Source organism: Streptomyces aureus (assembly GCF_000725495.1).
GTDB lineage: Bacteria > Actinomycetota > Actinomycetes > Streptomycetales > Streptomycetaceae > Streptomyces > Streptomyces aureus_B.
This window is the reverse complement of sequence record NZ_JNZD01000029.1, coordinates 1-106,474: the sequence shown is the minus strand read 5'-3', so window position 1 is coordinate 106,474 and position 106,474 is coordinate 1. Positions and strand designations below refer to the sequence as shown.

Sequence of the window (106,474 nt, the reverse complement as noted above, 5' to 3'; positions counted from 1 at the left end):
CCCCCACGCCGAACCCGGCGCCACCCCGCACCCCCCGCCCCAAAACCACCTCACCCCTCAAGCCGCAGCCGGCGTCACCCCCGCGGTCCGTGCCGGGGAGGCCGGACGCCTGCGCCGGATCACCAGGACCATCAGCGCGGCCGCCGCGCACAGCGCGCCCGAGGAGTACCAGACCACGTCGTAGCGCCCGAAGTGGTCGCGGGCGACGCCGGCGAGGAAGGCGACGAGCGCGGCGCCGACCTGGTGGGAGGCGAGGACCCAGCCGAAGACGATGGCGCTGTCCTCGCCGTACTGCTCACGGCACAGGGCGAGGGTCGGCGGGACGGTGGCGACCCAGTCGAGGCCGTAGAAGACGATGAAGAAGACCATCGGCGGGTGCACGGAGGGTGCCAGGAGCATCGGGAGGAACAGCAGTGAGATGCCGCGCAGGGCGTAGTACACGGCCAGCAGGCGGCGCGGCTCGAAGCGGTCGGTGAACCAGCCGGAGGCGACCGTGCCGACGACGTCGAAGACGCCGATGACCGCGAGGAGCGAGGCGGCGGCGGTGACGGGCATGCCGTGGTCGTGCGCCGCGGGCACGAAGTGCGTCTGGACCAGCCCGTTGGTCGAGGCCCCGCAGATAGCGAACGACCCGGCCAGCAGCCAGAACGGGCCCGTGCGGACGGCGGAGAGCAGCACGGTCACCGCGCGCCGGGCGGCACCCGGCACGGGCGCGGGCTTCGGCACGAACTCCTTTGCCCCGTAAGGCATCTGAGCCACGTCGGCCGGGTGGTCGCGCAGCAGCAGCCAGACGAAGGGGACGACCGCGAGGGCCGCGAGGGCGACGGTGACCGCGGCCGGCCGCCACCCGTGATCGGTGACCATCCAGGACAGCAGCGGGAGGAAGATGAGCTGGCCCGAGGCGGAGGCCGCGGTCAGGATGCCCGTCACGAGGCCCTTGCGTTCGGTGAACCAGCGGTTGGTGACCGTGGCCGCGAAGGCGAGGGCCATCGAACCGGAGCCCAGACCGACCAGCAGGCCCCAGCAGAGCATCAGCTGCCAGGCCTGGGTCATCCAGACGGTCAGTCCGGAGCCGATCGCGATCACGGTCAGGGCGACGGCCACGACCCGGCGGATGCCGAAGCGGTCCATGAGCGCCGCCGCGAACGGCGCGGTGAGTCCGTACAGCGCGAGGTTGATCGAGACGGCCGCGCCGATCGTGCCGCGCGACCAGTGGAACTCCTGGTGCAGCGGGTCGATCAGCAGTCCGGGGAGCGACCGGAAGGCGGCCGCGCCGATGATCGTCACGAAGGTGACGGCGGCGACGAACCAGGCCCGGTGGATGCGGTGGGAGGGGGCGGGGCGGACGGGACGGGAGTCCTCCGGGACCTGCGCGGCTTCGGTTGTCTGGGTCACGTCCTAGAGCTTCGGGGAACGGACACCGTTGAACCACTGGCCCGAGGGACAGCATTCGTTAGGATCGGGCCATGGCCACTCCCGGTACGCCGCCCCCGCACCGCGTCGTCGTCCTCGCGCTCGACGGGCTGCTCCCCTTCGAGCTGGGCATCCCGCAGCGCATCTTCGGCAAGGCCAGGGACACCGGCGGACGCCCGCTGTACGAGGTCGTCACCTGCTCGGTGCGGCCGCCGGGGCCCGTCGAGACGGACGCGGACTTCTCGGTCATGGTCCCCAACGGGCCCGAGGCGCTGGCCGGCGCCGACACGGTCGTCGTCCCGGCCTCGTACGAACTCGGTCCCGTCCACGAGAAGGGCGTCCTGACGCCGGAACTGGCGGCCGCCCTCACGCATGTCCGTCCGGGCACCCGGCTCGTCTCCATCTGCACCGGCAGCTATGTCCTGGCCGCCGCCGGATATCTCGACGGCCGCCCCGCCACCACGCACTGGATGCACGCCGAGCACTTCCAGCGGCTGTTCCCGCGGATCGAGGTCGACGCGGACGTGCTGTTCGTCGACGACGGCGACGTCCTCACCTCCGCCGGGGTCGCGGCCGGGATCGACCTGTGCCTGCACCTCGTACGGCGTGACCACGGCGCGGCTGTCGCCAACGAGGTGGCCCGCCGGACCGTCGTACCGCCGCACCGCGACGGAGGGCAGGCGCAGTACATCCGGCGCCCGGTCCCGGAGGCGCGGTCGTCCGGGACGACCGCCGCCCGGGCGTGGGCGCTCGGCCGCCTCCACGAGCCCATCCAGCTGCGTGACATGGCCGAGCAGGAGTCCATGTCGGTCCGCACCTTCACCCGGCGCTTCCGCGAGGAGGTCGGGGTCAGTCCGGGCCAGTGGCTGACGCAGCAGCGCGTCGAACACGCCCGCCATCTGCTGGAGTCCAGCGACCTGCCGGTCGACCACGTGGCCCGCGACGCCGGCTTCGGCACGGCCCAGTCGATGCGCCAGCACCTCCAGGCGACCCTCGGCGTGACCCCGACCGCCTACCGCCGCACGTTCAGATCCGGCACCGGCACCAGCGGATGACCTCCCGGCACCCGCTCCCCGGCGTCCGCGGCCGTTCCTGGGGCGTGTTCCGAAAGTCCCGCCTGCCTCGCAACACGCTCTAGAACGTCAGCACCGCCCGCGCCACCTTCCCCGCGTGCGCGTCCTCCGCCGCGCGCTCGAAGTCCTCGACGGGGTACGTCGCCGTCACCAGTTCGTCCAGCAGCAGACGGCCCCGGCGGTACAGCTCGGCGTACCGGGCGATGTCGCGCTGGGGGCGGGACGAGCCGTAGCGGCAGCCCAGGATGGACTTGTCGAGGTACATCGAGGAGACGCGGAAGGATGCCTCGGCCGTGGCCGGGGGGACGCCGAGCAGGACCGCCTGGCCGTGCCGGTCGAGCGCGTCGACGGCCGCGCGGACGAGCTCGACCCGGCCGACGCACTCGAAGGCGTGCTGGGCACCGGTGGGCAGGACGTCCTTCACCCCGTCGACCGAGGTCAGGAAGTGCGTCGCCCCGAACCGCCGGGCCACGGCCTCCTTCGCCGGGTTGGAGTCGACGGCGACGATCGTCGTCGCGCCCGCGAGCCGGGCGCCCTGGAGGACGTTGAGGCCGATGCCGCCGGTGCCGATGACCAGGACGGTGTCCCCGCTCTCGACCCGGGCCCGGTTCAGGACCGCCCCGACGCCCGTGAGGACCCCGCAGCCGATCAGCGCGGCCGAGGTGAGCGGGATGTCCTCGGGAATCCGGACCGCCTGCACCGCCTTGACCACCGTCCGTTCCGCGAAGGCGGAGTTGGCGGCGAACTGGTACAGCGGCTCGCCGGCCCTGGTGAACGGCCGCTGCGGCATGCCGATCGCCTTGCGGCACATCGTGGGCCGCCCCCGGTCGCACTCGGCGCAGGTCCCGCAGTTGGCCAGGGTGGACAGCGCCACATGGTCGCCGGGCCCGACATGGGTGACGCCCGCCCCCACGGCCTCCACCACGCCCGCCCCCTCATGGCCGAGCACCACGGGGACGGGGAACGGGATGGTCCCGTCCACCACGGACAGGTCGCTGTGGCAGAGCCCGGCCGCGGAGATCGCCACCCGGACCTCCCCGGGACCCGGATCCCGTATCTCCAGGTCGTCCACGACCCGGGTCCTCTTCCCGTCGAAGATCACGCCTCGCATCGCGCCGGCTCCCCTCTTCCCGGGCCTCCCCGGGCAGCTCCTGGGCTGTTGGTTCCGGGGCCGGTCATGGCCGGCCCCGGGGCTCCTTCGGCAGGCCGAGCGCGCGCTCGGCGATGATCGTGCGCTGGATCTCGTCCGAGCCGCCGTAGATCGTGTCGGCCCGGCTGAACAGGAACAGGTGCTGGGCGGGGTCCAGTTCGTAGGGCCGCTCGGCCGACCAGTCCGCCGGACCGACCGTCGCGGAGGCCCCCTTCACCAGGACCGCGACCTCCCCCAGCCGCCGGTGCCAGCCGCCCCACGACAACTTCGCCACACTCGGCGCGCTCGCACCACCAGAGCCGCCCGAACCACCCAACGTTCGCAGCGCGTTCCAGCGCATCACGCGCAACTCGGCCCAGAGCCGCACCAGTCGCTCGCGCACGACGGGGTCCCGGTCCGCTCCCGTCGCGGCGGCGGTGCGCAGCACGCGCGCCAACTCCCCGGCGAAGCCGATCTGCTGGGCGAGGGTGGAGACCCCGCGCTCGAAGCCGAGCAGGCTCATGGCGACGCGCCAGCCGTCGCCCTCGCCGCCGACGACGTCCGCGGCCGACGCCACCGCCCCGTCGAAGAACACCTCGTTGAAGTCGCTGGTGCCGGTCAGCTGGCGGATCGGGCGGACCTCGATCCGGCCGGGCTGGTCCATGGGGACGAGCAGGAAGGACAGTCCGCGGTGGCGGGCGGACCCCGGCTCCGTGCGGGCGAGCACGAAGCACCAGTCGGCCTCGTGCGCGAGCGAGGTCCAGATTTTCTGTCCCGTGATCCGGTAGGCCCCCGTGGCGCCGGCTCCCGTGTCCCGTACGGCGGTCGTGCGGACGCCGGCCAGGTCCGAGCCGGCGCCGGGTTCGCTGTAGCCCTGGCACCACAGTTCCTCGCCGCGGGCGACCGGCGGCAGGAAGCGGCGCTTCTGCTCCGGGCTCCCGTGCGCGATGAGCGTGGGCGCCAGCAGGTTCTCGCCGATGTGCCCGGAGCGGGCCGGCGCCTTCGAGCGGGCGTACTCCTCGGCCCACACGACCTGTCGGGTCAGGTCCACGCGCCGGTTGCCGTACCCGTCCTCCGCCCAGCCGAGCCCGATCCAGCCGGCGCCGCCGAGTTCCCGCTCCCAGGCGCGGCGCGCGGGGCTACCGGTCAGATGCTCCTCCAGCCAGGCCCGCGCCTCGCGCCGGAAGTCCTCGTCCTGCGGACCGAATGCGAAGTCCACGCGCTCTCCTCCCACGGACCGGAAGCGGCTAGGCGTTGGGGCGTGCCTGGTCCGCCGCGGCCCGCGCCATCGCCTCCAGCTGTTCCAGCAGCGGCATGGGATCGACGCCGACGGTCCCGGGCAGGAAGTCGGCGATCCGCTCCGGGGTCCAGGCGCCCTCGGCGTATCCGGCGCGCAGTTCGCGCGGCTGGGCCCAGACGGCGATCTTGGGGCCGGCGATCGTGTAGACCTGCCCGGTGATGCGCTCCTCGCGGGCCCGGTCCGAGAGCAGGTAGACCACGAGCGCGGCCACGTCCTCCGGTTCGCCGATCTCCTTCAGCTCCATGGGCACGTTCGCCGACATGCGGGTACGGGCGACGGGCGCGACGGCGTTCGCGGTGACCCCGTACTTGTGCAGTCCGAGGGCCGCGCTGCGCACCAGCGAGATGATCCCGCCCTTGGCCGCGCTGTAGTTGGCCTGCGCCACCGACCCCTGGTGGTTGCCGCTGGTGAAGCCGATCAGCGTGCCCGAGCCCTGTCTGCGCATCACCGCGGAGGCGGCCCGGAAGAGGGTGAACGTGCCCTTGAGATGGGTGGCGACGACCGGGTCCCATTCCTGCTCGGTCATGTTGAACAGCATCCGCTCGCGCAGGATGCCGGCCACGCACACCACCCCGTCGATCCGTCCGTACGAGGCGAGCGCGGTGTCGACCACACGCTGTCCGCCCTCCATCGTCGAGATGTCGTCGGCCACCGCGACCGCCTCCCCGCCGGCGGCCTCGATCTCCTTGACGACGGTGTCGGCGACCGAACTCGTGGGCTCGGAGCCCTCGATGGACACCCCGTGGTCGTTGACGACGACGCGGGCGCCCTCGGCGGCGGCGGCGAGGGCGACCGCCCGGCCTATCCCCCGGCCCGCCCCCGTGACGGCGACGACCTTGCCCGCAAGGAAGTTCCCCATGCCCGGCCCCTTCCCGCAGTTTCTGACGGTCCGTTAGATTCAACTCGGATTCTACGACCCGTCAGATGCCTGGAGACAAGACCCCGGGGAGGACTCATGTCGCAGCCCGCGCTCCGTCCGGAGTTCCACGAGATCGCCAAGCGCGTCAACAACTGGGGGCGCTGGGGGGCCGACGACGAGATCGGGACGCTGAACCTCATCACCGACGCGGTGGTGCGGGAGGCCGCGGCGACCGTGCGGAGCGGGCGCCGGATTCCGCTCGCGCTGCCGCTCCAGCAGGACGGTGTGCAGACCGGGATGATCCCGGGGCGGGTCAACCCGTTGCACGCGATGGTGCAGATCAACCAGGAGATCTTCGGCCCCGGCACGGTGGCGTGCAGCGACGACGCCGTGACCATGGGCCTCCAGGCGGCCACCCACTGGGACGCGCTGCCGCACGTCTCGCACTCCGGCCTGCTCTACAACGGCCGCCCGGCCTCCACCGTGACCCCGCACGGCGGCGCGGAGTTCGGCGGGATCGACAAGGCGCGGCACATCGTCTCGCGCGGTGTCCTGCTGGACGTGGCGCGGGCGCGCGGCGAACACCGGCTGGCCGGCGGACACGCCGTCACTCCCGAGGACCTGGAGGCGGCGGAGGAACTGGCCGGGACGCGGGTGCGGGCGGGCGACATCGTGCTGGTGCGGACCGGGCAGATCCAGGTGTACCTGGCGGGCGACAAGCACGGGTACGGCTATCCGTCGCCGGGCCTTTCGGTGCGCACCCCCGAGTGGTTCCACGCCCGCGACGTGGCGGCGGTCGCCAACGACACCCTGACCTTCGAGATCTTCCCGCCCGAGATCGAGGATCTGTGGCTGCCCGTGCACGCGCTCGACCTGGTCGAGATGGGGATGCTGCAAGGCCAGAACTGGAATCTCGAAGAGTTGTCCACAGCCTGTGGACAAGAGAACCGGTACGCCTTCCTGCTGTCGGCGATGCCCGAACCGTTCGTCGGCGGCACCGGCACACCGGTGGCCCCGGTGGCGATCCTCTGACCGCCCGATCCCCGACCGTCCGCTCCCCGACCGTCCGCTCCCGGCGTCCACTCCTCGGCCGCCCGCTCCCCACCGTGCGTCAGCACGGCGGCCGGCCGCGCGTATCCGCCCGGAGGGCCGGCTGGCGGCGCGCCTCCCCCACTATCGACTGCGCCCGGCCGGAAGGTCCCCACCTCGCCCCGGGCACGGCATCGCGCGCCGCCATCCGTCTCGGCGCACCCGCCCTGCCTCCCCCGGCCGCGGAGGAGCCGACGCCGAATCGCGACCCGCACTCGCCGAGGGCTCCCGTCACCGGAGCCCCCGCCGTCCCCTCGCGGCGAATCGCTGAACACAAGCGTGATCAAACGGACACGTCACGTCAACACCAGATCGGGGATTTACGCTGTTACACCCTATTTGAGACAGCGCGTACGGAAGCACGACCCGGCGCATTCGGCCACAACGGCGGCCGTGTACAGGGGTTTCATGCATACATGCACGCGGCCACCCGGCACGGGGCAGCCGCGTTGAGCGGACAGGGCGCGGGTCCGACCCTCAGACCGCCTCGTACGCGAAGCCTCCATAGGCCCCGTACGGGGAGTCCTGGGCCGGGTCCGAGGCGCAGCGGTCGAGTTCGCACCAGATGCGTTTGCCGGCACCCTCGGGGTTCCAGCCCCACCGGTCCGCGAGGCCGTCGACCAGCTCCAGGCCGCGGCCGTTGGTCTCGTCGCCGTCCGCGTGCCGGGGCATCGGCGGCCGGGCACTGCTGTCGGCCACCTCGAGACGGACGGTGGCGGCCCCGGCGCCGCCGGGCAGGCACAGGCGCAGCACGGCCGGACACCCGGTGTGCACCACGGCGTTGGTGACGAGTTCGGAGACGAGCAGGATCAGCGTCTCGGCGAGTGGTTCATCGGCGTCTATCCCGGACCCCGCGAGCCTTGAACGGGCCCAGCGCCGGGCTCGCCCCACCTCTGCGGGGTCGGGCCGGATCTCCAGCTGCACTTGAAGCACCTGCACCGCTCACACCATCCGAACCGGCGGACACATCGCCTCGCGCCTCACAAGGGCCACGATCGTAGCCATTTTCTGCATGGCCAGAACAAGGATCACGGAACGTGATTCCCTTGCGAGACAGCATGGTTGACGTACAGTCACCCCAACAAGCGCTTCGGGCATATTCCAGCGCGAAGGAGTACGCGTGCGGCATACTGTGCGACGCTCGCCACGGGGAGTCGAACAGGCAGGTACGGGGCTCCGTCCTGCCGTACGAGCGGCGCGCATCGCCGGGTCCGGCGCGGCCTCGGGGGCAACACCGGGATGGCTCAGCCTCAGAACCACTCGCATCCCACACAAGGTACCGGAGCAGGGCGCCGACTCCAGGCCGTGACAAGTCACGCCTAGGACACAACCCGGTCACAACGCTCCGTGATCCCGTTTCGCCACGATCCGCGACATCCGTCCGCGTTCCTCCCGCGGAACCCCAGGACAGCGCCCCGTCAGGCCGTCCCGGCGAGCAGATCCTCCGCCAGCTCCTCCTCACTCTGTGTGCCGCCGCCCGCGCGGTGCGTGCGCGTCCAGGCCCTCTTCAGGTGCAGATGGACGTCGGACTCCCAGGTGAAGCCCATGCCTCCGTGCACCTGGAGGCAGTCGCGGGCGCCGCGCACGGCGGCCTCGTCGGCGAGCAGGCGGGCCGCCGCGACGTCCGCCGGGTCGGCGGTGACCGAGGCGGCGTAGACGGCGGCGCGGGCCGTCTCGAGGCGCGCGAGCATGTCCGCGCACAGGTGCTGCACAGCCTGGAAGGCGCCGATCGGCCGCCCGAACTGCTCACGGGTCCGGGCGTGTTGCACGGCCGTCTCGCAGGTCCGGGCGGCACTGCCGAGCTGTTCGGCGGCCGTGAGGAGCGAGACGAGCAGCCGGTCCGGGGTCCGGGCGTCCCTGGGCCCGCCCGGCGCGGGCCATCGGTGCGGGGTCCCGCCGCGCGCGGGCAGCCGGTGCACGGGCCCTTCGCGCGCGGGCAGCCGGTGCAGGGGGGTCAGCGGGTCCACCGGGGCCAGCGGCTCGGCCCCGCCCGTGTCGCCGAGGACGACGTCGGCCTCGTCCAGCCACTCCACGAGCCCGCCGTCGGCGGCGGTCACGACCACCTCGCCGGTGGCCGCCCCCGGCACGGTGCCCGCGGCGAGATGAGTGGCGATCAGCGGCCCGGGCAGCAGGACCCGGCCGGCCTCCTCAAAGGCCAGCACGGTCTCCGGGAGGCCCAGTCCGACGCCGCCCGCGGCTTCGGGCAGGCGCAGCGCGAAGAAACCGGCCGCGCCCAGCGCGCGCCACAGCTCCCGGTCGAGCACCCTCCCGCCCCCCGCCGAGCGGCCCGCTCCCCCGCCGCCCGCCGGGGCCCCGGTCGCACCGCTCCCGTCGGCCACAGCCCCGGCCGCACCGCCACCGTCCACCGGCACCCCGGCCGCACGCCCGCCCTCGGCACCACCGCCTCCGCCCACCGGCGCCGCAGCCGCACCCCTGCCCTCGGCGCCGCCACCGCCGGTCGCACCGGTCTCTCCCCGGCCGCCGGTCGCACCCCCGCCGCCGGCCCTCCCTCCCGTCGCGCCCGTGCCGTCCGCCCGGTCCAGGGCCGCGCGCAGCGCCTCCCGCCCGAACCGTCCCTCCAGCAGATCGCGTACGCCCTGCCGCAGGGCGCGCTGGTCGTCCGTGAGCCGGAAGTCCACCGGTCCGCTCACCTCCCCCGGGGAAGGCCGAGGATCCGCTCGGCCACGATGTTCCGCTGGATCTGCGAGGTGCCCGCCGCGATGGTGTACGACAACGACGACAGCCGGTCCAGGGTCCACTCCCGCCCCAGGTCCAGGGACTCGGGGCCGAGAACCTCCGCGGCGGCGTCGAACAGCTCCTGGCGGGCGTGCGAGTAGCGCAGTTTGAAGACCGAGCCGCCGGTGCCGGGCACGCCTCCGGTCCCCTGCGCCTCGCTGACGTTCCACTGGGTGAGCCGCCACAGCGCGCGGAACTCGGCGTTGAGCCTGCCGAGACGGCGGCGCAGGACGGCGTCGTCCCAGCGGCCGTTCCGGCGCGCCTCGCGGGCGACCTCGGACAGCACGCGGCGACAGGCGACGACCTCGCCGACGAAGGCGGTGCCGCGCTCGTAGGAGAGCGTCACCATGGTCACGCGCCAGCCGTCGTTCTCGGCGCCGACCCGGTTGGCGGCCGGGACGCGCACCTCGTCGAGGAAGACCTCCGCGAACTCGGTGGAGCCCGCGAGGGTGCGCAGCGGGCGGACGGTGATCCCGGGCGCGTCCATCGGCATCGCGAGCCAGGTGATGCCCGCGTGCCGGCGTGCGTCCGGGTCCGTGCGCACCAGCAGCTCGCACCAGTCGGCCACCTCGGCGTGGGAGGTCCAGATCTTGGACCCGCTCACCACGTAGTCGTCGCCGTCGCGCCGCGCGCGGGTGCGCAGGGCGGCGAGGTCGGAGCCGGCGTCCGGTTCGCTGAAGCCCTGGCACCAGACCTCCTCGCCGCGCAGCACGGGCGGCAGCCAGCGCGCCCGCTGTTCGGCGCTCCCCTCGGAGGCGATGGTCGGGCCGGCGTGCAGCAGTCCGACGAAGTTGGCGCCCACGTAGGGGGCGCCCGCCTTCTCGGTCTCCTCCAGAAAGAGGAGGTGCTGGGTCGGGGTGGCGCCCCGGCCGCCGGCGTCGACGGGCCAGTGCAGGCCCGCGTACCCGGCGTCGTACAGCCTCCGCTGCCAGCCGAGGTCGTAGGCGCGCCGGGCGGGCCAGTCGTGCGGGGACGGTTTCGGCGGCAGCGTCGGCAGGACGCCGGCGAGCCAGGTCCGCAGCCGGGCGCGGAACTCCTCCTCCTCGACGGTGAGGCCGAGGTCCACTACAGGTCCAGGTCCAGCATGCGGATGGCGTTGCCCCGCATCAGCTTGTGGACGGTCTCGTCGTCGAGGCCCTTCACATGGTCGAGGGCGACCTCCTTGGTGTGCGGGAAGGTCGAGTCGACGTGCGGGTAGTCGGTCTCGAAGGTGGCGTTGTCGCGGCCCACCACGTCCAGGGAAGCGACGCCGTGCTTGTCGCGGAAGAAGCAGCAGAAGATCTGCCGGTAGTAGTACGTCGACGGGGGCTCGGGGATCAGGTCCCGCACCCCGCCCCAGGCCCGGTGCTCGGACCAGACGTCGTCGGCGCGCTCCAGGGCGTAGGGGATCCAGCCCATCTGGCCCTCGGAGTAGGCCAGCTTCAGGCGCGGGAACTTCACCAGGACGCCGCTGAAGAGGAAGTCCATCATCGAGGCCATCGCGTTGTTGAAGGACAGCGCCGCCTGGACGGCGGGGGGCGCGTCGGGGGACGCGGCGGGCATCTGGGAGGACGAGCCGATGTGCATGTTGACGACCGTCCCGGTCTCCTGGCAGACGGCGAAGAACGGGTCCCAGTGGCCGGAGTGGATGGAGGGCAGGCCGAGATGGGTGGGGATCTCGGAGAAGGTGACGGCCTTGACCCCCCGGGCGGCGTTGCGGCGGATCTCGGCGACCGCGAGGTCGATGTCCCACAGGGGGATCAGGCACAGCGGGATGAGCCGGCCGCCGCTGTCGCCGCACCACTCCTCGACCATCCAGTCGTTGTAGGCGCGGACGCAGGCCAGGGCGACCTCCTTGTCGTGGGCCTCGGCGAAGGTCTGGCCGCAGAAGCGCGGGAAGGTGGGGAAGCAGAGGCTGGCCTCGACGTGGTTGAGGTCCATGTCCTTGAGCCGCTCGGCGGGGTCCCAGCAGCCGGGCCGCATCTCGGCGCGGGTGATGCCCTCCAGCGTCATCTCGTCGCGGTCGAAGCCGACGGCGGCGATGTTGCGCTTGTACGGGAACTGCAGGTCCTCGTAGATCCACCAGTCGGTCGGCGGACCGTCGGGGTCCATCGTGATCCGGTACTTGCCGCCGACGTAGGCGAGTTCGCCGATCCCGGCGGTCAGCGGCTTCGGTCCCCGGTCGTGGTACCTGCGCGGCAGCCAGGTCTCGAAGAGGTGCGCGGGCTCGATCACGTGGTCGTCGACACTGATGATGCGGGGCAGTTCGGTCATGGTCCCCTCCGCCTGCGTAAGGGTCCGCCGGCGGGGGTCCGCGCGACGCGTCCGATGGGCCGTGTCCGACGAGCCGGCTCCGACGATCGGGCCCCGCCGGAGGTGTCCGGCCAGGTCCGTGGATCGTTTCTGATGGATCGTCAGATATCTCTCCGGAAGCAGGCTAGCCCCGCACCTATGGACCGACAAGGCGGCGGGCCCTACGCTCTGCGCACGATCTGACTGCCCGTCAGCTACGGATGCCGAAGCGACCGACCGCAGGGGGCCGAAGTGAACGACACCGCACACGCCCTGAGCTCCGCGCGCACGCTGTGGGAACTGGTCGACCGCCGGGCCCGGCTCACCCCGGGCCTGCCGGTCCTGCTCCAGGGCGACCGCTCCCTGACCTTCGGCGCCCTGCGCGACCGCGCCGAGCGGGTGGCGGCCGGCCTGTACGAGCGGGGCGTGCGCCCCGGCACGGTGGTCGCCTGGCAGCTGCCCACCCGGATCGAGACCGCCCTGCTGTCCTTCGCCCTGGCCCGCCTCGGTGCCGTGCAGTCGCCGGTCATCCCCTTCTACCGCGACCGGGAGGTCGGCTTCGCACTGCGGGAGTCGAAGGCCGAGTACTTCGCCGTACCGGGCGGGTGGCGCGGCTTCGACCACACCGCGATGGCCCACCGGCTCGGCGCGAAGAACGTCTTCGAGGCGTACGACGAGCTGCCCGACGGCGATCCCGCCGTGCTGCCCGCCCCGCCCTCCGAGGGCACCTCGGTCCGCTGGATCTACTGGACCTCGGGCACCACCTCCGACCCCAAGGGCGTGCTGCACACCGACCGTTCACTGATCGCGGGCGGCTCCTGCCTCGCCCACGCCCTGCACCTGTCCGCGGACGACGTGGGCTCGATGGCCTTCCCCTACGCGCACATCGCCGGGCCCGACTACACGGTGATGCTGCTGCTGTACGGCTTCCCGGCCGTGCTGTTCGAGCATTTCGCGCTGCCCGACGCCCTCGCGGAGTACCGCAGGCACGGCGTCACGGTGGCGGGCGGCTCGACCGCGTTCTACTCGATGTTCCTCGCCGAACAGCGCAAGCGGCCCGGGGAGCCGGTGATCCCGACGCTGCGGCTGCTCGCGGGCGGCGGCGCCCCGAAGCCCCCGGAGGTCTATCACGCGGTCGTCCGGGAGATGGGCGTCCAGCTCACCCACGGGTACGGGATGACCGAGGTCCCCATGATCACGATGGGCGCGCCGGACGACACGGCCGAGAACCTCGCGACCACCGAGGGCAGGCCACCCGCGGGCATGGAGATACGGATCGTGGACGCGGCGGGCGCTGCCCGGCCGGCCGGTGTCGACGGGGACGTACGGCTGCGGGGCGAGGCCGTGTGCCAGGGGTATCTGGACCCGGCGCAGAGCGCGGAGGCGTTCGACGCGGACGGGTTCCTGGTCACCGGGGACGTGGGGCATCTGACGGCGGACGGCCATCTCGTCCTCACCGGCCGGGTGAAGGACATCATCATCCGCAAGGGCGAGAACATCTCCGCGAAGGAGATCGAGGACCTGCTGCACCGGCACCCGGGGGTCGGCGACGCCGCCGTGATCGGACTGCCCGACGCCGAACGCGGGGAGCGCGTCTGCGCGGTGGTGGAACAGCCGCCGGGGGCGCCGGAGCTGACGCTGGCCGCGGTGACGTCGTACCTGCGCGCGGAAGGGCTGTCCGTGCACAAGCTGCCGGAGCAGCTGGAGGTCGTGGACGCCCTTCCGCGCAACGAGGCCCTGCGCAAGGTGCTCAAGTACCGGCTCAGGGAGCGTTTCTCGGGGTGAGGCCCGGTGCCGCTACTCCGGCACCGTGAAATAGCGGGCGAAGGCGCTCACGATCTCCGTCTCGCCGATCCGCCCGTCGGCGTCCGCGTCCAGGGCGCCGGCCACGGTGGCGGCGAGGCCCTCGCCCACGCCGAGCGCCCTCAGGACGCGCGCGGTGTCCCCGACCGTGGCCGCGCCGTCCCCGTCGGTGTCCGCCACGGCGAGGGCCGCGTGCAGGAAGGGGCGGGCGATCTCGGCGAACCGCTCGGGGTTGTCGCGCAGGCGCTTCACGGCTCCGCTCACGAACTCCTCGCGGGTGATCCGCTGGTCGCCGTCCCGGTCCGCTATCCCGGCCATCCCCTGCCAGAACGCCTCGGCGCCGACGTACAGGGCCTGGCCCTTGTCCGACCGGGCCGTGGTGCCGAACTCGGCCAGCACGGCCTTGGTGGCGGCGCTGAAGTCCTCCCGGTCGATGTAGCCGTTGCCGTCCTGGTCGAAGCCGGCGAACCGGGCGGCGATCCTGCGCTCGTACTCGGAACTGACCATGGGTGTTCGGACCGCCTCACTACTCAGCCGGCCTCGGGCCGGACTGCGTTTCCTCCGGGACGGAGCGTACGACGCCGGAACCGCCCGGGGTGCCGGAAAGCGACGGTTGTACCAAGAACGCAAGAATTCCGGGACAACGACGTGCTGGTGCGGCGCGGTGTCCGGCCCCCCGAGCAGGGCATGTCGCATCGGGTGAGGGCGGGGCCCGCGATCCGGCGTCAGGCCGACAGCGGGCGGGACTCCTCGTCCACGGCCGCGTCGACGTCGGGGTACACGTCGAAGAGCCGGCGCACCCCGAGGGCCCCGAGGACCCGGTTGACGTGGGAGCCGTCGGCCGCCCCCCGCGCGGGCAGGATCAGCCGCAGCCGTCCCTGGCAGGAGCGCATGAGCCGACGGGCGGCGATCAGGACGCCCACTCCGCTGGAGTCGCAGAACACGACCCCCGACAGGTCCAGGACGACGCTGTGCCCGCCCGCGGCCACCACGTCGTGGACGCTCTGGCGCAGGGCCGGCGACGTGACGAGATCGAGTTCGCCCGAGACCCGCAGCACGGCCCAGCCGTCCTCGTGGCGGCGCAGGGCGGCCGGACCGCCCGCACTCCCTCTCCCTGTGCCGTCCGCGCCGCTCTCGCCGTCGGTCACGTCGGTCACGTGGGTCACCTTGAGCGTCACCGCCACGCCTCTCGCTCGCTCGCCCAGCAGAAACGGAAGCACTTCGTACGCTTCCTTCCAGCGCGGCTGCCCCGCCGTCCTTCCATGAAACACGGATCCCGCCAGGAAGAAAGGCCTGTCTACGGTCGAAAAAGCTCCGGGAGGGTCCTCTTTCGGTCGCACTCGGCCAGACGCGGTCAGGTAGCAGGGTGGAAGGGGCCCGCTCCTACCATCTACGGCCCGTCCAGGGGCGCACATTGACGCAAAGGGGCGTGCGCCGTCCGGCGTGCCGACTACATTCAAGACAGCGGGCGCGGACAGGCTGGACGACGGCACCGCGGGGCAGGAAGCGACAGGGGACAGGGCCGCGAAACCGGCCGGACGCAGCGACGGGCGCCGGTCACGACCAGGCGTGAGGGGGCCGTATGGCGACGCAGGACGCACCGCCCCGCTGGGACCGCAGGATGCAGCAGCGGCTCTCGCGCGGCGAGGCCGCCGCGCTCGGCGAGCTCTACGACCGCTTCGCCTCGCTCGTGCACGGTCTCGCCCACCGCGTGCTCGGGGACGAGCGCGCCGCCGACGGGATCACCCGCGAGGTCTTCACCCACGTCTGGGAGAACCCGGACGCCTACGACCCCAAGCAGGGCCCCCTGCGTTCCTGGGTGGCGACCCTGACCCACCGTCTGGCCGTGCAGCGGCTGCGCGCCACCGAGACCGCCGCCCTCGCCCGCGGCGGCGACGGCACCGCCGAGGAACTGGAGCGCAAGGTGCGCAGCGCGTCCGTCGCCGCCCGCGCGGACTACATCGTCACGTCCATGCCCGCCCCGCTGCGGACCGCCCTGGAACTGGCGTATTTCCAGCGCCGCGACTACCGCCAGGCCGCCGCCGACCTCGGCGTCACCGAGGACGAGGCCCGCCGCCGGCTCCGTCTCGGCCTCCAGCTCCTGTCCACCGCCCACGACGCCGGGCCCGCGGGCGCGCCACCGGAACCGGGGGGAGCGCGGTGAGCGCGGAATCCGGCCGGTTCCCGTCGCCCGACGAGGGACACGAGGACGGGCCGGGGTACGGGAACGGGGACGGCCCCGGGCACGGGCACACGGACGAGAACGACGAGGACGGGCACAGCGGTATGCGGGAGGACGGGCACGAGGACGCGGGCGGCGGCGCGGGGCCGCCCCCGGACGGACCGCCGCGCATACCGCCGCCCCGCACCTCCGTGGAGGACACCGGGCTGCCGCTGCCCGCCGCGGCCCCCGTGCCGCCGGTCCTCGAACACCGGGTCCTGAAGTCGCTGCTGGGCGCGTGGGCCCTGGCCGCCTGCTCGGCGGACGAGACCCTGGCCGTAGAGGACCACCTCGGGCACTGCGGCCCCTGCGCGGAGGAGGCACTGCGGCTGCGCGAGGCGGTCGGGCTGCTGCACCCGCCGGAGAGCCTCGACCTGGACCCGACGCTGCGCACCCGCGTCCTGACGAGCTGCCTGGACCGGCGCCCGCCGCGCATCCCGGTGCCCGAGTGGGCCGCTCCGTACGACGCGGAGACCGCCCGGCTCGACGCCCTGCTCCAGGACATCGGCGGCTCGGAGTGGCACGCGCCCGTGCGGCTGCGCTGGTTCGAGGGCGAGGGGCCCGTCAGCCGTCGTACGACCGTCGCCGGGGTCATCGCCCATCTGCTGAGCGTCGACGGACTGGTCGCGGTGGCGCTGGGTCTGGACGATCCGCTCGACGGGCCCGACGCGAAGGGGGCGACGCCCCAGGGCCGCACCGAGGCGTACTGGCGTGCCGCGCGCGTCCCGCCCACCCGGTCCGTGCGCGAGCCCTGGCGGGAGCAGAGCCACGGCATCGTCCGGTCGGTGTCGTTCGTGGAGGAGGACGCTCCGGCGACCCGCGGGGTCGCCGGCGGCGAGGCCTCCGGGCGGCTCACCGTGGCCTACGGCGGGTTCGAGCTGCCGCTCAGCGACTCGATGCTGGACCGGGCCTTCGAGTGCTGGGTGCACGCGGGGGACATCGCCGACGCGGTCGACTACCCGTACGAACCGCCCGCTCCCCGGCATCTGCACCGGATGATCGACCTGGCCGCCCGGATGCTGCCGGTCGCGCTCGCGGAGCGGCGCCGGGCCGGGCTGGCGGACCGGTCGGTCCGGCACCTGGTCACGGCGGGCGCCCCGGGGCGCAGCCTGCGGCTGGAGATCGAGGGCTCGGGGGGCGGCGAGTGGCTGATCCCGCTCGACTCGCCCGGCGCGGTCGGCTCCGCCGAGCACGAGGTGGCCCACGTCGCGCTGGACGGGGTGGAGTTCTGCCGGCTGGCGGCGGGCCATGTGTCCCCGGAGGAGGCGGCCGCCGGACAGGACGGCGACCGCGAGGTCATCAGGGACGTGCTCTTCGCCGCCGCGTCGCTGAGCCGGATGTGACCGCCCGGCCGGACTCGTGGCCGGGCGGCCGGGCGGTCGCGTAGCCAGGCGGTCTCAGGCGAAGACGACCGTGCGGCGGCCGTTGAGCAGGATGCGGCGCTCGGCGTGCCACTTCACGGCGCGGGCCAGCGCCTGGCACTCGACGTCACGGCCGATGGCGACGAGCTGGTCGGGGGTGACGTCGTGGCCGACCCGCTCGACCTCCTGCTCGATGATCGGGCCCTCGTCGAGGTCGGCGGTGACGTAGTGGGCCGTGGCGCCGATGAGCTTGACCCCACGGGCGTGCGCCTGGTGGTAGGGCTTGGCGCCCTTGAAGCTCGGCAGGAACGAGTGGTGGATGTTGATGATCCGGCCGCTGAGCTGCTTGCACAGGTCGTCCGAGAGGACCTGCATGTAGCGGGCGAGGACGACCAGCTCGACGCCCTTCTCGCGCACCAGCTCCAGCAGCTGGCGCTCGGCATCGGCCTTCGTGTCCTTCGTCACCGCGATGTGGTGGAAGGGGATGTCGTAGGACCCCACCAGCTCGGCGAACTCGGTGTGGTTGGAGACCACGGCGGCGATGTCGACGGGCAGCGCCCCGATCCGCGCGCGGAACAGGAGGTCGTTCAGGCAGTGGCCGAACTTGCTCACCATGAGGACGACCCGCATCCGGTCCTCGGCCCGGTGGATCTGCCAGTCCATGTGGAAGGCGTCGCCGATCGCCGTGAAACTCGCGCGCAGTTTCTCCAGGCTCACCGGCGACTCCGCCGTGAAGTGGACGCGCATGAAGAAGAGGCCCGTGTCTTGGTCGCCGAACTGCTGGCTGTCCTCGATGTTGCAGCCGGTCATGAACAGATAGCTCGACACGGCGTGCACGATGCCCTGCTTGTCGGGGCAGGACAGCGTGAGGACGTACTGGTCGGTTGCGGGCGCGGTCCCGCGCACGGACGTCTCGTTCATGCGGGACAGGCTTTCACACCGGGCGCCCGCGCAGGAGTGCCGTCCCGCCACGCGGACGCCCCGCGGGCGATCTCCGGCACATGGCCGGGGGCCGTTCCGAGGCGCCGCCCCGGCCCGCCGCCGGGGCCGCGCGGGCGGCCGGGCGGTCAGGCGGTCGGGCGGTCAGGCCGTCAGGCGGTCCGGCTAGGCGGTCCGCGTCAGGATGCGCAGGACCTCGAGGGTGCGCGGAGGCGCGTCCGGGTCCTCGCCGTCGCTCGACGCCAGCCGTACGTGCGCGGCGCGCGCGGCCGCCAGGGCGTCCGGCCAGCCCTGGTGGTCGAGGTAGGCGGAGACCGGGGCGTCGGGTCCGACCTGGTGCATGATCCGCAGGACCCGCAGGACGGCGCTGTCCACGAGGGCGGCCTCCTGGGAGTCCCGGAAGATCGTGCCGACGTATTTCTCGGCCGACCAGTTGTCCAGCCAGGTGTCCTCGACCAGGCGGTACACGGCGTCGGTCACGTCGCCGTATCCGTCGACGCCGGCGAGCCAGACGTCTCTCTGGAAGACGGGGTCGGAAAGCATGTGCAGCGCGGAGCGCACATTGCTGCGCCAGCGCCACCACGGCATGTCGTTCAGTGGCATACCGCCCATGGTGGAGGAGCGACGGCCGCGGCGGGAAGAGTTCTCCGAGTCTTGCACGGTCATCGATCGTACGTTCCTTGTGAAAAACCGTTCATCGACCCCTGTAATTCACCTCTGCGTCACCCGGTGTCGACCAAGGGTCACACAGGGGTTTCTGGTGTGGGGGAATCGTGCATGCCCATGACCGGTAGGCGACGTACCCGCACCACCTCCCCCACTCCGCCCCGGCCCCGCAAGGCCAAGCTGCTGTACGCGAGCGCGTTAATCGCCTGCGCGTCGGTCGCCGTCGGATGCGGGGCCATCCCTGGTGCCACGGGGGGCTCCGGGGATGGCCCCGTCAAGGTGATGACCTGGGCCCCCGAGAAGACCAACGCGACGAACAAGCCCGGCATGCCGGCGCTGGCGAAGGCGTACGCGCGCTGGGTCAACGCCCACGGGGGCATCAACGGCCGCCGGCTGGAGGTCCTCACCTGCAACGACCACAACGACTCGGTCGCCGCCGCGCACTGCGCCGAGCGGGCCGCGGACGAGAAGGTCGTCGCGGTCGTGGGTTCCTACAGCCAGCACAGCCGGGCGTTCCTCGCCCCGCTGGAGAGCGCGGGCATCCCCTACATCGGGGGCTTCGGCGTCACCGACGACGAGTTCTCCAGCCCGGTCTCCTATCCCGTCAACGGCGGTCAGGGCGTCCTGCTGGCGGGTCTCGGCGAGCAGCTCGGCAAGAACTGCGGACCCGTCTCGCTCATACGCCCCGACACCATCGCGGGTGACGAGCTGCCGGTCCTGCTGAACTCCGGTCTGAAGGCGCAGGGCCACGCGCAGGCCGCGGACCAGCGGGCTGCCGAGGACGCCACCGAGTACTCCCGCCCGACCCGGCTCGCGCTCCAGCACGCGACCTCCGAGCCGGGCGTCCAGGGCTGTGTGGTCCCCGCGCTCGGCGACCGCACGAACACCTTCATGGACTCCTTCCGGCGCGACAGCGCGGACTACCGGAAGGTGCACACCGGCACCGTCATCGGCAGCATCGACCAGTCGCAGATCGACGCCACCGGCGGCAGGTCGGGTCCCTACGAGGGGTCGTACGTCACCGGCTGGTACCCGACCGCGAACGACTCGCGCTGGAACCCGATGCGCGCGGTGATCAAGGAGCAGGCCTTCGGCGACAACCGGATCGACCCCGCCGACGCGGGGGTGCAGACGACGTGGATCGCCTACACCGTGCTGCGGAAGGTCATCGAGTCCCTCGGTGCGGGCGAGGTCTCGCCACTCACCATCCGGCGCGAGCTCGACGACGGTCTGAAGGTGACCACGGGCGGGCTGACCCCCACCCTGAGCTGGCGCTTCGACGCGCAGACGGCGGCCGCCGACTTCCCGCGGCTGGTGAACGCCGACGTCACCTTCCAGGTCATCCGCGACGGCCGGCTCACCTCGCAGCGGGGCGGTTTCGTGAACATGGCGAAGACGCTCTCCGTCAAGGGCTAGGAGCGTCCGGCCGCTCCGGGCCCCGGGACCGGCCGGGACGGCGCCGCCGCCACCCACGACGAAGCCCGTCCTCCTCCCCGTTCGGGGAGGAGGACGGGCTTTTCGCTGGGGTCACAGCTGGACGCGGGTCCGCTGCGTCAGGCCGTACTTGGACGCGATGGAGTTCCACAGCCGCGCGGCCTTCTCCTTCTCGGCCGAGGCGGTGCCACTGGCCGAGTCGCCCGCCTGGGTCTGCCCGGTGGTGCGGGCGCGGCCCTTGTGGCAGCCCTTCTTCCCGCCGACCTGGTCGGCCCAGGCCGCGTAGTGGTTGTCGGCCGCCGCGGAGGCCTTCCAGGCGTTGGTGAGGGCGGTCGACAGCGCGTCGTGGTCGGGCAGCTTGTCGACGGACAGCCCGGAGAGCCGGGTGACCAGCTCGCCGCGCTGCTTGGCGGCGTCGCGCAGATCACTGGCCGCCTGGGGAAGGTTGTTGCACGCCTTCACGTTCGCCACGGCGTTGATCACCGAGCCGCGGCTGTTGCTGCTGTCCGCGAGGAGCTTGTCCAGCTCGACGGCCTGGGCCTTCACCGGGTCCGCCGCGGGGGCCGACGAGCCCTGGGTCGCGGGCGCGGTCGCCGCCACCGTCTTGCCGGTGTCGTCCTTGCCGTCGTCGCCTCCGCCGCCGCCGCTGAGCAGGGCGCCGGCCCCGACACCGAGCACGATGATGCCGATGCCGACCGCCGCGATCACCGGGACACGGGACCGGCCGCCGGAGCCGCCCCCTCCGTCGCCGTCACCGCGTCGTCCGGCGGACCGGCCGCCGGGCGCGGACTGGGCTCCGTACGGGTCGGCGCCGTACGCGTCGCCTCCGTACGGGTCGCCGCCGTACGACGGCTGCGGGGTGCCCCCGTCGATACGGGGCAGCATCTGCGTCGATCCGGCGTTTTCCGGCTCGCTGCGGAAGAGACTGTCGAACTCGGCCGGGGGCTGCCGCTCCTCGGGCCCGCCCGCCGGCATCCCGAAGGAGCCCTGAGGCTGCGCGGGGACGGGCGGGATGTACTGGGTGGCGTCGGCGTCCGGACCGCCGTGCGCGGCCTGCCCGGGGTACTGCGGGGCACCGCCCCCGACCTCCGGCGGCAGGGCGCCCGGCCCCACCGGCGGGATGAACTGGGTGGCGCCCTCGTCCGGCGCGGCGGCGACCGGCGGGATGAACTGCGTCGCGCCCTCGGCGGCCCCCGGGGCCGCCGGTATGTACGGGATGTACTGCGTGGCGCCGTCCTCGCCGCCGGGCGGCAGCGGGGCGCCCTGGCCGGCCTGCTGTTCCTGGGACCCGTAACCGCCGTAGCCGTCGTATCCGCCGGCGCCGTGCGCGCCGTGCGCCCCCGGCGCATAGCCGTTCTGGGCGCCGTACGCCGAGGCCGGCGCGCTCTCGGGCGGCAGCGGCGCGGAGCCGGAGCCCGGCCCGCCGAAGCCCTGCGCCTGCTGTGCGCCGTGCGGGTCGGCCGCCGGCCAGCCCTGGGGCCCGCCGGGCGCGGAGGCGTTCCACGACGACGTGCCGTTCACCGGCGCGCCCCAGCCGTCACCGGACTGCGGTGCCTGAGCCGCCGAGGCGTCGGGGCCCCACTGTCCGCCCCAGGCCGGACCGCCGGCCGGGGCCACGGGGTCGCCCGTCGTGCCCGGAGGCATCGGCTCGCTACCGTCGGAGGGCAGCACGATGCCTTCGCGCGCGGGCCGCGCCGAGGGCTCCTCGCCCTGTCCACTCTGCGTCACCGGGACTCCTACGAATGGGGGACCTTCGGAATCATCGGCTCACGCTACCGGGTCCCCACAACCCCTTGCCACGCAGCACCTGCGCTGACCTCCGCCCCCTGTGACAGGGGTAACGAATCCGCCCCCGAATGCGCTGTATCTCACTCCGTTCCGTCGCGACGCCCTCGTTTTCCCGGCGTTCACTCCCCTACGGCCCATATGTTCACGGGAGCGGTCCCACGGGGCACGGCGGAGAAATGATCACACCCGCCGCGCCCGCGGACACCGCGTCCGCTCAGGCCGCCGCCTGGAGCTCCATGCGCGCCCCGAACTCCCGCACCACGGCCTCGTCCCGGAACGGCTCCAGACGATGCTGCAGGTCCTCCAGGTACTCGGCGCCGCGGTTGGAGCGGAGCGTGCCGAGCAGTTCGACCGCGCGCAGACCGGTGTGGCAGGCCTGCTCCACCTCGCGCTGCTGGAGCTGGGCCGTGGCCAGCAGGACGTAGCCGATGGCCCGGCGGCGGGCCCGCGACTCGGGGTGGCCGGCCAGGGATTCCTCGGCGCACCGCGCGGCGGCCTCGGCCTGGCCGAGGTCACGGTGGCAGTGGGCCAGTTCGTCGGCCAGATAGGCCTCGTCGAAGTGCGCGATCCACGTCGGGTCGTCCCCGGAGGCCGCGTCCGCGTTCTCCCGGGCCGTGACGGCCCGGCCGGACGCCACCTGCGCGGCCCGCACGTCGCCCATCAGCGCGTGCCCGCGCGCCTCGGCCGCGTGGAACATCGACTCCGCCCGCGGGGTCACCCGCCCGCGCGCGCCCTCCTGGGCCGCCCGCGCCAGCTGCGCGATCTCGCGCGGGTTGCCGAGCTGGGCGGCGAGGTGGCTCATGGACGCGGCGAGGACGTACCCGCCGTATCCGCGGTCGCCGGCCGCCTGCGCGAGCCGCAGCGCCTGGATGTAGTAGCGCTGGGCGAGACCGGGCTGGCCGGTGTCGATGGCCATGTAGCCGGCGAGCTCCGTGAGCCGGGACACCGCCGCGAACAGCTCCCGGCCGACCGCCTCCCGGTAGGAGCCGGCGAGCAGCCCGGAGACCACGCTGTTCAGGTAGTGCACGACGACCGGGCGCACGTGTCCGCTGCCGTACTGGTGGTCCAGGTCCACCAGGGCCTGGGTCATCGCGCGGACCGCCGCCACGTCCGAGAGTCCGACGCGCGGGCCGGCCGAGCGGGCCACCTGCGAGTCCGGCGACGAGATCAGCCAGTCGCGGCTCGGCTCGACGAGCGCGGAGGCCGCGACGGAGGACCCGGACAGGAAGTCCCGCCGGCCCACGTCGCTGCGCCACAGCTCGCAGACCTGCTCGATGGCGCCCAGTATCGTCGGCGAGAACTGCAGGCCCACGCCGGAGGCCAGGTTCTTGCCGTTGGCCATGCCGATCTCGTCGATCGTGACCGTCCTGCCGAGCTTGCGGCCCAGCGCCTCCGCGATGATCGCCGGAGCCCGCCCCCGGGGCTGCTGGCCGCGCAGCCAGCGCGCGACCGACGTCTTGTCGTAGCGCAGGTCGAGTCCGTGCTCCGCTCCGCACATGTTGACCCGGCGGGCCAGCCCGGCGTTCGAACAGCCCGCTTCCTGGATGAGTGCCTGGAGCCGTTCGTTCGGCTGCCTGGCGATCAGCGGCCTTGCGGCCATGGCGTACCCCCTGTGGCTGCGGTGCCTGCCCGCGCACCGAGTTGATGTGTCCTCACCGGCCGGTCGCCGACGCGGACCGGCCGGGAAGATCAATGCCCCGCAGACATACCGAAGATGCGAGACATGTGAGGATTGCCGGGGTAAGGGCGGTCGCCCGACCCCACCCCTGGTTACCCGCTACCGGCTGCCGTTCCCCCCGCGCGCCCCCGCACGTGCATCCATGCGCCCCGGCCGGGGAACCGGTGCTCCTCCCCCGCGCGCGTGTCCCCCGTAACCCTGGGTGGACGCGGAAGTTGAGATCAACGTGGAAGAGATCATCACAGGAACCGAGTCCGCACACGTTCCCCAGCAGCGTGGCGAATCCCTGTCGGAAACCGCCGTGCGCTATGCCGAGGAACGTCACTGGGACGTGTTCCCCGGCACCTGGCTGGTGACGGCCAGCGGGGCGCAGCTCTGCTCCTGCGGTGAACCCGCCTGCGCCGCGCCCGGCGCGCATCCGGCTCGCGCGGACTGGGCGGCCCAGGCCACGGGCAGCGCGACCGTCGCGCGCCGCTTCTGGTCGCTCCAGCCCTCCGCGTCGATCCTGCTGCCCACGGGGCGCGCGTTCGACACGATCGAGGTGCCCGAGTCGGCGGGGTTCCTGGCGCTCGCCCGGATGCGGCGGATGGACCTCAGCCTCGGTCCGGTGACGTGCACCCCGGACCGCCGCATGCACTTCTTCGTGCTCCCCGGAGCGGCGGCGAAGATCCCGGACCTGGTGCGGGGGCTGGGCTGGCCGCCGGCCTCGCTGGATCTGACCGCGCTCGGCGAGGGGGCGTACGTGGCGGCGCCGCCGACCCGGGTCGGCTCCCGGGGCGCCGTCCAGTGGGCCTGGCGCCCCACACCCGCGAACCGCTGGCTGCCGGACGCGGAGGAGGTGGTCTCGCCGCTGGCCTACGCCTGCGGCCGGGACCGGTAGCGGCGGGCAGGGGCGAGCCGCGGTCCGCGGGGGCCGACGGGAACCGGCAGCGGCTGCGGGGGCGGGTGGCGGTCCGCGGGGACGGCGAAGGACGGTCGGCGCCGGTGGGGGCGGTGGATCGATCAGGAGTGCCCGGGGACGGCCGGCGGGCGGCCGGGGGCCCGTAGGGTGCCTGCTATGAGCGAGGGAGCGAAGGACGGCGGCGCGCCCGCCGTACGTGTGCGGGGGCTCTGGAAGCGGTTCGGTGACCAGGTCGCCGTGGCCGGGATCGATCTGGAGCTTCCCGCGGGGCGGTTCATCGGGCTCGTCGGGCCGAACGGCGCCGGCAAGACCACCACCCTGTCGATGGTGACCGGGCTGCTCAGGCCCGACCAGGGCAGCGTCGAGGTCGTCGGCCACGACGTGTGGCGCGATCCGGCGGAGGTGAAGGCCAGGATCGGTGTGCTCCCCGAGGGGCTCCGGCTCTTCGAGCGGCTCTCGGGACGCGAACTGCTCGCGTACACCGGCCGGTTGCGGGGCCTGCCCGGCGCCGAGGTCGACAAGCGCGCCACCCAGCTCCTCGACGTCCTCGATCTCGCCGGCGCGCAGCACAAGCTCGTCGTCGACTACTCGACCGGCATGCGCAAGAAGATCGGCCTGGCCTGCGCGCTCCTCCACAACCCCGAGATCCTCTTCCTGGACGAGCCGTTCGAGGGCGTGGACCCGGTCTCCGCGCAGACCATCCGGGGTGTCCTGGAGCGCTACACCGCCTCGGGCGCGACCGTCGTCTTCTCCTCCCATGTGATGGAGCTGGTCGAGTCGCTGTGCGACTGGGTCGCGGTGATGGCCGCCGGGCGGATCCGCGCGCACGGTCCCCTCGCCGAGGTGCGCGGCAGCGCTCCCTCGCTCCAGCAGGCCTTCCTGGAGCTGGTCGGGGCGCACGGCCGCGGCACCACGGCCGACCTGGACTGGCTGGGCGGCGGGACTCCCCGGTGAGCGCCCCCTCCGGCGTCTCCGCCGGCGCCCCCTCCGGCACCTCGGCCGGCGTCTCCGCGGCGTCGATCACCCCGGTCGTCGTCCGGCTGAAGCTCTCGCTGCTGCGCAACGGGCTGCGGCAGTCCACCGGCCGGCGGGCCGCGTTCATCGCGTCGGCGGTGCTCGTACTGCTCTTCGCCGCGCTCCAGCTGCTCGGCCTGATCGCGCTGCGCGGCAACGGCCACGCCGCCGCCGTCGGCGTCCTGCTGGTGGCGGTCCTGGCACTCGGCTGGGCCGTGATGCCGCTGTTCTTCCCCAGCGGCGACGAGACGCTCGATCCGACCCGGCTGGTGATGCTGCCGCTGCGGCCGCGGCCGCTCGTCCGGGCCCTGCTGGCCGCCTCCCTGGTCGGCATCGGGCCGCTCTTCACGTTCTGTCTGCTGCTGGGCGCGGTGATCTCGGTCGCGCACGGGACGGCGGCGTACGTGACAGCGGTGCTCGCGCTGGTGCTCGCGCTGCTGGTCTGTGTGGCCCTCGCCCGGGCCGTCGCGGCCGCGAACATCCGGCTGCTGTCCAGCCGCAAGGGCCGGGATCTGGCGGTGCTCAGCGGGCTCGTCGTCGCGGTCGGCGCCCAGCTGGTCAACTTCGGCGCGCAGCGGCTCGGTTCGACGGGCGGGCTGGCGAAGCTGGACCCGGCGGCGGACGTGCTGCGCTGGATCCCGCCCGCGTCGGCGGTCGGCGCCGTGGACTCGGTGAGCGCGGGGTCGTACGGGTCCGGGATCGTCCAACTCGCGTTGTGCGCCGCCGCGCTGGCGGGACTGCTGGCGCTGTGGTCCCGCCATCTGACGAAGCTGATGACCTCGCCCGACGGGTCCACCCTCCAGGCCGCGGAGCCCGCCGCCCGCGAGCGCGGCTCGTCGGGGCTCGCCCGGCTGCTGCCGGCCGGGCGCACCGGGACGGTCATGGAGCGCAGCCTGCGGTACGTGTGGCGCGATCCGAAGACCAAGGCGGCCTGGGTGACCTCGCTGGCCATCGGACTGATCGTGCCGGTCTTCAACGCACTCCAGGGCACCGGCTCGGTGTACTTCGCGTGCTTCGCGGCCGGGATGCTCGGGATCCAGATGTACAACCAGTTCGGACAGGACACGTCCGCGTTCTGGATGGTCGCCCTCACGATCTCCTCGCCGCGTGACGCCTACGTCGAACTGCGCGGGCGGGCGCTGGCGCTGCTGGTGATCACCCTGCCGTACGCGACGCTCGTGAGCACGGTGACGACCGGGCTGCTCGGCGCGTGGCAGAAGCTGCCCGAAGTGCTCGGCCTGTCCTTCGCGTTGCTCGGCGCGATGCTGGCGACCGGTGCCTGGTCCTCGGCCCGCTTCCCGTACTCCATCCCCCAGGAGGGCTACAAGAACGTGGCCCCCGGTCAGGCGGGTCTCGCCTGGATCGCCATCTTCGGCGGTCTGATCTCGGCCGCCCTGCTCGCCTCCCCGGTCATCGCCCTCACGATCTGGCTGAACGTGAGCGCCGACGGCGATGCCTGGACCTGGCTGCTCCTGCCGGTGGGAACGGCCTACGGCGCCCTGATCACCCTCCTGGGCCTCAGACTCGCCGCCCCCCGAACGGCGAACCGCCTCCCGGAGATCCTGGCGGCGGTGAGCAAGGGCTGAGCGGGCGGTGCGGCGTTCGGACGGCGTGACGGCGCGCGTCTCCTGGGATGTCGGCTGAGCGGCCGAGACGGCGCGCCGTACCGCCGGTGTCATTTGACTCGGCGCACAAACGGAAGATGAAGATCCTATGAAGGTTCGTGATCATCTTGTGACGACGGCCGGTGTCACATCTCGGTACGGAACCAGGAATTCCGGTCCCACGCCGCCGCAGGAACGCCGGCCGGTCCCCGGGCGAGCGGAGCGCGAACGGTCCTAGCTCGTGAGGACGCCGTCCAGGAAGGGCTCGATCGCGGCGCGCCAGGCCTCGGGGCGGTCGTAGTGCACGAGGTGGCCGGCGTCGGCGACCTCGGCGTACTGCCCGCGGGGCAGGACGCGGACCATCTCCTGGGACTCCGCCCGGCCGAGCTCGCCGTCCAGGCCGCGGACGACCAGGGCGGGGCACCTCACCTGGGCGAGCTCCTCCCAGTGGGCGTCGTACACCCAGGTCTGGCGGGACTTGAGCATCTGCTCCGGTTCGAAGACGGGCCGCCAGCCGTCGGGGGTTTCGTGCATGACCTCGGCGTAGAACTCTCCGCGGGAGGGGTTGCGGCGCTCCACCCAGGGGTCGTCCTCGCCGAACCACTCGCGGGCGTCGGCGAGGGTGGCGAAGGGGACGGGCCAGGCCTTGAACCAGTCCTCCCACTCACGCTGGGAGGCGGCGCCGAGCGCCGAGGCGCGCATGTCGCAGATGATCAGGGCGCGGACGAGATCGGGGCGCTTGGCGGCGAGCTGCCAGCCGGTCAGTGCGCCCATCGCGTGGCCGACGACGACGGCCGGTCCGAGACCCAGCTGGTCGAGGGCGGCCTCCGCGTCCTCGACGTAGGCCTCACGGGTGTACTCGGCCTCCGGGGCCTTGTCGCTTTGGCCGTGACCGCGCTGGTCGAGGGCGACGGCGCGGTGCCGCTCGGAGAGCCAGCGGGCGGTGGAGTCCCAGTGCGAGGCGCGGCCCATGAGGCCGTGCAATAACAGCACCCCGGGCGCCTCGGACGCCCTCGGCCGGCCGTTCTCGGGGGGATCGGCGTACTCCCAGGCAGCGAGGCGTACACCGCCCGCCCCCGTCACGTCGATGCGCCGCACCATCGGTAATGGCACCCCCCTAGCTCGCTCGGACCGGGCCGCTCCCACTCTTCCCGGCCGGTCCACCCGTACCGCTTCCTGCCGCTGTCACCGCCGCACCGGTCGGTGCCCGTCGCGTCCTCCCGCCACATCGTCACGTTATCGAATGGGGTTTCGAAGATGGCCTTTCCGGCCGCAACACCCCTCGTTCGAGTGACCGCCCACCAGGATTGACCGCCGTCGCCCGGGGGAGATCTTCAGCGGGAGGCGGACCGCTCGGGGAAAACGGTCCGAAGGGAATGACCCTGGGAGCTCGGGGCTCCGGGTCAGCACAGGGGAGGACAGGCCCCGGCGCCGGAAGGCGCCGGGGCCCTCTCCGCATCTGCGGCACATCCTCACGCCCCTCCCCGACCGTGCACCATCGCTCTCGGACACGGTCAAGAGCCCTCAGGTCATATGCCTCACGCGACAGCCTCGCACGCAAACGGTCCCGGCGCTGCGATTCGGCACACTGAATCTTGGATTGCGGAAGGTCGCGAAGACATCACAACTGCCCCTGCAGTCACAGCAGTTGACAGGCCGTCGGCGGTTCCGGACGGGTGGGTCCGACGGTGTCCGGCGTGCTCCCGGACGCCGACGAGGAGGTCAGCGGGTGCCGGCCCCTCGGCCGGCGCCCGGAAGCTGCCCCTCGCGGGTACCGGAAGCGCGGACGGACGACAGGCCGGGATCCGGAACCGGAAATACCGGAGGACCGGATACCGGAGGCTCGATCACCGGACGTGCGGAGGCCGGGGGTCCGGACACCGGGAGCCCGGTGGCCGGCCGTCCGGACATCGCCGCGCCGCCACCGGCGGTACGGCGGAAGACGGGCCCGTGGGCCCGGTCAGCGCTTGGCCACGAACACATGAGAGGCAACGTCCGCCTCCAGCTCCGCGGCCTCGCCGCCGCTGCCGACGAGGACCCCGCCGGCCGACTCGGTCACGCTGACCACGGAACCGGGCTGCACGCCCGCCCGCCGCAGCGTGTACATCAGCTGGGCGTCCGTCTGGATCGGCTCGCCGATCCGGCGGACGACCACGGTCTTGCCGTCCAGACCCGGGTCCAGCTCGGACAGGGACACCATGCCCTCGTCCAGGAACGGGTCCGCGCCGTCCTTCTCGCCCAGCTCCTCCAGGCCCGGGATCGGGTTCCCGTACGGCGACTCGGTCGGGTGGCGCAGCAGCTCCAGCACCCGCCGCTCCACCGCCTCGCTCATCACGTGCTCCCAGCGGCAGGCCTCGGCGTGCACCTGCTCCCACTCCAGGCCGATGACGTCGACGAGCAGACACTCGGCGAGCCGGTGCTTGCGCATCACGCGCGTGGCCAGCCGGCGCCCCTCGTCCGTGAGCTCCAGATGCCGGTCGCTCGCCACCGCCACCAGACCGTCGCGCTCCATCCGCGCCACCGTCTGGCTCACCGTCGGGCCGCTCTGGTCGAGCCGCTCCGCGATCCGGGCGCGCATGGGGACGACGCCTTCCTCCTCCAGCTCGAGGATGGTGCGGAGATACATCTCCGTGGTGTCGATCAGTCCGGACATTCGTGCCCCTCGATTAGCTCTGCCGGAGACTCGATGGCCCACCGGCGTGTGCGCTGGCCCTGGACTCAATTCTGACGCATAGCACTGACAACCGTGCCTCGCCGGTCGAACCCCTTGCCGTCGATCTCCCCGCGATCCCGGCGGACACGGCGCCCGTCCGCCCTCCGCGCGCCCCGGCCCGCGCCCCGCCCACACCCTGCCGGCGCCCCCGGAGCGTCCCGGGAAGCCGTATTGACAGGGCAGTGGTCCAGACCGCAACGTGATCCGCGACACCACGGGATGTGCACGCCGACGAGACTTCTAAGGGGCTTCGCCGATGAGCGACAGCAAGCTGGCCGGGCAGTTCTTCGACGCCGCGATCGGCCTGCTGCGGCGGGTGCGGGACGAGGACTCCGGGGAGATCGAGGCGGCCGGGAACCTGATCGCCGACACCGTGGTCGAGGGCGGCCGGCTCTTCGCCTTCGGCGCCGGGCACTCCTCGCTCGCGGCCCAGGACATCGTCTACCGCGCGGGCGGCCTCGCCCTGATGAACCTGCTCACCGTGCCCGGGGTCGTGGGCGTCGACGTCATGCCCGCGACGCTCGGCTCCGCCCTGGAGCGGGTCGACGGTCTGGCGAGCGCGGTCCTCGACTGCAGCCCGCTGCGCTCCGGCGACCTGCTGGTGATCATCTCGCTCTCCGGGCGCAACGCGCTCCCGGTGGAGATGGCCATGAGCGCCCGCGCCCTGGGGGTGAAGGTCATCGGCGTCACCTCCGTCGCCTACGCCGACGAGACGACCTCGCGGCACGTGTCGGGCACCTACCTCAAGGACCACTGCGACGTCGTCCTGGACTCGCGCATCCCGATCGGCGACGCGGAGCTCACCCTGGACTCCATCGAGGCCCCCTTCGCCCCCGCCTCGACGGTCGTCACCTCGGCCCTCCTCCAGGCCGTCATGGCCACCGCGGCGGGCGCCCTCGCGGACCGCGGCATCGAACCGCCGCTGCTCCGCTCGGGCAACGTGGACGGCGGCCACGAGTGGAACGGCCGGGTCATGACGGAGTACGGGGACCGGATCTTCTACCGGCGCTGAGACCGGCGTGCCCTACCGGCGCCGGGACCGGCGCGCCCTCCCGGGGCTCTCCGGTCGGCGTCCCGGCAGGGGAGCCGCCTCAGGGCTTCTTCGCGAGCTCCTCCAGCTCCTCCAGGTCCAGGGCCATCGCGATGCGTACGGCCACGTCCTCCGCGTACATCGCGTCCGTGCGCTCGAACCGGCTGCGGCCCGCGGCGCGCAGGAAGGTGACGACGCCCAGCGTCCGCCCGCGGCTGCGCAGCACGGCGCACAGGGCGTGCACGGAGTCCCGGGGCCACTGGCGGGCCAGGGCCCACTCGCGCGCCTGCTCGGGGTCGGCGGCGGCCGCGTCGGCCCGTACCGAACCGGCGCGTTCCACGCACTGGAGCGCCGGGTGGCCCTCCGCGTAGCGCAGCGGCAGTCCGGCCCTGCCGGTGAGGTGGCTCGGTCCGGGCGCCCCGGTGGGGGTGGCGACCGTCCGCACGAGCCGCAGCGGCGCCTGCTCGTCCGTCGATCCGGTCCGGGCCACCCGGTCGACCAGGGCGTGGTCGGCGAAGCCCGCGAGGGCGAAGTCGAGGTGGACGGCGGCGGCCTCGCCCGGGTTCTCGCACTCGGCGGCGGCGCGCGCGGCGCGGTGGAGCTGGTTGGCGCGGAAGCGCAGCATCGCCGCCTCCTGCTCGGTCGTCTTGGCCTCCGTCACGTCCTGGAAGAGCCAGCCGACGCCGAGCGGCACGGGTTCCTCGGAGAGCGGCGAGGCGAGCCGCACGAAGCCGCTGAGCCAGCACCGCCGCCGGTCGCCGTCCGGCGCGCGCACGCCCACCCACATGTCCGCGGGGGCCGGCGGCGCGCCTTCGGACAGGACGTGGGTGAGGGCGCTCTCCAGCTCCTCGACGCCCGTCCAGAGCAGGTCGCCCAGCGGCCGGCCGAGGACGGAGCCGGGCGTCGTCCCGAAGGCCTGGGCGGCGTGCGTGTTGACCACGGCGGGCCGCAGGTCGGCGTCGACGAGCACCACGCCCCAGCCGGCGTCCTGGAAGAGCGCCTCGCTCAGCGCGATGGACCGTTCGAGGTCGATCTGCGTGTGCACCTCGCTGAAGGCGCAGTACACCCCGGCGGGCTTGCCGTCCGGGCCGCGCACGGCGGCGGACTGGGTGCGCACGAGCACCCGGCCGCCCTCCTTGGTGAGCAGCGCGAACTCGTGCACCTGGCGGCCGGGGGCCTCCATGGCGGACATGAGCCGGCCCTCGACCTCCTCGGCGTCCGCGGTGCGCACGGCCCAGCCGGCGAATCCGCGCCGCCCCACGGCCTCGGCGGCGGTCCACCCGAGGATGCGCTCGGCCTCGCGGTTCCAGTGGGTGAGGACGCCGTCGGCGTCGAAGGCGCACAGGGCCGCGTCCATGCCGTCCAGGAGCGCGGCCAGCAGATCCGAGCCGTCCCGCCCGGGCTCGCCGGGCCCGAGCTCGTCGGTGGTCCCACTACGCCGGGAAGCACTCACCTGGACCCCCTGCAGGCTGCGTCCGTGTGCACGACGCGACAGTTCACTCAGTCGTCACCATTCAACTCGAACGTGACCCAGCCCACACCTCGTTCCCCGAAGAACGAGGGAAATCCCTGCACTCCGGATTTCCGCACCACGCGCCCCGGGAACCCCTGCTCCGGGCCCGTTCCGTGTCTGTTCCGGGCCCGCTCCAGGCCCCTTCAGGGCCCCTTCAGGGCCCCTTCAGGGCGCCTCGCGATAAATCGGTTGAGGCCCGCGGGAGGTGCTCCTAGAGTTCTCCCCACGTAGGAGAGGAGGTGGTTCGGCTCATGACGGAAACCCGGACATACGAGGTGGCTGCGGGCTGACGGCCCGTTGTCGAACTCGGTTCGGCGCCGGACCGGCATGCGCGAAGCGCATGCAGCCGGCCCAATCCAACGCAGTCACCCGACCCGTGAGCTCGCCGGTGCGTCCGGCCGGCCCCGTCGCCGCAAGGCAGAGGGACCCGAGCTCACGGGTCGTCTGCGTTCACCGGCCCCCGCGCCCGGCGGACCGCTCCGCCCCGGCCACTCCCCCTCCGCCCGGACGGAAGACCCCGGAGTGACCCGGGTCACAGGGCTATCGCGAAGGCCGCAGTACGCTGTGGCCATGCTTCCGATGCTCGTCCGACGCCGCCACGTGGATTTCCTGCGCGTCACGAGCATGGGCTGTCGGCGCTCCGCCTGACCCGGCCCTCTCGCACCGCCCCCTTCCTTCACCCGGCACCCGTGGACCCCGCCCCACCCCTGGCGGCCGTCCGGGTACCCGTACACCCCGCGGACGCATCCCATGACGACGAACACGTCTTCCACGCCTGCCCCGAACGGGCAGCTCCCCTCGTACCGTCAGCTCCCGATCATCGACCTCTCGGCGGCCGACCGCGGTCCCCGGGACCGGGCGCTGCTGCACGCGCAGCTCCACGGCGCCGCCCACGACGTGGGCTTCTTCCAGCTCGTCGGGCACGGAGTCACCGAGGCCGAGACCGCCGCCCTGCTGCGGGCCATGCACCGGTTCTTCGCACTTCCCGAGGCCGACCGGCTGGCCCTGGACAACACCGGCTCACCGCACTTCCGCGGATACACCCGAACGGGTGATGAACGCACCGGCGGCAGCCGGGACTGGCGCGACCAGCTCGACATAGGCGCCGAGCGCCCCGCACGTCCGCCGCGCCCGGGCGAGCCCGCGTACTGGTGGCTCCAGGGCCCGAACCAGTGGCCGGCCGCGCTGCCCGAGCTGCGGACCGCCGCGCTGACCTGGATGGAGCTGCTGAGCGAGGTCGCGGCCCGGCTGCTGCGCGAACTGCTCACGGCCATCGGGGCTCCCGCCGGCTTCTACGACCAGGTCTTCGGCGAGCACGCGCATCCGCATCTGAAGCTCGTGCGCTATCCGGGAAGCTCCGACGACGGCGCCGGACAGGGCGTGGGGGCGCACAAGGACTACGGCTTCCTGACGCTGCTGCTCCAGGACCGGATCGGTGGTCTCCAGGTGGAGCGCGAGGACGGCCGCTTCCACGACGTGCCGCCGCTGCCGGGCGCCTTCGTGGTCAACCTGGGCGAGCTCCTGGAGGTCGCCACGAACGGGTACCTCGTGGCGACCAACCACCGGGTGGTGAGCCCGGCGGGCGCCACCGAGCGGTTCTCGGTGCCGTTCTTCTACAACCCGCGCCTCGACGCCCGCATCGAGCCGCTGCCCTTCCCGCACGCGTCCGGCGCGCCCGGCGTCACCGCCGACCCGTCGAACCCGCTGTTCGCCGAGTACGGCTTCAACGAGCTCAAGGGCAAGCTGCGGGCGCACCCGCTGGGCGCCGCCCGCCACCACGCGGAGCTGCTCGCTCCCGCGTGACGGCGGCGGCCCTGGCGGGCGTCAGTGGGCGATGTCCTCGAACCCCGGGATCTCCCCGACGCCCCGGGTGCCGGGGCCCACGTAGCGCGCGGAGGGACGCACCAGCCGGCCGGTGCGCTTCTGCTCCAGGATGTGCGCCGACCAGCCCGCGGTACGGGCGCACGTGAACATGGACGTGAACATGTGCGCCGGGACCTCGGCGAAGTCCAGGACGATGGCCGCCCAGAACTCGACGTTCGTCGCGAGGACACGGTCCGGGCGGCGGGCGTGGAGCTCGGCGAGGGCGGCCTTCTCCAGGGCCTCGGCGACCTCGAAGCGGGGGGCGCCCAGCTCGCGCGCGGTGCGGCGCAGCACCCGCGCGCGCGGGTCCTCGGCTCGGTACACGCGGTGGCCGAAGCCCATCAGCCGCTCGCCGTTGTCGAGGGCCTGGCGCACGTACGCCTCGGCGTCCCCGGTCCGCTCGATCTCCTCGATCATGCCGAGGACGCGGGAGGGGGCGCCGCCGTGGAGCGGGCCCGACATCGCGCCGACGGCTCCGGAGAGCGCCGCCGCGACGTCCGCGCCGGTCGAGGCGATCACCCGGGCGGTGAAGGTGGAGGCGTTCATGCCGTGCTCGGCGGCCGAGGTCCAGTAGGCGTCCACGGCGGCGACGTGCTTGGGGTCGGGCTCGCCGCGCCAGCGGATCATGAACCGCTCGACGATGGAGTGGGCCTTGTCGATCTCGTTCTGCGGGACCATGGGCAGGCCCTGGCCGCGGGCCGACTGGGCGACGTACGACAGGGCCATGACGGCGGCGCGGGCGAGGTCCTCGCGGGCCTGCTCCGCGTCGATGTCCAGGAGGGGCTTGAGGCCCCAGACGGGCGCGAGCATGGCGAGCGCGGACTGCACGTCGACACGGATGTCACCGGAGTGGACGGGGATCGGGAACGGCTCGGCGGGCGGCAGGCCGGGGTTGAAGGCGCCGTCGACGAGGAGTCCCCAGACGTTGCCGAAGGAGACATGGCCGACGAGATCCTCGATGTCGACGCCCCGGTACCGAAGAGCGCCGCCCTCCTTATCGGGTTCGGCGATCTCCGTCTCGAACGCGACGACTCCTTCGAGTCCGGGTACGAAGTCGGACATCAGGCGGCTCCTCGTGATGTGAACGACGGATGGTGTTGTCGGGGTCGAGGTGACCGGTGCCTCTGTGGGGGCGGCGGTCGACGGTGAGGCGCTTCGCCTGCCGGATCCACGGTCATCCGCGAAGACTCCCGAAAGTTCTTCGGTCGGTCCCCGCCGACTCGCGGTCCGAAAGCGGTCACCCCGGTGATGCCCCGTACGGCTGGTCCTCCAACCGGAACGGCATCAGCACGATATCTTCGAGTGCCATCTTTAGGGAGAGTACGCGGCACTGAGTGCCATCGCGTGACGAAGCACACCTGCCCGCGCACCCGCCCCGGAAGCGAACCCGATACGGCAGGATGACCGCGTGAACGATCGTTTCCCGGACGAATCCACGAAAGAGCCCCTCATCCAGGCCGCGGCCGAGGCCGCCGAGGCCGCGCACGAGGAGATCGCCGACGACCCCGCCTCCATGCGGGCGCACTACCGCGCCGAGGGTCTCGACGAGGGCGACGCCGCGGACCACCCCATGGAGCAGTTCTCCCGCTGGTTCAAGCAGGCCGCTCAGGCCGCGGTGCACGGCTTCGTGCACGAGCCGAACGCGATGGTCGTCTCCACGGCGGACGCCGAGGGCCGGCCCAGCTCGCGCACGGTGCTGCTCAAGCAGTACGACGACCAGGGCTTCGTCTTCTACACCAACTACACGTCGCGCAAGGCCCTGGAGCTGGCCCGCAACCCGTACATCTCGCTGCTCTTCCCCTGGCACCCGCTGGCCCGGCAGGTCATCGTGACCGGGACGGCGCGGCGCACGGGCCGGGACGAGACCGCCGCCTACTTCCGCACCCGCCCGCACGGCTCGCAGCTGGGCGCCTGGGCGAGCAGGCAGTCCGAGGTCATCGACTCGCGCGAGGGCCTCGACGCCCTGTACGCGGAGCTGAGCGCCCGCTACCCGGAGGGCGAGCAGGTGCCGGTGCCGCCGCACTGGGGCGGATTCCGGGTCGCCCCGCAGACGGTCGAGTTCTGGCAGGGCCGCGAGAACCGTCTGCACGACCGGCTCCGGTACGTGGCCGAGCCCGACGGCGGCTGGCGCCTGGAGCGGCTCAGCCCCTGAGACCACGCGGCCCGGCCGCCGGAACCCGGCGGCTCAGCCCCCGGACGGGGGCCGCGCCCGTCGCTCAGCCGAGCGTCTCCTCCACGATCGTCCCCCACTGCGCCACGACCCGCTCACGGCGCGCGGTGTCGTCCGTGAGCAGGTTCGCGAGGCCGAGGCCGCGCGCCATGTCGAGCAGCCCCTGGACGGTCTCGCGCACCCCGGGCCGGGACTCGTCCGCGCCCAGCAGGTCCACGGCGATGCGGTGGCTCTCGCGGCCGACGCGGGCCTCGAGCTCGGTCACCCGGGCCCGGAGCTGGTCCTCGTTCGAGGCCGCGACCCACAGGTGCAGGGCGGCGCGGAACAGCGGCCCGGTGTAGAGGCCGACGAGGGCGGCGACGACGGCCTGCCGGTCGGCGGGGCCGTCGGGGAACAGGTCCCGCAGGGCGGTGGAGCGTTCCTCGGCGACGTACTCGACGGCCGCCGTGAAGAGGTCCTCGCGGGTGGGGAAGTGGTGCTGGGCGGCGCCCCGGGACACACCGGCGCGCTCCGCGACGACCAGCACCGTGGAGCCCGCCCAGCCGTGTTCGGCGAGGCAGGCCACGGCGGCGGCCAGGAGCCGCTGCCGGGTGGCCCGGCTGCGGTCCTGTTTGGGGACGTGCGGAGTCCGTGTGTGGTCCGTCGCGCTCACACCACCCATGCGGGATCCCGTCGTTCGAGGAAGGCCGTCATCCCCTCGCGGGCCTGCGGGGAGGAGAACAGCCGGGCCGAGAGCGCGGTCAGGTCCGCCGCGTCCCGGTCGAAGGTCTGAAGCACCTTAGCCGTGAGCAGCGCCTTCGTCTCGGCGAGGGCTTCGGGCGCCGATCTGCGCAGCCCGTCCAGGACGGGCGCGAGGACGGCGTCCACGTCGTCCCCGGCCGCCGTGAGGAGCCCGGTACGGACCGCCTCGGCGGCGTCGAAGCGCTCGCCGGTGAGGTAGTAGCGGGCGAGGGCGCGGGGGTCGGCGCGGGGCAGCAGCGGGAGCGAGATCACGGCGGGGGCGACCCCGATGCGCACCTCGGTGAAGGCGAAGCTCGCCGCCGCCCCCGCCGCCGCGATGTCACAGGCCCCGAGCAGTCCGAGGCCGCCCGCGCGGACGTGCCCGTCCACCCGGGCCACGACGGGCCTGCCCAGCTCGACGATCTTCCGGAGCAGACCGACGAAGGCCTCCGGCGGCGGCGGGTCGCGCAGGTCGGCGCCGGCGCAGAAGGTGTTCCCGGTGTGGGTCAGGACGACGGCGCGTACGTCGCCGTCCTTGCCGCAGCGGGTGAGCGCGTCGGTGAGCTCGCCGACGAGGACGGCCGACAGGGCGTTGCGGGTGTCCGGCGAGTCCAGGGTGAGGGTGGTGACGCCCCGCTCGTGGGCGGTGCGGACGACGGTCATGACAGGCCTCGCAGTTCGCGGCGCAGGATCTTCCCGGAGACGGCCCTCGGGACGGCGTCGATGAAGGTGACGATGCGGACGCGCTTGTACGGGGCGACGTGCTCGGCGACGTACAGCATGACCTCGTTCGCGGACAGGCCGGCGGCCGAGGGCTGGCGCACCACGAATGCGTGCGGGACCTCGTTGTTGTCCTCGTTGTAGGCCCCGATGACGGCGGCGTCGGCGATGCCGGGGTGGGTGAGCAGCAGGGCCTCCAGTTCGGCGGGGGCGACCTGGAAGCCCTTGTACTTGATGAGTTCCTTGACGCGGTCCACGACGAACAGCCAGCCGTCCGCGTCGACATGGCCGACGTCCCCGGTGTGCAGCCAGCCGTCCGGGTCGATCATCGCGGCGGTCGCGTCGGGCCGGCCCAGATATCCCTTCATGACCTGGGGTCCCCTGACGACGATCTCGCCGCGCTCCCCTACGGCGACGTCCTTGTCCGGGTCGTCGAGGGAGACGATGCGCATCTCGGTGCCGGCGACGAGTTTGCCGACGGTGCCCGGGGGCGGGTTCTCGGCGTCCAGCGGGACGACGTGCGTGCCGGGCGACAGTTCCGTCATGCCGTAGGCCTGGCCGACCGGCGGCAGCCCGAGCCGGGCCGAGCAGGCGGCGGCGAGGGCGGCGTCCAGCGGGGCCGCGGCGGAGACGATGTACTTCAGGGACGACAGGTCGTACTCCGCGACGGCCGGGTGCTTGGCGAGCGCGAGGACGATCGGCGGTGCCACGTACAGGCCGGTGATGCGGTGCTCCTGGATGGCGCGCAGGAAGGTGTCGAGGTCGAAGCGGGGCAGCACGACCACGGTGGCGCCCTGCCGCAGCAGCGCGTTCATCAGGGCGGTGAGCCCGTAGATGTGGAAGAAGGGCAGGACGGCGAGGATGCGGTCGTCCGGGCCCATCGGCATGGCGGGCGAGAGCTGGGCGAGGTTGGTCGCTATGGACCGGTGGGTGAGCATCACGCCCTTGGGGACGCCCGTGGTGCCCGAGGAGTACGGGAGCGCCGCCACGTCCTCCACCGGGTCGATGGCGACCTCCGGTTCGGGCGCGGTGCTGCCGAGCAGGTCGAGCAGGGAGCGGTGGCCCTCCGCCTGGTCGCAGACGAGGATCTCCCGTATCCCGCCCGCGAGTTCGGCGGCCTGCCGGGCCGTCTCCAGCAGCGGCGAGACCGTCACGATCCAGCGGGCCGAGGAGTCCCGCAGCTGCTTGGCGAACTCCTCCGCGGTGGCGAGCGGGTGCACGGTCGTGACCGACGCACCCGCCCGGGTGGCCCCGTAGAACACGACCGGGAACGCGATGGTGTTGGGGCTGTGCAGGGCGAGCACGTCACCCTTGCCCAGTCCCGCCTCGGCGAGCGCGGCGGCCACCCTCCGGTGGAACTGGTCGACCTGCGCGTAGGTGAGCGTGGTGCCGTCGACGCCGTCGACGAGCGCGGGGGCCTCGCCCCGCTCGGCGGCGTGACCGAGGACGGCGTCGTGGATGGGCTCCTCGACGGCCGGGACATCTGCGTACTCGCTGCGGAACACGGTTCCTCCTAGAGCGCTCAGTACGACTTGGGCAGACCCAGGGTCTGGTGGGAGACGTAGTTGAGAATCATCTCCCGGCTGACCGGTGCGATACGAGACACACGGGCCGCCGTGATCAGGGAGGCGAGGCCGAACTCCCGCGTGAGGCCGTTGCCCCCGAGGGTGTGCACGGCCTGGTCGACGGCCCGTACACAGGCCTCTCCGGCCGCGTACTTGGCCATGTTGGCGGCCTCGCCCGCCCCGATGTCGTCCCCCTCGTCGTAGAGGTACGCGGCCTTCTGCATCATCAGCCGGGCCAGTTCGAGTTCGATGTGGGCCTGCGCGAGCGGGTGGGCGATCGCCTGGTGGGCGCCGATCGGCGCCTTCCAGACGGTCCGCTCACGGGCGTACTCGACGGCACGGGAGAGCGCGTAGCGGCCCATGCCGATCGCGAACGCGGCGGTCATCACCCGCTCCGGGTTGAGGCCGGCGAACAGTTGCAGCAGCCCCGCGTCCTCGTCGCCGACCAACGCGTCGGCCGGCAGCCGCACCTCGTCCAGGGTGAGCTCGAACTGCTTCTCGGCACTGGACAGTTCCATGTCGATCTGGCGCCGGCCGAAGCCCTCGGCGTCGCGCGGGACGATGAACAGGCAGGGCTTGAGGCTGCCGGTGCGGGCGTCCTCGGTGCGGCCCACGATGAGCGTCGCGTCGGCGATGTCGACACCGGAGATGAAGACCTTGCGGCCGCTGAGGACCCAGTCGGTGCCGTCGCGGCGGGCCGTGGTGGTGATGCGGTGCGAGTTGGAGCCGGCGTCGGGCTCGGTGATGCCGAACGCCATGGTGCGGGTGCCGTCCGACAGCCCGGGCAGCCAGGCCCGCTTCTGCTCCTCGGTGCCGAAGCGGGCGATGACCGTGCCGCAGATGGCGGGCGAGACGACGAGCATCAGCAGCGGGCAGCCCGCCGCGCCCAGTTCCTCGAGCACGATGGACAGTTCGGCGATGCCGCCGCCTCCGCCGCCGTACTCCTCGGGGAGGTTGACGCCGAGATAGCCGAGCTTGCCGGCCTCGGCCCACAGTTCGTCGGGGTGGCCGCCCTCGGCGACCGCCTTGGTGAGGTAGGCGCGGCCGTAGCGCTTGCCGAGCGCGGCGACCGCCGCACGGAGCGCCTTGTGTTCGTCGGTCTCGGTGACAGGGCTCATGAGGGCTCCTCGGTACGGAGAGAACGGAAAATGCGGCCTGTGCGAAGTGGTCGGGCCCGTGCGGCGCGCACGGGCGCGGTGGTGCGGACCGGCGCCCCGGAGCGGGGCGCCGGGTCAGCCGGCGCCGTCCGCCGGCGCCTCCCGGGGCGCCGTCTCCTCCCGTACGACGGCCAGCAGGGCGCCCACCTCCACCTGCTGTCCGACGACGGCGTGCAGGGCGGTGAGCGTCCCCGCGGCGGGCGCGGAGATCCTGTGCTCCATCTTCATCGCCTCCAGCCACAGCAGCGGCTGCCCGGCCCGCACGGCGGCGCCCTCGGCCAGTCCCTCGGCGACCCGGACCACGGTGCCGGGCATCGGCGCGAGCAGCGAGCCCGGTGCCCGGTCCGCGCCCGGTTCGGGGAAGCGGGGGAGCTCGGTCAGCGCCGTCGCGTTCACGAAGAGGCGGCCGCCGTCGTACCGCGTCACCTCGAACGTCCTCCGCACGCCCGCCACTTCGAGGACGACCCGGCCCGCGTCGGCGTGCACCACGCGCACCCCGTCGGCCGCGAGCCCCTCGCGCGTGTGCCGGTAGGCCGCCTCGTGCTCGGTGCCGTGCATGCGGTAGCGCCTGGTCTGCGGTGCCGACGCCAGGTTCCGCCAGCCGCCGAACCGGGACCGCCCGTGCGCGTCGGCCAGGGCGGCGGCGAGCGGGGCGTACGGGTCGGGGGCGGGCTCGGTCAGCGCGGCCAGGTGCCGGTCGTAGAACCCGGTGTCCATGCGGGCCCCGGCGAACTCCTCGTGCCGCAGCGAGCGTACGAGCAGGTCCCGGTTGGTGACCGGGCCGTGGACGGTGGCCCGCTCCAGGGCGCCGGCCAGTTTCCGCACGGCCTCCGCGCGGGTGGCGCCGTGCGCGACGACCTTGGCGAGCATCGGGTCGTAGTGGATGCCGATCGGGTCGCCGTCGGCGAACCCGGTGTCCAGCCGGACGCCGTCGGGGACGGCGATCCGGTGCAGGGTGCCGGTCTGCGGCGCCCAGCCGCCCGCCGGGTCCTCCGCGTACAGCCGGGCCTCCACCGCGTGGCCGCGGGCGGACGGGGGTTCGCCCTCCAGCCGCTCGCCCTCGGCGACCCGCAGTTGCAGGGCCACCAGGTCGATCCCGAACACCGCCTCGGTGACGGGGTGTTCGACCTGGAGCCGGGTGTTCATCTCCAGGAAGTGCGGGGTCCCGTCGGCGACCAGGAACTCGACCGTGCCGGCGCCGACGTAGTCCACGGCGCGGGCGGCCCGTACCGACAACTCGTACAGCCTGTCGGTGAGTTCGTCCCCGAGGCCGGGGGCGGGCGCCTCCTCGATCACCTTCTGGTGGCGGCGCTGGAGGGAGCAGTCACGGGTGCCGAGCGGCCAGACCGTGCCGTGCGCGTCGGCGAGGATCTGCACCTCGACGTGCCGGCCGCCCTCCACGTACGGCTCGACGAACACCTCCCCGTCGCCGAAGGCGCTCAGCGCCTCCGCCCGGGCGGCCTCCAACGCGGTTTCCAGGTCGGCGAGTTCGCGCACGATCCGCATGCCGCGCCCGCCGCCGCCCGCCGCGGCCTTGACCAGCACCGGCAGGTCCTCGGCACGGACGTGCTCCAGCGGTTCGAGCCCCATCAGCTTCTTGGCCCGGGTCTTGGACGCCATCGCCTCGATCGCCTCGGGCGGCGGACCGACCCACACGAGCCCGGCGTCGGTCACGGCCCGCGCGAAGTCCGCGTTCTCCGACAGGAACCCGTACCCCGGGTGCACGGCGTCCGCGCCCGCCTCCAGCGCGGCCCGCACGACGAGATCGGCGCGCAGATACGTCTCGGCGGGGGTCGCGCCGGGCAGCCGCACCGCCGTGTCCGCCTCGCGGGTGTGCAGCGCGTTCTCGTCGGCGTCCGAGTACACCGCGACGGTGCGCACCCCGGCCTCGCGGCAGGTGCGGAAGACCCGGCAGGCGATCTCGCCCCGGTTGGCGACCAGCAGACTCGCAATCACGTGATTCCTCACATCCGGAAGACGCCGAAGCCACCGCGCGCGCCCTCGAAGGACGCCGTGTGGATCGCGGACAGGCACAGGCCGAGGACGGTGCGGGTGTCGCGGGGGTCGATGACTCCGTCGTCGTACAGCCGCCCGGACAGGAACATCGGCAGCGACTCTGACTCGATCTGCTGCTCCACCATGGCGCGCAGCGCCGCGTCGGCGTCGTCGTCGTAGGGGTGGCCCTTCGCGGCGGCCGACTGCCGGGCGACGATCGACAGGACGCCCGCGAGCTGCTGCGGTCCCATCACGGCCGACTTGGCGCTGGGCCAGGCGAACAGGAACCGCGGGTCGTAGGCACGGCCGCACATCCCGTAGTGGCCCGCTCCGTAGGAGGCGCCCATGAGCACCGACAGGTGCGGGACCCGCGAGTTGCTGACCGCGTTGATCATCATCGCGCCGTGCTTGATGATGCCGCCCTGCTCGTACTCCTTGCCGACCATGTAGCCGGTGGTGTTGTGCAGGAAGAGCAGCGGGATGTCGCGCTGGTTGGCCAGCTGGATGAACTGGGCGGCCTTCTGCGACTCGGCGCTGAACAGCACGCCCTGGGCGTTGGCGAGGACGCCGACCGGATAGCCGTGCAGGCTCGCCCAGCCGGTGGTCAGGCTCGTCCCGTAGAGCGGCTTGAACTCGTCGAAGTCCGAGCCGTCGACGATCCGGGCGATGACCTCGCGCGGGTCGAAGGGGTGCCGGAGGTCCCCGGGGACGATGCCGAGGAGTTCGTCCTCGTCGTACTTGGGGGGCGCGGCCGGGGCCGGATCGGCGTACGCCTTGCGGTGGTTGAGCCGGGCGACGACCCGGCGGGCCTGGCGCAGCGCGTCCCGCTCGTCGACGGCGAAGTAGTCCGCGAGGCCCGACACACGGGCGTGCATCTCCGCGCCGCCCAGCGACTCGTCGTCGCTCTCCTCGCCGGTGGCCATCTTCACCAGCGGCGGACCGCCGAGGAAGACCTTCGCCTTCTCCTTGACCATGATCACGTGGTCGGACATGCCGGGGACGTACGCGCCTCCGGCCGTGGAGTTGCCGAACACCACGGCCACCGTGGGGATGCCGGCCGCCGACAGCCGGGTGAGGTCGCGGAAGATCGCGCCCCCGGGGATGAAGATCTCCTTCTGGGAGGGCAGGTCGGCGCCGCCGGACTCGACCAGGCTGATGCAGGGCAGCCGGTTGGCGAGCGCGATGTCGTTGGCCCGCAGCGCCTTCTTCAGGCTCCACGGGTTGCTGGCGCCGCCGCGCACGGTCGGGTCGTTCGCGGTGATCAGGCACTCGACGCCCTCGACCACCCCGATGCCGGTGACCAGGGAGGCGCCCACCGTGTAGTCGCTGCCCCAGGCGGCCAGCGGGGACAGCTCCAGGAACGGGGTGTCCGGGTCGAGGAGCAGCTCGATGCGCTCGCGGGCGAGCAGCTTGCCGCGCTTCCGATGCCGCTCGACGTACTTCTCGCCGCCGCCCGCGAGGGCCTTGGCGTGCTCGGTGTCCAGGTCGGCGAGCTTCGCGAGCATGGCCTCGCGGTTCGCCCGGTAGTCCTGGCCGCCCACGTCCAGGGCGGACGAAAGGACCGTCATAGCAGGGCCTCCGGAATATCCAGGTGACGGGAGCGGAGCCATTCGCCGAGGGCCTTGGCCTGCGGGTCGAAGCGGGCCTGGGAGGCCACGCCCTCGCCGAGGATCCCCTCGACCACGAAGTTCAGGGCGCGCAGGCGGGGCAGGAGGTGCCGGACCACGGTCAGGCCCCCGCTCTCCGGGAGCAGTTCCCGGAAGCGGTCGGCCGTCAGCTCGTGGGCGAGCCAGCGCCAGGCCTCGTCGGTGCGGGCCCAGACGCCGACGTTGGCGTTGCCGCCCTTGTCACCGCTGCGGGCCCCGGCGACGAGGCCCAGGGGGGCGCGGCGGGTGGGACCCGCGGGCAACGGCTCGGGCAGGTCCGGTTCTTCGGCCGCTTCCAGTACGAGCGTGTCCTGGGCCGGGATCACCGAGAGGCGGGTTCCGTCGGGCAGGACGGCCGTGTGGTCGACGGCGGCCTGGGGGACGTACACATCCTCGAAAACTCCATAGGGCGCGCCCTTCCCCGGTGGCGCCACCACATGGAAGCCGGGGTAACTGGCGAGCGCCAGCTCGATGGCCGCCCCGCTCAGCGCGCGCCCCACGGCGGCCTGGTCGGGGTCGCGGACGACGAGCCGCAGCAGGGCGCTGGCGGTCTCCTCGGTGTCCGCGTCGGGCCGGTCGGTGCGCACCAGCTCCCACCGCACGTCCGCGGGCGGGGACTTGGCGAGCGCGTCGCCGAGCTGCTCGCGCACCAGCGCGGCCTTGGCCTCGACGTCGAGTCCGGTCAGGACGAAGGTCACCTCGTTGCGGAAGCCGCCGAGCCTGTTGAGGCCGACCTTGAGGGTGGGGGGCGGGGCCTCGCCGCAGGCGCCCTCGATCCGGACCCGGTCCGGGCCGTCCTGGCTCAGCCGGACGGTGTCCAGGCGGGCGGTGACGTCGGGTCCCGCGTACCGGGCGCCCCCGGTCTCGTAGAGCAGCTGGGCGGTGACCGTGCCGACGTCCACGAATCCGCCGGTGCCGGGGTGCTTGGTGACGACGCAGCTGCCGTCCTCGTGGATCTCCGCGAGCGGGAAACCGGGCCGGCGCACGTCGCCCTCGGCGAAGAAGGAGTAGTTCCCGCCGGTGGCCTGGGTGCCGCACTCCAGGACGTGTCCGGCGACGACGGCTCCCGCGAGCCGGTCGTACTGCGTGGGACTCCAGCCGAAGTGGGCGGCGGCGGGCCCGGTGACGAGCGCCGCGTCGGTGACCCGGCCGGTGACCACGATGTCCGCGCCCGCCGTGAGGCACTCCGCGATGCCGAAGCCGCCGAGGTAGGCATGGGCGGCGAGAGCCCCCGGGTATGCGGCGGTGAGGTCGTCGCCCTCGACGTGGGCGACCCGCACCGGGATGCCGAGCCGGCCGGCGAGGGTGCGCACGGCGTCCGCGAGCCCGGCCGGGTTGAGGCCGCCGGCGTTCGTCACGATCTTCACGGACCGCTCGTGCGCCAGGCCGAGACAGTCCTCGAGCTGGCGCAGGAAGGTGCGGGCGTAGCCGGCGGCGGGGTCCTTCAGCCGGTCCCGGCCGAGGATCAGCATGGTCAGCTCGGCGAGGTAGTCGCCGGTGAGGACGTCCAGTTCGCCGCCGGTGAGCATCTCGCGCATCGCGTCGAAGCGGTCGCCGTAGAAGCCGGAGGCGTTGCCTATGCGCAGCGTCACTCCGCTCCCCCCTTCGGCGGGCGTCCCTCGCCGGGCGGGCCGGCGAAGGCCTGGGCGATGTCGAGCCAGCGGTCGGCGTCGGGGCCCTCGGCGCTCACGTCGACGTCGGCGCGGTGCGCCCGCTGGGTGACCAGCAGACAGAAGTCGAGGGCGGGGGCGGTGACCCGCTGGGGCGCGTCCTCGGGACCGTACGTCCAGAGGTCGCCGGAGGGGGCGAGGATCTCCACCCGGAACTCCTCGGCGGGGGCGGCGAGGCCGCGGGCGCCGAAGGCGAAGTCCCGTGCCCGCACCCCGATGCGGACCACGTGCCGGAGCCGGTCGGTGGGGGTTCTGACCACACCCAGGGCGTCGGCGACGTCCTGGCCGTGTGCCCAGGTCTCCATGAGCCGGCCGGTGGCCATGGAGGCGCCGGACATGGGCGGGCCGTACCAGGGGAAGCGGGCGCCGGGCGCGGACGCGCGCAGGGCCGCGTCCAGCGCGGTACGTCCCGCCCGCCATCGCGCGAGCAGCTCGGCGGACGGCAGCCGGGCCCCTTCGTCGGCGCCCTCGTCCACGAACGTCGTGGGCGCCGCGAGGGCCTTCTCCACGAGGCCGTGGAAGGCGTCGGCGTCCGTGACGGCGAGGAGGGCGGAGTGATCGGTCCAGGCGAGGTGGGCGATCTGGTGGGCGACGGTCCAGCCGGCGGCGGGGGTGGAGAGCGCCCACCGGTCGGGACTCGACTCGGCCACGAGCCGGTCGAGTTCTTCGCTTTCGTCACGCAGATCGTCGAACACGGGCGTCGGATCGGACATGGGGGGAGCATGTCAGCGGCCCCAGAAACAATCAAGCATGCTTGCATCAATTTCTTTCCCCGCTGTCCGCCCACGGCCCGCCGCCGTCGTGCCGGGCGTCCCGACCGGCCGTCCCCGGTGGTCGACCCGGGAAGCCGTCCCCGGCGACCGGCCCCGGAAGCCGTCGGGGAATTCCTCCGCCGGGCGGTCACACTTCCCGTCCGCCCTCCGTCATACCGGTGACGACGCAGACAGAGGGACATAGAGGGAGACAGGACCATGAGCGAGACCATGAAGATCGCGGTGGCCGGGGCGACGGGACGGCTCGGACGCCAGGTCGTGGACGTGCTGACGGAGCGCGGGCACACGGTCGTACCGATGTCCCGGGCGACCGGGGTCGACATCGTCACCGGCGCCGGTCTCGCCGAGGCGCTGGAGGGGGTGGACGTCGTGATCGACGCGGCCAGCACGCCCTCCCCCGACCGCCGGGTGGCCACGGAGTTCTTCACGGCGGCGGCCCGGGCGCTGCACGAGGCGGGACAGAAGGCCGGGGTGACCCGGATGGTGGTCGTGTCGATCATCGGCATCGACGGCCCGGTCGCCGGCTACAACGCGGCCAAGCTGGAGCACGAGCGCGCGGTGCTGGCCGGCCCGGTGCCGGTGCGGGTGCTGCGGGCCGCGCAGTTCCACGAGTTCGTGGAGCAGCTGGCGCAGTGGGGCCGGCAGGGCGACACCGTCCACGTGCCGAGGATGCGTACGCAGCTGGTCGCGGCGCGGGCCGTCGCGGAGGCGCTGGTGGAGCTGGCGGAGGCCGAGGAGGCGCCGGGGGCGCGGGCCCCGTTCCCGGAGATCGCGGGTCCCCGCGAGGAGAGCCTGGAGGGCGCGGCCCGGCTGCTGATGGCCCGCCGGGACCCGGCCGTGAAGGTGGTCGCCGTGAGCGATCCGGCCAACCCGGAGCGGGACCTCTTCGAGAACGGCGGCCTGCTTCCCGGCCCGGACGCACGGCTGGCGGGCCCGGCGTTCGCCGAGTGGGTGGAGACCGCCTGAACCGTGCGGGTGGAGAAGGCCGGAACCGCGTGGGCGGGGACGGCCGGAACCGCGTGGGCGGGGACGGCCGGAACCGCGTGGGCCCTCGGGTCGCCGGGGCGTGTGGCCCGGCGGCCCGAGGGCCCGTGCGGGAATCCGGATGCTCAGGCGTCGAGCGGGACCGTCGCCTTGCCCCGGCCCACCTGGGTCCGCACCGCGCCCATGCTCGCGCCGATGACCAGGGCGATCGCCGCCGCCTGGGTGGCCGACAGGGCCTGGTGCAGGATCAGGAAGCCCGCCGTCGCCGCGATGGCGGGCTCCAGGCTCATGAGGATCGCGAAGGTGGAGGCGGGCAGGCGGCGCAGGGCGAGCAGTTCGAGGGTGTACGGGAGCACCGAGGACAGGACGGCCACCGCCGAGCCCAGCGCCACCGTGACCGGGTCCAGCAGCAGGGAGCCGGAGGACGCGATGCCGAGCGGCAGGAACAGCAGCGCCGCCACCGCCATGGCCAGCGCGAGTCCGTCGGCCTGCGGGAACCGGCGGCCCGTACGGGCGCTGAAGACGATGTACGCCGCCCACATCGCGCCCGCCCCGACCGCGAAGGCGACGCCCACCGGGTCCAGGTCGCCGAACCCTCCGCCGCCCAGCAGGAAGACCCCGCACAGGGCGAGGCCCGCCCACACGGCGTTGATCGCGCGGCGGGAGGCCAGCACCGACAGGGCGAGGGGGCCGAGCACCTCGAGGGTGACGGCGGGACCGAGGGGGATGCGGGCGACCGACTCGTAGAAGAGGCCGTTCATCGCGCCCATGGTGATGCCGAAGACGGCGACCGTCCCCCAGTCGGCGCGCGAGTGGCCGCGCAGCCGGGGACGGCAGACCACGAGGAGGATCACCGCGGCGGCGAGCAGGCGCAGGGTCACCACGCCGAGCGCTCCGGCCCGCGGCATGAGGGTCACCGCGAGGGCGCCGCCGAACTGGACCGAGATGCCGCCGGCCAGCACCAGCCCGACGGGCCCGAGGGAACCGAGACGGCCGGGCTCGCCGCCCGCGGACACGGGGACGTGGTCCGTCCCGGCGGCGGGCGCGGACGGCGGGGTGGTGGCGCTTGGGGTGCTCACGGGCGGTCCTGGGGCTGGCTCGGTGGGTGTTCATCACGATGCACTACCGAGTCCAGGGTAGTGGACTTCGTCAGGAGTGTGAACCGCTTATGTAGCTGTCCTGGATGCTGAGACTCAGATGCCCGGCCAGGGGGTCTCGTCGCGGAACAGCGGGCGGCCGTCCGGGAGGGCGGCGGGGACGGTCCCGTACGTCTCGGGGGCGCCCGAGGGCCCGGAGTTCCCGGCGGGATACGGGCCGGTGGGACCGGCCCCCGGCCCGGCGGCGCGGACGTGGGCGGGCGGCGCGTGGACGGGCCCGACCGGGGGCCCCACGGGCGCGTACGCGTACCCGGTCGCGGACCCCTCGGTCGCGTACCCGGTCGCGGACCCCGCGGGGGTGTACCCGGCACCGGACCCCTCGGTCGCGTACCCGGTCGCAGACCCCGCGGGGGTGTACCCGGCACCGGACCCCTCGGCCGCATATCCGTACCCCGCGGCCGACCCGTCGGCCGAGTGCCCGAACCCGGCGGCCGACCCCTCGGCCGCGTACCCGTACCCGGCGGCGGACCCGGCGGCCGGGTACCCGAACCCGGCGGCCGACCCCTCGGCCGCGTATCCGTACCCGGCCGGGGACCCGTGCTCCGGTGCGTACGCGTACACCTGCGCCGCCGGCTCCCGGCCCTCCACCTGCTCCTGCCCCTGCCCCTGCCCCTGCTCCTGCCGCGGACGCGGTTCCTCCTCGAACAGCGGCATCCGCAGCTCCGCGGTGTCCATCGCGGAGCCGTTCTGCGAGCGGTGCAGCCGGGAGTACGCCCCGCCGCGGGCCAGCAGTTCCTCGTGACGGCCCGTCTCCACGATCCGGCCGCGGTCGACGACGAGGATGCGGTCGGCGTCCGGGGCGAGGTTGAGATCGTGGGTGATCATGATCGTCGTACGGCCGGACATCAGCCGGCGCAGCGGCTTGACCACCCGGCGCGCTGCCATCGCGTCCAGGCCGGTCGTGGGCTCGTCCAGGACCAGGACCGGAGCGTCGCGCAGGATGGCCCGGGCGATGGCGAGGCGCTGGAGCTGGCCGCCGGACAGCCGGGCCGAGTTGGGGTCGATCCGGGTGTCGTAGCCGTCGGGCAGCCGCTCGATGAAGTCGTGCGCGTCGGCCGCCCGCGCGGCCTCGACGATCGCCCGTTCGCTGGCGCCGGGCCGGCCGCAGGCGATGTTCGCGCGGACCGTGTCGTGCAGGACGAGGGTCTCCTGCGGGAGCAGGGTGACGTACTCGCGCAGCCGGGCCAGCGGGAAGTCCCGCAGCGGTACCCCGTCCAGGAGCACCTCGCCCGCGTCGGGGTCGTAGAAGCGCAGGAGGAGTTTGGAGACCGTGGACTTGCCCGCGCCGCTCGGGCCGGTGACGATCACGAGTTCGCCCGGGGCGACCGCGAAGGAGAGCCCCCGCAGGGTCGTGCTCCCGGCGCCCGGGTAGCCGAACTCCACGTCCCGGACCTCCACGGTTCCGTCGGGACGCCCGGTCCCGGTGGGGTGCCGGGGGTCGTCCACCGACGGTCCGGCGTCGAGGATCTCGATGAGCCGCTCGGCGCCCGCGGTGGCCGCGGTGACCGTGAGGCCCAGCTGGGCGAGTCCGCGCACGGGCGGGTAGAGGTAGCCGAGGAAGGCGGAGAAGGCCAGCAACTGGCCGAGGGTCATCCGGCCGGTGGAGATCTCCCAGGCGCCGATGCCGATCACGGCGAGGACGCACACCGTCTCGATGACCTGGACGAGCTGTTCGTACGCCTCGTTGAGGCGCGTCGAGCGCACCGCGGCACGGAACCAGGCGTTCGCCTCCTCGGCCAGCCGGCGGCGTTCCGCGTCCCGCCGGTCGTAGGCCTGGGTGAGCACGATGTTGCCGAGGGACTCCTCCACGACGGAGGTGATCGCGCCGTCGGCGACGCGTCCCGCGCGCGCCACCTCCTTGACGGAGCCGGAGAAGCGGCGGGCCGCCAGCCAGAACAGCGGGGCGAGGACGAACGTGGCCGCGGCCAGGTCCCAGCGCAGCCAGAACGCGGCGGCCGCGTAGAACAGGGCGCTGAAGACGGCCGAGGCGGCGCCGACGAGCCCGGACACGACCATCGTCTCGATGGCCTCGACGTCGCTGGTCAGCCGGGAGAGCAGATCGCCCTGGCGGTGGCGCTGGAAGAAGTGCGGGGGCAGTTGCTGCACATGGTCGAAGACGTGCTCGCGCAGCCGCATCACGAAGCGCTCCGTCGCCCAGGCCGCCAGGGAGTTGCCCGCGTACGCGACGACCGCTCCGGCGACGGCGACGCCCAGCCACTGGGCGGCCGGACTCCAGAAGGCGTCGAGGGAGCCCTTCTGCAGGGCGTGGTCGGTGAGGTCCCCGAAGAGCAGGACGGCCTCGGTCTCGGCGAGCGCGGCCAGCACCGTGCACAGCCAGACGATCAGCAGCGGGCGGCGCAGTCCCCTGGTCAGCGGCCAGAATCGACGGAAGGCGGCACGCGCCGAAATGGCCGGGGATTCCTCGCCCTCGATTTCGGCGTTCCCGATTTCCTCGTCACGCATTTCACATTCCCCACGCTTTCCCGTCACCCGGACCCGGGCGGCTTTGCCCGGCCCCCGTCATCCGGTATTCGTCGAATTCGAAAAACGCGCGAGGAGGGCCGACGGTGCACCATCGACCCCCCTCGCGCGTTCACCCGACGATCAGCGGTCCTGGCCGGGAAGCGGCTTGGGCAGCGGCTTGTGGGCGCGCTTCTTCGGCTTCGGCGGCGGGGGCGGGGGAAGCTGCTTCGACTTGGGCTTGGGGGGCAGCGGGGCAAGCTTCCTGAAGCTCATTTCCGACTCCTGGTGTTCGACGGTCCATTGGTCCGGGAATTCCGCGTCCGGCTCCCGATGCCAATGAACCTACACGCACCCCCGCCGCCCACAACGGCAAAAATGGCAAAGGGGCGCTGTGAATACCCTGGGGAAAGCTGGGTGTTCCCGAAGTCGCCTGAGAATTTCGTCAGCGCCGGGACATGTAGACGTCGAGCGCCTTGTGCAGCAGCCGGTTGATGGGGAAGTCCCACTCTCCGAGGTACTCCGCGGCCTCGCCGCCGGCGCCCGCCTTGAAGCGCAGCAGGCCCACGAGGTGGTCGCTCTCGTCGAGGGTGTCGGTGATGCCGCGGAAGTCGTAGACGGCGGCGCCCAGCGCGTGGGCGTCGGTCATCATCCGCCACTGGACGGCGTTGTTGGGCTGGACCTCGCGCTTGCGGCTGGTGGAGGCGCCGTAGGAGTACCAGACGTGGCTGCCGACGGTGAGCATGGTGGCCGCGGCGAGGACCTCGCCGTCGTGGCGGGCGAGGTAGAGCCGCATGCGGTCCGGGTCCTCGGCCGTCAGCGCGGTCCACATCCGCTGGAAGTAGGAGAGCGGGCGCGGGATGAACCGGTCGCGCTCGGCCGTCTCCGCGTAGAGCTCGTAGAACGCGGGCAGATCGTCGTAGCCGCCCCGGACCACCTCGACGCCTGCCTTGTCGGCCTTCTTGATGTTGCGCCGCCACTGCTGGTTGAGGCCCTTGTGGATCTCCTCCAGGGACCGCCCGGCGAAGGGCACCTGGAAGACGTAGCGCGGCTGCCCCGCCGCGAAGCCGTCCTCGCCGCCCGGCTCCGTCCGCGTCCAGCCCATGGCCCGCAGCCGGCCGGCGATCTCCTCGGCGCCCGGCTCGTGGGAGGTCGCCGTCACCTCGCCGAGGCGCCGGGCCGCCGGATCCGCGATGGCCGTCTTGACCGTGTCCGCGCTCCAGCGGCGGGCGACGACCGGCGGGCCCATCTTCACGGTGAACGCGCCCCGCGACTTCAGATGCGTGATCATCGGCCGGAGCCAGCGTTCGGCGAGGTCCGGGTCGTGCCAGTCGATGACGGGGCCCTCGGGCAGATAGGCGAGGTACCGCTTGAGCCTGGGGAGCGGGCGCAGCAGTACGAGACCGGCGCCCCGGAGGCGGCCGTCCGCGTCGAACCAGCCGAGGCTCTCGGCGCGCCAGTCCGGTTTCACGTCGCCCCAGGACGGCACCTGCATATGGCTGGCCGAGGGCCGGGAGCGGACGAACGCCAGGTGCTCGTCACGGGTGATCGCCTGGAGGCGGAGGCTCATGCGCGTGGCTCCTCGAAGTCCTTCGGCCGGTGAACCGCCAGCGTACTTAGGCAGGTCCCGCGGAACGGGCGTCCGACGGGGCCGTCTCCAGCGCCTCGGCCAGTACCTCCGCCAGGTGGCGGCCCCGGCGGTGGGACAGCCGGGCCAGCTGGGTCCGGCAGGAGTAGCCGTCGGCGAGGACCACCGCCGTGCCGTCGGCGGCGCGGACCGCCGGGAGCAGCTGTTCCTCGGCGCAGGCCCGCGACACCTCCTCGTGGCCCTTCACGAGGCCGAAGTCGCCCGCGAGGCCGCAGCAGCCGCCGGCGAGGGTGCCGGTCAGTCCGGCCGCCTCCCGCAGCCGGCGTTCGGCCCCGTCGCCGAGGACGGCGTGCTGGTGGCAGTGCTGGCCCACCGTCGGGCGGTCGAGCCGGGGCGGGGTCCAGTCGGGTGCGTGCCGCTCCAGTGCCTCCGCGAAGGTCGTCACGGCCGCCGCGAGCCGTGCCGAGCGCGGGTCGCCGGGCAGCAGTTCGGGCAGGTCGGTGCGCAGGGAGGCGGCGCAGCTGGGCTCCAGCACGACGACCGGGAGGCCGTCCATGTCGAGGTAGGGCTCCATGAGGTCGAGGGTGCGGCGCAGGACGGCGCGGGCGCGGTCGAGCTGGCCGGTCGAGACGTACGTCAGTCCGCAGCAGACGCGCCCGCCGGGGCGCGGGAGCAGGGTGCCGGGGCGGAAGGTGCCCCGGGTGACCCCGTCGCCGACGGGTCCGTGCCGCCACGGTGTCCGCGGCGGCAGCAGCACGGTCAGCCCGGCGGCCTCCAGGACCCGTACGGCGGCCCGTCCGACGGAGGGTTCCAGGTGCTCGGTGAAGGTGTCCGGCCACAGGAGGACGGTCTTCCCGGCGAACCCGGGGAAGAGTCCGCCGGCACCGGACCGCCCGCCCTCCGCCCCGGTCTGCCCCGAAGCCCCGCCGTGACCACCCGGACCCCCACGACCGGCCGGCCCGCCCGGCCCCGAAGCCTCGCCCGGACCGCCCGGACCGCCCGGACCGCCGTGACCCCCCGGACCACCAAGGCCCGCCGCCCCGCCCGGGCGCCGGGCGCGCGCGGCCGCCCGTGCCCGGTCCCGGAACCGGGCCGACCACCACCGGCTGAACGGCTCCGGCGCCAGCCGCGGGATCTCCGCGCCCGGCGCGATCCCGGCCAGGCGCTTGGCCAGGGAGGCCAACACCCGGACGGAGGTGAGGGAGTTGACGAGCCGCGCCGAGCGGGTGCGGGCGACCGCCGCGAGCCAGAAGGGGAGCCGCCCCAGGCTGTAGTGGGCGGCGGGGCGTCGGCGTCCCGCGTAGTGGTGGTGCAGGAACTCCGCCTTGTACGTGGCCATGTCGACGCCGACCGGGCAGTCGGACCTGCACCCCTTGCAGGACAGGCACAGGTCCAGCGCGTCCCGGACCTCGGTCGAGCGCCACCCGTCGGTGACGATTTCGCCGGCGAGCATCTCGTGCAGCAGCCTGGCCCGCCCGCGCGTGGAGTGGGCCTCGTCGCCGGTCGCCCGGAACGAGGGGCACATGACCTCGGAGCCGCCGGGAGCCGTCGCCGTACGGCATTTGGCGACGCCCACGCAGCGGCGCACCGCCGCCGAGAAGTCGCCGCCGTCCGCCGGATAGCCGAACTCCACGTCCACGGGGCGCCGGGGCAGCACCGCGAACCGCAGGTTCTCGTCCAGCCGGTGCGGGCGCACCAGCATGCCGGGGTTGAGCAGGCCGTCCGGGTCCCAGAGGTCCTTGGCCCGTTCGAAGAGACGGACCATGTCCGCGCCGTACATGGCGGGCAGCAGTTCCGCGCGGGCCTGCCCGTCACCGTGCTCGCCGGACAGCGAGCCGCCGTGGGAGACGACGAGGCGGGCCGTCTCCTCCGAGAAGCGCCGGAAGCGGGCCACGCCCGCCGCGGAGATCAGGTCGAAGTCGATCCGGACGTGGATGCAGCCGTCGCCGAAGTGCCCGTACGGGGTGCCGCGCAGTCCGTGGGCGGCGAGCAGGGCCCTGAAGTCCCGCAGATACGCGCCGAGCCGGGCGGGCGGCACCGCGCAGTCCTCCCAGCCGGGCCAGGCCTCGGCGCCGTGCCCGCGGCCGGCGCCGGGCGGGGAGCCGGCCCGCCCGGCGTCCGGGATCCGGGTCGCCGTGCCGCTCGCGTCCTCCCGCAGCCGCCACAGCGCCCGCTGCCCCGCCGGGTCGGTGACCACCAGGGCGTCCCGCACGTCCGCCGCCCGCACGATCGCGTCCGCGTGGGCGCGGGCCTCGGCGGGCGATCCGCCGCCGGTCTCCACGAACAGCCAGGCCCCGCCGCGCGGCAGCCCCGCGCCGACGGGCACGAGATCGGCGGCCATGCCCTCCACGGTCAGCGGCCCGTGCCCGAGCAGTCCGGCCGCGGCGTCGGCGGCGGCGCTCTCGTCGGGGTAGGCGAGGACCGCCAGCGCCCGCGCCCGGGGTGCCTCGACCAGGCGGACGACCGCCTCGGTGAGCAGGCCCCAGGTGCCCTCGGAGCCGCAGAAGGCGCGGGCCACGTCGCCGCCCCGTTCGGGCAGCAGGGCGTCGAGGGCGTACCCGGAGATGCGCCGCGGCAGCTCGGGGAAGCCGGTGCGCAGCAGCGCCAACTCGCCCTCGACCAGGGCCCGAAGGCCGTCGGGTGCGCCCAGGAGGCCGCGGCCGAGGCGGCGGGTGTCCCCGCCCGCGCCGACGACCGTCAGCTCGCGCACGTTGTCCGCGGTGGTGCCCCAGGCCACCGAGTGGGAGCCGCAGGAATTGTTGCCGATCATCCCGCCGAGGGTGCAGCGGCTGTGCGTGGAGGGGTCGGGGCCGAAGCGCAGACCGTGCGGGGCGGCCGCTTCCTGGAGGCGGTCCAGGACGGCGCCGGGCTGGACGACGGCCGTGCGGGCCTTGGGGTCCAGCGCGAGGACCCGGTTCATGTGGCGGGTGAAGTCCAGGACGACGCCGGTGCCCGTGGCCTGTCCGGCGATCGAGGTGCCGCCGCCGCGCGCCACGACCGGCACCCCGTGGGAGCGGCACACCGCGAGGGCGGCGGCCACGTCGTCGGCGTCCCGCGGGGCCACCACACCGAGCGGTACGCGCCGGTAGTTGGACGCGTCCATGGTGGTCAGCGCCCTGGCGGTCGCGTCGAACGCGACCTCGCCCCGCACTTCCCGCGCCAGCGCGTCCCGCAGCGCGGCGACGGCCCCCGCGGACCGTCCGTCCGGCCGTCCTGCCGACCGCCCGTCCGACCGCCCTGCCGACCGTCCCTCGGGTCGTCCGCCCAGATCCGTCATGTCTCCAGGATGCCGCCGGGCATCCGGGACGGCCCGGCGGACGTGCGCCGAAAGGCCCCGGTATGCGGGGGCGATCATGAAACCGCTTCCCGAAGCCTCCCAATCGGATCGCGAACTCTCATATAGTGACGACGACTTGAGCATCATGTGTCGCTTCTCGCCCAGGACCGACCGAGGACACGACCGAGGACACGTTCTCCCCCCAGAACACGACCGAGGACCGATTGATGACCCCGCCCCTGCCCTCCGGCGAACGACCCACTCCGCGCACCACGGCGAAAGCCGCGCTGGCCGCTGCCGTCCCGGCCGCCGCCGCGGTGGTGGCCGTCGTCCTGCTGGCCCCCGGACCGGCCCGCGTCCCCCTCGCCTGGGGCACCGGCACCGCCGCGTTACTGCTGTGCGCCGCGGTCGCGGCGGCCGCCCATGCCGCGCAGGGAAGGCGAATCGCCCTGCGCCGCCTCGACGACGTGGCCAAGGACACCGGCCGTCTGCTGCAGGAACGCGCCCGGCTGGCCGAGGAGTTCGGCCAGGAACGGGCCCGCCTCACCGGCGAGGCCGCCCGTGAACGCGCCCGCGCCGCCGAGGCCGCGGCCCAGGAGCGGATCCGCCTGACCGACGAGGCCGCCCGCGAACACGCCCGGCTCACCGCGGAGTTCACCGAGGAGCGCGAGCGGCTCACCGCCGGCCTCGCCCGCCTCACGGAACAGAACGCCGAACTCGCCGAGCGCGCCCGGCAGGCCGACAGCAACCGGACCGCCGCGGTCTCGGCGACCGCCAACGCGGGCGCCCGCATGCAGGCGCTGTCCACCGGCATGCTCGCCGACCTGCGGGCCATGGAGGAGCGGCACTCCGACGAGGACGTCCTCGCCGACCTCCTCCACCTCGACCACCGCACCGCCCAGGTCGGGCGCCTCGCCGACTCCATAGCCGTCCTCGCGAGCGCGCGCTCCGGCCGCCGCTGGGCCCGCCCGATCGTCATGGAGTCGATCCTGCGCGGCGCCATGGGCCGCATCGGCGGCTACCAGCGCGTGCGCGTCCACTCGGCCAGCGAGGCCGCCGTCGCCGGACACGCGGCCGAGGGCGTCATGCACGCGCTCGCCGAACTCCTCGACAACGCCGCCACCTTCTCGCCGCCCACCGCCGAAGTGCACGTGTACGTCGAGGAGGTCCCGGCGGGAGTCATCGTCTCCGTCGAGGACAGCGGCCTGGTGATGGGCGACGTACAGCTGCGGCGCGCCGAACGGGCCGTCTCCGGGGATCTGGTGAACGCCTCCGACCTCGGCACCGGCACCCGCCTCGGCCTCGCGGTCGTCGGCCGGCTGGCCCGCAAGTACGGCCTCAAGGTGTCCTTCCGCCCCTCCGCGCGCGGCGGCACCGGTGTCCTGGTGCTCATCCCGCAGGACATCCTCACCCAGGCCGGCGTCCCGCACCCCGCGGCCCCGGCGCAGGTCCGTCCCGAGCCCCCCGTCCCGGCCGCCGTCGCCGGACACGCCACCGCGCCCGACGCCGGGGGAGTCACCGAGTCCGCACGGCCGCAGGACGGGCACGCGCCCCGGGCGCCGCGCGAGGACACCGGCTCCCCCGCCTCGTACGCCGCCGCCCGCGCGGCCGGCGACCTCGACCCGGACCCCGTCCCGACCCACGACTCGCCCCGGCAGGAGCAGGGTTCCGCCGCCACCGGCGGCCTCCCCAAGCGCCGCCGCGGCCGCACCCTCGCCCACGCCGAACGCAGCCGCTCGCACACCACTCCCGCGGCCGGCCCGGAATCCCGTGGCGACGACCCCAAGAACCGGCCGGCGGCCCGCTTCGGCACCTTCCGCCAGGCGGTGCGCGGCACGGCGCCGGGCGTCCCCGGAACGGCGGCGGCCGACGGACCGCCCCGGGCCGAGAACCCGGCAGGGTCCGAGGACCAGCCACCCGCATCCACCGGTACCCCCGCCCCCACGACCCCCACCACGCACGCGCTCCCGGAAGGCGACACCACCCCATGACCGGCACCCTCACCGCCGACGAGAAGCTCACCTGGCTCATCGAGGGCCTCCTTGAGCGCACCCCGGGCGCACGGCACGCGCTCGTGCTCTCCCGCGACGGACTGAAGCTGTGCCGCACCCCGGAGCTGTCGGTCGACCAGGCCGACCAGCTCGCCGCCATCGCCGCCGGCATCCAGTCGCTGTCCCACGGCGCCTCCATGGAGTTCGGCGACGGCAGCGGAGGCGTGCGCTCGGCGATGGCCGAGTTCTACGGAGGGGTGCTGTTCATCGTGGAGGCCGGCGACGGCGCGCACCTCGCCGTCGTCACCGCCGAGGACGCCGACGCCGGACTGGTGGGCCACAACATGAGCGAACTCGTGGAACAACTCGGCGAGTACCTGACCGCGCCGCCCCGGACGTCATGAGCCGTCCGGGCAGGGACGACGCGCCCGACCGGCTGTACACCCTCACCGGAGGGCGCACCCGGTCCGGCCCCGACACCCCCTTCGACCTGGTGACCCTGGTGGTCGCCGAGTGCGACCCGGCGGTGGGCATGCAGTCCGAGCACGCCGCGATCCTGCGGATGTGCGAACGGCCCACCGCGGTCGTGGAGATCGCGGCGGAGCTGGGACTGCCGGTGTCCATCACCCGCGTCCTGCTCTCCGACCTGCTCTCCACGGGCCGGGTCAGCGCCCGCCACCCGCACACCACTGTTCCTTCCGGTCTTCCCGATCCCGACATCCTGGAGCAGGTGCTCGTTGGACTCCGTAACCTCTGACGCTCGTGCGCCCCTGTCCGCGTCCGCCGACAACGGTCTCAAGATCGTGGTCGTGGGCGGCTTCGGTGTCGGCAAGACGACCCTCGTCCGTTCCGTCAGCGAGATACGTCCCCTCAACACCGAGGAGACGATGACGCAGGCCGGCGAGGCCGTCGACGACATCAGCGAGGTCCGCGGCAAGTCCGCGACCACCGTCGCCTTCGACTTCGGCCGCATCACGCTGGACACGCACAACATCCTCTACCTGTTCGGCGCGCCCGGGCAGGAGCGGTTCTGGTTCCTGTGGGACCGGCTGTTCTCCGGGACGCTCGGGGCGATCGTCCTCGTCGACACCCGCCGCATCGACGAGTCCTGGTACGCCATCGACCGTCTCGAGCACCACGGCACGCCGTTCATCGTGGCCTGCAACGACTTCGGCGGCCCCCCGCACACCCCCGCGCAGATCCGCGAGGCCCTCGACCTCGACCCGCACGTCCCGCTCCTCGACTGCGACGCCCGCTCCCGGGAGTCCAGCAAGCGGGTGCTGATCACGCTGGTCGAGCACCTCCAGTCCCTGTACACCCGCCACGGCGCCGCGGCCGCGGAAGGCGCCCTTCACTCACCGGAGCCCGTGCTGTGACCCCCGCCACCGCATCCGCGCCCGTCCCCCTCGGCGGACCGCGGTTCCAGACCGAACCCGCCGAGCTGTACCGGGAGATGCGGCGCGACCACGGCAGCGTCGTGCCGGTCGTCCTCGACGGCGACATCCCGGCCTGGCTCGTGCTCGGCTACCGCGAACTGCACCAGGTCACCGGCGACCCCCAGCTGTTCAGCCGGGACTCGGAACTGTGGAGCCAGTGGGACCACATCCCCGACGACTGGCCGCTGCTGCCGATGATCGGCCGCCGCCAGCCCTCCATCCTGTACACCGTCGGCGAGCGCCACCGCGAGCGCGCCGCGATGATCAGCGACGCCCTCGAAGCGGTCGATCCGTTCCGACTGCGCTCCCAGTCCGAGAAGTTCGCCGACGAACTGATCGACGCGGTCTGCCCCAAGGGCGAGACGGACCTCATCGGCGACTACGCGGCCCTGCTGCCCGTACGGGTCCTCGCGACCCTCTACGGCTTCGCCGACGAGCAGGGCCCGGGCCTGGTCACCGCCCTGAACGACATGATCAACGGGCGCGAGGGCGCGCTGGCCGGACAGCAGCATCTCGCCGTCTCCATGGCGCAGTTGATCGCCGACCGCAAGGAGCGGCCCGCCGACGACGTCGTCTCCCGGATGCTCGCCAACACCGCGGGCTTCGACGAGACGGAGATCGTCCAGGACCTGATGGTCATGATGGCCGCCGGCCACCAGCCCACGGCCGACTGGATCGGCAACTCGCTGCGTCTGATGCTCACCGACGACCGGTTCGCCGCCTCCCTGTTCGGCGGCCGGCACAGCGTCGCCGAGGCCATGAACGAGGTCCTGTGGGAGGACACCCCGACCCAGAACGTCGCCGGACGCTGGGCCTCCCGCAACACCCAGCTCGGCGGCCGCACGATCCGCGCCGGCGACCTGCTGCTGCTCGGCCTCCAGGGCGCCAACTCCGACCCCCAGGTGCGCACCGTCGGCTCCGCCCTCACCGGCGGCAACAACGCCCACTTCTCCTTCGGCCACGGCGAGCACCGCTGCCCGTTCCCGGCCCAGGAGGTCGCCGAGGTGATCGCGCGGACCGGGATCGAGGTCGTACTGGACCGGCTGCCGGACATCGACCTGGCCGTGCCCGCCGAGTCGCTGACCCGCCGCCCCTCCCCCTGGCTGCGGGGCCTGACCGACCTGCCCGTGCGCTTCACGCCCGTACCCGTCCTCTGAGACCCCCCTCGCCACCCGGCCGGAACACCCCGTCCCGGCCGGGTCCCGGGGCTGTCCCCATGCCCCGGGGAAAACGCTTCACCCCCACCCCAGCCCTTGGAGGCACCCCCGCATGACCACCGGTACCGAAGAGACCCGCATCGCCCTGGACCCCTTCGTCACCGACCTCGACGGCGAGAGCGCCGCGCTGCGTGCCGCCGGTCCGCTCGCCGCCGTCGAACTGCCCGGCGGTGTCCCGGTGTGGGCCGTCACCCACCACGCCGAGGCGCGCGCCCTGCTCACCGATCCCCGCCTGGTCAAGGACATCAACGTCTGGGGTGCCTGGCAGCGCGGCGAGATCGCCCCCGACTGGCCGCTGATCGGGCTCGCCAACCCCGGCCGCTCCATGCTCACCGTGGACGGCGCGGACCACCGGCGGATGCGCACCCTGGTCGCGCAGGCGCTCACGCCGCGCCGGGTCGAGCAGATGCGGGAGCGGATCTCCAAGCTGACCGAGAGCCTGCTCGACAACCTCACCGGGGACGTCGCCGACCTCAAGGCCGACTTCGCCTACCCGCTGCCCATGTACGTCATCGCGGACCTCATGGGCATCGAGGAGTCCCGGCTGCCGCGGCTCAAGGAGCTGTTCGAGAAGTTCTTCTCGACCCAGACCCCGCCCGCGGAGGTCATCGCGACCCTCACCGAGCTGGCCGGGATCATGGCGGAGACGGTGGCGGCCAAGCGCGCCGAACCCGGCGACGACCTGACCAGCGCGCTGATCCTCGCTTCCGAGGACGGCGACCACCTCACCGACGCCGAGATCGTCTCCACGCTCCAGCTGATGGTCGCGGCGGGCCACGAGACGACGATCTCCCTCATCGTCAACGCGGTCGTCAACCTGTCCGCCCACCCCGAGCAGCGCGCCCTCGTGCTGTCCGGCGAGGCGGAGTGGTCGGCGGTCGTCGAGGAGACCCTGCGCTACGCCACCCCCACCTCCCACGTCCTCATCCGCTTCGCCACGGAGGACGTCCCGGTCGGCGACAAGGTGATCCCGGCCGGCGACGCGCTCATCGTGTCCTACGGCGCGATCGGCCGCGACGAGAACGCCCACGGGCCCACCGCGGGCGAGTTCGACATCACCCGCAGCAGCAGGAACCGGCACATCTCCTTCGGCCACGGGCCCCACGTCTGCCCCGGCGCGGCCCTCTCCCGGCTGGAGGCGGGCGTCGCCCTGCCCGCCCTCTACGAGCGCTTCCCGGCCCTGGACCTCGCCGTCCCGCTGTCGGAACTGCGCAACAAGCCGGTCGTGACGCAGAACGACCTGTTCGAACTGCCCGTCAGGCTCACCGCCCAGTGAACCGGAACGGATGAGCCGGCCGGCCGCCGGAGAGCCCTTCGCGGGACCTCCGGCGGCCCCCGCCGTCAACACGCCCCGTCTCAGCCGACGGACGACGTTTCACCGAGGTTTCCCCGAACGGCTAGGCTCCTGGCGTGGCTGATATCCAGATCCCCGCTGACATCAAGCCCGCCGACGGACGATTCGGCGCTGGCCCCTCCAAGGTGCGGACGGAGGCCCTGGACGCGCTGGCCGCGACCGGCACCTCCCTGCTCGGCACATCCCACCGCCAGGCCCCGGTCAAGAACCTGGTCGGCAAGGTGCGCGAGGGCGTGCGCGAGCTGTTCTCCCTGCCCGACGGGTACGAGGTCGTCCTCGGCAACGGCGGCTCCACCGCGTTCTGGGACGTCGCGACGCACGGCCTGATCGAGAACAAGTCGCAGCACCTCACGTTCGGCGAGTTCTCCTCCAAGTTCGCGAAGGCGGCCAAGCTCGCCCCGTGGCTCGCCGAGCCCACCGTGGTCTCCTCCGAGCCCGGCACGCACCCCGAGCCGGTCGCCGAGGCGGGCGTCGACGTCTACGCCTTCACCCACAACGAGACCTCCACCGGTGTCGCCGCCCCGATCAAGCGGGTCGCGGGCGCCGACGAGGGCGCGCTGGTCCTCGTGGACGCGACGAGCGGCGCCGGCGGCCTCCCGGTCGACATCGCCGAGACCGACGTCTACTACTTCGCCCCGCAGAAGTCCTTCGCCTCCGACGGCGGCCTGTGGATCGGCGTGTTCTCCCCGGCCGCGATCGAGCGCGCCGAGCGGATCCACGCCTCGGGCCGGCACGTCCCGGAGTTCTTCTCGCTGCCCACCGCGATCGACAACTCCCGCAAGAACCAGACGTACAACACCCCGGCGCTGGCCACGATCTTCCTGCTCAACGAGCAGCTGGAGTGGATCAACGGCCAGGGCGGCCTCGCCTGGTCCTCGGCCCGCACGAAGGACTCCTCGACCCGTCTGTACCGCTGGGCCGAGGACAGCAAGTACGCCACCCCGTTCGTGACGGACGCGGCCAAGCGCTCGCAGGTCATCGGCACCATCGACTTCGCCGACGAGATCGACGCCGCCGCCGTGGCCAAGGCCCTGCGCGCCAACGGCATCGTGGACACCGAGCCGTACCGCAAGCTCGGCCGCAACCAGCTGCGCGTCGCCATGTTCCCGGCGATCGACCCGGCGGACGTCGAGGCGCTGACGCGGTGCATCGACTACGTGATCGAGAAGCTGTAACCGATCCAGGTACCGAGGGGCGTCCGGCACGGGAACGTGCGGGGCGCCCCTCGGCGTGTGCACGGGACTTCCCGTGGGGCCCGGGGGTCAGCGGCGGCGCAGCCGCCGGTAGCCGAGGACCACGGCGAACAGGGCCGCCACCGCGAAGGCGCCGACCTTCACCTGACCGCCCATGCCGTCCCCGCTTCCGCCCCCGGCGGCCGAACCGCCGCCCTTGGAGGACGAGTCGGAGCCGGACCCGGAGGCGCCCGGGGCGTCCTCCGGCTCCACGGGGCTGTCCGCGCCCTCGCTGCCGTACATGAGCTTCGATCCGTCCGGCGTGTAGGTGATCGACTCCCCCTGGCCCTGGAGCGGCACGTTCAGGCGCTCGAGGCGCTTGATCCGGCCGCCGTTCCACGTGTACGCGATGCCGCCGAAGTAGCCGCGCACGGCGAGCTGCCGGCCGTCGGGCGAGAAGGCGCCGTCCGTGACCCACAGGTCGATGGTGGCGACGGGCTTGAACACGTTCGTGCCCGTGGCCGAGAGCTCGGCGGGACCCTCGTAGAGGTGGCCGCCGTCCTCGTTCTTGTCGGCGATGTAGACCCGCCCCGTCTTCGGATGCACCATCAGGGCCTCCGCGTTGCGGGGACCGTCCGCGTACTTCACGACGTACTGCGTGGCGCGGACCGTCTGGTCCTTGAGCACCTTCGGCTCGGGCAGCTTGTAGATCCACACGTGGTCCCACTTGCCGCCGAGGTTGTCGCCGATGTCGCCGACGTAGAGGTCGCCGTCGGGGCCCAGGGAGATCGCCTCGACGTCCCGGGGCGCGCCGACCCCACTCATGGTGACCGTGGCGACCGTTTCACCGGTCCTGCTGTCGACCGCGTAGAGATAGGGCCCGTCGTCGCTGTCGTTGTGGGTCCAGTAGACGCCCGGGTGGATGCGCGAGGCGGCGAGACCGCTGGACTCCTTGATGCGGGGGTCCTTGATGGTGAACCCGCCGTCCCCGCCGTCGGCGAGGGCGGGCGCCGCCAGGGCGAGCACGAGGGCCGCTCCGGCGAGGGTTCCGGCGGCGGCTCCGGACACGGACGAGTGGGATCGGCGCATGCCCCCAAGCCTGCCATCCCGTCGGCCCGTTCACGTCGCCGCCGTCCTCCCCGACGCCGGCCGCCCGCACCCCGTACCGCACCTGCCCCGTGCCCCGCGCCGCACGGCGCGCCCGCGTGTCCAGCCTCACACCGCGCGGGCCCATGGCGCAGGGGCCGATCGTCCATGATGATCGGATGCTCAGGTTCATGCCCGTCGGCGACTCCATGACGATCGGAAGCGCGGGCGAACACACGTGGCGCTACCGGATGTGGCAGCACCTGCGCGCGACCCACGGGGGCCCGTTCAAGATCGTCGGACCGCGCGAGACGCTCTACGACAAGGCCACGGACTCCCCCGACTCCTACGAGTACGCCGACCCCGAGTTCCCCCGCGCCCATCTGGCCGGCTGGGGCGAGGGCTGGCTGCACATGGCCCCGCTGATCCGCGGCTGCGTGCGCGAGCAGCGCGCCGACGTCCTGCTCGTCTCCCTCGGGCTCATCGACCTCGGCTTCTACACGAACGCCGTCCAGACCGCCGCGAACGTCCGCCTCTTCGTCGAGGAGGCCCGCGCCGCGAACCCGCGCCTGCGCATGGTCCTGCTCCCGGTGATCCCGAACGTCCGGGCCCGCGACGACGCCCCCTTCGCCGCGGAGGTGTGCGCGTTCAACGAACTCCTCGCCAAGACGGCCGCCGACCTCGACGAACCCCGCTCCCCGATCCTGCTCGCCACCCCGCCCGCCTCGTACGACATCGACTTCGACACCTACGACGGCACCCACCCGAACGCGAGCGGCGAGCACAAGATCGCGGAGGGTTTCGCGGAGGCGATGCACCAGGCGTGGGACCTGGGCGAGCCGTACCGGGCCGCATCCGTCTGACGGCCGCGGCGAGCCGGCGGGGAGCGCCTTGGCATGGCGCCCGCCGTCACCCGTCCCGCTCTTGCCTAGAGCGCACTCCACGCCGTTGGCTGGTGGCCCATGAAGTACACACAGCTCGGACGCACGGGGCTCAAGGTCAGCCGACTCGTCCTCGGCACGATGAACTTCGGACCGCAGACGGACGAGGCCGACAGCCACGCGATCATGGACGCGGCGCTGGACGCCGGCATCAACTATTTCGACACGGCGAACGTCTACGGGTGGGGCGAGAACAAGGGCCGTACGGAATCGATCATCGGGAACTGGTTCGCCCAGGGCGGCGACCGCCGTGAGCGGACGGTCCTCGCGACCAAGGTGTACGGGAACATGGGCACCGAGGGCGAGCCCTGGCCCAACCAGGACAAGCTCTCCGCGCTGAACATCCGGCGCGCGGTCGACGCGAGCCTGAAGCGGCTCCAGACCGACTACATCGACGTCTACCAGTTCCACCACGTCGACCGGTCCACCCCCTTCGAGGAGATCTGGCAGGCGATCGACGTCCTGGTGCGGCAGGGCAAGATCCTCTACGTCGGGTCCAGCAACTTCCCCGGCTACAAGATCGCCCAGGCCAACGAGATCGCCGCCCGCCGGGGCGGGACCATCGGTCTCGTCAGCGAGCAGTGCCTCTACAACCTCGCCGAGCGCCGCGCCGAGATGGAGGTCATCCCGGCCGCCGAGGAGTACGGGCTCGGGGTCATCCCCTGGTCGCCGCTGCACGGCGGGCTGCTGGGCGGGGTGATCAAGAAGGAGGTCGAGGGCGGCCGCAGGGCGAGCGGCCGGTCCGCCGACGCCCTTGCCAACACCGCTGTACGCGCCCAGATCCAGTCCTACGAGGATCTGCTGGAGAAGCACGGTCTGGAGCCCGGAGAGGCCGCTCTGGCCTGGCTGCTGACCCGTCCCGGGGTCACCGGCCCGATCGTGGGCCCGCGCACGGCGGAGCAGCTCGAATCGGCGCTGCGCGCGGTGGAGCTGGAGCTGTCCCAGGACGTGCTGGAGGGCCTCGACGAGATCTTCCCCGGCCCGGGGCCGTCCCCCGAGGCCTTCGCCTGGTAGCGAGGCGGTCCGGCGGTGGCGGTCGCTATCTGACCGCCGCCGCCATGGCGACGACGAAGAACATCAGCACGAGCACACCGGCCATGATGCGGTTGCGGGTCTTGGGGTTCACGCCACCGAGGTTAGCCGCCCGCCGGGACCGTCCCGTCGCCCGCCCCCAGCGGCCAGCTCGCCACCGTTTCGTATCGCGGCTGCTCACGGGGCACTCCCGAGACCGGGAGGTTGCTGCGGACGAGACACAGCTCACGCACCGTCCAGCCCGTCCCGGCGAACGCGTCCAGGGCGGCGACGTACGGCTTGAAGTCGGCGGAGGCGCGGCTGCGGGCCACCGTCAGATGCGGCCGGTAGTGGCGGTGCTCCTCCATCTCGACGCCCGCCTTGCGGCCCGCCGCCTCCGCCCGGTCCGCGAGCAGCCGCATGGTCTCCCTGTCCCCCGCCGCGCCGGCCCACAGGGCACGGTCGCCGAAGTGCCCGCCGCCGTGCAGGACCAGCGGGAACGGCTCCGTGCGGTGGGCGGCCCGCCCCAGCCGCGCCTCCAGGTCCGGGACGACCTCCTCGGCCACCTCCCCGTAGAACGCGAGGGTGAAGTGCCAGCCGGGCCGCCCCGTCCAGCGCAGCGCGTCCGCACCCGGCATCCGCTGCAACAGGTCCACTTCCCGGGCCAGTTCCCGCACCGCATCGGCCGGAGGCAGCACCGCCGCGAAGAGTCTCATGCCCCCACCCTCCCAGGGAACGGCCACCGACACACGGGGGTATCGGGGCTGGGGATCATGCGCGGGGTCTTTTCGGGGGCGGTGACGGGAGCGGTGACGGGGGCGGTGACGGGGGCGGTGACGGGAGCGGTGACGGGAGCGGTGGTGGGGGCGGGTGAGGCGCGGCCGGAGGCCCCGATACGGCGGAGGCGGCCGGCCGCGTGAGCGCCCGCAGCCCAGCCGCGTGAGCGCCGGGCGCCAGGCGGCGCGGACGGACAGCGGCACGCCGGGCGGCGGGCGCGGGCGGCGGGGACCGGCGGCGGGCGGCGGGTGAGGCGGGGTCGGAGGCCCCCCGCCGCCCTCGTGAGTGCCGGGCGCCAGGCGGCGCAGACGGACAGCGGCACGCCGGGCGGCGAGTGCGGGCGGCGGGGACCGGCTGAGACGGGGTCGGAGGCCCCGGGTACGGCGGAGGCGGCCGACCTCGTGGGTGGCCGCCTCCGGGGTACCTGGTCAGGCCGCGCCGGCGAACTGCTCCTCTGCCACGGCGGCGCGCGGGACGAACCGGATCCGGGGGCGGCCGTGATGCCACCCGAGGGAGACCCGCAGCCCGCCGAGACGGGCCAGGACCAGACCGATCGCCGTCGCCGCGCCCATCGAGACCAGCCCGCCGAGGGCGAAGCCGATCCGGGGCCCGTAGACGTCGGTGACCCAGCCGATCAGCGGCGCGCCGAGCGGCGAGCCGCCCACGAAGACCATCATGAACAGCGCCATGACCCGGCCGCGCATGGCCGGGTCGGTGGCCATCTGGACCGAGGTGTTCGCGGTGACGTTCACCGTCAGCCCGAAGATGCCGATCGGCACCATCAGCAGCGAGAACAGCCAGAGCTCGGGGGCCGTGGCGGCCACCACCTCCAGCGCCCCGAAGGCCACCGCCGCCGCGATCAGCACGCGCAGCCTGGCCGTGCCGCGCCGGGCCGCGAGCAGCGCTCCGGTCAGCGACCCCAGCGCCATCAGCGTGTTGAAGAGGCTGTAGGCCCCGGCGCCCGCGTGGAAGATGTCGTCCGCGTACGCCGACAGCCAGACGGGGAAGTTGAAGCCGAAGGTGCCGATGAAACCGACGAGGACGATCGGCCAGATCAGCTCGGGCCGGCCGGCGACATAGCGCAGCCCCTCCCGGAGCTGGCCCTTGGCGCGCGGCGCCCGCTCGACGACGTGCAGCTCGCGGGAGCGCATCAGCAGCAGGCTCGCCAGCGGGGCCACGAACGACAGGCCGTTGAGCAGGAAGGCCCAGCCCGTGCCGACGCCCGTGATGAGCAGACCCGCGACGGCGGGCCCCACCAGACGGGCGGACTGGAAGTTGGCCGAGTTCAGGCTGACCGCGTTCTGCAGCTGGCCGGGTCCGACCATCTCGGAGACGAACGACTGCCGGGCCGGGTTGTCGACGACGGTGGCCATGCCGACGGCGAAGGCCGCGAGGTAGACGTGCCAGACCTGGACGTGCCCGGAGAGGGTGAGGAAGGCGAGGACGAGGCCGGTGAGGGCCATCGCCGTCTGGGTCACCAGCAGCGTGGGGCGCTTGGGGAGCCGGTCGACGAGGACACCGCCGTACAGGCCGAAGAGCAGCATCGGCAGGAACTGCAGGGCGGTGGTGATGCCGACGGCGGCCGAGGAGCCGGTCAGGCTGAGCACCAGCCAGTCCTGGGCGATGCGCTGCATCCAGGTGCCGGTGTTGGAGACGACCTGGCCGAGGAAGAACAGGCGGTAGTTCCGGATCTTCAGCGAGCTGAACATCGAGGAGGAGCGGGGGGAGTCGCGGGTGGCTGTGGAGTCGTGGGTGGCTGGTCCGGGGGCGGAGTGTGCTCCGGGTCCCGTACTCAAAAGGGCTCGCCTCCAGGGCAGTCGGGGACGTCGGCGTCGTGTGGGGCGTCGGCGCTTGCGGGGTGGGGACGGACCCTCCGTGCTCCGTGACCGGTGATCCGGACCGAGAGCAGTGCTCCAGACCGTGACCGGCGATCGGGGCCGAGAGCAGTGCTCCAGACCGTGACCGGCGATCGGGGCCGAGAGCAGCGCTCCGGGCCGAGACCGACGATCCGGGCCGAGAGCGGTGCTCACCGCCATGACCGGAGTTCCGGGTGGAGACCGGTGCTCCGGACCGTGACCGCCGATCCGGACCGTGACCGCCGATCCGAGCCGAGAGCAGTGCTCCGGACCGAGATCGACGATCCAGGCCGAGATCAGCGTTCCAGGCCGGGACCGGGGAGCGCGGAAGGGCCGCCGTCGGTCAGATGTGCGCGAGCTTCTCCAGGACGGGAGCGGCTTCGCGGAGCTTGGCCCATTCGTCCTCGTCGAGGGCGTCGACCAGTCCGGCGAGGAACGCGTTCCGCCGGCGGCGGCTCTCTTCGAGCATGGCCTCCGCCTTGTCGGTCTGCGTCACCACCTTCTGGCGGCGGTCCTCGGGGTGCGGCTCCAGCCTGACAAGCCCCTTGGCCTCCAGCAGCGCGACGATGCGGGTCATCGACGGCGGCTGCACGTGTTCCTTGCGGGCGAGCTCGCCCGGCGTGGCGCTGCCGCAACGGGCAAGGGTGCCGAGCACCGACATCTCGGTGGGGCTCAGCGACTCGTCGACCCGCTGGTGCTTGAGTCGACGCGACAACCGCATCACTGCGGAGCGCAAGGCGTTCACGGCGGCCTCGTCGTCGCCATGGGTCAGGTCAGGCATGTTCTTTAGCGTAACTCATTACTCTCGCTAAAGAACAATGGGGCCCCTGTGAAACGCGCCATCCGGCGTGGGGATCACTCTTATGAGTGAGATTGCTCCGGAAAATGACCCGATTCCGGTCGGGAAGCGGCGACCCTCGACTCCATGGGGACCAGCGTGCTCAGCCTGCGTATCGACGGGGAGCTGCTCGACCGGCTCCGCGACCATGCCGCGAAACGCGGAATGAGCGTCCAGGACTATGTGGTCCGGACGCTCATTCGCGACGACTTCGACGAGCGGTTCCAGACCGCCGTCGAGGAGACGGAGAAGTTCTACGGGGTCACCTGACCCCGCGCACGGCCGGGGCCGTGGACACCGCTCGGGCTGACGGGGCTCAGGTCAGGCCGAGCGCCGGCATGAGGTAGTAGAACGTGAACACCGCGGACACCACGTACATGGCGACCGGGATCTCACGGGCGCGGCCCGCCGCCAGGCGCAGCACGACGAAGGTGATGAAGCCCATCCCGATGCCGTTGGTGATCGAGTAGGTGAACGGCATCATCATCATGGTCACGAAGGCCGGGATGGCGATCGTGTAGTCCGCCCAGTCGATCTCCTTGACCGAGTGGGACATGATCAGGAAGCCGACCGCGATCAGCGCGGGGGTGGCCGCCTGGGACGGGACCATCGTGGCGACGGGGGTCAGGAAGAGGGCGACGGCGAAGAGCCCGCCGGTGACCACGTTCGCGAAGCCCGTGCGGGCGCCCTCGCCGACACCGGCCGTGGACTCCACGAAGCAGGTGGTGGCCGAGGACGAGGAGGCGCCGCCCGCGGCGACGGCGATGCCGTCGACGAAGAGGACCTTGTTGATGCCGGGCATGTTGCCCTGCGCGTCCGTCAGCTTGGCCTCGTCGCTGATGCCCATGATCGTGCCCATCGCGTCGAAGAAGCACGACAGCAGCACGGTGAAGACGAACAGGATGCCGGTCAGCACGCCGACCTTGCCGAAGCCGCCGAAGAGGCTGAACTGGCCGATGAGCCCGAAGTCGGGGCTGGCGACCGGGTTGCCGGGCCACTTCGGGGTGGTCAGACCCCAGGAGGGGATGGTGGTGACGGCGTTGATGACCACCGCGGCGACCGTCATGGTGACGATCGAGATGAGGATGGCGCCGGGGACCTTGCGCACGATGAGCGCCAGGGTCAGCAGGGTGCCGAGGATGAAGACCAGGACGGGCCAGCCGTGCAGGTGGCCGTCGGTGCCGAGCTGGAGCGGGACGGTCGTCTGGGCGACGTCCGGGATGCGGGTGACGAAGCCGGAGTCGACCAGGCCGATCAGCATGATGAACAGGCCGATGCCGATGGCGATGCCCTTGCGCAGGCCGAGCGGCACCGCGTTCATGACGCGCTCGCGCAGACCGGTGGCGACCAGGAGCATCACGACGAAGCCGGCGAGGACCACCATGCCCATGGCGTCCGGCCAGGTCATGCGGGGCGCGAGCTGGAGGGCGACGACCGTGTTCACGCCGAGGCCGGCGGCCAGCGCGATCGGCACGTTGCCGATGACGCCCATGAGGAGCGTGGTGAACGCCGCGGTCAGCGCGGTCGCGGTGACCAACTGCCCGTTGTCGAGGTGGTGCCCGTACATGTCCTTCGCGCTGCCCAGGATGATCGGGTTCAGCACGATGATGTAGGCCATCGCGAAGAAGGTGGCGAAACCGCCGCGGACCTCGCGGGAGAGGCTGGAGCCCCGCTCGGAGATCTTGAAGTAGCGGTCGAGGGCGCTCTGCGCGGGCCGGGACTCCGGCTCCTGCGGGGCGGGGGCCTTGGTGGCGGCCGAGGTGGACATGCGGGTCCTCAAACGTGCAGGGGATCAGGACGTGATCGAGCCTGGTCAGTGATCGCTCACCAGCAGGTTCCCCCAGGTCGCTGTTGGTGTTTTCTACGAATACAACTGGCCAGACTCGGACAGTTTCAGTATGAACATATGAGTTCGAAATCGCTATCTCCGCGCGTAGACCCTTCTCGCGCAAGGAGTGACCGGGTGCGAACACAAGCGGTCGCCGACCCTCGTAAGCTGTGCACATGGCGAAGTGGACCCCCAAGCACGAGGCGCCGGAGCCCCTGGAGGGCCCCGTGGTCGCCACCATCACGGGCGGCACGATCCTCTGGTTCGTCCTCTTCCTGGTGCAGCTGCCGTTCTACGGCTGGTTCGACGACCACGGACACCTGTGGTGGCTGTGGACCTGCCTGGCCGGCGCGGGCCTCGGGCTGATCGGCATCTGGTACGTCCGCAAGCGGGACGCCGCGATCAAGCGCGCCGAGGCGGCCGGCATCCCCGTGACGGAGTAACGGCCCCGTCTCCACCCTGGGCAGCATGCCCGGCCGTCACGGCTCCTCCCCAGGTCGGAACTTCCGGTCACTCGGCGGGTGAAGCCGCATATCCGCACGTACCGTCGAAGGCATGACCCACACCGACGCGGGCGCCGGACTCGATCCCGTTCACCCCGTGCCCATACCCGGCTCGCGGCGGGCCGAGGGGCTGTCGGCCGCCGAGGTGGCCGAGCGGGTCGCGCGCGGCGAGGTCAACGACGTACCCGTCCGCAGCAGCCGCTCCGTGGGCGAGATCGTCCGGGCGAACGTGTTCACCCGGTTCAACGCGATCATCGGAGTCCTCTGGCTGATCATGCTGTTCGTGGCGCCGTTCCAGGACAGCCTGTTCGGCTACGTGATCATCGCCAACACCGGGATCGGCATCATCCAGGAGTGGCGGGCCAAGAAGACACTGGACTCGCTCGCGGTGATCGGCGAGGTGCGGCCGACCGTGCGCAGGGACGGGGTCGCCGCCGAGGTGAGATCGTCGCAGATCGTGCTCGGGGACCTCATCGAGATCGGGCCGGGCGACAAGGTCGCCGTCGACGGCACCTGCGCGGAGGCCGACGGGCTGGAGATCGACGAGTCGCTGCTCACCGGCGAGGCCGACCCCGTGGTCAAACACGCGGGCGACGCGGTGATGTCGGGCAGCTTCGTGGTCGCCGGCAGCGGCGCGTTCACGGCCACGAAGGTGGGCCGCGAGGCGTACGCGGCCCAGCTCGCGGAGGAGGCCTCGCGGTTCACGCTGGTCCACTCCGAGCTGCGCACCGGTATCTCCACGATCCTCAAGTACGTGACGTGGATGATGATCCCGACCGCGATCGGCCTCGTCATCAGCCAGCTGGTCGTCAAGCAGCACGGCTTCAAGGACTCCGTCGCGCGGACCGTCGGCGGAATCGTGCCGATGGTCCCCGAGGGGCTGGTCCTGCTCACCTCCGTCGCCTTCGCGATCGGCGTCATCCGCCTCGGCCGGAAACAGTGCCTCGTCCAGGAGCTGCCCGCCATCGAGGGCCTCGCCCGCATCGACACCGTCTGCCTCGACAAGACCGGCACGCTGACCGAGGGCGGCATGGACGTCACCGAGCTGCGGCCGCTGAACGGCACCGACGAGACGTATCTGCGCCAGGTCCTCGGCGCGCTCGGCGAGTCCGACCCCCGGCCCAACGCCTCCCTCCAGGCGATCATCGCCGCCTACCCGGACAGCGAGGAGTGGCGGTGCACCCAGGCGCTGCCCTTCTCCTCCGCCCGCAAGTACAGCGGCGCCGGGTTCAGCGAGGGCAACGGCGAGTCCAGCACCTGGCTGCTCGGCGCCCCCGACGTGCTGCTGCCGGACGGGGACACGGCGCTCAAGGACACCGAGCGGCTCAACGAGGCGGGGCTGCGGGTGCTGCTGCTCGCACGCACCACCAAGGACCTCGACGACCCCGGGGTCGCCGAGGCCGCCCGGCCCGCCGCGCTGGTCGTGCTGGAGCAGCGGCTGCGCCCGGACGCGGCCGACACCCTGCGCTACTTCGCCGAGCAGGACGTCAAGGCCAAGGTCATCTCCGGCGACAACGCGGTGTCGGTCGGCGCGGTCGCCGGAAAACTGGGGCTCACCGGCGAGGTCGTGGACGCCCGCGAGCTGCCGTCCGGGCCGGAGGAGATGGCCGGGTCCCTGGAGAAGGGCACGGTCTTCGGGCGGGTCACCCCGCAGCAGAAGCGCGACATGGTCGGCGCGCTCCAGTCCCGCGGGCACACGGTGGCGATGACCGGCGACGGCGTGAACGACGTCCTGGCGCTGAAGGACGCCGACATCGGGGTGAGCATGGGCTCGGGCTCCGAGGCGACCCGGGCGGTGGCCCAGATCGTGCTGCTGAACAACAGCTTCGCGACCCTGCCCTCGGTGGTCGGGGAGGGCCGCCGGGTCATCGGGAACATCACCCGGGTCGCGACCCTGTTCCTGGTGAAGACCGTCTACTCGGTGCTGCTGGCCGTCCTGGTGGTGTGCTGGCAGGTCGAGTACCCGTTCCTGCCGCGCCATCTGACCCTGCTGTCCACGCTGACGATCGGCATCCCGGCGTTCTTCCTCGCCCTCGCCCCCAACAAGGAGCGCGCCCAGCCCCACTTCGTGCGGCGGGTCATGCGGTACTCGATCCCGGGCGGGGTCGTCGCGGGGGCCGCGACGTTCGTGATGTACCTGATCGCACGCCACTACTACACGGGCGAGGGCTCGCTGGAGGCCGAGACGAGCGCCGCGACGCTGACGCTGTTCCTGGTCTCGATGTGGGTGCTCGCGATCATCGCCCGGCCCTACACCTGGTGGCGGATCTGCCTCGTCGCCTCGATGGGCGGGGCGTTCCTGCTCGTGCTCGTGGTGCCGCGGCTCCAGCACTTCTTCGCACTGAAGCTCGTCGGCACGACGATGCCGTGGATCGCGGTGCTGATCTCGGTGATCGCGGCGGCCGTCCTGGAGTTCCTCTGGAGGTGGGTCGACCGCCGCGTTCCCGCGTAGGGGCGCATCGCGTCACCGGTTCGATGCGGCCTGCCGCACGTCACCGGACCGGCGCGTCCTACTGCACGTCGACGTAGTCGCCCGCGGCCTTGACGGCGGGGGTGGTCGAGGTGCCCGCGAAGCTGTAGCGGAAGTAGCCGTCGACGGTGGCCGTCGTGGTCGTCTTCAGGTTCCCGGTGCTGTCCGTCGTGACCGTCTTCAGCGTGGTGTACGTGTCGCTGTTCTTCTTACGGAACTGCAGCTGCACCGACTGGCCGGTGTAGCCGTGGTAGGCGTTGTCCTCCCAGTTGGCGCGGGAGAGCTTGCCGGTGACCGTGACGGTCCTGCCCTTCCTCACCGGCTCGGGCGAGGCGTTGACCGTCAGCCTGGAGGCGCGCTGGATCTTGGCGGTGGTGGTGGGCATGTCCTGGTAGACGCGGCCGACCTTGCTCCAGTCGCTGCTGTCGCTGTCGCTGTCCACGCCGTTCAGGGCGACGGCGATGCCGCTGGCCCACCAGGTGGTGGCCTTGACGTTGAGGCTCAGGTTGCCGCCCGGGGTGAAGCCGATGACGGACTTGCAGGTGGCGGTGGTCGACGAGGTCTCCGTACAGGTCCGCTTCTCGTCGAAAATCGCTTCGGTCGGTTCGCCGAGACCGCCGCCGCGGTAGAGACCGATCTCCATGATGAAGTCGTCGGCGTTGATGTCGACGGAGGCCGCGTGCCTGATGCTGTACGTGATCGGAGCGACGACCTTCTTGGAGATGCCGACGACGATCGGCTTGCCGTTGTTGACCTTCACGTCCGAGAAGGTCAGGTCGAGTTCGTAGGGCTCCCCGTCGGAACCCGTGGAACCGGTGAACGGGGTCTTGCCGGGGGCGGCGCGGACCGCTTCCAGCACCTTGGCGATGTCCGAGCGGTGATCGGCGGACCCGGTGGCGTGGGCGCCCGGCGCGACGAACGCGGAGAGGGCCAGGGCGCCGGAGACGGCGGCCACGGTGGCACGTATGCGCATGCGATCCCCCAGGGGAGACAGGGCCCGGACGTGCACGTTCCTACGGCTCGTGGTCACAAGGGCCCGAATGACGACGGAGTCTGATGACTCGCCAGAGACGATCGCCGAGACGCCCGAACGGTTGCACGACAAGCGGAATCTTCGTACGACTCCCCCGAAGACCGGGGCGGGCGCGAGGACAGCCGGAACGCACAGGGATCCCCGGCCCTCCCTGGGGCCGGGGATCCCTGGTCGCGTCAGGTGTTACTGCACGTCGACGTAGTCGCCCGCGGCCTTGACGGCCGGGGTGGTCGAGGTGCCCGCGAAGCTGTAGCGGAAGTAACCGTCGACGGTGGCCGTCGTGGTCGTCTTCAGGTTCCCGGTGCTGTCCGTCTTGACCGTCTTCAGCGTGGTGTACGTGTCGCTGTTCTTCTTACGGAACTGCAGCTGCACCGACTGGCCGGTGTAGCCGTGGTACTTGAGGTCGTCCCAGTTGGCGCGGGCCAGCTTGCCGGTGACCGTGACGGTCTTGCCCTTCTTCACCGGCTCCGGGGCGGCGTTGACCGTCAGGGTGGAAGCGCGCTGCACCCGGGCGGTCTTGTAGGCCTCGGTGATGACGTAGTCGCCGTCGTTGCCCTGGGCGCCCGCCCACACCTTCCAGGTGCCGGCCAGGATGTTCGAGTAGATGTTCTCGTTGGGGTCGGCGACGACCGTGACCTTGCAGGTGCCGGTGGTGGCGCTGGTGGCGGTGCAGGTGCCCGTGTCGGCGTCCGGCGTGATCGCGCCGTCGACGTGGTCCATGTCCGCACCGTGCCACAGGATGGCGTAGCCGTCGGCGATGCCGGACGGGTCGGTGGCCGTCACCGAGATGGTGAAGGTCTTCTTCTGCGTGGTGCCGACGACGATGTCCTTGCCGGCGTTGACGGTGACACCCGTGATCTGGGTGTCGCCCTCCCGCTCGTCCGCGGGCGCGGAGCCGGTGAACGGCGTGATCTTCGAGACGGTCGGCGCCAGCGAGGCCAGCGAGACATGACCGTCGGCCTGTGCGGCGGGCACGGCGAGAGCGGAGAGGGCCAGGGCGCCGGAGACGGCGGCCACAGTGGCACGGATACGCATGCGATCCCCCAGTGGAATCAGGGCCCGTTGTGGTCGTACCTCGCGGCTCGTGGTCACAGGGGCCCAAGTGATGGCGGAGTCTGATGACTCAGCAGAGAAGATCATCCAACTGGGCGAATAGTTGTACGGGATGTGAACTTTTTTTCTTCAACCAGTCCGCCCGTGAGGATCATTGACGTTGTGCCAGGTCAGACACGTTGCGGGCTTGGCCAAACAGAAATCCCCGGCCCTGAGGCCGGGGATCTCCGGTGACATCGGTGGTCACCCGGCCCCTTCGGGGGAGCCGGGTGTTCCGGTGCTACTGCACGTCGACGTAGTCGCCCGCGGCGCTGACCGCCGGGGTGGTCGTGGTGCCCGCGAAGCTGTAGCGGAAGTAACCGTCGGCGGTGGCCGTGGTGGTCGTCTTCAGCTTGCCGGTGCTGTCCGTGGTGACGGTCTTGAGCGTGGTGTACGTGGTGCTGCCGGCCTTGCGGAACTGCAGCTTCACCGGCTGGCCGGTGTACCCGTGGTACGCGTTGTCGTCCCAGTTCGCGCGGGTCAGGGCGCCGGTGACCGTGACGGTCGCGCCCTTCTTGACCGGCTCCGGGGCGGCGTCGACCGTCAGCTTCGACAGGCGCTGAAGGTTCTTGGCACCCAGGTCGCCCTGCCACTTGACGTTGTCCTCGTTGCTGACGTCGACGGCGAGCGCGCCGACCTTCCACGCGCCGGCCTCGTCGGAGGTCAGATCACCGAGTTCGACATCGGCGTCCGGACGGAACGGGAGCTTGGCCGTGCACGTGAGCACCGTCGAGGAGGACGCGGTGCAGACGCCGGCGTCGTCGCCGCCGAGGATGTCGGTCGGCGAGGTGATCGAGGTGCCGCGGTACAGCACCGGACCGGTCTCGAAGGAGCTCGCGCTGACGTTCGCGGGCTTCGTCACCGTGTAGGTCGCGCTGACCGTGACCGTCGCCGAGGCGCCGACCACGATGCTCTTGCCACTGTTGATCACGACGTTGGAGAAGGTGACGCCGGACACCGGGTTGCCTGCGGCCTGCGCGGCCGGCACGGCGAGAGCGGAAAGGGCCAGGGCGCCGGTCACGGCGGCCACGGTGGCTCGTATGCGCATGGATTCCCCAGGTGGAGAAAGGGGTCCCGGCGGTGGTCGTTCCTCACGGCTCGTCGTCTGCACGGGACCCAAGTGATCGCTGAGTCTGTTGACTCAGGGGTGAGATTAGTGACGGGTGCGGACGGTTGTAAGGGTGGGGTGGGGAAACCGGAGTTTTTAGATCCGCATTACGCGGGGATGGTGAAACACGGAGAAAGGCCCGGCCCCGGGGATCCCGGGGCCGGGCACAGCAGGCGACGATCGGTTCTGACGGCGGGTTCGGCCCGGAGGCCGGTCGGGCCCGGGGGCGGGGCGATTGTGCCCGGTGGCCGGGCGAGCCTCAGTCGAACCAGCGGTCCCGGGCCAGTTCCTCCGTGCGGGACGGGTCCTCCAGGAGCGCGGCGACCTCGAAGCGGCGTGGCCACTGGCCCGCCGACCAGGCGAGTCCGGCGGCGACGCCCTCCAGCGTGGCGGCGTGCAGCACCCCGTCCCGGGTACGGCGCCAGTCCAGCTCGGTGCCGTCCACGACGAGCTCCTCGTGCTCGACGTACGAGGCGGGGGTCGCGGGGCCCAGCAGGACCCGTACGGACTCCGGTACGTCGTGCTCGGCGCCCTCGGAGGTCACCTCGCCGGTGACGGACTCGCTCAGCCGCCGCACCTGGAACAGCTCGGCGAGCTCGGCGGCCCGCGACGGCGGCACCGGCAGCAGCGGCACCCCGGCCGTGAACGCCAGCAGGTCAGGTGAGTCCACGACGACCGCGTCGGCCGCGTCCACGACCCGCACCTCGCCGTCCACGACCGCCCGCAGCTCCTCCGGCAGCGTCACCTGCTCCGGGTCGAGATCGGCCAGCGCCCCGTACAGGGCGTGCAGCTGCGCTCCGGTGACCGGGCGCCCGGGGTCGGCGAGCCGGTCGAGCAGCTCGGCCGCGCCGCCCGGTTCGTCCAGCAGGGCGGCCACGGAGGTACGGACGCCGAGTGCGCGCAGCACCTGCTCGTCCTCGAACCCGGTCGCGTCCGCCTCGTCGTACAGGCCGCGCAGCAGCGGATCGCCGCCCGCCGCCCGCAGACCGGCCGGCCGGCGCCCGTCGAGCACCGGGTGCCCGCGCAGCCACCACGCCGTGTACGGGCGGACGATCTCGTGCGTGCCGTCCGGGAGCAGGATGCGCACCTGCTGGATGATCGCGTCCCGGAGCGGCGGACGGGAGAGCAGCGCGAGGGCCTCGGGCCACCGGTCGTCGTCCACCAGGTCCAGGTCCCGTACGGCCACGATCTCCGTGGCGACGGGCGGCACCGGCGAGTCGGGCAGCCGGTCCAGGACGTCCTCGCACCACACGTCCACCGCGTCCAGCAGACCCGCGTCGTCCGGCTCGGCGAAGTCCGTGTCCCGCGGCTCCAGTTCGTCCGGATCGAGGACGACGTCGGTGGCCCGCACCAGCGCGAAGCCGGCCAGGACACCGCAGGCGGCGAGCGGCTGTTCGCCCCAGCGCTCGGCCAACTCGGAGTCCACCGAGGCAAGTTCGTCCTCGCGCATGATCGCCGCGAACGGGCTGCCGGGCAGCACCAGTTCACCGGCGGGCACCAGTTCGCCCTCGTCGTCCGGCAGCGCCAGCGCACCCAGCCAGGGCTCGTCGCCGGGGTCGAGCGCGGCGTCACGGACCAGCGCGAGGACGGTGTCCGCGAGCTCCTCCGCGTCCAGGGTGTCCTCGTCCCAGGCCCCGCCCTCGTCGTCGAGCGAGGCGGCCACCGCGGCCCGCACCTGCGGAGTGGTGAGCACCGCGCGCGGCGAGGCCGGCAGGGCCCCCAGCTTCTCCAGGAGCGGGTGGGCCGCGTCCGGGTGCGCCACCTTCAGGCCGAGCCGGGCGAGCGTGGCCGGGGCCACCAGGGAGCCCTCCGCGGTGGGCAGCAGGATCTGGCGGGGCCCGATCGTCGTCCGGCCGTCGGCCAACGGCACCGGCAGCCCGGACAGCCGGTCCGGGTCCACCCCGGCGAGGCTGTCGTACAGCCGGTACCACCACTCGGGGTCCTTCTCCAGCCCCGCCAGCCGGTCCACGGCCTCGGTGAGCGCGACCCGGGCCACGCCCAGCGTGCGCAGCTCCACCCGCCGTTCGAGCCCGGCGGGCAGCAGGCCGGTCAGCACCTCGGCGAGCACCCGGACCGTCTCGGCGCCCGCGCCCTCCACCACCTCGGCGTCCCGCGGCCGCAGGGCCGCCGGGTTCTCCGCGGTGCTGCTCGCGGGCCAGTCCTCGGGGGCCTCGACCGTCGGCAACCGCTCCGGCGGGGCGGCGGGCGGCAGGAACGCGGTGCGCGGCAGCCGGTCCAGGATCGCCTGCCGCAGCGCTCCGTCCAGTCCGCCCTTGCCGAGCGGGCCGGGCACCAGGTCGATGATCCCGGCGTCCACCGGACGCCAGGAGGCGAGCAGCTCGGCGTACGCGTCCGCCGCGCGCTCCACCAGGAAATCCGTCAGCGGGCCGGGGGCCGCGTGGCGGCGGGCCGTGTCGAGCGGGAACGAGGCGATGAGCAGCGCGGGCACGCCGAGTGCCTCGTCGCTCGGCGTCGGCGCGTGCACGACCGGGCTCGTCCGGGGGCGGGCCGGCGCTCCCTCGGAGTCCACCGGGACGGCCCAGGTCACGGACCAGTGCGGACGCAGCCGTTCCTCGACCGGGCGGTCGGTGAGCAGGGCGGGGTCGAGGGGGCCGTGGGCGGCGACGGTGCGGTAGCGGGTCGTGCCGTCGCGGGTGTCGTCGATGCGGGTGCCGTGCTCGGCACCCGTCCGGGTGATCGTGCGCAGTTCGGTGTCGCCGATCTCCACGACCACCTCCTCCAGGCCCGGGAGGGCCAGCAGGAGGGCGTCGTCGACCGTGCGCAGGAGGCGTTCGGCGAGGTCCTCGGCGGCGGTGTCGCGCAGCGGGAGGATCACGGCGGTGTCGTACGGGGCGGGGGCGGTGCCCTCGGCCGCGAAGGGCAGCCGCAGCAGGGGGACGTGGCCGTCCCGGCGGCGGATCTCGTCGGCGAGGGCGGGGGTGTCCGCGGTGACGGGGCTCTCCGCGGTGGGAGCGGGGCTCTCTGCGGCGGTGTCTGCGGCGAGGTCGCGGGCCTCGGCCAGGGACCAGCGGACGCCGCCGCCGCGGCCTACGACGGCGGGCTCGTCGGTGACGGCGAGGACCGCGGCGAAGCCTACGCCGAAGCGGCCCACTGCGGTGTCGGGGGCGTCGCGCTTGGCGGAGGCCCTGAGGGTGGCGAGGGACTCGACGCCGGCCGCGTCCAGGGGGGCGCCGGTGTTGGCGGCGACCAGGATGCCGTCGCGGAGCGTGAGGCGGAGGCGGCCGGGGGTGCCGGCTCGGGCTGCGGCGTCGGCGGCGTTCTGGGCGAGTTCCACGACGAGGCGGTCGCGGTAGCCGCCGAGGACGAGGTCCTCCTCGGCGTTGGCGTCCTCGCGGAACCTGGCCGGGCTGGCCGCCCAGGCGTCCAGCACGCCGCGGCGCAGTCGCGCCGTGCCGAACGGGTCCGCGCCCTCGGCCGCCGGCCGCACGAACTTACTCACGGGTTCACTCTCCCTCTCGCCTGGCGCGACCGCGAACGCTGCACCGGGTCGCGGCACGAAGGTACCGCGCGCTCTCCGCGGGTCCGGTCCGGTGGGTGGGTCGGGGCCGAGCCGGTGCATCAGCCCGTCGCCGTCGGACAGAGACGTGAACGTTAGTGGCGACGGGCATCGATGTACCGCCACGGCCCCTCACGTGCGTTCCCGGGTACCGCTGAATCGTGGCTGAGGATCAGCCCCTCACGCCGAATCCCGGGTGGCGGGTGCGCGGTGGCCTGTGCGAGATCCAGCCCCGGCCCGGGAACGTTCCAACCCCCGCCGGCGAAAATCCAGCTCCTCCGGTGCTCCAGGGGTACCAACCTCCGGCCCCCTCTCGGGCGCGGGACCAATTCCAGCCCCCGCCCGGCGAAAGTTCAGCCCCTCCGGCGTTTGAGGAGCCGGGTCCGGGGCGGAGCCCCAGGGGTGACCATCCCCCTAGCCCGGGTTGGCATTGGCCCCGCATCCGGGAGGTGGGCTAGGGGGATGGTCACCCCTGGGGCTCCGCCCCGGACCCGGGCCCCCCCCACCCCCCACGGGGGCGCCCTTTACGGGGGGGGGGGGGGGGGGGGGGGGGGGGCGGGGGAGCGAGGAAAAGGGTTCGGGATGGGTAGGGGCGGAGGGGGCGAAAAAGGCTTGGGGTGGGGCGGGTGCGCCGGGGCCGGCTGGGAAGCTGGCGGGACCCTGGGGTGGGGGTGGCGGGACCGTGAGGTGGGGCTGGCGGGCCTAGAGGGCCGGCGGGACCCCGGGGGCACTCGAACCGCCCGGGGACCGGAGATTGCTAGGAGTGGCCCAGTTCTGACTGGGAGTCGTCCGGGGTCGATGGGACCGAGCCCGAGTCGGGGGACGGGCGGAGCGGGAACGGGTCCACCTGGGTCTCGTCGATCACCGGCAACGGCGGCCGCGGAGGCGTCGGCATCACCGCAGCCTCCGAATGCCCCCCGCACCCGTACGCGAGGGACACGACACGCCCGTCGGCGGGCGAGAACTCGTTCGCGCAGACACCGAACGCCTGCCCGAGCGACCCTCCGATCCGGTTCAGGAAGCCGCAGCTGACGCAGGTCGCGGGCGCGGCCTGCGCCATCGCGGTCCGGGCCCCGAAGGAGTCCTCCCAGCGGTCGGCCGCGACGTGCAGCCCGTACCGGGAGAGCACCCGGGCCCGGCGCAGCCCGAGCTCCTCGGCCACGCTGGCGATGGACCCCCGGCGCGGAACGATCGGCAGGTTCGCGGGCGTCCCCGCGGTGACCTCCGCGTCCTCCGCCTCGACCAGCTCGGCCATGTCGTCGGAGACCGCGGAGTTCGGCGCGGGCTCGTCCTCGCCGGACCAGCCCGGCTCCAGCCGGAGATCCTCGGCGTCCGTGGGCAGCAGGTCCCCGGGCCCCAGGTCGCCGGGACGCAGCCGCTCGCTCCACGGCACCCACTCCGGCGCCAGCAGGGCGTCCGTGCCCGGCAGTAGCACCGTCTCGTCCAGCGTGACGACCTTCGCGCGGGAGGCGCGGGCCACGGTGGACGCCCAGCGCCAGCCGCGGTACCCGGGTTCCTTGCACTCGAAGTAGTGCGTGACAACGCGGTCCCCCTCGGAGACCATCCCGAGATGCTCGCCGACGACGCCGGGATAGGCGGCTTCCTCGGCGGCCGCGCGGGCGAGGTCGACGGCCTCGGCGCACAGACGGTCTGGGGTGCGGCTTCGCGTTGTCGCTGCGCTCACAGGTATCGCTTCTCTCCTACGCCGTCTCACGGGTGCGCCCTGCCTCGGCGGGGGTGCGGACGGAGCGGACCGGTGGGCCGCGTCGACGTCCGCGCCCGATCGCACTCGGGCGCACCTACGCCATCCATTCTGCGGGATGGCCGAGAGGCGCGCGGCCGAGAACAATCGCCGCAGGCGCGTTACGCACGCTACCTTCTCCTGGGCCCTGGGCCCACACCGGCGGCCGTCTTCGGTGCCCCGCGCCGGGATCTTCGAGCCTCCCCGGACCCCCGGAGTCCGCCCTTCCGCGGCGCTCCGCGCCGGATGTCCCCCGTCGGCCCACCCCGCCCGATGAGCCCCACTCGGCCCCCGTACGCGCGGTAACCGCACTACGCACCCCGAACTCGGGGCACTATGACGGAGTGGCGTCCGCAAGGTCACCCCAGGGAGCAACCGGTGTCGGTGGCGCCAAGGGGAGCAACGGGAACGGCGGATCGGGCCGGCTGACCGGGTCCGTCCGCGCGGTGGGGCGTGCCCTGCACTTCCCGGTGTCCCGGACCGCGCGCGGCATCCGCAAGGCCACGCACGCGCACGGAGCGGGCGAGTCGGGCCTCGGAAAACTGATCGAACTGCACGCGGTGAACGGCGCGGGCGATGTCATGATCACGGTGGCACTGGCGTCCACCGTGTTCTTCTCGGTCCCGACCGACGAGGCCCGCGGCCGGGTCGCGCTGTACCTGGGCATCACGATGGCGCCCTTCGCCGTCCTGGCCCCGGTGATCGGCCCGCTGCTCGACCGGCTGCCGCACGGCCGGCGGGCCGCGATGGCCGGCTCGATGCTCGCCCGGGCGATGCTCGCGCTGATGCTGGCGAGCGCGGTCGTCACCGGCACCTTCGAGCTGTACCCCGCCGCGCTCGGCGTGCTCGTCGCCTCCAAGGCGTACGGCGTGGTGCGCAGCGCCGTCGTGCCTCGACTTCTCCCACCGACGTTCTCGCTGGTCAAGGCCAATTCCCGGGTCACTCTGGGTGGGTTGCTGGCCACCGGTGTGGCCGGACCCGTGGCCGCTCTGCTCCAGTCGCTGGGGGCGCGCTATCCGCTCTACGGCGCCTTCACGATCTTCATCGCGGGGACGTTCCTGTCGTTCTCCCTGCCGCCCAAGGTCGACTCCGCCAAGGGCGAGGACACGGCGCTGCTCGCCTCCGACGCCGACCATCTGCACGGCCCTCACCTGAAGAAACCCCCGCGCCCGGGGCTGCGGACGGTGGGCACGGCCGTCACCCACGCGCTCGGCGCCAACGCCTCGCTGCGCTGTCTGTCCGGCTTCCTGATCTTCTTCCTCGCCTTCCTGCTGCGCGAGCACCCGCTCACCGGCAAGAGCGCGGCGGTCTCGCTCGGCCTGGTCGTCGTCTCGGCGGGCGTGGGCAACGCGCTCGGCACGGCCGTCGGGGCCTGGCTGAAGCAACGCGCCCCGGAGATCATCGTCGTGACCGTGGTCGCCTTCGTCCTGGCCACGGCCATCGTCGCGGCGCTCTTCTTCGGCACGCTGATGGTGGCGGCCCTCGCCGCGATCGCCGGTTTCGCGCAGGCCCTCGCCAAGCTGTCCCTGGACGCCCTGATCCAGCGGGACGTCCCCGAACTTGTCCGGAATTCGGCGTTCGCCCGCTCCGAGACGCTGCTCCAGATGGCCTGGGTGCTCGGCGGCGCCATCGGGATCGCGATGCCGCTCAACGGCCCGCTCGGCCTCTCCGTGGCCGCCGGGATCGTCGCCGTCGGATGGCTCACGACGGTCCGGGGACTGCTCGTCGTGGCGCGCCGGGGCGGATCGGGGCGCGCCCGCGTGTCCTGAGCCGCGCGGGGGCCGCGCACGGCACGCCGCACCCCACGTGGGGGCACCGGTGGGCCTGCCCGATAACCTTCGGTCATGACCTCCCTGCCCCGCGGCAGAGCCGCTAATGGACACCGCGCTGCGCGCCGTCGCCGCGCCGTCGCCACGGTCGGCGCCGTTTCCGCCGGACTCCTCGCCCTGTCGGCCTGTGACAAGCCGACCCCGATGGCCACCGTCACGGTCGGCACCAAGTCGGTGAGCTCCGAGGCCGACTGCTACAACGACGGTGACGCCCTGAAGACCGCGGACCTGACGAGCTGCCTGCGGTCCAAGGACATCAAGTCCATCACCGTGGACCCGGACGCGACCGTGCGGTTCGGCGTCGACCCGAAGATCGCGGACAAAGGCTGGACGATCCTGATGAACGGGCAGCAGCTGCTGCCCGAGACCACCACCAAGACCTACCTGACGATCCCGGGCAGCGTCTTCTTCAACCAGCAGTACGGCGCCAGCGGCAACTCGACGCTTGTCTCCATCAAGGAGGGCAAGACGACGGCCACCGGCCTGTGGTCCTTCAAGTTCAAGAAGGACTCGGACAGCTGACCGCCGCCGCCGGGCCGAGGGTGCTCGTGGCCACCGCAGTCCCCGTGGAGCGGGAAGCGGTGGCCGCGGGATCGTCCGGCTCGGCGCACGAAGTACGGCTCCCGGGGGCGACGCTCCACCGGACCGGCGGGCTCGATCTGCTCGCCGCCGGTGTCGGTCCCGCCCTCGCCGCCGCCTCCGTCTCCGCCGCACTGACCGCCGCCGCCCTCGACGGGGCGCCCTACCGCCTCGTCGTCTGCGCGGGCATCGCCGGCGGATTCCTGCCCGGCGCGCCCGTGGGATCGCTCGTGGTCGCCGACGACATCGTCGCGGCCGACCTCGGCGCCGAGGCCCCGGAGGGGTTCCTCCCGGTCACCGAACTCGGCTTCGGGACCGTCAGCCACCGGCCTCCGGAATCACTCGTACGTGAGGTCGCCGCCGTCACTGGCGGCGGCGTCGGCACGGTCCTGACGGTGTCCACGGTGACGGGCAGCACCGCCCGCGCCGACGAACTGCGCGCCCGGCACCCGCGGGCCCTCGCCGAGGCGATGGAGGGCTTCGGGGTCGCCGAGGCCGCCGGTGCGCACGGTGTGCCGGTGCTGGAGATCCGCGCGGTGTCCAATCCCGTCGGCCCCCGGGACCGTGCCGCCTGGCGGATCGGCGACGCCCTCACGGCCCTCACCGGCGCCTTCGGGAAGCTGGAGCCCCTGCTGGAGAGTTGGAACCCACATGAGCGCACCCACTGAGTCCGCCGATGCCCTGCGGATCGCCTACTCGCCCTGCCCCAACGACACCTTCGTCTTCGACGCCTGGGCGCACGGCCGCGTCCCGGGCGCCCCGGCGCTGGACGTGACCTTCGCGGACATCGACATCACCAACGGCATGGCCGAGCGCGGCGAGTTCGACGTGCTGAAGGTGTCGTACGCCGTGCTGCCGTACGTCCTCGACGACTACGCGCTGCTGCCCTGCGGCGGCGCGCTGGGGCGCGGCTGCGGTCCGCTGGTGCTGACCAAGGAGGCCGGCGCCGACCTCACGGGCCGTACGGTCGCCGTCCCCAGCGAGCGGTCGACGGCGTATCTGCTGTTCCGGCTGTGGGCGGCGGACACCGTTCCCGGCGGGGTCGGCGAGATCGTGGTCATGCCGTTCCACGAGATCATGCCGGCCGTGCGGGACGGGAAGGTCGACGCGGGCCTGGTCATCCACGAGGCGCGCTTCACGTACCAGAACTACGGGCTGCACAAGCTCGCCGACATGGGCGAGCACTGGGAGCACACCACCGGGCTGCCGATCCCGCTGGGCGCGATCATCGCGAGGCGTTCGCTGGGCGCCGAGCGGCTCCTGGAGCTCGCCGAGGCCGCCCGCGCCTCGGTGCGCGCCGCCTGGGACGACCCCGAGGTCTCGCGGCCCTACGTGCTGGAGCACGCCCAGGAGATGGACCCGTCCGTCGCCGACCAGCACATCGGCCTGTACGTCAACGAGTTCACGGCCGATCTGGGCGAGCCGGGTTACGCGGCGGTCCGCGGACTGCTCACCCGCGCGGCGGCCGAGGGGCTGGTGCCTCCCCTCGGACCGGACGCGCTGTCGTTCCCCTGACGGCGGCTCACACGTCGAGCTGGTCGGCGACCGCGCGCAGCAGACCGGCGATCTTCTTGCCGGAGGCCTTGTCGGGGTAGCGGCCGTTCTCCAGGGTGGGCGTGATGTTCTCGAGGAGGGTCGTCAGGTCCTGGACGATGGAGGCGAGTTCGTCCGGTTTGCGGCGCTGGGCGGCCGCGACCGAGGGGGTCGGCTCCAGGAGGGTCACCGAGAGGGCCTGGTCGCCGCGCTGACCGGCGACGACACCGAACTCGACGCGCTGGCCGGGCTTGAGGGCGTCTACTCCGGCGGGCAGGACCGAGGAATGGACGAAGACGTCGCCGCCGTCGTCGCGGGAGAGAAAGCCGAAGCCCTTCTCGGTGTTGAACCACTTGACCTTGCCAGTCGGCAAAGCACACGCTCCCTCTGTCTGCCCCGGACCGGCCGGACGCCTTTGAACTGCCGTCATGACAGCCTACCGGGGGTCTCTCCAGCCGAACACGCCTTAAAACGGGAGTGAGCTCTTACCGGGTAGGCAAGGGCTCAAAGTGGTTGCAGAGGTTTACCGAGGGACGTTCGGTCCCCCTTGCCTTCCCCCGTGCCGCGTAAGGCTGCCGCCCGGCCGAACCCGTGCCGGTACCGAATTGCGCGGGACCGGCAGAAGCAGAAGACCCCCACCGATCGGCATGGGTTCGATAGAGCTGCAAGAGGAGTTCAAGCGCGAAAGCACGCTCCAGGAGGTTCTGACCCGCTCCTGAGTGGAGCCGCCTTCAGGGTTCGGACCCGAGACCTGCACATGACGAGGGCTGCCGCGATCGGGAGGGGTGGTGCCGACTCGTGCCGTGCGACGCTGTTTCCGCAGATCAGCGCCGCACGGCACATTGCCGCGTCCCGCCCGGGACGGCTTGTGCCGCGCCGTCCGCTCACGCGGACCGCCCCGCGCACCACAGCCGTTCGATTGCAGCATGGTGGATGCCGCTGCCTCATCCGCCTTCCTTGGCCGATGCGCGAAGTTCGTCGATTCCCGCTGCATCCGTGTCCTCGACGGATCCGGAGAGGCGATGAACGACCACCCAGCGGCCGTCGGGCAGTGCTCCGGCGAAGACCCTCGATTTTCGGGTGGCACCGTTGTGGTAGGTCAGCGGCAGATCTCCGACCCGACGCCAGGTGAGCGCCGGCTCACCGAGGGTCTTGTCGACGAGCAGTCCGGTGAGCAGGCCGGCGGTCGTGCGCGTGCTGGCCCACATGCCACCCGCGGGCAGGACGGCTCCGGTCAAGTCCCATGGCTTCACGGGGCGGCCGAACCAGTTCGACGCCAAGAGACGCTGGTCCGCGGGTGGTCTGGCGGTCACCGCCCCTGCGGGCAGGCCGAGAGGCACGAGCACATGACGGCTGACCAGTTCCTCGTAGTCCTGGCCGGCAGCCGACATGAGTGCAGCGCCCAGCACGGCGTACCCGAAGTTGGAATACTCCTCGCGCTCACCCGGGCTTGCGGTGACCAAACTGTCGAGACGTCCCACGAACTGTTCGAGCTGAGTCCGCGTGAAGTCCCTGTACGGGTCGAAGAGGCCCGTGTCAGGAGGCAGCCGCGGAAGGCCGGAGGTGTGGGCGGCGAGGTGTCGAAGGGTGACACCGGTACCTGCCGGCGCGCTCAGCCACCGTTCGACCGGGTCGTCGAGGGAAACGACCTGCTTCTCGGCAAGCACGGCGAGCACGGTTCCGGTCAGGACCTTGGTGAACGAGCCCAGCTCCACGTACGCGTCGGGATCATGCCCGCCGGTCACACGAGGAGCATCGAGGTGACTGCCGATGACACAGGTGGGAGGGCGTCGCACGGGGAGCCTTTCAGTCGGCGGAAGCGGCCGCTACCGGTTCGCGGTCATGTGCCGCACTGCCTCCGGTCCCGCCCGCCGCCGCCTTCTCCTTGCGGCGTGCGCTCAGCTTTCGCGCTGCCTGCAGTGCGCGGGACAGTTCCGGCGACAGGAAGACGAGGTCACACGCGATCATCGTCAATGCGAATCCGGTGAGTCCCATGAACAAGCCGATGGAGACATGGAAACCGATGGATGCGGCGGCCGCCCATGGCCGCAGGGACCGCACCAGGACACCCATGGGGAAATAGACAAGAAAGAGGACAGTCGAATAGGTGCCGAGGTACACCAACAGATCGTTGTTGTAGACGAACTGAGAAATTCCGGGGAGTTCGAATTCCGGTACCCGCATGATGTAGAAGAGCGCGGTTCCGTCCTGCCACGCCTGCCCCTGCACCTTGTAAAGCCCGCTGACCATGTAGACCAGGCACATCTGCACCGCGATCGCGGTGACACCCAGGTTGTGCAGTGGGGTACCGGCAGCTCGCAGGGCCTTGGGTATGCGCCGTATCACCCGTTGCCCCAGAGGAGAGCGCAAGGAGAAATGATCGTAGCAGCGCGTGAGAAGCAGCATCGGAACGACGAGCTGCATGAGGTTGTCGCCGCCGTCCATCAGCGCCGACTGCCGCTGGTAGAGCGACCATAGAAATATGGCGTGCACGGCCAGGACGGGCCGGCCTCCGATACCCAGCGTGACAGCCAAAGCGGCGATCATTCCGAGGTGAAACAACACCTCGAACACGACCGGCGAGTTGCTCCACGCGTAGACACTGAAAGTCCCCGAGTCCCTCAACTCGTCAAGGAAGAGGTGGTAGGGCAGCAGCGTGTCGTTTCCCGGGCCGAAGAGATAGCTCCGGTCACCGTACTGGCTGACGTAGAACATGAGGCCGACGAATCCCAGTAACGCACGGGTTCCCGAAACGCCCAGGACCGCGACAGGACGGCTGGCCCAGGTGTCGATTTTGTCTAATAGTTTCACTGCAGATCAGCAGCTTCCTTCCAAGGAAACTCGTAGGCGTCGACCTTGTCGCGTGCGTGAGGGTTGTCTCTCTGCGACCAGGGCGGGAGGGAATGGACATACATCCGGACCTGCACCGCCTGGAGACGACGACCTCCCGTGCACGCCTGATCCATCTGGGTCAGGGCATACCTTGAGAGGTAGTTCACCGCTTGATTGCGCGTGCGCTTCTCGTACGGCAGCAGCGGGATGGGATTCTTTCCCGGCTTCTTCGCCTTCCCCTTTTCCTTCTGATCGCGGAGGCGCCTCAGGAGGTCGTCGGTCGAGTTGTACTGCTGGATGCCGTTGCTGACCACCCGGGACATGCGCGAGGGAAAGAGCCTGTCGTTCTGGACCCTCTGGATGGACGGGCCCGTCACGTCGTAGTACTTCGTGACCTCACCGTCGCTGCAGCGGCCCCGCGCGATGATCCCCTGGTCGACCATCACCGGATCAGGGGCGAAGAGCATCCAGTTCTGCGAGAAGTACGGCTGGAGATAGGCGTCCAGGAGTGGCGCCATTTGCACCTTGGCAGGACTCAGCGGCGTCTGCGAGAAGGCCGCAATGGAGAAGTGGGCACCCAGGAGGGCGGCACCGACAAGCAGTACCGCCCTCTGGACGCGACGAGTCGCCGTCACCTATCGAACGCGGTCGCGCTGGAGACGCTGCCGGAGATGTTGGCCGGCGGGCTGAAGATCCCGCCGAGGCTCAGGTTGTCCGTCAGCGCTCCCACGGCGTGGCCCACGGAAGGGCAGGCAGCCCGGGCGTGCACGGCCGCCCGGGCGGCCGCCCGGCCGACCGCGCTCGCGGCTGCCTTGGGCGCAACGCCCTCACCCTTGCTGACGGCCACCTTCTCGGCCACCGGCGCCGCGGACGTGGCCTGGGCCGAGCCCTGCATGGTCAGTGCAAGGCACGTACCCGCGACAGCGGCACCGATGACGGCACCGACAGTTCGCTTTTGCATTGTTCCCCATTTCATTTTTCGATCATTGCTCACAGCTCCACGGTTCCCGGATCCCATCGGCGCCTCCGGATGAGAGCGCCACTGGTGATCGGGGATGTCCCCCGCGTTCGGAGCTGGAGTCGACTGCATGGCAACCATGCGGAGCAAACAAATCCCAACATCTAGAAAGTCAGGACCTTTGGTCGCGTTCGCTCCTGATTTCTAACTTAGCGCGCTCGTGATCATGAGACAAGTGATGTTTATGAGGCTCATGTGACTGAAAAGCGACACATGAAACGATCACTTACGGGATGAATGAGACAAAGCGAACGGACACGTTCGACACTGCGCCTTGCCGAGCCGCGGCGTTTCATGTTTGCTTTATCGCGTATCGAGTGAGCCGTCCGATGGGCCCCGCGTCGGTTGACCCTGGAGGCAGCGCCTGTCGACGAAAGGGAGCAGTCGGTGACAGAGGCGGACGTCGCCATCGTGGGGACGGGGCCGAACGGACTGGCGGCCGCAGTCGTCATGGCTCGCGCCGGATTGCGGGTGCAACTTTTCGAAGGTCACCACGAGATCGGTGGCGGCCTGCGCACCACGTCACTGTTCGACGCCGATATCACACACGACGTCTGCGCGGCCGTTCATCCCATGGCAGCGGCGTCGCGGTTCTTCCGGGAGTTCGATCTGGCCTCGCGCGGGGTGCGCTTACGTCTGCCCGAGATCAGCTACGCCCACCCGCTGCCCGACGGCACAGCCGCCCTGGCGCACCACGACCTGGAGGCAACCTGTGCTCGGCTGGGGGCGGACGGTGGACCCTGGCGGCGCATGATGACTCCACTGCTGGAGCACAGCTCCGACGTGATCGACCTCGCCCTTTCCCACCAGCGCGCCGTTCCGCGGGACCTGCGCGTCGCCATCGGGTTCGCCGCGCGGACTCTCACGCTCGGCACCCGGCTGGGAAAGCGCACTCTGACGACCGAAGCCGGCAAGGCCCTGCTGACCGGTGTCGCGGCACACGCTGTGGGACGACTTCCCAGTCTCGCGTCCGGCGCGATCGCACTGCTGCTGGGGCACCTTGCCCACGGTAGCGGCTGGCCCCTCCCAGAAGGCGGCAGCAGCCGCATCGCCGAGACCCTGGCCGCGGACATCACCGCGCACGGTGGCACGTTCCACACAGGATGCAAGATCGATGATCTGAGGCAACTGCGGGGATCGAAGGTGGTGTTGTTCGACACCGCCCCGAAAGGTCTTCTCCAAGCCGCCGGCGACTTGCTCCCCGCCCGTTACGCCCGCCAGCTCTCCCGCTTCCGCCACGGCCCCGGGGCCGCCAAGGTGGACTTCCTCGTCAACGCTCCCATCCCTTGGAAGGATCCTGACGTGGGCCTGGCGGGCACCGTACATCTCGGTGGGACGCAGGCGCAGATACGTCACCAGGAAGGCCTCACCGCCGCGGGTGCCGCCGCACCAGAGCCCTTCGTACTGGTCGTCGACCCTGCCGTGACCGACCCCACTCGGGCCCGGGGCGGAAAACGGCCGGTGTGGGCCTACGCCCACGTACCGAACGGAAGCTCCCAGGACCCCGTGCCCATGGTGCAGGCACGTATCGAACAGTACGCGCCCGGCTTCACGGAAACCGTCGTCGCCAGCCGCGGCATCAGCGCCCGCGACTACGAGGCCTACAACCCCAATTACGTCGGCGGGGACATCAACGGCGGTGCTGTGACCCTGAAGCAGAGCGTGCTCCGCCCGGCCCTCCGGGTGAATCCCTACCGCACGCCGCTCCGCGGTGTGTACCTGTGCTCCGCATCCACACCGCCGGGACCTGGCGTGCACGGGATGTCCGGTTACCTGGCCGCCCGCTCCGCACTGAGGCACGAATTCGGCATTCGCACGACACCGATCCTTGCCCCCTGAGCAGCCTTGAGCAGATCGCCTGCACACGTCCAGAGGCTGCGGGCACGACGCCGACGAGGTCCCTCGCGCACAGGCTGCGCGGCCTGTGGGCGTCGCTCACTTGGCCTGGCCAGGGGCCTGTACGACCACGGGCCGGACTTGCGTTAATGTGCGAGTCATGACAGCTGATGAACGTGAAAAGCCTGGTACGGAAGACGAGTTAGCGGCGTCTCCCTGGAGCTGGGGAGGCCTGGGCCCGATCGGCGGCTCCCTCTTGACGCTTTCCGGACTCGGTCTGCTCCTGTGGGCGTTCCTGGGCCGGACGAGTTCCAGCCCTTCACTGATCTACCAGGCCGCGAAGGTCGTGGCGATCGGCCTGGTGGTCACCGGTACCACTCTGATGGCACGCCGACGCGACTCGTCACGACGCTCCGACGCAGAGACAGAGCCTCCTCCACGCTCGTGAGAAGTTGCCGTCCTTGTCGAACATCGAGCCCTTCCCAGGGTGTTGACGGTGCCGGCCTCGGCAAGTGGTGTCGTGCTCGCGCAACCAGGTCGTGCAGACCTGCCGCCCGCTCTCGTCGGCCCCCCTGGTTCCGCCCGTGGACGGGTCCGTCGGCTCGTGACAGGACGTCGCTGGATTCTTCCTTCGCGCAGGGAACTACCCTGGTCCGGTGCGTGACAAAACCCAAGCGAATTCCCCCGAAGCCGGTGACCGGCTGATCCGTGCCGGTGCCATCGTGTTCTTCATCGGAGCGCTCGCCACACTGGTCACCGTGGCACCGCTGTTGCTGGGAACGAAACCTTTCCCGTTCTACATGTTCGGCCTGAGCATGCTCATGGGCGTCGGATTCCTGCTGGCCGCGGCGGGAGTGCTCCAGTCCGCCGCCCAGGGCCGCCGCCGGGCCCGCGCCGCCCGTTCCTGACGGCGGCGGCCGCCCGTCGTCGCGGCCGTTCCCCGGGACGGTCGCGGGCGGCTCCCGTCTCGGCGGGTCGGTGCCGGGACCGCCGGGCTCTCAGCGGTGGTTCTCCAGCCACGCCGGGAACTCCGTGAGGTCGGTGAGGACGACGTCCGCGCCCGCCGCGCGCAGTTCCCCGGCGTCGCACGGGCCGGTCGCCACGGCCACGCTGTACGCGCGCGCCGTGCGCGCCCCGCGTACGTCGCCGGTGTGGTCGCCCACGTACACGCTCGCGCCGTGCTCGCGCAGCGCCACCGCCTTCTGCTCGGCCCACAGGCCGCCGACGACCTCGTCCGCCTTGATGCCCAGGTGCTCCAGGTGCAGCCGGGCGTTGGGCTCCCACTTCGCGGTCACCACGAGCGCGCGGCCGCCCGCCGCCCGCACCGCCGCGACGGCCTCGCGCGCGCCGGGCATCGCGAGCGAGCCGGTGATCGCGTGCTCGGGGTACATCTCGCGGTAGAGGTCGGCCATCTCGCCTATCCGCTCGGCCGGGAACCAGTGCGCGAGTTCCTGTTCCAGCGGGGGCCCGAGCCGGGTGACCACGAGATCGGCGTCGACGGGCGTCCCGGTCCGGGCCGACAGCGCCGTGAAGCAGGCGTGGATCCCCGGGCGGGAGTCGATCAGGGTCATGTCGAGGTCGAAGCCGACGGTCAGCGCAGGTGAGGTCATATGGGCCATTGTGCCCAGCGCGCCGCTGAGCCCGTCCACGCTCTTTCGGCGAGGGCGCGGCAGGGGGGCAGCTCTGCCGGGGCGGTCCGCGCGTGGGCGCGGTCCGGAACGTCGGGCGGTGGCCGGGTGTCGGGCGGGGTCCGCGCGCCGTTGGAGCGGTCCGGGCCGTCGAGTGCGGGCCGCGCCATCGGGCAGGGGCCGCGTCGTCGGACGAAGTCCTGACCGTCAGGCGGGGAGCCGGGCCGGCGGACAGGGGCCGCGCCGTCGGACGAGGTCCGGCCGCCGGTGAGGTCCGCGACTTCGAGCGGGGCCGCTGCTCAGCGGGGGCGCTGGGAACGCCAGACCAGGTACAGGGCCGAGGCGACCGCCGCGCCGCGGACCACGAAGGGCCAGGTCTGGGCCATCGCCTCGTTCATGTGGCCCTGGGCGACGGGATCGCCCCAGCGGCCGTCGGAACGGCCCCAGAGCCAGACGACACCGGCCGCGGCGGACAGGCCGGGCAGGACCAGGACGGCCCACTTCGACTCCGCCTGCGTCAGCCTGCGTGAGCCGTAGGCGATCAGCCAGCCGAGGCCGAGCGCGATCCAGTTGCCGAGGACCGCGCCGGCGACGAGGAGGGCGGCGGCGAGCAGGAGCAGCGGGTTGCTGTAGCCGCCGGGGCGCGGGAGAAGGCGGCGGGGTCCGCGGCGCGGGACGGAGGGCTCGGCGGCGGGCTCGTCCTCGGCGGCCGGCGCCGTCTCCGCGGCGGCTCCCGCCTCCGGGACCGCTCCCCCGTCCCGGTCGGCCGGCGGCGGCTTGAGCAGTTCGGGAATCTCGACGCCGCCGACGAACCCGGGCACGCTGTCGCCGAGCCCGAAGGGGCTGTCGGTGGAGCGCCACCAGTCGGGCCGGGTGGCGCTGTCGCCCAGTTCGGACGCGCTCGCCAGATGGGGCGGGGACGGGGCCCCGGCCCCGGCGTCCCCGGTGGCCCGTTCCGGGTCCTGGCGGGGCCGGGGGACGGCGCGGCGCAGCCGCTTGGGGCGTTCCCCCGGTTCGGCGGCGGCGCGCTGGGACGGCACGGCGGCCCAGCTCCCGGTGCCGGACCCGGCCGCCTCGCCTCCGGCCGCGGCGACGATCTCGTCGGGGGTGCCGAGGCGGTCGAGGATGCGGCGGACGGCGGCGGGGCTGTCGGCGGCGCCGGCCCGGCGGCGCCCGATCTCCTCGCGCAGTTCGGTGACCAGGCGCATGCGGGTGGCGGACGGCAGCTGCCGTCGCTGGGCCAGGTCGCCGACCCGGCTCAGATAGTCGAAGACCAGCTGGTCGCTCTCGATCCCCACGAAGTCCCCTCCGGGGCGCGTGCGTTGAATACCCCGTGCGGGACGAAGGTACCGGTTCTCCCCGGGCCGGGAGCGGCCGGTCCGGGCCTCGGGCAGCCGTACGACGTCCCCGCGCCCGGGCCGTCGCGGGGTCGCCGTACGGTCCACCGGGCGGGGGCCGGGCCCAGGAGGCGTGCCACCCGCTACCGTTGACAGGATGAGCCCCGAGACGACCGCCCCGCGGTCCCTGGCGGAAGCACTCCGCGCGCGGGACGACGCCTCGCTGTCCGCCCTCCTGCGGTCCCGGCCGGACCTGATCACCCCCGTGCCCACGGACCTCACCCAGCTGGCCACCCGTGCGGGCACCCGCGCGTCGGTCGTCCGCGCGCTGGAGCGGCTGGACCGTTTCACGCTGCAGACGGCGGAGGCGCTCGCGGTGGCGCACGACCCGGCGACGTACGACGAACTGCTCGGGCTGCTGGCCGGCGACGACGGCGACCCGGCGGTCACGGCGGCCTTCCCGCACGCGCTCGGCACCCTGCGCGACCAGGCACTGCTCTGGGGGCCCGACGACCGGCTCCGGCTCGTGCGCACGGCACGGGAGCTGCTCGCGCCGTCCCCGCAGCACCCCTCGCCGACGGGACTCGGGCCGACGGTCGGCGAGGCCACGGCCGGCATGTCTCCGGGGCGCATCCAGGAGATCGTGGCCACGGCCGGGCTGCCCTCCACCCATGACTCGGTGTCCGCGGTCGCCTCGCTGAGCGCCCTGTTCTCCGACCGGGCCCGGATGTCGGCCCTGCTCGACGGGGCGCCCGCCGAGGCGGTGGACGTGCTGTCCCGGCTGGTGTGGGGGCCGCCGTACGGGCAGGTGACGGCCGAACCCGCGGCGCATCTGCGCTGGCTGATCGCGCGGGGGTTGCTGCTGCCGACGGCCCCGGGCACGGTCGTCCTGCCCCGGGAGGTCGCCCTGCATCTGCGGGCCGGTCGCGCGCACCGGGTGACGGAGCCCGCCGCCCCCGCGGTCGAGGCCGCGGGCACCCACGGTCCACAGGCTGTGGACAGCACCGCGGCCGGCCAGGCGTACACGACGCTGGCCACCGTCGAGGAGCTGCTGAAGGAGTGGCACGAGGGCGGTCCCCCGGTGCTGCGCGCGGGCGGGATGAGCGTGCGGGACCTGAAGCGGACGGCGGTGGCGCTCGACCTGCCCGAGCCGGTCGCCGCGTTCTGGGTGGAACTCGCCTTCGCGGCCGGACTGGTGGCCTCCGACGGCGAGGCGGACGAGCGGTTCGCGGCGACGCCCGCCTACGACGGCTGGCTGGAGCTGCCCGCCGCCGAGCGCTGGGCGCGGCTCGCCTCGGCGTGGCTCGCGGCGACCCGCACGGCCGGTCTGGTCGGCGGACGGGACGCGAAGGACCGTACGCTCTCCGCGCTCGGCCCCGGCCTGGACCGCTCGTCGGCCCCCGAGGTCCGCCACCGCGTCCTCGCCCTGCTCGCCGAGCTGCCCGAGGGGTCCTCGCCCGACCCGGACTCGCTGCTCGCCCGGCTGTACTGGGAGCGGCCCTCGCGCGGTGCCCGGCCCGCGCCGGAGGACCTGCGGGCCCGGCTGGCCCGCTGGACGCTGTCGGAGGCGGAGCTGCTCGGGGTGACCGGCCGGGGCGCGCTGTCCGCGCAGGGGCGCGCGCTGCTCGGTCTGCCCGCCCCGAAGGCCACGCGGACGCCCCCGCCCTCGGGTCCGGGCGACCGGCTTCCCGCCCACCACAAACGGCGCACCGCGGTGGCAGCCCCCGTGGCCGCTGCCCCGCACTCCCCCGCCGAGCAGGCCGCCGCGGCGGCCCGGGCCGCCGCCCTCCTCGCGCCGCTGCTGCCGGAACCGCTCGACCACGTCCTGCTCCAGGCGGACCTGACGGCGGTGGCGCCCGGCCCGCTGGAGCGCCCGCTCGCCGAGACGCTCGGGGTGCTCGCGGACGTCGAGTCCAAGGGCGGGGCGACGGTGTACCGCTTCACCCCGGCCTCGGTGCGCCGGGCGCTCGACGCGGGCCGTTCGGCCTCCGACCTGCACGCCTTCCTCGCCGCCCATTCCCGCACGCCGGTCCCGCAGCCGCTGGCCTATCTGATCGACGACATGGCGCGCCGGCACGGCCATCTGCGGATCGGGGCGGCGTCGGCGTACGTCCGCTGCGACGACGAGGCGGTGCTCAACGAGATCCTCGCCGACAAGCGGTCGCAGGAGTACGGGCTGCGGCGGATCGCGCCGACGGTGCTGGTCGCGCAGTCCGACCCGACGACCCTCCTCGCCGGCCTCCGGACGATGGGCTTCGCGCCGGCCGCCGAGTCCGCCGAGGGCGACGTGCTGATCAGCCGGGCGCACGCCCACCGCACCCCGCCGCGCACGGCGCCCGAGCCGGTCCCGGACGGGCCGCCGGTCCCCGACGCCACGCTCCTCGGCGCCGCGATCAGGGCGATCCGGGCCGGGGACCTGGCCTCCACGGCCCCGCGCAAGGAGGACCCGGCCGGGGGCCGCCCCGGCGACGGGGCGCTGCCCCGCACCAGCTCCGCGGAGACGCTCGCGACCATGCAGGCCGCGGTGATGACGGGCGAGGCGGTGTGGATCGGCTACGTCAACGCCGAGGGCTCGGCCAGCCAGCGCGTCATCGCCCCCATCCGGGTCGAGGGCGGCTTCGTCACGGCGTACGACCACACGGCGGACGAGGTCCGCACCTATCCGCTGCACCGGGTCACGGGGGTGGCGGAGCTGGCCGACGACCAGCCGTGACCGCCCGCCGGTAGGGCACACTGGAGGTTTGGCCGAGCATCCGCGCCGGATGCCGCCACGCAGAAAGGGACGGGTGTGAACGGACCCCTCATCGTCCAGTCCGACAAAACGCTTCTGCTGGAAGTCGACCACGAGCGGGCCGACGCCTGCCGCCGGGCCATCGCCCCCTTCGCCGAGCTGGAGCGGGCGCCCGAGCACATCCACACCTACCGGGTCACGCCCCTCGGCCTGTGGAACGCGCGGGCCGCCGGGCACGACGCCGAGCAGGTCGTGGACGCGCTCGTGGAGTTCAGCCGCTATCCGGTCCCGCACGCGCTGCTCGTGGACATCGCCGAGACGATGGACCGCTACGGACGCCTCACGCTGAGCAAGCACCCGGCCCACGGGCTCGTCCTGACCACCACCGACCGGCCCGTGCTCGAGGAGATCCTGCGCTCCAAGCGGATCACCCCGCTCGTCGGCAACCGGATCGACCCGGACACCGTGGCCGTGCACCCCTCCGAGCGCGGCCAGATCAAGCAGACCCTGCTGAAGCTCGGCTGGCCGGCCGAGGACCTCGCCGGGTACGTCGACGGCGAGGCGCACTCCATCGAGCTCGACGAGACGGGGTGGGCGCTGCGGCCCTACCAGCGCCAGGCCGTCGAGAACTTCTGGCACGGCGGCTCCGGCGTGGTCGTGCTGCCCTGCGGCGCGGGCAAGACGCTCGTCGGCGCCGGCGCGATGGCCGAGGCCAAGGCGACCACGCTGATCCTCGTGACCAACACCGTCTCCGCCCGGCAGTGGAAGCACGAGCTGGTGAAGCGGACCTCGCTGACCGAGGACGAGATCGGCGAGTACAGCGGCACCCGCAAGGAGATCCGTCCGGTCACCATCGCCACGTACCAGGTGCTGACGACCCGGCGGAAGGGCGTCTACCCGCACCTGGAGCTGTTCGACTCCCGCGACTGGGGCCTGATCCTCTACGACGAGGTCCATCTGCTGCCCGCCCCGGTCTTCAAGTTCACCGCCGACCTCCAGGCCCGGCGCCGGCTGGGGCTGACCGCCACGCTGGTCCGCGAGGACGGGCGCGAGTCGGATGTGTTCTCGCTGATCGGCCCCAAGCGGTTCGACGCGCCCTGGAAGGAGATCGAGGCGCAGGGCTACATCGCGCCCGCGGACTGTGTCGAGGTGCGGGTGAACCTCACCGACTCCGAGCGGCTCGCGTACGCCACCGCCGAGAACGAGGAGAAGTACCGCTTCTGCGCCACCACCGCGACCAAGCGGAAGGTGACCGAGGCGCTGGTGCGCCGGTTCAAGGGGCAGCAGATCCTCGTGATCGGCCAGTACATCGACCAGCTCGACGAGCTGGGTGAGCATCTGAACGCGCCCGTGATCAAGGGCGAGACCAGCAACGCTCAGCGGGAGAAGCTGTTCGACGCGTTCCGGGAGGGCGAGATCAGCGTGCTCGTCGTCTCCAAGGTCGCCAACTTCTCGATCGACCTGCCGGAGGCCACGGTGGCCATCCAGGTCTCGGGCACCTTCGGCTCCCGCCAGGAGGAGGCCCAGCGGCTGGGCCGCGTGCTGCGGCCGAAGGCCGACGGTCACCAGGCCCACTTCTACTCGGTGGTCGCCCGGGACACGATCGACCAGGACTTCGCCGCCCACCGCCAGCGCTTCCTGGCGGAGCAGGGCTACGCCTACCGGATCATGGACGCCGACGAGATCCTCGGCTGAGGATCACCGGCGGGCGGGGGCGGGCGGACGGCGTCAGTGGCGCCGGACGCCCGCTTCCTCGCCGTACTCGCCGAGCAGGACGACCCCGAGGGCCGCGCGGCCGAAGACCTTGACGGCCTTCAGGGCGTCGCCGAGGCGGTGGCGGTGGGTGACGGAGGTGACGGCCGTCGCGCCCCGCGCGACGGGCCCGGGATGGGCAGGACCTGGGGTGAAAGTGGCTGCGCTCATATCTCCATGGTGCGGGCACACCGACCCGAACGGCGTCGGTCCCTGGACCGAACCTCGCCGGCCCTCTCGTACGGCTCAGGGACCCCGGCCGTCCGCCTCACGACGGACCCCGTCCCCTAGGGAACCCCGGGTCCGACCCCGAGAGCCCGCCCCGGCGGCGGAAAAACCATTGGCCCCCGCATCGGTGGGTCACCTAGAATCTTCGGTCTTGCCCGCCTCCCTTCGCGGAGTGCCGCCGCCCGGACGGAAACCGGACGGCACCCGGATTCACACCGGATTCCGTCGGGATTCCCGACGGATTCACGACGGAATCCGAAGCGATTCACGAACCGCACCACGCGCGCAGCACTGCCAGAGCACCGCGGCACTCCCGCAGCACCCCACAGCAGGCTTCCCGGAGGCAATTCCCCGTGTCCACCCCGTCCGACGGCCCGTCCGGCGCCCCGTCCACGTCCGACGACCCCCTGTCCCGCGAGCGCTCCCACCTCAGCCACTCCCGTTCGGCGCTCCGCGCGATGCGCGAGGACGCCGAGAACCTCGACATCCGCGACGTCACCGCGAACTGGGTGAACGCCGAGGTGCTGCACCGGCAGATCGCCGAGCGCATCAAGGCCCTCGCCGACCTCAGCCACACCCCGCTGTTCTTCGGACGGCTCGACTATCTGCACGCCCCGGGCTCCGACCTGGCCGAGGGCGCCGAGGGCGAGCGGTTCTACATCGGGCGCCGGCACGTCCACGACGCCGACGGCGACCCGATGGTCATCGACTGGCGCGCGCCGGTCTCCCAGCCGTTCTACCGGGCCTCCAAGAAGGACCCGATGGACATCGGGCTGCGCCGCCGCTTCGGCTACACCGGCGGCGACCTCACCGCCTACGAGGACGAGCACCTCTCGGACCCGGCCGAGGCCGCGGCCACCAGCAAGCTGCTCCAGCAGGAGATCGAGCGCCCGCGCGTGGGTCCCATGCGCGACATCGTGGCGACCATCCAGCCGGAGCAGGACGAGATCGTCCGGTCCGGGCTGTCCGGTTCGGTCTGTGTGCAGGGAGGGCCCGGCACCGGGAAGACCGCCGTCGGCCTGCACCGGGTCGCCTATCTGCTGTACGCCCACCGGGAGCGGCTCGCCCGCACCGGCACGCTGGTGATCGGGCCGAACAAGTCCTTCCTGCACTACATCGAGCAGGTCCTGCCCGCGCTCGGCGAGCTGGAGGTCAAGCAGGCGACCGTCGACGACCTCGTCGCCCATGTCGAGGTGCGCGGGAGCGACGACGCGCCCGCGGCCGTGATCAAGGGCGACGCCCGCATGGCCCGGGTGCTGCGCCGGGCCGTGCGCTCGCACGTGACGATCCCGGCCGAGCCGGTGGTCGTCGTCAGGGGCTCGCGGCGCTGGCGCGTGCCGGCGTACGAGCTGGAGGAGATCGTCCGCGAGCTCCTCGACCGGGACATCCGCTACGGCGCGGCCCACCAGGCCCTTCCGCAGCGCATCGCGCACGCCGTGCTGGTCCAGATGGAGCGCTCCGGGGAGGCGCCGGACGACCGGGTGCAGGACGCCGTAGCCCGCAACCCCGCCGTGAAGGCCGCGGTCAAGGCGATCTGGCCGCAGGTCGACCCCGCCAGGCTGGTGCTGCGGCTGCTCACCGACGCCGACTTCCTCGCCGCGCACGCGGAGGGGCTGCTGGACGAGGCCGAGCAGAAGGAGATCCTCTGGGCGAAGCCGGTGCGCAGCGTGAAGAGCGCGAAGTGGTCGGCCGCCGACGCGGTGCTGATCGACGAGGCGACGGACCTGGTCCAGCGCACGCACTCTCTCGGGCACGTGGTCCTCGACGAGGCGCAGGACCTCTCCCCGATGCAGTACCGCGCCGTGGGGCGGCGCTGCACGACGGGGTCGGCGACCGTGCTCGGCGACCTGGCGCAGGGGACGACGCCGTGGGCGACCCGCAGCTGGGAGGAGGCGCTGACCCATCTGGGCAAGGACGACGCGGTGGTCGAGGAGCTGACCGCCGGTTTCCGTGTCCCCACGGACGTCATCACCTACGCGTCCCGGCTGCTGCCGCACATCGCGCCCGGTCTCGCGCCGGTCGCCTCGGTGCGGGAGAACCCGGGCTTCTTCGAGGTGCGCGCGAGCACGGCGGACTCCGAAGTCCTCGGCGCGGTGGAGGAGTTGCTGGGCCACGAGGGATCGGTCGGGCTGATCGCGGCCGACGCCCGGATCCCCGCGCTCGCCGAGGCGCTGACGGCGGCCGGACGGACGTACCTCGGACCGGGCGAGGAGACGACGGCCGACACCCGGCTGACCCTGGTGCCGGCCTCGCTCGCCAAGGGCCTCGAGTACGACTACGTGGTCCTGGACGAGCCGCGGGCGGTCGTCGACGGCGAGCCGGACGAGCGCACCGGGCTGCGCCGGCTGTACGTGGCGCTCACCCGTGCGGTCTCGGGCCTGATCGTGACGCACGCGGCGCCGCTCCCGGCCGAACTGGCCTGACCGGCCCGGCACATGGGCCCGCGAGCACGCGGGCACACAGGCCGACGGCCCCCGGCGCGGACGCCGGGGGCCGTCGGTCGTGGTGCGCGGGGTCCTACTTGAACTTCCTGCTGGTCGCCAGGTAGACGCCCTTGGCGTTCGCACCGAGGCGCGGACCGGTGATGAACGTCTTGCGGTCGCTCAGGGAGTTGTTGGAGACCAGGTAGGTCCGCCCGTTGTGGCTCATGAACCAGGGGCCGCCCGAGGCGCCGCCGTTCATGGTGCAGCCGATCATGTACTGGGCGGGGACGTTGCTCGCGAGCACCATCCGCTTGGTGGCGCCGTGGCAGTCGTACATCTTCGAGCCGTCGTAGGGCGCCTCGGCCGGGTAGCCGCGGACCTTCATCGACTTGATCTTGTTGGCGGCCGGGGCGCCGAACCACACCGGCAGCGCCGAACCGAGCTGCTCCTGGAGGGACTTGCCGCCGTTCTCGGGCTTGACGTGCAGCACGGCGTAGTCGTACCCGGAGGCCGCGTTGCCGGTGTGGGCACCGCCGCTGATCCACTGCGAGGAGGTGGTGGCCCAGTCGGCCCACCAGATGCCGTACGGGGAGACGGCCTTGGCGCGCGGGTTGGTGATCTGGCGGCTGCTCAGATTCGCCTTGTTGTTGTACGAGGGGACGAAGGCGATGTTGCGGTACCAGCCGCCGCCCTTGCCCGCGTGGACGCAGTGGCCCGCGGTCCACACCAGGTTGGACTTGCCGGGGTGCGCCGGGTCGGTCACCACGGCGGCCGAGCAGACCATGTTGCCCTGGGGCGAGGAGAAGAACATCTTGCCGACCGGCGGCGCGTAGTGGTGGTACGTGCTCCGGACCTTGGCGGCGGCCTGCTTCGTCACCCTGCCGTCGGGCAGGTAGGAGGTGGCTCCGTTGCCCGAGCCCGAGCTGGTGCTGCCCGTGCGGGCGACCGGGATGCTGGCCTTGGCCTCGGCCATCTTCTCCGGCGACCAGAAGTCCTTGATGTAGGGGTTGGCGAAGTCCTCGGCCTTGGACGCCCACTTGCTGTAGTCCTGCCACCCCCCGTTCTTCCACTTGTCCAGGGCGGCGCCGCTGAGTTCGGTGGGAATGCCCGAGGGCAGCTTGTAGCCGCCGATCGAGACGGAGCCGTCGTCCTGGCCGGTGTCGACCCCCTTGTCGGCCTGGGCGGACGACGAGGGCCGGGACCCGGCGCCCTCGTCGTCCTTCTTGCCCTCACAGGCCGTGGTGGTGATCATGACGGCCGCGATCACGGCCGCGGCGGCCGCGAGCGTGCGGCTGCGTATGGATGGCATGGAGCCTTCTCCCCCTGAGGCTGCTGTGCTGCCCTGCCGCTGTCGCCGACAGGCACACATGTGTGATTGTCATGCCCCGGCCGATCGGGGCTCGATCAAATATGCACCCGAAAAGCGGTTCGATTGATCGCCTCGTGACGCTCACAACACAACAACTACGTGGCGGAGATGGATCCGTGACCTGTCGGACGACGGCGGACCGGACCCCGCCGCAGGGGAGGGGGAGGGGGTCCTACGCGTCGAGAGCCGTCCGCCACTGCCGCACCGACTCCGCGGAGACCGGCCCGCTCCAGCCCCCCGGACGCGCCGCCCCGCCGATGTGGAAGGCGTCGAGGCCCGCGGCGCGCAGCTCCGGCAGATGGTCGAGGCGCAGTCCGCCGCCGACCATGATCCGCGGCTCGTACCCCGGCTCGCCGCGGCGGGCGGCCTCGGCCACCAGGACGGGGAGTCCGTCGTCGACACCGGCCGGGGACCCGGCGGTCAGATAGGCGTCGAGCCCGGGCAGGTCCGCGAGCTGCTTGCGCAGGGCGTCGCGGTCGGCGGCGCGGTCGATCGCGCGGTGGAACGTCCAGCGGCAGCCGTCCAGTTCGGCGACGATCCGCTCCACGGCGGCCAGGTCGGGGCCGCCGTGCTCGTCGAGGAAACCGAGCACGAACTCGTCCGCGCCGGCGTTCCGCAGCTCCCCCGCGGCCCGCACGAGAGCGTCGGCGCCGGCCGCGCCGCCCGCCGAGAAGCCGTCGGACAGACGCAGCATCACGCGCAGCGCGATGCCGACGGAAGCACGGATCGCGGCGAAGGTCTCCACCGACGGGGTCAGTCCGTCGGCCGCCATGTCCGTGACCAGCTCCAGCCGGTCCGCACCCCCGGCCTGGGCCGCGACCGCGTCCTCGGCGTCGAGGGCGATCACCTCCAGGACCGCGCTCTTCCGCTCACTCATCGGACCTCTTCTCCTGGGCCGCTATAGGTCTAGTCCAATCAAACAGTACGCGGACGGGAACGGGGGCGCGAGAAGATCGCCGCGCGCGACCGCGGACCGGCACGGGTCACCCGTCCGGCCCGGCGGGACACCCCGGCCCGGCGTGAGCGGGATCACCCGGTACCGGGTACCCCGAACCGCCGCATGGCACCGGGGAGGCGGCCCTTCGCCGGGCCGGGCGGTGCCCAGCGGGTCAGGCGGGCCCACTGGGGCACGCGAGCGCACAGGGTCCAGCAGGTCAGGCGGGTCAGGCGGGTCTGGCGGGTCTGGCGGGTCTGGCGGGCCCAGCGGGTCACACAGTCCCGCCGGGGCCGGCAAGTCAGGCAGGTCCAGCGGGCCCAGCGGGTCCAGCGGGTCACGCAGGCCCACCAGGACCACCGGGTCCAGCAAGCCCAGTGGGTTCAGTGGGTCAGCCGTAGAGGTTCAGCTCCTCCTCCCGTGCCCCCACCAGCTCGTACACCGTCGTGCTCGGGACCGGCCGGCCCGAGCAGAGCCTCACGAGGGTCGCGGCGTCGCCGAGGTAGCGGGCCGGGGGACGGTCGCCGGGGACACCGCCCAGGCGCAGCGGATCGTCCAGGTCGTCGAGGTCCGCGTGCAGCGGCACCAGGTCGCGCTCGCGGCTGATGCGGGCCAGGAGGCGGAGCGCGTGCGGCAGTGCGGGCCCCTCGTAGGCGTCCGGTTCGCCGAACGCCTCCCGTACGTCCCCGGCGTGGATCCACTCGCCGAGCGCGACCGCGTCGACCGCTCCCCGGGTCCGGGCGATCACGGGTCCCGCCTCCGTCATCCCGCGCTCCAGCTCGTCGACGACCCGCTCCGTCGGCCAGTCGGCGCGCTCGGCGATGTCGCGGTCGTTGGCCTCGGGCGAGAACACCCCGGGTTCGTAGCGGCGCTCCACGACCCGCATCAGCGCCGACGAGCAGTGCGCCAGCACCTCCCGCACCGTCCACGCCGGACACCCGGCCGTCGGACGGGAGAAGTCCCCCTCCGGGCGGGCCCGCAGCAGCGGGATCAGCGCGTCGCGCTCGGTGCGCAGGAGCAGACCGGGCAGTTCCGGGTCCCGTTCATCGTGTGCGTCGTGAGGAATCATGCCTCCACGCTAGGGCCTGCCTGACCATTCGCGTCGTCGCCCGGAGGGCGGCCCGGCGGCGTCATGGGGGTGCCCCCTGCTCGAGCGAAGCCGAGAGCTCGGGGGAGCGTGCTCTCGGCGTGCCG

General features: G+C 72.7%; 86 protein-coding genes. 34 read left to right on the top strand and 52 right to left on the bottom strand.

From position 1 onward, the window contains the following. Window positions 1-57: 57 nt before the first annotated feature. Window positions 58-1,395 carry an MFS transporter gene (locus IO36_RS30015; RefSeq protein ID WP_037624283.1) on the bottom strand — a complete coding sequence of 446 codons (1,338 nt, stop codon included), beginning with the start codon at window positions 1,393-1,395 and terminating at the stop codon, window positions 58-60. Between the two features lie 71 nt (window positions 1,396-1,466). On the opposite strand from IO36_RS30015, the gene IO36_RS30010 reads away from it, so the two are divergent. Next, a complete protein-coding gene (locus IO36_RS30010; protein ID WP_037624282.1) occupies window positions 1,467-2,468 on the top strand; it encodes a GlxA family transcriptional regulator in 1,002 nt (333 codons plus the stop codon). Between the two features lie 79 nt (window positions 2,469-2,547). Here the strand turns inward: IO36_RS30010 and IO36_RS30005 are convergent, their stop codons facing one another. The 3 genes from IO36_RS30005 to IO36_RS29995 all read right to left on the bottom strand — a co-directional run bounded on the left by IO36_RS30005 (window position 2,548) and on the right by IO36_RS29995 (window position 5,774). Beyond that, a complete protein-coding gene (locus IO36_RS30005) occupies window positions 2,548-3,597 on the bottom strand; it encodes a Zn-dependent alcohol dehydrogenase (protein WP_037624281.1) in 1,050 nt (349 codons plus the stop codon). A gap of 64 nt (window positions 3,598-3,661) precedes the next feature. Then, the gene (locus tag IO36_RS30000; protein ID WP_037624280.1) at window positions 3,662-4,834 is read right to left on the bottom strand and encodes an acyl-CoA dehydrogenase family protein; all 1,173 of its coding nucleotides are present in this window, start codon (window positions 4,832-4,834) and stop codon (window positions 3,662-3,664) included. A gap of 28 nt (window positions 4,835-4,862) precedes the next feature. Continuing rightward, window positions 4,863-5,774 (bottom strand): SDR family oxidoreductase, encoded by a 912-nt coding sequence (locus IO36_RS29995; RefSeq protein WP_037624278.1) that lies wholly within the window; start codon window positions 5,772-5,774, stop codon window positions 4,863-4,865. A 96-nt stretch (window positions 5,775-5,870) separates the two neighbouring features. Between IO36_RS29995 and IO36_RS29990 the strand changes: the two genes are divergently transcribed. After that, entirely contained in the window at window positions 5,871-6,806 is a 936-nt protein-coding gene (locus tag IO36_RS29990) for a cyclase family protein (protein ID WP_037624276.1), read from the top strand. A 534-nt stretch (window positions 6,807-7,340) separates the two neighbouring features. On the opposite strand, the gene IO36_RS29985 is transcribed toward IO36_RS29990, so the two are convergent. The 4 genes from IO36_RS29985 to IO36_RS29970 form a co-directional block, all read right to left on the bottom strand. Then, entirely contained in the window at window positions 7,341-7,802 is a 462-nt protein-coding gene (locus IO36_RS29985; protein ID WP_245173537.1) for an ATP-binding protein, read from the bottom strand. Between the two features lie 479 nt (window positions 7,803-8,281). Continuing rightward, window positions 8,282-9,127, bottom strand: coding sequence for an acyl-CoA dehydrogenase family protein (locus tag IO36_RS29980; protein WP_425535557.1), 846 nt, complete (start codon window positions 9,125-9,127; stop codon window positions 8,282-8,284). Window positions 9,128-9,510: 383 nt separating this feature from the next. Next, the gene (locus tag IO36_RS29975) at window positions 9,511-10,665 is read right to left on the bottom strand and encodes an acyl-CoA dehydrogenase family protein (RefSeq protein ID WP_037624273.1); all 1,155 of its coding nucleotides are present in this window, start codon (window positions 10,663-10,665) and stop codon (window positions 9,511-9,513) included. After that, a complete protein-coding gene (locus IO36_RS29970) occupies window positions 10,665-11,852 on the bottom strand; it encodes an amidohydrolase family protein (protein WP_037624271.1) in 1,188 nt (395 codons plus the stop codon). The genes IO36_RS29975 and IO36_RS29970 overlap by 1 nt, the downstream gene beginning before the upstream one ends. A 270-nt stretch (window positions 11,853-12,122) precedes the next feature. Between IO36_RS29970 and IO36_RS29965 the strand changes: the two genes are divergently transcribed. Beyond that, a complete protein-coding gene (locus IO36_RS29965; protein ID WP_037624270.1) occupies window positions 12,123-13,655 on the top strand; it encodes a class I adenylate-forming enzyme family protein in 1,533 nt (510 codons plus the stop codon). A 12-nt stretch (window positions 13,656-13,667) separates the two neighbouring features. On the opposite strand, the gene IO36_RS29960 is transcribed toward IO36_RS29965, so the two are convergent. Beyond that, on the bottom strand, window positions 13,668-14,180 hold the full coding sequence (locus IO36_RS29960) for an EF-hand domain-containing protein (protein WP_037624269.1): 513 nt from the start codon (window positions 14,178-14,180) through the stop codon (window positions 13,668-13,670). 218 nt (window positions 14,181-14,398) lie between these two features. Beyond that, window positions 14,399-14,758 (bottom strand): STAS domain-containing protein, encoded by a 360-nt coding sequence (locus IO36_RS29955; protein ID WP_037624294.1) that lies wholly within the window; start codon window positions 14,756-14,758, stop codon window positions 14,399-14,401. Window positions 14,759-15,255: 497 nt separating this feature from the next. On the opposite strand from IO36_RS29955, the gene IO36_RS29950 reads away from it, so the two are divergent. Both IO36_RS29950 and IO36_RS29945 read left to right on the top strand, forming a co-directional pair. Continuing rightward, window positions 15,256-15,837 carry a sigma-70 family RNA polymerase sigma factor gene (locus IO36_RS29950; protein ID WP_037624268.1) on the top strand — a complete coding sequence of 194 codons (582 nt, stop codon included), beginning with the start codon at window positions 15,256-15,258 and terminating at the stop codon, window positions 15,835-15,837. 122 nt (window positions 15,838-15,959) lie between these two features. Beyond that, window positions 15,960-17,237 carry a maleylpyruvate isomerase mycothiol-dependent enzyme family protein gene (locus IO36_RS29945; protein WP_245173538.1) on the top strand — a complete coding sequence of 426 codons (1,278 nt, stop codon included), beginning with the start codon at window positions 15,960-15,962 and terminating at the stop codon, window positions 17,235-17,237. Between the two features lie 54 nt (window positions 17,238-17,291). Here the strand turns inward: IO36_RS29945 and purU are convergent, their stop codons facing one another. Both purU and IO36_RS29935 read right to left on the bottom strand, forming a co-directional pair. Next, window positions 17,292-18,176, bottom strand: a complete 885-nt coding sequence (gene purU, locus IO36_RS29940) for a formyltetrahydrofolate deformylase (RefSeq protein ID WP_037624266.1) — start codon at window positions 18,174-18,176, stop codon at window positions 17,292-17,294. A 183-nt stretch (window positions 18,177-18,359) separates the two neighbouring features. Beyond that, the gene (locus IO36_RS29935; protein WP_037624265.1) at window positions 18,360-18,860 is read right to left on the bottom strand and encodes an SCO4402 family protein; all 501 of its coding nucleotides are present in this window, start codon (window positions 18,858-18,860) and stop codon (window positions 18,360-18,362) included. 117 nt (window positions 18,861-18,977) lie between these two features. On the opposite strand from IO36_RS29935, the gene IO36_RS29930 reads away from it, so the two are divergent. After that, a complete protein-coding gene (locus IO36_RS29930) occupies window positions 18,978-20,276 on the top strand; it encodes an ABC transporter substrate-binding protein (RefSeq protein WP_051901058.1) in 1,299 nt (432 codons plus the stop codon). Window positions 20,277-20,387: 111 nt separating this feature from the next. Here the strand turns inward: IO36_RS29930 and IO36_RS29925 are convergent, their stop codons facing one another. Together IO36_RS29925 and IO36_RS29920 are read right to left on the bottom strand one after the other, a co-directional pair. Next, window positions 20,388-22,022, bottom strand: a complete 1,635-nt coding sequence (locus IO36_RS29925) for a hypothetical protein (protein ID WP_037624264.1) — start codon at window positions 22,020-22,022, stop codon at window positions 20,388-20,390. A gap of 274 nt (window positions 22,023-22,296) precedes the next feature. Then, window positions 22,297-23,682, bottom strand: coding sequence for an NsdA family TPR-like regulatory protein (locus IO36_RS29920; protein WP_037624263.1), 1,386 nt, complete (start codon window positions 23,680-23,682; stop codon window positions 22,297-22,299). A gap of 304 nt (window positions 23,683-23,986) precedes the next feature. Here IO36_RS29920 and IO36_RS29915 point away from each other — a divergent pair, with 304 nt between their 5' ends. From IO36_RS29915 to IO36_RS29905, 3 genes are all read left to right on the top strand, one after another. Next, the gene (locus IO36_RS29915) at window positions 23,987-24,640 is read left to right on the top strand and encodes a bifunctional DNA primase/polymerase (RefSeq protein ID WP_037624262.1); all 654 of its coding nucleotides are present in this window, start codon (window positions 23,987-23,989) and stop codon (window positions 24,638-24,640) included. Window positions 24,641-24,817: 177 nt separating this feature from the next. After that, window positions 24,818-25,615, top strand: a complete 798-nt coding sequence (locus IO36_RS29910; RefSeq protein WP_037624261.1) for an ABC transporter ATP-binding protein — start codon at window positions 24,818-24,820, stop codon at window positions 25,613-25,615. After that, on the top strand, window positions 25,612-27,261 hold the full coding sequence (locus tag IO36_RS29905) for a transporter (protein WP_078943519.1): 1,650 nt from the start codon (window positions 25,612-25,614) through the stop codon (window positions 27,259-27,261). The genes IO36_RS29910 and IO36_RS29905 overlap by 4 nt, the downstream gene beginning before the upstream one ends. Window positions 27,262-27,513: 252 nt before the next feature. Here IO36_RS29905 and IO36_RS29900 read toward each other — a convergent pair whose 3' ends face one another. Further along, the gene (locus IO36_RS29900; protein ID WP_037624260.1) at window positions 27,514-28,380 is read right to left on the bottom strand and encodes an alpha/beta fold hydrolase; all 867 of its coding nucleotides are present in this window, start codon (window positions 28,378-28,380) and stop codon (window positions 27,514-27,516) included. Between the two features lie 859 nt (window positions 28,381-29,239). Continuing rightward, complete coding sequence (locus IO36_RS29895) at window positions 29,240-29,932, bottom strand: iron-dependent transcriptional repressor DtxR (RefSeq protein ID WP_037624259.1); 693 nt, start codon at window positions 29,930-29,932, stop codon at window positions 29,240-29,242. A gap of 316 nt (window positions 29,933-30,248) precedes the next feature. Between IO36_RS29895 and IO36_RS29890 the strand changes: the two genes are divergently transcribed. Beyond that, window positions 30,249-31,004: an SIS domain-containing protein gene (locus IO36_RS29890; protein ID WP_037624257.1), complete on the top strand. Its 756-nt coding sequence runs from the start codon at window positions 30,249-30,251 to the stop codon at window positions 31,002-31,004. Between the two features lie 79 nt (window positions 31,005-31,083). On the opposite strand, the gene IO36_RS29885 is transcribed toward IO36_RS29890, so the two are convergent. After that, window positions 31,084-32,475, bottom strand: a complete 1,392-nt coding sequence (locus tag IO36_RS29885) for a PAS domain-containing protein (RefSeq protein WP_037624256.1) — start codon at window positions 32,473-32,475, stop codon at window positions 31,084-31,086. An 810-nt stretch (window positions 32,476-33,285) separates the two neighbouring features. On the opposite strand from IO36_RS29885, the gene IO36_RS29880 reads away from it, so the two are divergent. Then, on the top strand, window positions 33,286-34,338 hold the full coding sequence (locus IO36_RS29880; RefSeq protein ID WP_037624255.1) for an isopenicillin N synthase family dioxygenase: 1,053 nt from the start codon (window positions 33,286-33,288) through the stop codon (window positions 34,336-34,338). A 21-nt stretch (window positions 34,339-34,359) separates the two neighbouring features. Here the strand turns inward: IO36_RS29880 and IO36_RS29875 are convergent, their stop codons facing one another. Then, window positions 34,360-35,460: a citrate synthase 2 gene (locus tag IO36_RS29875; RefSeq protein WP_037624254.1), complete on the bottom strand. Its 1,101-nt coding sequence runs from the start codon at window positions 35,458-35,460 to the stop codon at window positions 34,360-34,362. A gap of 451 nt (window positions 35,461-35,911) precedes the next feature. Here IO36_RS29875 and pdxH point away from each other — a divergent pair, with 451 nt between their 5' ends. Further along, complete coding sequence (gene pdxH / locus IO36_RS29870; protein WP_051901057.1) at window positions 35,912-36,550, top strand: pyridoxamine 5'-phosphate oxidase; 639 nt, start codon at window positions 35,912-35,914, stop codon at window positions 36,548-36,550. A gap of 64 nt (window positions 36,551-36,614) precedes the next feature. Here pdxH and IO36_RS29865 read toward each other — a convergent pair whose 3' ends face one another. The 8 genes from IO36_RS29865 to IO36_RS29830 form a co-directional block, all read right to left on the bottom strand. Beyond that, complete coding sequence (locus tag IO36_RS29865) at window positions 36,615-37,229, bottom strand: TetR/AcrR family transcriptional regulator (RefSeq protein ID WP_037624253.1); 615 nt, start codon at window positions 37,227-37,229, stop codon at window positions 36,615-36,617. Next, complete coding sequence (locus IO36_RS29860) at window positions 37,217-37,951, bottom strand: enoyl-CoA hydratase family protein (RefSeq protein ID WP_037624252.1); 735 nt, start codon at window positions 37,949-37,951, stop codon at window positions 37,217-37,219. The genes IO36_RS29865 and IO36_RS29860 overlap by 13 nt, the downstream gene beginning before the upstream one ends. Then, entirely contained in the window at window positions 37,948-39,513 is a 1,566-nt protein-coding gene (locus IO36_RS29855; RefSeq protein WP_037624251.1) for a 4-coumarate--CoA ligase family protein, read from the bottom strand. The genes IO36_RS29860 and IO36_RS29855 overlap by 4 nt, the downstream gene beginning before the upstream one ends. A gap of 17 nt (window positions 39,514-39,530) precedes the next feature. Next, complete coding sequence (locus tag IO36_RS29850; protein ID WP_037624250.1) at window positions 39,531-40,691, bottom strand: acyl-CoA dehydrogenase family protein; 1,161 nt, start codon at window positions 40,689-40,691, stop codon at window positions 39,531-39,533. A 114-nt stretch (window positions 40,692-40,805) separates the two neighbouring features. After that, a complete protein-coding gene (locus IO36_RS29845; protein WP_037624249.1) occupies window positions 40,806-42,686 on the bottom strand; it encodes an acetyl/propionyl/methylcrotonyl-CoA carboxylase subunit alpha in 1,881 nt (626 codons plus the stop codon). An 8-nt stretch (window positions 42,687-42,694) separates the two neighbouring features. Next, entirely contained in the window at window positions 42,695-44,293 is a 1,599-nt protein-coding gene (locus IO36_RS29840) for an acyl-CoA carboxylase subunit beta (RefSeq protein ID WP_037624248.1), read from the bottom strand. Further along, window positions 44,290-45,963, bottom strand: coding sequence for an acyclic terpene utilization AtuA family protein (locus IO36_RS29835; protein ID WP_037624247.1), 1,674 nt, complete (start codon window positions 45,961-45,963; stop codon window positions 44,290-44,292). The genes IO36_RS29840 and IO36_RS29835 overlap by 4 nt, the downstream gene beginning before the upstream one ends. After that, window positions 45,960-46,754: a TIGR03084 family metal-binding protein gene (locus tag IO36_RS29830; RefSeq protein WP_037624246.1), complete on the bottom strand. Its 795-nt coding sequence runs from the start codon at window positions 46,752-46,754 to the stop codon at window positions 45,960-45,962. The genes IO36_RS29835 and IO36_RS29830 overlap by 4 nt, the downstream gene beginning before the upstream one ends. 258 nt (window positions 46,755-47,012) lie before the next feature. On the opposite strand from IO36_RS29830, the gene IO36_RS29825 reads away from it, so the two are divergent. After that, window positions 47,013-47,780 carry an SDR family oxidoreductase gene (locus IO36_RS29825; RefSeq protein ID WP_078943517.1) on the top strand — a complete coding sequence of 256 codons (768 nt, stop codon included), beginning with the start codon at window positions 47,013-47,015 and terminating at the stop codon, window positions 47,778-47,780. A 143-nt stretch (window positions 47,781-47,923) separates the two neighbouring features. Here the strand turns inward: IO36_RS29825 and IO36_RS29820 are convergent, their stop codons facing one another. The 5 genes from IO36_RS29820 to IO36_RS29805 form a co-directional block, all read right to left on the bottom strand. Beyond that, on the bottom strand, window positions 47,924-48,877 hold the full coding sequence (locus tag IO36_RS29820) for an EamA family transporter (RefSeq protein ID WP_037624245.1): 954 nt from the start codon (window positions 48,875-48,877) through the stop codon (window positions 47,924-47,926). 114 nt (window positions 48,878-48,991) lie between these two features. Next, window positions 48,992-51,418 carry an ABC transporter ATP-binding protein gene (locus IO36_RS29815; protein WP_037624242.1) on the bottom strand — a complete coding sequence of 809 codons (2,427 nt, stop codon included), beginning with the start codon at window positions 51,416-51,418 and terminating at the stop codon, window positions 48,992-48,994. 141 nt (window positions 51,419-51,559) lie between these two features. After that, on the bottom strand, window positions 51,560-51,691 hold the full coding sequence (locus IO36_RS49045; RefSeq protein WP_276313685.1) for a hypothetical protein: 132 nt from the start codon (window positions 51,689-51,691) through the stop codon (window positions 51,560-51,562). 169 nt (window positions 51,692-51,860) lie between these two features. Further along, the gene (locus tag IO36_RS29810; protein ID WP_037624241.1) at window positions 51,861-52,985 is read right to left on the bottom strand and encodes a lipid II:glycine glycyltransferase FemX; all 1,125 of its coding nucleotides are present in this window, start codon (window positions 52,983-52,985) and stop codon (window positions 51,861-51,863) included. Between the two features lie 46 nt (window positions 52,986-53,031). Further along, entirely contained in the window at window positions 53,032-56,280 is a 3,249-nt protein-coding gene (locus IO36_RS29805) for an FAD-binding and (Fe-S)-binding domain-containing protein (protein ID WP_037624240.1), read from the bottom strand. A 227-nt stretch (window positions 56,281-56,507) separates the two neighbouring features. Between IO36_RS29805 and IO36_RS29800 the strand changes: the two genes are divergently transcribed. The 7 genes from IO36_RS29800 (at window position 56,508) to serC (ending at window position 63,453) form a co-directional block, all read left to right on the top strand. After that, window positions 56,508-58,271, top strand: coding sequence for a sensor histidine kinase (locus IO36_RS29800; RefSeq protein ID WP_037624239.1), 1,764 nt, complete (start codon window positions 56,508-56,510; stop codon window positions 58,269-58,271). Beyond that, window positions 58,268-58,675 carry a roadblock/LC7 domain-containing protein gene (locus IO36_RS29795; protein WP_037624237.1) on the top strand — a complete coding sequence of 136 codons (408 nt, stop codon included), beginning with the start codon at window positions 58,268-58,270 and terminating at the stop codon, window positions 58,673-58,675. Before IO36_RS29800 ends, IO36_RS29795 begins: the two co-directional genes overlap by 4 nt. Then, on the top strand, window positions 58,672-59,028 hold the full coding sequence (locus tag IO36_RS29790; RefSeq protein WP_037624236.1) for a DUF742 domain-containing protein: 357 nt from the start codon (window positions 58,672-58,674) through the stop codon (window positions 59,026-59,028). Before IO36_RS29795 ends, IO36_RS29790 begins: the two co-directional genes overlap by 4 nt. Further along, a complete protein-coding gene (locus IO36_RS29785) occupies window positions 59,009-59,647 on the top strand; it encodes a GTP-binding protein (protein ID WP_387707464.1) in 639 nt (212 codons plus the stop codon). The genes IO36_RS29790 and IO36_RS29785 overlap by 20 nt, the downstream gene beginning before the upstream one ends. Next, window positions 59,644-60,864: a cytochrome P450 gene (locus IO36_RS29780; RefSeq protein WP_037624235.1), complete on the top strand. Its 1,221-nt coding sequence runs from the start codon at window positions 59,644-59,646 to the stop codon at window positions 60,862-60,864. The genes IO36_RS29785 and IO36_RS29780 overlap by 4 nt, the downstream gene beginning before the upstream one ends. Before the next feature lie 112 nt (window positions 60,865-60,976). Further along, entirely contained in the window at window positions 60,977-62,200 is a 1,224-nt protein-coding gene (locus IO36_RS29775) for a cytochrome P450 family protein (protein ID WP_037624234.1), read from the top strand. Between the two features lie 134 nt (window positions 62,201-62,334). Further along, window positions 62,335-63,453, top strand: a complete 1,119-nt coding sequence (gene serC, locus IO36_RS29770; protein ID WP_037624233.1) for a phosphoserine transaminase — start codon at window positions 62,335-62,337, stop codon at window positions 63,451-63,453. 87 nt (window positions 63,454-63,540) lie between these two features. Here serC and IO36_RS29765 read toward each other — a convergent pair whose 3' ends face one another. After that, window positions 63,541-64,539, bottom strand: coding sequence for a YncE family protein (locus tag IO36_RS29765; protein ID WP_037624232.1), 999 nt, complete (start codon window positions 64,537-64,539; stop codon window positions 63,541-63,543). 176 nt (window positions 64,540-64,715) lie between these two features. Here IO36_RS29765 and IO36_RS29760 point away from each other — a divergent pair, with 176 nt between their 5' ends. Further along, window positions 64,716-65,399, top strand: coding sequence for an SGNH/GDSL hydrolase family protein (locus IO36_RS29760; RefSeq protein WP_037624231.1), 684 nt, complete (start codon window positions 64,716-64,718; stop codon window positions 65,397-65,399). Between the two features lie 99 nt (window positions 65,400-65,498). Further along, window positions 65,499-66,491: an aldo/keto reductase gene (locus IO36_RS29755; RefSeq protein ID WP_037624230.1), complete on the top strand. Its 993-nt coding sequence runs from the start codon at window positions 65,499-65,501 to the stop codon at window positions 66,489-66,491. A gap of 122 nt (window positions 66,492-66,613) precedes the next feature. Here IO36_RS29755 and thpR read toward each other — a convergent pair whose 3' ends face one another. From thpR to IO36_RS29740, 3 genes are all read right to left on the bottom strand, one after another. Then, entirely contained in the window at window positions 66,614-67,204 is a 591-nt protein-coding gene (gene thpR, locus IO36_RS29750; protein ID WP_037624229.1) for an RNA 2',3'-cyclic phosphodiesterase, read from the bottom strand. Between the two features lie 489 nt (window positions 67,205-67,693). Further along, complete coding sequence (locus IO36_RS29745) at window positions 67,694-69,061, bottom strand: MFS transporter (protein WP_387707477.1); 1,368 nt, start codon at window positions 69,059-69,061, stop codon at window positions 67,694-67,696. A 403-nt stretch (window positions 69,062-69,464) separates the two neighbouring features. Then, entirely contained in the window at window positions 69,465-69,902 is a 438-nt protein-coding gene (locus IO36_RS29740; protein WP_037624227.1) for a MarR family winged helix-turn-helix transcriptional regulator, read from the bottom strand. Between the two features lie 144 nt (window positions 69,903-70,046). Here IO36_RS29740 and IO36_RS29735 point away from each other — a divergent pair, with 144 nt between their 5' ends. Beyond that, on the top strand, window positions 70,047-70,229 hold the full coding sequence (locus IO36_RS29735) for a hypothetical protein (RefSeq protein WP_037624226.1): 183 nt from the start codon (window positions 70,047-70,049) through the stop codon (window positions 70,227-70,229). Window positions 70,230-70,275: 46 nt separating this feature from the next. Here IO36_RS29735 and IO36_RS29730 read toward each other — a convergent pair whose 3' ends face one another. After that, window positions 70,276-71,727 carry an NCS2 family permease gene (locus tag IO36_RS29730; RefSeq protein ID WP_037624225.1) on the bottom strand — a complete coding sequence of 484 codons (1,452 nt, stop codon included), beginning with the start codon at window positions 71,725-71,727 and terminating at the stop codon, window positions 70,276-70,278. A 236-nt stretch (window positions 71,728-71,963) separates the two neighbouring features. Between IO36_RS29730 and IO36_RS29725 the strand changes: the two genes are divergently transcribed. Beyond that, a complete protein-coding gene (locus tag IO36_RS29725; RefSeq protein ID WP_037624224.1) occupies window positions 71,964-72,230 on the top strand; it encodes a DUF2530 domain-containing protein in 267 nt (88 codons plus the stop codon). 112 nt (window positions 72,231-72,342) lie between these two features. Continuing rightward, on the top strand, window positions 72,343-74,742 hold the full coding sequence (locus IO36_RS29720) for a cation-translocating P-type ATPase (protein ID WP_037624223.1): 2,400 nt from the start codon (window positions 72,343-72,345) through the stop codon (window positions 74,740-74,742). 58 nt (window positions 74,743-74,800) lie between these two features. On the opposite strand, the gene IO36_RS29715 is transcribed toward IO36_RS29720, so the two are convergent. The 5 genes from IO36_RS29715 to IO36_RS29695 form a co-directional block, all read right to left on the bottom strand. After that, a complete protein-coding gene (locus tag IO36_RS29715) occupies window positions 74,801-75,733 on the bottom strand; it encodes a hypothetical protein (RefSeq protein ID WP_037624222.1) in 933 nt (310 codons plus the stop codon). 243 nt (window positions 75,734-75,976) lie between these two features. After that, window positions 75,977-76,828: a DUF5707 domain-containing protein gene (locus tag IO36_RS29710; RefSeq protein ID WP_051901055.1), complete on the bottom strand. Its 852-nt coding sequence runs from the start codon at window positions 76,826-76,828 to the stop codon at window positions 75,977-75,979. Window positions 76,829-77,126: 298 nt separating this feature from the next. Continuing rightward, a complete protein-coding gene (locus IO36_RS29705) occupies window positions 77,127-77,933 on the bottom strand; it encodes a hypothetical protein (RefSeq protein ID WP_037624219.1) in 807 nt (268 codons plus the stop codon). Window positions 77,934-78,252: 319 nt separating this feature from the next. Continuing rightward, the gene (locus IO36_RS29700) at window positions 78,253-81,453 is read right to left on the bottom strand and encodes a sacsin N-terminal ATP-binding-like domain-containing protein (RefSeq protein ID WP_037624217.1); all 3,201 of its coding nucleotides are present in this window, start codon (window positions 81,451-81,453) and stop codon (window positions 78,253-78,255) included. Between the two features lie 814 nt (window positions 81,454-82,267). After that, a complete protein-coding gene (locus tag IO36_RS29695) occupies window positions 82,268-83,194 on the bottom strand; it encodes a DUF3027 domain-containing protein (protein ID WP_037624216.1) in 927 nt (308 codons plus the stop codon). A 401-nt stretch (window positions 83,195-83,595) separates the two neighbouring features. Between IO36_RS29695 and IO36_RS29690 the strand changes: the two genes are divergently transcribed. The 4 genes from IO36_RS29690 to IO36_RS29675 all read left to right on the top strand — a co-directional run bounded on the left by IO36_RS29690 (window position 83,596) and on the right by IO36_RS29675 (window position 87,174). Further along, window positions 83,596-85,020, top strand: coding sequence for an MFS transporter (locus IO36_RS29690; protein ID WP_078943516.1), 1,425 nt, complete (start codon window positions 83,596-83,598; stop codon window positions 85,018-85,020). A gap of 75 nt (window positions 85,021-85,095) precedes the next feature. Next, the gene (locus tag IO36_RS29685) at window positions 85,096-85,602 is read left to right on the top strand and encodes a hypothetical protein (protein ID WP_051901054.1); all 507 of its coding nucleotides are present in this window, start codon (window positions 85,096-85,098) and stop codon (window positions 85,600-85,602) included. A gap of 26 nt (window positions 85,603-85,628) precedes the next feature. Further along, complete coding sequence (locus IO36_RS29680; RefSeq protein WP_078943521.1) at window positions 85,629-86,327, top strand: futalosine hydrolase; 699 nt, start codon at window positions 85,629-85,631, stop codon at window positions 86,325-86,327. Further along, window positions 86,311-87,174 (top strand): 1,4-dihydroxy-6-naphtoate synthase, encoded by an 864-nt coding sequence (locus IO36_RS29675; protein WP_037624215.1) that lies wholly within the window; start codon window positions 86,311-86,313, stop codon window positions 87,172-87,174. The genes IO36_RS29680 and IO36_RS29675 overlap by 17 nt, the downstream gene beginning before the upstream one ends. A gap of 7 nt (window positions 87,175-87,181) precedes the next feature. Here the strand turns inward: IO36_RS29675 and IO36_RS49040 are convergent, their stop codons facing one another. From IO36_RS49040 to IO36_RS29650, 5 genes are all read right to left on the bottom strand, one after another. Further along, on the bottom strand, window positions 87,182-87,565 hold the full coding sequence (locus IO36_RS49040; protein WP_037624214.1) for a cold-shock protein: 384 nt from the start codon (window positions 87,563-87,565) through the stop codon (window positions 87,182-87,184). Between the two features lie 571 nt (window positions 87,566-88,136). Further along, window positions 88,137-88,937, bottom strand: a complete 801-nt coding sequence (locus IO36_RS29665) for a serine hydrolase domain-containing protein (protein ID WP_245173536.1) — start codon at window positions 88,935-88,937, stop codon at window positions 88,137-88,139. Window positions 88,938-88,998: 61 nt separating this feature from the next. Then, window positions 88,999-90,003, bottom strand: a complete 1,005-nt coding sequence (locus IO36_RS29660) for an HTTM domain-containing protein (protein WP_078943515.1) — start codon at window positions 90,001-90,003, stop codon at window positions 88,999-89,001. Beyond that, window positions 90,000-90,659 (bottom strand): DUF5819 family protein, encoded by a 660-nt coding sequence (locus IO36_RS29655; RefSeq protein ID WP_037624212.1) that lies wholly within the window; start codon window positions 90,657-90,659, stop codon window positions 90,000-90,002. The genes IO36_RS29660 and IO36_RS29655 overlap by 4 nt, the downstream gene beginning before the upstream one ends. Beyond that, window positions 90,656-90,985, bottom strand: coding sequence for a hypothetical protein (locus IO36_RS29650; RefSeq protein ID WP_037624211.1), 330 nt, complete (start codon window positions 90,983-90,985; stop codon window positions 90,656-90,658). The genes IO36_RS29655 and IO36_RS29650 overlap by 4 nt, the downstream gene beginning before the upstream one ends. A gap of 444 nt (window positions 90,986-91,429) precedes the next feature. On the opposite strand from IO36_RS29650, the gene IO36_RS29645 reads away from it, so the two are divergent. Beyond that, a complete protein-coding gene (locus IO36_RS29645) occupies window positions 91,430-92,881 on the top strand; it encodes a phytoene desaturase family protein (RefSeq protein ID WP_037624210.1) in 1,452 nt (483 codons plus the stop codon). 653 nt (window positions 92,882-93,534) lie between these two features. Further along, the gene (locus IO36_RS29640; protein ID WP_037624209.1) at window positions 93,535-93,786 is read left to right on the top strand and encodes a hypothetical protein; all 252 of its coding nucleotides are present in this window, start codon (window positions 93,535-93,537) and stop codon (window positions 93,784-93,786) included. Between the two features lie 90 nt (window positions 93,787-93,876). Here the strand turns inward: IO36_RS29640 and IO36_RS29635 are convergent, their stop codons facing one another. Together IO36_RS29635 and IO36_RS29630 are read right to left on the bottom strand one after the other, a co-directional pair. Then, window positions 93,877-94,497: an HAD family hydrolase gene (locus IO36_RS29635; protein WP_037624208.1), complete on the bottom strand. Its 621-nt coding sequence runs from the start codon at window positions 94,495-94,497 to the stop codon at window positions 93,877-93,879. A 308-nt stretch (window positions 94,498-94,805) separates the two neighbouring features. Then, the gene (locus tag IO36_RS29630) at window positions 94,806-95,804 is read right to left on the bottom strand and encodes an HAAS signaling domain-containing protein (RefSeq protein WP_037624207.1); all 999 of its coding nucleotides are present in this window, start codon (window positions 95,802-95,804) and stop codon (window positions 94,806-94,808) included. 196 nt (window positions 95,805-96,000) lie between these two features. Between IO36_RS29630 and IO36_RS29625 the strand changes: the two genes are divergently transcribed. Beyond that, on the top strand, window positions 96,001-98,556 hold the full coding sequence (locus IO36_RS29625; protein ID WP_037624204.1) for a helicase C-terminal domain-containing protein: 2,556 nt from the start codon (window positions 96,001-96,003) through the stop codon (window positions 98,554-98,556). Window positions 98,557-98,631: 75 nt separating this feature from the next. Then, a complete protein-coding gene (locus tag IO36_RS29620; RefSeq protein ID WP_037624203.1) occupies window positions 98,632-100,269 on the top strand; it encodes a DNA repair helicase XPB in 1,638 nt (545 codons plus the stop codon). A gap of 33 nt (window positions 100,270-100,302) precedes the next feature. Here IO36_RS29620 and IO36_RS29615 read toward each other — a convergent pair whose 3' ends face one another. After that, a complete protein-coding gene (locus IO36_RS29615; protein WP_051901053.1) occupies window positions 100,303-100,497 on the bottom strand; it encodes a hypothetical protein in 195 nt (64 codons plus the stop codon). Between the two features lie 410 nt (window positions 100,498-100,907). Here IO36_RS29615 and IO36_RS29610 point away from each other — a divergent pair, with 410 nt between their 5' ends. After that, on the top strand, window positions 100,908-102,977 hold the full coding sequence (locus IO36_RS29610) for a HelD family protein (protein ID WP_037624201.1): 2,070 nt from the start codon (window positions 100,908-100,910) through the stop codon (window positions 102,975-102,977). A 94-nt stretch (window positions 102,978-103,071) separates the two neighbouring features. On the opposite strand, the gene IO36_RS29605 is transcribed toward IO36_RS29610, so the two are convergent. The 3 genes from IO36_RS29605 to IO36_RS29595 all read right to left on the bottom strand — a co-directional run bounded on the left by IO36_RS29605 (window position 103,072) and on the right by IO36_RS29595 (window position 106,349). After that, window positions 103,072-104,286, bottom strand: a complete 1,215-nt coding sequence (locus tag IO36_RS29605) for a trypsin-like serine peptidase (protein ID WP_037624200.1) — start codon at window positions 104,284-104,286, stop codon at window positions 103,072-103,074. 232 nt (window positions 104,287-104,518) lie between these two features. Further along, window positions 104,519-105,223, bottom strand: a complete 705-nt coding sequence (locus tag IO36_RS29600; protein ID WP_037624199.1) for a copper homeostasis protein CutC — start codon at window positions 105,221-105,223, stop codon at window positions 104,519-104,521. A 448-nt stretch (window positions 105,224-105,671) separates the two neighbouring features. Next, complete coding sequence (locus tag IO36_RS29595) at window positions 105,672-106,349, bottom strand: maleylpyruvate isomerase family mycothiol-dependent enzyme (RefSeq protein WP_037624197.1); 678 nt, start codon at window positions 106,347-106,349, stop codon at window positions 105,672-105,674. Between the last annotated feature and the right edge of the window lie 125 nt (window positions 106,350-106,474).

Coding starts and splice junctions, on each gene's coding strand:
- IO36_RS30010 (WP_037624282.1), top strand. CDS start 1,467: ATGGCCACTCCCGGTACGCCGCCCCCGCACCGCGTCGTCGTCCTCGCG.
- IO36_RS30005 (WP_037624281.1), bottom strand. CDS start 3,597: ATGCGAGGCGTGATCTTCGACGGGAAGAGGACCCGGGTCGTGGACGAC.
- IO36_RS29995 (WP_037624278.1), bottom strand. CDS start 5,774: ATGGGGAACTTCCTTGCGGGCAAGGTCGTCGCCGTCACGGGGGCGGGC.
- IO36_RS29990 (WP_037624276.1), top strand. CDS start 5,871: ATGTCGCAGCCCGCGCTCCGTCCGGAGTTCCACGAGATCGCCAAGCGC.
- IO36_RS29970 (WP_037624271.1), bottom strand. CDS start 11,852: ATGACCGAACTGCCCCGCATCATCAGTGTCGACGACCACGTGATCGAG.
- IO36_RS29960 (WP_037624269.1), bottom strand. CDS start 14,180: ATGGTCAGTTCCGAGTACGAGCGCAGGATCGCCGCCCGGTTCGCCGGC.
- IO36_RS29950 (WP_037624268.1), top strand. CDS start 15,256: ATGGCGACGCAGGACGCACCGCCCCGCTGGGACCGCAGGATGCAGCAG.
- IO36_RS29945 (WP_245173538.1), top strand. CDS start 15,960: ATGCGGGAGGACGGGCACGAGGACGCGGGCGGCGGCGCGGGGCCGCCC.
- purU (WP_037624266.1), bottom strand. CDS start 18,176: ATGAACGAGACGTCCGTGCGCGGGACCGCGCCCGCAACCGACCAGTAC.
- IO36_RS29935 (WP_037624265.1), bottom strand. CDS start 18,860: ATGACCGTGCAAGACTCGGAGAACTCTTCCCGCCGCGGCCGTCGCTCC.
- IO36_RS29930 (WP_051901058.1), top strand. CDS start 18,978: ATGACCGGTAGGCGACGTACCCGCACCACCTCCCCCACTCCGCCCCGG.
- IO36_RS29920 (WP_037624263.1), bottom strand. CDS start 23,682: ATGGCCGCAAGGCCGCTGATCGCCAGGCAGCCGAACGAACGGCTCCAG.
- IO36_RS29910 (WP_037624261.1), top strand. CDS start 24,818: ATGAGCGAGGGAGCGAAGGACGGCGGCGCGCCCGCCGTACGTGTGCGG.
- IO36_RS29900 (WP_037624260.1), bottom strand. CDS start 28,380: ATGGTGCGGCGCATCGACGTGACGGGGGCGGGCGGTGTACGCCTCGCT.
- IO36_RS29895 (WP_037624259.1), bottom strand. CDS start 29,932: ATGTCCGGACTGATCGACACCACGGAGATGTATCTCCGCACCATCCTC.
- IO36_RS29890 (WP_037624257.1), top strand. CDS start 30,249: ATGAGCGACAGCAAGCTGGCCGGGCAGTTCTTCGACGCCGCGATCGGC.
- IO36_RS29880 (WP_037624255.1), top strand. CDS start 33,286: ATGACGACGAACACGTCTTCCACGCCTGCCCCGAACGGGCAGCTCCCC.
- IO36_RS29875 (WP_037624254.1), bottom strand. CDS start 35,460: ATGTCCGACTTCGTACCCGGACTCGAAGGAGTCGTCGCGTTCGAGACG.
- pdxH (WP_051901057.1), top strand. CDS start 35,912: ATGCGGGCGCACTACCGCGCCGAGGGTCTCGACGAGGGCGACGCCGCG.
- IO36_RS29865 (WP_037624253.1), bottom strand. CDS start 37,229: ATGGGTGGTGTGAGCGCGACGGACCACACACGGACTCCGCACGTCCCC.
- IO36_RS29860 (WP_037624252.1), bottom strand. CDS start 37,951: ATGACCGTCGTCCGCACCGCCCACGAGCGGGGCGTCACCACCCTCACC.
- IO36_RS29850 (WP_037624250.1), bottom strand. CDS start 40,691: ATGAGCCCTGTCACCGAGACCGACGAACACAAGGCGCTCCGTGCGGCG.
- IO36_RS29840 (WP_037624248.1), bottom strand. CDS start 44,293: ATGACGGTCCTTTCGTCCGCCCTGGACGTGGGCGGCCAGGACTACCGG.
- IO36_RS29830 (WP_037624246.1), bottom strand. CDS start 46,754: ATGTCCGATCCGACGCCCGTGTTCGACGATCTGCGTGACGAAAGCGAA.
- IO36_RS29825 (WP_078943517.1), top strand. CDS start 47,013: ATGAGCGAGACCATGAAGATCGCGGTGGCCGGGGCGACGGGACGGCTC.
- IO36_RS29815 (WP_037624242.1), bottom strand. CDS start 51,418: ATGCGTGACGAGGAAATCGGGAACGCCGAAATCGAGGGCGAGGAATCC.
- IO36_RS49045 (WP_276313685.1), bottom strand. CDS start 51,691: ATGAGCTTCAGGAAGCTTGCCCCGCTGCCCCCCAAGCCCAAGTCGAAG.
- IO36_RS29810 (WP_037624241.1), bottom strand. CDS start 52,985: ATGAGCCTCCGCCTCCAGGCGATCACCCGTGACGAGCACCTGGCGTTC.
- IO36_RS29805 (WP_037624240.1), bottom strand. CDS start 56,280: ATGACGGATCTGGGCGGACGACCCGAGGGACGGTCGGCAGGGCGGTCG.
- IO36_RS29800 (WP_037624239.1), top strand. CDS start 56,508: ATGACCCCGCCCCTGCCCTCCGGCGAACGACCCACTCCGCGCACCACG.
- IO36_RS29795 (WP_037624237.1), top strand. CDS start 58,268: ATGACCGGCACCCTCACCGCCGACGAGAAGCTCACCTGGCTCATCGAG.
- IO36_RS29790 (WP_037624236.1), top strand. CDS start 58,672: ATGAGCCGTCCGGGCAGGGACGACGCGCCCGACCGGCTGTACACCCTC.
- IO36_RS29775 (WP_037624234.1), top strand. CDS start 60,977: ATGACCACCGGTACCGAAGAGACCCGCATCGCCCTGGACCCCTTCGTC.
- IO36_RS29765 (WP_037624232.1), bottom strand. CDS start 64,539: ATGCGCCGATCCCACTCGTCCGTGTCCGGAGCCGCCGCCGGAACCCTC.
- IO36_RS29760 (WP_037624231.1), top strand. CDS start 64,716: ATGCTCAGGTTCATGCCCGTCGGCGACTCCATGACGATCGGAAGCGCG.
- IO36_RS29755 (WP_037624230.1), top strand. CDS start 65,499: ATGAAGTACACACAGCTCGGACGCACGGGGCTCAAGGTCAGCCGACTC.
- thpR (WP_037624229.1), bottom strand. CDS start 67,204: ATGAGACTCTTCGCGGCGGTGCTGCCTCCGGCCGATGCGGTGCGGGAA.
- IO36_RS29740 (WP_037624227.1), bottom strand. CDS start 69,902: ATGCCTGACCTGACCCATGGCGACGACGAGGCCGCCGTGAACGCCTTG.
- IO36_RS29735 (WP_037624226.1), top strand. CDS start 70,047: ATGGGGACCAGCGTGCTCAGCCTGCGTATCGACGGGGAGCTGCTCGAC.
- IO36_RS29730 (WP_037624225.1), bottom strand. CDS start 71,727: ATGTCCACCTCGGCCGCCACCAAGGCCCCCGCCCCGCAGGAGCCGGAG.
- IO36_RS29725 (WP_037624224.1), top strand. CDS start 71,964: ATGGCGAAGTGGACCCCCAAGCACGAGGCGCCGGAGCCCCTGGAGGGC.
- IO36_RS29720 (WP_037624223.1), top strand. CDS start 72,343: ATGACCCACACCGACGCGGGCGCCGGACTCGATCCCGTTCACCCCGTG.
- IO36_RS29715 (WP_037624222.1), bottom strand. CDS start 75,733: ATGCGCATACGTGCCACCGTGGCCGCCGTCTCCGGCGCCCTGGCCCTC.
- IO36_RS29710 (WP_051901055.1), bottom strand. CDS start 76,828: ATGCGTATCCGTGCCACTGTGGCCGCCGTCTCCGGCGCCCTGGCCCTC.
- IO36_RS29705 (WP_037624219.1), bottom strand. CDS start 77,933: ATGCGCATACGAGCCACCGTGGCCGCCGTGACCGGCGCCCTGGCCCTT.
- IO36_RS29685 (WP_051901054.1), top strand. CDS start 85,096: ATGACCTCCCTGCCCCGCGGCAGAGCCGCTAATGGACACCGCGCTGCG.
- IO36_RS29675 (WP_037624215.1), top strand. CDS start 86,311: ATGAGCGCACCCACTGAGTCCGCCGATGCCCTGCGGATCGCCTACTCG.
- IO36_RS29650 (WP_037624211.1), bottom strand. CDS start 90,985: ATGCAAAAGCGAACTGTCGGTGCCGTCATCGGTGCCGCTGTCGCGGGT.
- IO36_RS29635 (WP_037624208.1), bottom strand. CDS start 94,497: ATGGCCCATATGACCTCACCTGCGCTGACCGTCGGCTTCGACCTCGAC.
- IO36_RS29625 (WP_037624204.1), top strand. CDS start 96,001: ATGAGCCCCGAGACGACCGCCCCGCGGTCCCTGGCGGAAGCACTCCGC.
- IO36_RS29615 (WP_051901053.1), bottom strand. CDS start 100,497: ATGAGCGCAGCCACTTTCACCCCAGGTCCTGCCCATCCCGGGCCCGTC.
- IO36_RS29605 (WP_037624200.1), bottom strand. CDS start 104,286: ATGCCATCCATACGCAGCCGCACGCTCGCGGCCGCCGCGGCCGTGATC.
- IO36_RS29600 (WP_037624199.1), bottom strand. CDS start 105,223: ATGAGTGAGCGGAAGAGCGCGGTCCTGGAGGTGATCGCCCTCGACGCC.
- IO36_RS29595 (WP_037624197.1), bottom strand. CDS start 106,349: ATGATTCCTCACGACGCACACGATGAACGGGACCCGGAACTGCCCGGT.